The organism is Pseudomonas nitroreducens, assembly GCF_014204515.1.
GTDB classification, from domain to species: domain Bacteria; phylum Pseudomonadota; class Gammaproteobacteria; order Pseudomonadales; family Pseudomonadaceae; genus Pseudomonas; species Pseudomonas nitritireducens_A.
Genome location: NZ_JACHLI010000027.1, coordinates 1 through 109,307, shown reverse-complemented (window position 1 = coordinate 109,307; position 109,307 = coordinate 1). Strand labels below are relative to the sequence as shown.

Here is a 109,307-nt window from a genome sequence, read left to right as displayed (position 1 = left end):
CGCAAACTGACTCGCATTGCCTTTGCCCTGATGACGACTGAGCAGGCGTATCGGCCTGCGGCCGATACGCGGGGGTAGACATAGAATCTCCTACGGTTCAGCCCAGCGCTCCTACAGGGAGCTTCTGGAGGACTCAGCGTCGTAGGGCGCATAACGCGCCAGCGTTATCCGCCGCTTAAAAGCCGGCGGATAACCTGTTCCAGGTTATTCGCCCTACGGCACTGTCGCGGAAGAGTCCGCTGCTACGAACCGCCGGACCTTCAGGAGCAGCAGGCGTCAGTGCTTGGCGAAACTACGCTGCAGGCGCTGCAGATCTTCCGGGGTGGTGACCTTGATGTTGTCCACCCGTCCTTCCACCATGCGCGGCGCATGGCCCGCCCATTCCATGGCAGAAGCCTCGTCGGTGATGGCCGCGTCGGCCACCAGCGCGTCGGCCAGTGCCCGGTGCAGCGCGCCGAGGCGGAACATCTGCGGGGTGTAGGCCTGCCAGACCACGCTGCGGTCGATGGTCTCGACCACGCGGCCCTTGGCATCCACGCGCTTCAAGGTGTCCCGCGCAGGCACACCGAGCAGGCCGCCCACGGTATCGAATTGCAGTTCATCCAGCAGGCGATCCAGGTCGGCGCGGGCCAGGTTCGGCCGGGCGGCGTCGTGCACCAGCACCCAGTCGTCACTGCCGGCGCCCAGCTCGGTCAGACGCAGCAGGCCATTGAGCACGGAATCGGCACGCTCGCGGCCACCGTCGGCGCGCTGGATCAGCTCGTTGGAAGCGCTCGGCAGGGTCGGCCACCAGGGATCGTCGGCAGCCAGGCACACCACCAGCCCTTTGAGCCGGGGATGGCCGAGGAAACAGTCGAGGGTACGTTCGAGAATGCTGCGACCGGCAAGGTCGAGGTATTGCTTGGGGCGGTCGGCGCGCATCCGCGAACCGATGCCGGCGGCCGGGATCACGGCCCAGAAGGCGGGAGTGGTCATTGCGCGAGCTGGTAGAGGGTTTCCTTGTCCTTGACCATGCCGAGTTCGTGGCGGGCACGCTCCTCGACGGTCTCGGTGCCTTTCTTGAGCTCGGCGACTTCCGCCTCGAGGATGCGGTTACGTTCGAGCAGGCGCTCGTTCTCGCCCTGCTGGTCGGCGATCTGCTTCTGCAGTTCGCCCACTTGCGCCAGGCTGCCATCACCGATCCACAGGCGATACTGCAGGCCGGCCAATGCAAGGATCAGCACGACGAACAGCCAGTAGGGGCTACGTAACCTCAAACCATCAGCTCCATGTACGCAAAGGGGTGGCTCGTGCCACCCCTTCACCGTACCAGACTAGTATCAGGATCAGAATCAGCCGCGGAATTCCGCGCGACCACGGTACGGCGCCTTGGCGCCCAGCTGCTCTTCGATGCGCAGCAGCTGGTTGTACTTGGAAACGCGGTCGGAGCGGCAGAGGGAACCGGTCTTGATCTGACCAGCGGCAGTGCCGACGGCCAGGTCAGCGATGGTGCTGTCTTCGGTTTCGCCCGAACGGTGCGAGATCACCGCGGTGAAGCCGGCGGCCTTGGCCATCTGGATGGCTTCCAGGGTCTCGGTCAGCGAGCCGATCTGGTTGAACTTGATCAGGATCGAGTTGCCGATCTTCTCGTCGATGCCACGCTTGAGGATCTTGGTGTTGGTCACGAACAGGTCGTCACCGACCAGCTGGACCTTCTCGCCGATCTTGTCGGTCAGGACTTTCCAGCCAGCCCAGTCGGACTCGTCCATGCCGTCTTCGATGGAGATGATCGGGTAGCGCTGGGTCAGGCCGGCCAGGTAATCGGCGAAACCTTCGGCGCTGAACACCTTGCCTTCGCCTTCGAGGTCGTACTGGCCGTCCTTGAAGAACTCGGAGGAGGCGCAGTCCAGGGCCAGGGTCACGTCGTCACCCAGCTTGTAGCCGGCGTTGGCGACGGCTTCGGCGATGGCGGCCAGGGCGTCTTCGTTGGAAGCCAGGTTCGGCGCGAAGCCACCTTCGTCACCCACGGCGGTGTTCAGGCCACGGGCCTTCAGCACGGCTTTGAGGTGGTGGAAGATCTCGGCGCCCATGCGCAGGGCGTCGGCGAAGTTCTTAGCGCCGACCGGCTGAACCATGAACTCCTGGATGTCGACGTTGTTATCGGCGTGCTCGCCGCCGTTGATGATGTTCATCATCGGAACCGGCATGGAGTACTGGCCCGGGGTGCCGTTCAGGTCGGCGATGTGCGCGTACAGCGGCACGCCCTTGGCCTGGGCAGCGGCCTTGGCGGCGGCCAGGGACACGGCGAGGATGGCGTTGGCGCCCAGCTTGCCTTTGTTCTCGGTGCCGTCGAGGTCGATCATCGCGTGATCCAGACCTTTCTGGTCAGCCGCGTCCTTGCCCAGCAGCAGGTCACGGATCGGGCCGTTGATGTTGGCCACGGCTTTCAGCACGCCCTTGCCCAGGTAACGGCTCTTGTCGCCATCGCGCAGTTCGAGAGCCTCGCGGGAACCGGTGGATGCACCGGACGGGGCGCAAGCGCTGCCGACGATGCCGTTGTCCAGGATCACGTCCGCTTCAACGGTCGGGTTGCCGCGGGAGTCCAGGACCTCACGGCCCTTGATGTCGACGATCTTTGCCATTCTAGATAACACTCCGAAGATAGAGATAAACGGGGCGGCTGGTGAGACGTTCAGAACCTGCCCGATGACTGCGCAAGGCAGTCATCGGGCCGATCCTCAGGCAGTCTCGATAGTGGGGAAATTCTTGACCAGGTCGTCCAGCTGCTTGAGCTGGGACAGGAAAGGCTCGAGCTTGTTCAGGCGCAGGGCGCACGGACCGTCGCACTTGGCGTTCTCGGGGTCCGGATGGGCCTCCAGGAACAGGCCGGCGAGGCCCTGGCTCATGCCGGCCTTGGCCAGGTCGGTGACCTGGGCGCGGCGGCCGCCGGCGGAATCAGCGCGACCGCCCGGCATCTGCAGGGCATGGGTCACGTCGAAGAACACCGGGTACTCGAACTGCTTCATGATGCCGAAGCCGAGCATGTCCACCACCAGGTTGTTGTACCCGAAGGAGGAGCCACGCTCGCAGAGGATCAACTGGTCGTTACCCGCTTCCTCGCACTTGCGCAGGATGTGTTTCATCTCCTGCGGCGCGAGGAACTGGGCCTTCTTGATGTTGATCACCGCGCGGGTTTCGGCCATGGCCACGACCAGGTCGGTCTGCCGGGACAGGAAGGCCGGCAGCTGGATGATGTCGCAGACCTCGGCCACCGGAGCGGCCTGGTAGGGCTCGTGCACGTCGGTGATGACCGGCACGTTGAAGGTCTTCTTGATCTCTTCGAAGATCTTCAGCCCCTCTTCCATGCCCGGACCACGGAACGAGGTGATCGAGGAACGGTTGGCCTTGTCGAAGCTGGCCTTGAACACGTAAGGGATACCGAGCTTCTGAGTAACCTTCACGTACTCTTCGCAGACCTGCATCGCCAGGTCGCGCGACTCCAGCACGTTCATGCCGCCAAACAGCACGAACGGCAGGTCGTTGCCGATCTGGATATCACCGACGCGGATGATCTTCTGGCTCATGCTCAGGCTTTCCCGGCTTGTTTCAGGGCGGCGTTGACGAAGCCGCTGAACAGCGGGTGGCCATCACGCGGGGTGGAAGTGAATTCCGGGTGGAACTGGCAGGCCACGAACCACGGATGATCCGGCGCTTCCACGACTTCCACCAGCGCGCCGTCGCCGGAGCGGCCGGAAATCTTCAGGCCGGCGGCTTCCAGTTGCGGACGCAGGTTGTTGTTCACTTCGTAGCGGTGACGGTGACGCTCGACGATCACTTCCTTGCCATAGCAGTCGTGCACCAGGGTGCCGGCGGACAGCAGGCATTCCTGGGCGCCCAGGCGCATGGTGCCGCCCAGGTCGGAAGCTTCGGTGCGCACTTCGGTGGCGCCGGTGGCGTCCTGCCATTCGGTGATCAGGCCGACGACCGGGTGGCCGCTGGACTTGTCGAACTCGGTGGAGTTGGCATCGGTCCAGCCCAGCACGTTGCGGGCGTATTCGATGACGGCCACCTGCATACCCAGGCAGATGCCCAGGTACGGAACCTTGTTCTCACGGGCGTACTGCACGGCGGTGATCTTGCCTTCCACGCCGCGCAGGCCGAAGCCGCCCGGAACCAGGATGGCGTCGGCGCCTTCGAGCAGGCTGGTGCCCTGCTGCTCGATGTCCTCGGAGTCGATGTAGCGCAGGTTGACCTTGGTACGGCTCTGGATGCCGGCGTGGGTCATGGCTTCGATCAGCGACTTGTAGGCGTCGAGCAGTTCCATGTACTTGCCGACCATGGCGATGGTGACTTCACGCTCGGGGTTGAGCTTGGCGTCGACCACGCGGTCCCATTCGGACAGGTCAGCCGGGCCGCACTCCAGGCCGAAGCGCTCGACGACGAAGTCATCGACGCCCTGGGCATGCAGCACGGACGGAATGCGGTAGATGGTGTCGACGTCTTCCAGCGAGATGACTGCGCGCTCTTCCACGTTGGTGAAGAGGGCGATCTTGCGGCGCGAGGACACGTCCACCGGGTGGTCGGAACGGCAGACCAGGATGTCCGGCTGCAGGCCGATGGAACGCAGTTCCTTGACCGAGTGCTGGGTCGGCTTGGTCTTGGTCTCGCCAGCGGTGGCGATGTACGGGACCAGCGTCAGGTGCATCAGCATGGCGCGGCGCGAACCGATCTCCACGCGCAGCTGGCGGATGGCCTCGAGGAAGGGTTGCGACTCGATGTCGCCGACGGTACCGCCGACTTCCACCAGGGCCACGTCGGCATCGCCGGCGCCCTTGATGATGCGACGCTTGATCTCGTCGGTGATGTGCGGGATGACCTGCACGGTGGCACCCAGATAATCACCACGGCGCTCCTTGCGCAGCACGTCCATGTAGACGCGGCCGGTGGTGAAGTTGTTGTTCTGGGTCATGGTGGTACGAACAAAGCGCTCGTAGTGGCCCAGATCGAGGTCGGTTTCCGCGCCGTCGTGGGTGACGAACACCTCACCGTGCTGGAACGGGCTCATGGTGCCCGGATCGACGTTGATGTAGGGGTCCAGCTTGAGCATCGTGATCTTCAGGCCACGCGCTTCCAGAATGGCAGCCAAGGAAGCCGAGGCGATGCCTTTCCCCAATGAAGAAACAACACCACCCGTGACGAAGATGTAGCGCGTCATGAAAAGCCCTGAATGTCAGCGTTTAGGCGGCTCGGCCGCCGGGGAAGCGAAGGTGTCGGGTACGAGACCCGGCTCACGACTTCGTCGTGAAAATAGCGAACTCCCACTGATTCGCAGGCGAATCAACAGGAGCTGTACAAGACGGGAGCGTAGTCTACCGGAAAGCCGCTATCAGCTCAAACCCGAGTCATTCGTCGGAGGTGTCCAGCGCAGTGTCCAGCCCTGCCCCGCCTCCACCCGCAGGCTCGGCAGCAGCGCGACGCCGAGCAGTTCGTCGGCTCGCCAGAGCAGCGGCAGACGGCCGCGCAGGAAGGCCGGAATCGCCGCTTCGTTGAGCAGGCGCTTGAGGTCGCGACTACCGCGCCCGGACAGGGCCATCACCTCGCCACCCTGCCGATAGCGGATTTCCAGCGGGCCGCCCGGCGGCTCGCCTTCGAAGCGCAACGCGCCGTTGCCCGGCAGCGAAATCGGCTGCGATGGATCGCTCCAGGGCTGATTCACCGGTACGAAACCGAGCCAGGGCCTGGCCAGCCACCAGAGCCGTCCGTGGGCACGACGCAGCTCGCCATCGGCAAGGCGCCAGATCGGCTCGGCGTCTTCGCGGGCATCGCGCAGGTCCCGCCAACCGGCCCAGTGCGCCGTGTCCGGCAAGCGCGCCAGGGGAGCCAGCCAGTGACGCAGGGCATTGCGCTGGCGCGGCTCACTCAGTTCCACCAGCGCAGCAATGGCCAGGGAGGGTAATTGCATGCCGATGTACTCATCGCGTGCACCGGCCGAGAGCAGGTCATTACGCGCCAGTTCGCCCAGCAGCCCGTCGGCTTCCGCCAGATGCTCGGCGCTGCGAGCGATGGTTTCGACGGCCGAAGGCCAGCGCTCGACGATGCCCGGCAACACCCGGTTGCGCAGGTAGTTGCGGTCGTAGTCATCGCTGGCATTGGAGGGGTCCTCAACCCAGCTCAGCCCATGGTTGAGGGCATAGCGCTCCAGCTCAGTACGAGTTATCCCCAGCAGCGGACGAAGCAGCATGCCAGCGCCCAGCGGACGCTGGCCAGCCATGCCGGAAAGGCCTCGCACCCCGGCGCCACGGAACAACCGGAACAGCACGGTTTCCGCCTGATCGTCACGGTGCTGGCCAGTCAGCAGGCAGCCGCCCTCCCCCAGCGCAGCCGTGAATGCCGCATAACGTGCCTCGCGGGCGGCGCGCTCCAGGCTCGCACCTCCGTCGACCCGCACGCGTACGACCTGCAATGGCGCGCCAAGTCCATCGCACAACTGCTGGCAATGCTCCGGCCAGCCGTCAGCGACGGCCTGCAGGCCGTGGTGCACATGAATGGCGGAAATCGGCGGCAAGGACTCGCGACGGGCAAGCTGCGCCAGGAGATGCAGGAGAACGGTGGAATCCAGGCCGCCGGACAGCGCGACGCACCACGCCGGCGCATGACGCCAGGGAGCGAGGAAACTCAGCAGTCTGGATTGCAGTTCAGCAGACATGGCGCAGGTCGGCAGGGTCGGGGACGAGGCAAGGATACCCCGTCACCCGCGCTGCGCCACAGGCATCGATCAGGCGATGCCGTAGCTCATCAGGCGCTCGTAGCGGCGCGCTAGGAGTTCTTCGCTGCTAAGCTGCTTGAGGGTATCGAGCTGACCGAGTAGGGATTGGCGGATGGTCTCGGACATGGCCGCCGGGTCGCGGTGGGCGCTGCCCAGCGGCTCGGGGATGATGTTGTCGACGATACCCAGGTCCTTCAGGCGATTGGCGGTGATGCCCATGGCTTCGGCCGCTTCCGGCGCCTTCTCGGCGGTGCGCCAGAGGATCGAGGCGCAACCTTCGGGCGAGATCACCGCGTAGGTGGAGTACTGCAGCATGTTCAGCTGGTCGCACACGCCGATGGCCAGTGCGCCGCCGGAGCCGCCTTCACCGATCACGGTGGCGATGATCGGGGTCTTCAGGCGCGCCATGACGCGCAGGTTCCAGGCGATGGCCTCGCTCTGGCCGCGCTCTTCGGCGTCGATGCCCGGGTAGGCGCCGGGGGTGTCGATGAAGGTCAGGATCGGCATCTTGAAGCGTTCGGCCATTTCCATCAGGCGGCAGGCCTTGCGGTAGCCTTCCGGACGCGGCATGCCGAAGTTGCGGCGCACCTTCTCGCGCACTTCGCGGCCCTTCTGGTGACCGATGATCATCACCGGCTGGTCTTCCAGGCGGGCGACGCCGCCAACGATTGCCGCGTCATCGGCGAAGTGACGGTCACCGTGCAGCTCCTCGAACTCGCTGAAGATGTGCTCGATGTAGTCCAGGGTGTAGGGGCGACGTGGATGGCGCGCCAGCTGGGCGATCTGCCAGCTGGACAGGTTGCCGAAGATGTTCTCGGTCAGCGCCTTGCTCTTTTCCTGAAGACGGGAGATTTCGTCGGTGATGTTCAGGGCGTTGTCGTTGCCGACCAGCCGCAGCTCTTCGATCTTGGCGTGCAGGTCGGCGATGGGCTGTTCGAAATCGAGAAAATTCGGGTTCATGGGCTATCCGTCGTTCTGTTGGCGGCTGGGCCTGGTCCGTAGGCGCCCTACCTTACGGTATCGGGCGCCGAGGGTCGAGACTGGCTGGCGGGCGGCCTTTGGCCACCGGCTTCACTAGCGGACTTCACTAGCGGTAGTTGAGGAAGACGTTGTCGCGGCCGAACTGGTCACGCAACGCTTGAATCAGGTTGTCTGCGGGGTCGATCCGCCACTGCTCGCCGAACTGCAACAGGGCGCGCGCCTGCTCGCCACTGTAGTCGACGGTGACCGGGCAGCTGCCACGGTGACGGGTGCAGAGGTCGGCCAGCCAGCGCAGGCGGTCGCCCTTGAGCGCATCGGCGTGGACGCGCACCCGCAGGCTCTCCGCCAGCGAGGTACGGGCCTCTTCCAGGCCCATCACACGCTTGGCGCGCAGGCGCAGGCCGCCGGAGAAATCGTCCTGGCTGACTTCGCCCTCGATCACCACCAGGGCGTCGGTCTGCAGCAGCGCCTGGTTGGCGGCGAAGGCTTCGGCGAACAGCGAGGCCTCGATACGGCCGGAGCGGTCGTCGAGGGTCACGAAGCCCATCTTGTCGCCGCGCTTGTTCTTCATCACCCGCAGGTTGACGATCAGGCCGGCGACGGTCTGGGTATCGCGCGCGGGCTTCAGCTCGACGATGCGCTGGCGGGCAAAACGCCGCACCTCGCCTTCGTACTCGTCGATGGGGTGACCGGTCAGGTACAGGCCGAGGGTGTCCTTCTCGCCTTTCAGGCGCTCCTTGAGATTGAGCTCCTTGACCTTGCGATGGTTGGCGTAGACATCCGCCTCGGGCTCGGCAAAGACACCGCCGAACAGGTCCATGTGGCCGCTGTCGTGGCTACGCGAGGTCTGCTCGGCGGCTTTCACGGCTTCTTCCATGGACGCCAGCAGCACGGCGCGGTTGATGTCGACGTGGGCGTGGTAGGCCTTCTGCTCCTCGTGGAAGTGCGGGCCGAGGCGGTCCAGCGCACCGGCGCGGATCAGCGCCTCCAGGGTGCGCTTGTTGACGCGCTTGAGGTCGATGCGATCGCAGAAATCGAACAGGGTCTTGAACGGGCCGCCTTCGTTACGACATTCGGTGATGGCCTCCACCGGGCCTTCGCCGACGCCCTTGATCGCGCCCAGGCCGTAGACGATCTGATTGTCCTCGTCGACGGTGAAGCGGAACTCGGAGTTGTTCACGTCCGGCGCCAGGATGCGCAGCTTCATGTGGCGGCACTCTTCGATGAGCGTCACCACCTTGTCGGTGTTCTGCATATCCGCGGTGAGTACCGCGGCCATGAACGGGGCTTTCCAGTGGGTCTTCAGCCAGGCGGTCTGGTACGACACCAGGCCGTAGGCGGCCGAGTGCGACTTGTTGAAGCCGTAGCCGGCGAACTTTTCCACCAGGTCGAAGATGTTGCCCGAGAGGTTTTCGTCGATGCCGTTGGCGGAGCAGCCCTCGATGAAGCCGCCGCGCTGCTTGGCCATTTCCTCGGGCTTCTTCTTGCCCATGGCGCGACGCAGCATGTCCGCGCCACCGAGGCTGTAGCCCGCCATCACCTGGGCGATCTGCATCACCTGTTCCTGGTAAAGGATGATGCCGTAGGTGGGCTTGAGCACCGGCTCGAGGCCGGCGTACTGGTAGTCCGGGTGCGGATAGGAAATCTCTTCGCGACCGTGCTTGCGGTTGATGAAGTCGTCCACCATGCCCGACTGCAACGGACCGGGACGGAACAGCGCCACCAGTGCGATGAGGTCTTCCAGGCAGTCCGGCTTGAGCTTCTTGATCAGCTCCTTCATGCCACGCGATTCAAGCTGGAAGACCGCGGTGGTTTCCGCCTTCTGCAGCAGGTCGTAGGTCTTCTTGTCGTCCAGCGGGATGCGGTCGATGTCGACCAGATCGGTCTCGCCGGCTTTCTGCTGGATGCGATGGATGATCTCCATCGCCCACTTGATGATGGTCAGGGTGCGCAGGCCGAGGAAGTCGAACTTCACCAGGCCGGCAGCCTCCACGTCGTCCTTGTCGAACTGGGTCACCAGGCCGGCGCCCTCCTCGTCACAGGCGATGGGAGCGAAATCGGTCAGCTTGGTCGGCGCGATCACCACGCCGCCGGCGTGCTTGCCGGTACCGCGGGTGACGCCTTCCAGCTTGAGGGCCATGTCCCAGATTTCCTGGGCTTCCTCGTCGGTCTTGAGGAAGTCGCGGAGCATCTCTTCCTGCTCGAAGGCCTTCTCCAGGGTCATGCCCACTTCGAAGGGAATCATCTTCGACAGCTTGTCGGCCAGGCCGTAGGACTTGCCCTGCACCCGCGCCACGTCGCGCACCACCGCCTTCGCGGCCATGGAGCCGAAGGTGATGATCTGGCTCACCGCGTTGCGCCCGTAGGCACCGGCCACGTAGTCGATCACCCGATCACGGCCTTCCATGCAGAAGTCGACGTCGAAGTCGGGCATGGAAATACGTTCGGGGTTGAGGAAACGTTCGAACAGCAGGTCATAGGCCAGCGGATCGAGGTCGGTGATCTTCAGCACGTAGGCGACCAGCGAGCCGGCACCCGAGCCTCGGCCGGGGCCTACCGGTACGCCGTTGTTCTTGGCCCACTTGATGAAGTCCATCACGATCAGGAAGTAGCCGGGGAAGCCCATCTGGATGATGGTGCCCAGCTCGAACTCCAGGCGGTCGACGTAGATCTGCCGCTTCTCTTCGTAGTTGGGCGTGGTGTCCTTCGGCCAGAGCACTGCCAGGCGCTCCTCCAGGCCCTCGTAGGAGACATGGCGCAGGTAGTCGTTGATGTCCATGTCATCGAAGGGAATCGGGAAGTTGGGCAGGAAGTACTTACCCAGCTGCACATCGATGTTGCAGCGCTTGGCGATCTCGACGGAGTTCTGCAGAGCCTCGGGAATATCGCTGAACAGCTCGGCCATTTCTTCCGGGCTCTTCAGGTACTGCTGGTCGGAATAGCTGCGCGAGCGGCGCGGATCGTCCAGGGCGCGGCCTTCGCCGATGCAGACGCGGGTCTCGTGGGCCTCGAAGTCGGCTTCCTTGATGAAGCGCACGTCGTTGGTCGCCACCAGCGGTGCGCCACTGCGCGCGGACAGGGCCACAGCGGCGTGCACGTGCTCTTCGTCGTTCACCCGACTGGTGCGCTGGATATCGAGGTAGAAGCGATCCGGGAAGACCTCCAGCCACTCGGCCAGCAGCGAGTCCGCCAGGGCATCGTTGCCCTCCAGCAGGGCCATGCCGATCTCGCCCTCCTTGGAGCCGGACAGCGCGATCAGGCCTTCGGCGGCCTCCTTCACCCACTGGCGCTCGATGATGATCTCGCCATTGCGCTGGCCTTCCTGCCAACCACGGGAAATCAGCTCGGTCAGGTTGCGGTAGCCCTTGGCGTTCATCGCCAGCAGGGTCAGGCGGGTCAGCGGGCCGTCCTCGTCGCGGTTGGCCAGCCAGACGTCGGCGCCGCAGATCGGCTTGATGCCGCCGCCCATGGCCGTCTTGTAGAACTTCACCAGCGAACACATGTTGCTCAGGTCGGTCACCGCCACCGCCGGCATGCCCGCCCCGCCGACCGCCTTGATCAGCGGCTTGACCCGTACCAGGCCGTCGACCAGGGAGAATTCGGTGTGCAGACGCAGGTGAACGAAGGTGGCGGTCATGGTGGTCCTTGGCAAACGCGAAAAACGGCAAGCCCCGGATTGTACCGGGGCTGTCCGCAAAGCTACAGGGATCAATGGGCCAGCGGTCGCGCCGGCTGATTCAACTCACCGACGGGCCACAGGCCGCGAGGAATTCCAGAGTAATAACAGGGTGTTACAGGATGCCGGCGGGGTTTTCCAGGAGGGCGCGCACCGGGCCGAAGGAGCGCCGATGGATAGGTGTCGGCCCCAGGCGCCTGAGGGCTTCGAGGTGCACGGGAGTCGGGTAGCCCTTGTGCCCGCCGATGCCGTAGCCGGGGTACAGCGCTTCCATTTCCTGCATCTCGCGGTCGCGGCTGACCTTGGCCAGGATCGACGCGGCAGCAATGGCCGGCACCTTGGCATCGCCCTGCACCACCGGCGCGGACGGCACCTGCAGTTTCGGGCAACGGTTGCCGTCGATCAGCGCCAGTTTCGGCGTGACGCTCAGGCCTTCCACCGCACGCTGCATGGCGAGCATGGTGGCATGGAGGATGTTCAGCTGGTCGATCTCGTGCACGTCCGCGCGAGCGATGCACCAGGCCAGGGCTTTCTCGCGAATCTCGTCGAAGAGCTTTTCACGCTTGGCTTCGGTGAGCTTCTTGGAGTCGTTCAGCCCGCTGATCGGCCGCGCCGGATCGAGGATCACCGCCGCCGTGACCACCGGGCCGCACAGCGGGCCACGGCCCACTTCGTCGACGCCGGCGACCAGTTCTTCCACCAGGGCGAAATCCAGGCCCATCTGCATCAGCGTTTCTCCACCAGGGCGAGCACCGCTTCGGCGGCCTGCGCGGACGCATCCTGGCGCAGGGCGCGGTGGATGGCGTCGAAGGGTTCGGTCTGCACGCTGCCATCGTCCAGCAGCGGCAACAGCGTAGCGGCCAGCGCCTCGGGCGTGGCGGCGTCCTGGATCAGTTCCGGCACCAGCAGGCGCCCGGCCAGCAGGTTCGGCAGCGAGATATACGGGCTCTTCACCAGGCGCTTGAGGATGCGGTAGGTCATGGGCGCCACCTTGTAGGCGACGACCATCGGCCGCTTGTACAGCAGCGCTTCCAGCGTGGCGGTGCCGGAGGCAATCAATACGGCATTGCAGGCGGCCAGGGCCTCGTGGGAGGCACCATCGAGCAGCTGCACCGGCAGATCGCGGCCGGCGAGCATTTCTTCGATCTGCACACGACGCTCGGGGCTCGCGCAGGGCAGCACGAAGCGCAGGCCGGGGCGATCCTGGAGCAGGCGCTGGGCGGTATCGAGGAACAATGCGCCGAGCTTGCCGACCTCCCCTCCCCGGCTACCCGGCAGCAGGGCAACGACGCTGGCGTCCTGCGGCAGGCCCAGGCGCTCGCGCGCACCGGCGCGGTCGGCCTCCAGCGGAATCGTATTGGCCAGCGGGTGGCCGACGAAACGCACCGGCACCGCATGTTCTTCGTAGAAGCGCGCTTCGAAGGGGAACAGCGCGAGCATCAGGTCACAGGCTTGCTTGATCTTCAGTACGCGCTTCTGTCGCCAGGCCCACACCGACGGGCTGACGTAGTGCACGGTGCGGATGCCCGCACGGCGCAGCTTCAATTCGAGCGTCAGGTTGAAGTCCGGCGCATCGATACCGATGAACACGTCCGGTCTGGCGGCGATCAGCATCTGCACCAGGTCCTTGCGCCGGCGCAGCAGTTCGCGCAGGCGGCCGAGCACCTCGACCAGGCCCATGACGGCCAGACGCTCCATCGGGAAGTGCGACTGCAGCCCTTCGGCCTGCATGCGCGGACCACCGACACCGATGAACTCGATGTCAGGGTGGCGCTGCTTGAGCGCCTGCATGAGGCCGGAGCCGAGGATATCGCCGGACGCCTCGCCCGCGACCAGGGCGACGCGCAGCTTGCGTGCGGTCGGTTGCATGGTCAGCGGGTGATGCCGCGGGTGGAGCTCTGGATGGAATCGCGGAACACCGCGACTTCCGGGAACTGCGCGGAGACTTCGGCCAGTTCGGCCAGCGCCTCGTCCACCGTCAGGCCCTGGCGGTAGACCACCTTGTAGGCCCGGCGCAGCGCCTGGATCGACTCGGCGCTGAAACCGCGACGGCGCAGGCCTTCGAAGTTCATGCTGCGGGCCTCGGCGGGGTTGCCGAAGACCGTGACATAGGCCGGGACGTCCTTGCCGATGGTGGTGCCCATGCCCGAGAAGGCGTGGGCGCCGATGCGGCAGAACTGGTGGACCAGGGTGTAGCCGGAGAGGATCGCCCAGTCATCCACGTGAACATGGCCCGCCAGCGCGGTGTTGTTCACCAGGATGCAATGGTTGCCGATCACACTGTCGTGGCCGATGTGCACATAGGCCATGAACAGGTTGTGATCGCCGATGGTGGTTTCCGAACGGTCCTGGATGGTGCCGCGGTGGATGGTGACACCCTCGCGGATCACGTTGTGATCACCGATCACCAGGCGAGTCGGCTCGCCCTTGTACTTCAGGTCCGGGGTGTCCTCGCCAACGCTGGAGAACTGGAATATCCGATTGTGCTTACCGATCTTCGTGGGGCCTTTGACCACCACGTGCGGACCGATCACCGTACCTTCGCCGATCTCCACATCCGGCCCGACCATGGACCAGGGGCCCACTTCTACGTCGTCAGCCAGCTTTGCGCGCGGGTCGATGATGGCGCGAGGATCGATCAAACTCATAGTTTGCGTTCCGCACAGATGATTTCGGCCGAGCATACCGGCTTGCCGTCAACGGTGGCATTGCAGTCGAACTTCCAGATGCCGCGCTTGACGCTGAGGAACTGGGCGTTCAGTTGCAGCTGGTCACCCGGCAGCACCGGCTGGCGGAAGCGCAGCTTGTCGGAGCCGACGAAGTAGTAGAGGGTGCCGTCGGCCGGCTTCACGTCGAGCATCTTGAAGCCGAGGATGCCGGCCGCCTGGGCCATCGCCTCGATGATCAACACGCCCGGCATGATCGGGTGCTGCGGGAAGTGGCCATTGAAGAACGGCTCGTTGATGCTGACATTCTTGTAGGCGCGAATGCGCTTGCCTTCGATGTCCAGCTCGACCACCCGATCCACCAGCAGGAAGGGGTAGCGATGAGGCAGGTATTCGCGAATCTCGTTGATGTCCATCATGTTCAGGGGAGCCTGTTCAGAAAGGGGAAACGCCAAAAAATGCGTGGATCACGCATCTGATGGAGCGTCTCCGCTTGGGGTCACGGCGGCCACGTGCTTTTCCAGCTGTTTCAGGCGACGAGCCATGTCATCCAGCTGACGAATGCGCGCGGCGCTTTTCTTCCATTCCGCCGCGGGCTGCATGGCGGTACCGGAGGAGTAGGAACCCGGTTCGGTGATCGAACGGGTCACCATGGTCATCCCGGTGACGAAGACGTTGTCGCAGATCTCGATATGCCCGACCAGGCCGACACCACCGGCGAGCATGCAGTGCTTGCCGATCTTGGCGCTGCCGGAAATCCCGCAGCAGCCGGCCATGGCGGTGTGATCGCCGATCTGCACGTTGTGGGCGATCATGATCTGGTTGTCCAGCTTCACGCCGTTACCCACCAGGGTATCGGACAGCGCACCACGATCGATGGTGGTATTGGCGCCGATCTCGACGTCATCCCCCAGGGTCACGCCGCCGATCTGCGCGATCTTCTGCCAGATGCCCTTGTGGTTGGCGAAGCCGAAGCCCTCGCCGCCTAGCACGGCACCGGACTGGATCACCACGCGCTTGCCAATGCGCACGTCGTGGTAGAGGGTCACCCGCGGAGCCAGCCAGCCGCCTTCACCGATCACGCTGCGCGCGCCGACGAAGCAATGCGCACCGATCGTGACATTGGCGCCGATCTGCGCGCCCGCCTCGATCACGGCATAGGGACCGACACTGGCAGACGCATCGACCTGAGCCCCTTCATCAACCACCGCGGTGGGATGAATGCCGACCGGCGCCTTGGGCTTGCGGTCGAACTGGTGGGACAGGCCGGAGTAGGCCAGGTAGGGATTGGCGACGATCAGCGCATTGCCGCTGAAGCCTTCGGCGTCAGCGGCGGTCAGCAGGACGGCGCCGGCCTGGCTGTCATCGAGGAACTTGCGGTACTGCGGATTGGCCAGGAAGCTCAACTGGCCGGCGCCTGCGTCCTGCAGGGTGGCCAGCCCGCTGATCACCTGAGCGGGATCGCCACGCAACTCGGCATCGAGTTGCGCAGCCAGTTCGGCGAGGGTAAACGACAGCTCGGTCATCATCAGCGCAGTTGGTTCATGCGCTCGATGACTTGGCGGGTGATGTCGTACTGCGGCTTCACGTCGACCACGGCACCACGCTCGACCACGAGGTCATAACCACCTTTCTTGATGGTTTCCTCGACAGCCTGGTCCAGCTTCGGCTTGAGCTTCTTCAGCATGTCGCGGTCGGCGACGGCCTTGGCTTCGTTCAGCTCCTTGGACTGGAACTGGAAGTCACGGGCCTTCTGCTTGAAGTCGTTCTCGGCTTTTTCACGCTCGGCGTTGGACATCTTGCTGCCGCCGTTGACCAGCTTGTCCTGCAGGGACTTGGCGTCGGTTTCCAGCGCCTTGAGCTTGGTCAGCTGCGGACCGAACTTCTTCTCGGCGTCCACGGCGTACTGCTTGGCCGAATCGGACTCGAGGAGTGCCATCTGATAGTTGAGTACCGCGATCTTCATGTCGGCGAACGCGGGGCTCGCCGCCAGGGCTGCGGTAATCAGGACGAACTGGGTCAACTTACGCACGATGCACTCCTGCACAAAGCATGGTTGTCATTACAACGATACGGCCAATTAGAAGGTCTGTCCCAGGGAGAACTGGAAGATCTGGGTCTCGGCGTTGTCCGGCTTCTTGATCGGGGTCGCCAGGCTGAAGCTCAACGGGCCCAGCGCGGTGATCCAGGTCAGACCGACACCCGCGGACATTGCCATGTCCTGGAACTTCACGCCGTCACAACCCTGGGTGGTAGAAGTCGGGCAATCAGTGTCGAACACGTTACCCACATCCCAGAACAGCACGGTACGCAGCTGGCGCTGGTCCTTGACGAAGGGCAGCGGGAACAGCAGCTCGGCGCCGCCGGTGATCAGGATGTTGCCACCGAAGGCCTCACGATCTTGATCCGGGTCGGTGTAGCGACCATTGGCATCCGGGCCATCAATGACCGCGCCGGTATTCGGATCGGTCACACGGCTAGGGGTACTGCGCGGGCCCAGCGAGCTGTCCTTGAAACCTCGCACCGAGTTGAAGCCACCGGCGTAGTAGTTCTCGTAGAACGGCAGGCGATCGGTGTCACCGTACGCACCACCGTAGCCGAGCTCGGTGTGGAAGCGCATGGTGTAGGTCTCGGTCAGCGGAGCGAATATCTGGCCACGGTAGTCGAGCTTGTAGAACGACAGGTCGCTACCCGGAATGGTAGTTTCCAGCACCAGGCTCTGGGAATGGCCTCGGTTGGCCAGCACACCCTTGTTCAGGGTCGATTCGGACCAGCCGATGGACGCCTTGAAGTTGGTGAAGCTGTCGCCTTCCTTCTCGATGAAATCGAAGATCTCGTCGACGGTATAGGCACCGGTGTCGATTTCATCACGCTGCACGGTCAGGCCGTAGGTCAGGCGCGAGGTCTCGCTGATCGGGTAGCCGATGCTGACGCCGGCACCCAGGCTGTTCACCGAGTAGCTGGAGACGTCGACGTCGAGCTTGTCGTAGTCGGTCTTGCGGTAGAAGGCGTTGTAGCCCAGGCTCACGCCGTCGACGGTCCAGTAGGGGTCGACGAAGCCGAAGTTGTAGCGGGTCTGGTAGTCGGACTTGGTCAGGCCGATGCTGACCTTGTTACCGGTACCCAGGAAGTTGTTCTGGCTGATCGAGCCGCCGAGGATCAGGCCGGCGCTCTGGGCGAAACCGACGCTGGCGGTGATCGAGCCGGACGGCTGCTCTTCCACGCTGTAGTTCACGTCGACCTGGTCGTCGGTACCCGGAACGGCCGGGGTCTCGACGTTGACTTCCTTGAAGTAGCCCAGGCGCTCCAGGCGCTGCTTGGACTGGTCGATCAGGTAGGTCGAGGCCCAGCCGCCTTCCATCTGGCGCATCTCGCGACGGAGTACTTCGTCCTCGGTCTTGGTGTTGCCACGGAAGTTGATGCGGTTGACGTAGGCGCGCTTGCCCGGATCGACCACGTAGGTGATCGAAACGGTCTTGTTCTCGTCGTTCGGCTCGGGAACGCCGTTGACGTTGGCGAAGGTATAGCCCTCGTTACCCAGGCGACGGGTGATCAGGTCGGAGGTGGTGGTCATCACCTTGCGGGAGAACACCTGGCCCTTCTTCACCAGCAGCAGCTTCTTCACTTCGTCTTCCGGCACCTTCAGGTCGCCGGAGAGCTTGACGTCGCTGACGGTGTACTTCTCGCCTTCGTTGACGTTGACGGTGATGTAGACGTGCTTCTTGTCCGGGGTGATCGACACCTGGGTGGAGGCGATATCCATGTGGATGTAGCCGCGGTCCAGGTAGTAGGAACGCAGGCGCTCCAGGTCACCGGAGAGCTTCTCGCGGGAGTACTTGTCGTCGTTCTTGAAGAAGGACAGCCAGTTGGTGGTCTTCAGCTCGAACAGGTCGGTCAGGTCTTCTTCGGAGAAGACGGTGTTGCCCACCACGTTGACATGGGCGATGGCCGCCACGGTGCCTTCGTTGATGGTGATCTTCAGGGCTACACGGTTGCGCGGCTGCGGCACCACCTCGGTCTCGATCACGGCGGAGTAGCGGCCCTGGGCCACGTACTGGCGCTGCAGCTCGTTGCGCACGCCTTCGAGGGTCGCGCGCTGGAAGATCTCACCTTCGGACAGGCCGGACTGCTTCAGACCCTTCATCAGGTCTTCGGTGGTGATGGCCTTGTTGCCCTCGATCTCGATGCTCGAGATGGACGGACGCTCGACCACGTTGACGATCAGGACGTTGCCGTCGCGGCTGAGCTGGATGTCCTGGAAGAAGCCGGTCTTGAACAGCGAGCGGGTCGCTTCGACCAGACGGCGATCATCGATCTGCTCGCCGACGTTGAGCGGCAGCGCGGCGAACACGCTACCGGCCGATACGCGCTGCAGACCGTTGACCCGGATATCGGAAACAGTGAAGGACTCGGCGTGAACCTGGGCGATCATCAGCGCGGAAAGGGCCGCGGGAAGCAGAAAGCGTTTCATGGAGTCCTTTTATTCCAACTGACAAATAGAGAATCTGCCGCAAGGTGGCGGCAGATCCGAAATCCAATGGCGGGTTACAGTCGACTCAGATCGTTGACCAGGGCCAACAACATGACCCCGACTACCAGGCTGATGCCAATTTGCATCCCCCAAGCCTGGACCCGCTCCGACAGTGGGCGACCACGCACCCACTCGACCATGTAGAACAGCAGATGCCCGCCATCGAGGACAGGAATCGGCAACAGGTTGAGAACCCCCAAGCTGATGCTCAGATAGGCGAGGAAATGCAGAAAATCCCCTACGCCGGACTGGGCTGAAGCGCCCGCCACTTTAGCAATGGTTATCGGCCCGCTCAAGTTTTTTACCGAGAGCTGTCCGAGCACCATTTTCTTTAGAGAATCCAGAGTTAGCAGGCTCATCGACCAGGTTCGGGAAAGCGCCTGCCCCACTGCGGCCACCGGGCCGTAACTCACTTCGCGGAGCATTTCCGCCGGCCACTGGCCACCTGCGACGCCGGCGCCCAGGTAGCCGGCACGGGCCTTGCCCTCGCCCTTGGCAGCCAGGGTCAGGGACAGCTCCTCGCGCTGGCCGGCACGCTCGATGCCCAGCTGCACCCTGGCATCGGGACGGGCGCGGACGCGCTCGACGACCTGCTGCCAATCCGTGACCGATTCGCCATCCAGACTGACGAGTCGGTCACCGATCTGCAGGCCGGCAGCCTTGGCCGGGCCCTTGTCGTCCAGTTCGGCGACCACGGCTGCGACCACCGGTCGCCAGGGCTGGATGCCCAGGCCACCGATGGGATCGGGATTCTCTTCGTTCTTGAGCCAGGAGCTGATGCGCACCTGATGCAGCGCGGGGAGCGTCGAGCCCTTCTCCAGCACCGAGACGCCTACCTCACCGGTTTCGCCCAGACGCCGGACCAGCTGCAGGTTGACGCTGCTCCAGCCATCGACCGCCTCGCCATCCACCGCGACGACTTCCTGCCCCGCCGCCAGGCCCGCCAGGGCCGCCGGGCTGTCGGCCACCACCGAACCGATCACCGGCTTGATCTGCTGACTGCCCAGCATCGCCAGGACCCAGAAGAACAGGATGGCGAGCAGGAAGTTGGCGATCGGGCCGGCGGCGACGATGGCGATGCGCTGGAACACGGTCTTGCGGTTGAAGGCGCGGTCGAGCAACTCGGCGGGGACATCGCCCTCGCGCTCGTCGAGCATCTTCACATAGCCGCCCAGGGGGATGGCGGCCACGACGAACTCGGTGCCCTGGCGGTCGTGCCAGCGCACCAGCGGCGTGCCGAAGCCCACCGAGAAGCGGAGCACCTTGACCCCGCAACGACGGGCGACCCAGAAGTGACCGAATTCATGGAACGTGACCAGGACGCCGAGGGCGACAATCAGTCCCACCACCATATAAAGGGCGCTCATCGCTACCTCCTCGGGCTCAACGCCCGTGTTCCTGCAACCAGGCCTGTGCCGCCGCGCGCGCGCGTTGGTCGGCTGCCAGTACCGCATCGAGCGATTCGACCGGCGCCGCAGCCTCGCGGTTCAGCACCTGGTCGATGATAACCGGGATATCGGTGAAGCGGATGCGCCGCTCGAGGAACGCCGCGACGGCCACCTCGTTCGCCGCATTGAGCATCGCCGGCGCACTGCCGCCGGCCTCGGCGGCCTGGCGAGCCAGACGCAGACAGGGGAAGCGCTGCTCGTCGGGAGCGTTGAAGTCCAGGCGGGCGATGGTGAACAGGTCCAGCGGCGAGACGCCGGAATCGATCCGCTCGGGCCACGCCATGGCGTGGGCGATGGGCGTGCGCATGTCCGGATTGCCCAGCTGGGCGAGCACCGAGCCATCCACGTAGTCGACCATGGAATGGATCACGCTCTGCGGGTGGATCACCACCTCGACCTTCGACGGCGGCGCATCGAACAGCCAGCAGGCCTCGATCAGCTCCAGGCCCTTGTTCATCATGCTGGCCGAGTCGACGGAAATCTTCCGCCCCATCGACCAGTTGGGGTGCGCACAGGCCTGCTCTGGCGTCACGTCGACCAACTGCTCCAGCGGCGTCTCGCGGAACGGGCCGCCTGAAGCGGTCAGCAGGATGCGGCGCACGCCGACATTGCCCAGCCCACGGGCATAGTCCGCGGGCATGCACTGGAAGATCGCATTGTGCTCGCTGTCGATGGGCAGCAGCACGGCGCCGCTGGCGCGCACGGCATTCATGAACAGCGCGCCGGACATCACCAGCGCCTCCTTGTTGGCCAGCAGGACCCGCTTGCCAGCCTCAACGGCAGCCAGGGTGGGCTTGAGACCCGCAGCGCCGACGATGGCCGCCATCACCGCATCCACTTCGGGATGGGCGGAAACCTCGCAAAGCCCGGCCTCGCCGACCAGCACCCGGGCATCCAGACCTGCCGAGCCCAGGCGATCCTGCAGCGCACGCGCCTGCTCAGCTTCCGGCACCACCACGAAACGCGGCCGATGGCGCAGGCTCAGCGATTCCAGCTCGGCGAGGCGTGAGAAGCCGCTGAGGGCAAAGACGCGATAGCGATCCGGGTGACGCCCGATGACGTCGAGGGTGCTGAGGCCGATCGAACCGGTCGCCCCCAGCACGGTAATCCACTGCGGATGACTCACGGCGTACCCCAGCCCACGGCCCAGAGCAGCGCGGTGAAGACCGGGATGGCAGCGGTCAGGCTGTCGATGCGGTCCAGTACGCCGCCATGGCCGGGCAGCAGGTTGCTGCTGTCCTTGAGGCCCGACTGGCGCTTGAACATGCTTTCGGTGAGGTCGCCGATGACCGACAGGGCTACCACGATGGCCGTGCAAGGCAGCGCCAGCAGCAGCTCGCGGACGCTCCAGTCACGGTAGATGGACACCGCGACGGTGATCGCCAGGCACAGCGCCATGCCGCCGAAGAAGCCTTCCCAGCTCTTGCCGGGACTGACCCGCGGGGCCAGCTTGCGCTTGCCGAAAGCCTTGCCGGAGAAGTAGGCGCCGATATCGGCAGCCCAGACCAGCACCATCACGGCGACGATCAGCCAGTTCGACAGCGGCCACTGCTTGAGCAGCACCAGGCCCTGCCAGGCCGGCAGCAGGATCAGCAGGCCGATCAGCAGGCGCCGCCAGCGGCCGCCCCAGTTCGCCGCGCTGTCCGGGTAGGTCAGCACCATGACGATAGCCAGGGCCCACCAGAGCAGCGCCAGCACCAGTACGGCACCGGCCAGCTGCGGCAGCCAGGCCAGCACCAGCATCAGCGCGGCGACCACGGCGGCGTAGCCGACACGGGCGGGTTGTTCGTTGTAGCCGGCCAGGCGCGCCCATTCCCAGGCGCCAAGGCTCACGACAAAGCCGATGAACAGCGAGAACGCCGCACCGTCGAGCAGGAAGAAACCACCCAGCGCGATCGGTAGCAGGATCAGCGCTGTGATGATGCGTTGTTTCAACATGTCAGGGTGCCTCGGCCTCGACCTGCTCGCTGGTCTTGCCGAAGCGGCGCTGACGCGAGGCGTAATCCTGCAACGCAGCCTGCATGGCTTCGTGCTTGAAGTCGGGCCAGTAGAGATCGGAGAAATACAGCTCGGCGTAGGCCAGCTGCCAGAGAAGGAAGTTGCTGATGCGGTGCTCGCCGCCGGTGCGGATGCACAGGTCGGGCAGCGGCTGGTCGCCGGTGGTGAGACAGCCCTGGATCAGCTCCGGGGTGATCTCTTCCGCCGCCAGGTGGCCGGCTTGCACTTCGCGGGCCAGACGCTGGGCAGCCTGGGTGATGTCCCATTGGCCGCCATAGTTGGCCGCCACCTGCAGCAGCATGCTGGAGCCATTGGCGGTCAGCGCCTCGGCCTCGCGCATGGCGGCCTGCAGCTCCGGCGCGAAGCGACTGCGGTCGCCGATGATGCGCAGGCGGATACCGTTGGCGCTGAGCTTGCGCACCTCACGGCGCAGGGCCATGAGGAACAGCTCCATCAGCGCGCCGACCTCCTCGGCCGGGCGCTGCCAGTTCTCGCTGGAGAAGGCGAACAGCGTCAGCACTTCGACGCCCGCCTCGGCACAGGTCTTGATCACCGCACGGACGGCATCCACGCCGGCCTTGTGCCCGGCGACGCCGGGCAGCAGGCGCTTCTTCGCCCAGCGGTTGTTGCCGTCCATGATGATCGCCACGTGCCGGGGCACGTGCGTCACCTGCTTGGTCTTTTCCATGACGAGAGCCCGGCCGTCAGACGGCCATCAGGTCCGCTTCCTTGGCCTCGAGGGCCTTTTCGATCTCGGCGACGAACTTGTCGGTGATCTTCTGCACATCATCACCAGCGCGACGCTCTTCGTCTTCGCTGATTTCCTTCTCTTTCTGCAGGTCCTTGAGCTGAGCCAGGGCATCACGACGGATGTTGCGTACGGAGACGCGGGCCTGCTCGGCTTCGGCACGGGCCTGCTTGGTGAAGCCCTTGCGGGTTTCCTCGGTCAGGGCCGGCATCGGTACGCGGATGGTGGTGCCGGCGGTAGCCGGGTTCAGGCCCAGGTCGGAGGTCATGATGGCCTTCTCGACGGCCTGGATCATGCTCTTGTCGAACACGCTCAGGGCCAGGGTGCGGGAATCTTCCACGGTGACGTTGGCCACCTGGCGCAGCGGAGTGTCGGAACCGTAGTAGGACACCATCACGCTGTCCAGGATGCTCGGGTGCGCACGGCCGGTACGAATCTTGGCGAAGGCATGACCCAGGGCTTCCAGGGTTTTGCCCATGCGATCCTGTGCTTCCTTCTTGATCTCGTTGATCATCTCAATCCTCCTCGATCAGGGTGCCTTCAGCACCACCTACAACAATATTCAGCAGCGCGCCGGGCTTGTTCATGTTGAACACGCGCAGCGGCATTTTCTGGTCCCGGCACAGGCAGATGGCGGTGAGGTCCATCACGCCCAACTTGCGGTCGAGCACTTCGTCGTACGTCAGACGTTCGAACTTCTCGGCATTCGGGTCCTTGAACGGGTCGGCAGTGTACACGCCGTCCACCTTGGTCGCCTTGAGTACTACGTCAGCATCTATTTCGATGGCGCGCAGGCAGGCGGCGGAGTCGGTGGTGAAGAACGGGTTGCCGGTACCGGCGGAGAAGATCACCACTTCGCCGCTCTTGAGGTGGCGCATGGCCTTGCGACGGTCGTAGTGATCGGTCACGCCGACCATGGAGATGGCGGACATGACGATGGCGGTGATGTTGGAGCGCTCCAGGGCATCGCGCATGGCCAGGCCGTTCATCACGGTGGCGAGCATACCCATGTGGTCGCCGGTGACGCGATCCATGCCGGCCGCGGACAGCGCCGCGCCACGGAACAGGTTGCCGCCGCCGATGACCAGGCCGACCTGCACGCCGATACCGACGAGCTGGCCGATCTCCAGGGCCATGCGGTCCAGCACCTTGGGATCGATGCCGAACTCCTCGGAGCCCATCAGGGCTTCGCCGCTCAGTTTTAGAAGAATGCGTTTATAGCGAGGTTGACGAGCGCTCAGCTGCTGAGCCATGACCTTTTTCTCCTGCGGCGATTGAATGCTGTGCGCCTTGTGGGCGCTTGGCGGAAAGCTTGGACCAGCCAGCCTTACGGCGCCTTTAAACCCGCCTGACGGGCCTGCGCCGTGGAAGCCGCCCCTTTTGGCTTCCCCAGTTTGGCAAAGAGGCCGCGCGCGTTAGCGGGCAGCCTCTTGCGGGGCGACAGTCGTGAGACTGTCTATTACTGCTTGGAAGCGGCTACTTGAGCAGCAACCTCGGCAGCGAAGTCGGCTTCGACTTTCTCGATGCCTTCGCCTACTTCGAAACGAACGAAGGAAACGATCTCGGCGCCAGCTTTCTTGGCCAGATCACCGACCTTGACTTCCGGATCCTTGACGAACGGCTGGTCAACCAGGCTGGCTTCGGCGAGGAACTTGGCGATACGGCCCTTGACCATGTTCTCGACGATGTTTTCCGGCTTGCCGGCGATCTTGTCGGCGTTCAGAGCGAGGAAGATTTCCTTCTCTTTGGCCACGGCTTCTTCGGAAACCTGCGACGGATCGAGGAACTGCGGGTTGCTGGCAGCGACGTGCATGGCGATGTCGCGAGCCAGTTCGGAGTTGCCGCCCTTCAGGGTGACCAGAACGCCGATGCGGTGGCCGTGCAGGTAGGCGCCAACCACGTCACCTTCGGTACGAGCCAGGCGACGGATGTTGACGTTCTCGCCGCACTTGGCAACCAGGGCTTCACGGGCCGGCTCTTGTTCCGCGATCAGCGGAGCGGCGTCGGTCAGCTTCTGTGCAACAGCCTTGTCCAGGCTGGCAGCCACGAAGTTCTTGAAGTCGTCCTGCAGGGCCAGGAAGTCGGTCTGCGAGTTGACTTCGATGATGGTGGCGGACTTGGCATCGTCAGCCACTTTGGCGGCGATGGCGCCTTCGGCGGCGATGTTGCCGGCCTTCTTGGCTGCCTTGATGGCGCCGGAAGCGCGCATGTCGTCGATGGCTTTCTCGATATCGCCTTCGGCGGCTACCAGTGCCTTCTTGCACTCCATCATGCCCTGGCCGGTACGCTCACGCAGTTCCTTGACCAGTGCTGCAGTAATTTCTGCCATTTCGAAATCCTCTTGAGTTGTTCTCAAAACCAGATCGCCCGGATACCCGGGCGGAATCTTCAGGGTGGCAAAAAGGGGGCCTAGCCCCCTTCCTGCTCACCGTAGGACGTCTGGACGTCCTGGAATCAGCCTTCGGCGGATTCGGCCGGTGCTTCTTCGACGAACTCGTCAGCAGTCACGCCGCCGGCGTTCTTGCCACGCAGCACGGCTTCAGCCATCGAGCCCAGGTACAGCTGTACGGCGCGAATGGCGTCGTCGTTACCCGGGATAACATAGTCAACGCCTTCCGGGCTGCTGTTGGTATCGACGATGCCGATGACCGGGATGCCCAGCTTGTTGGCTTCGGTGATAGCAATGCGCTCGTGGTCAACGTCGATCACGAACAGAGCGTCCGGCAGACCGCCCATGTCCTTGATGCCGCCCAGGCTGCGATCCAGCTTTTCCAGGTCGCGGGAGCGCATCAGAGCTTCTTTCTTGGTCAGTTTGGCGAAGGTGCCGTCCTGGGACTGCACTTCCAGCTCGCGCAGACGCTTGATCGACTGACGGATGGTCTTGTAGTTGGTGAGCATGCCGCCCAGCCAACGGTGGTCGACGTACGGCATGCCGCAACGGGCAGCTTCTTCGCGAACGATCTTGCCGGCGGAACGCTTGGTGCCGACGAACAGGATCTTGTTCTTGCCCTGGGCCAGGCGCTCAACGAAGGTCAGGGCCTCGTTGAACATCGGCAGGGTTTTTTCGAGGTTGATGATGTGGATCTTGTTACGCGCGCCGAAAATGAACTTGCCCATTTTCGGGTTCCAGTAACGGGTCTGGTGGCCGAAGTGCACACCGGCCTTCAGCATATCGCGCATATTGACTTGGGACATGATAGTTCCTCGATAAGTCGGGTTAGGCCTCCATGCATCCCAACGGCCAACCCCGCGACAGTGTCGCCAGGCACCCAGGCCATCGTGTCGATGCATGTGTGGGTTAATGCCCCGAAATGGCCGTAGCCTCCGGAGCGGGGCGCTTTATACCACAACCTCGCCCAGAACAAAACCCGCACGGACACCCGGCACACCCTGGCGCCCCTCCGTAGCGCCCTTAATAGAAGGGCGCCAAGTCTGATAGACTTGCGTATTCCTCTTATTTACCCGCGCGTACGCAGCGCCTGACAGAGAAGTCGCATGACCGTCACCATCAAGACGCCCGAAGACATCGAGAAAATGCGCGTCGCCGGCCGTCTGGCCGCCGAAGTGCTGGAAATGATCGGCGAACACGTCAAGCCCGGCGTCACCACCGACGAACTGGACCGCATCTGCCACGACTACATCGTCAACGTGCAGAAGGCCATCCCGGCGCCGCTGAACTACAAGGGCTTCCCCAAGTCCATCTGCACCTCGATCAACCACGTGGTGTGCCACGGCATTCCCAACGACAAGCCGCTCAAGGAAGGCGATATCGTCAACATCGATGTCACCGTGATCAAGGACGGCTACCACGGCGATACCAGCAAGATGTTCCTGGTCGGCAAGACCCCGGAATGGGCTGACCGCCTGTGCCAGATCACCCAGGAATGCATGTACAAGGGCATTGCCGTGGTCAAGCCGGGCGCGCGCCTGGGCGACATCGGCGAGGTGATCCAGAAGTACGCCGAGAAGAACGGCTTCTCCGTGGTGCGCGAGTACTGCGGCCATGGCATCGGCCAGGTGTTCCACGAGGAGCCCCAGGTGCTGCACTACGGCCGCACCGGCACCGGCCTGGAACTCAAGGAAGGCATGATCTTCACCATCGAGCCGATGATCAACCAGGGCCGCCCGGAAACCCGCCTGCTGGGCGACGGCTGGACCGCCATCACCAAGGACCGCAAGCTGTCCGCGCAGTGGGAGCACACCGTGCTGGTCACCGCCGACGGCTACGAGATCCTGACCCTGCGCAACGACGAAAGCTTCCCGCGCACCTCGGCCTGAATGGTTGTTCAAAATCTTGCGAGCTAGAGCAGAACAAGGCAAAAACAGGCGAGGACGCGAAGTTTACGTGCTGTAAATGAGCAGTCCTCGCCTGTTTTTAACGCAGTTATGCCGACGCGCAGCAGATTTTGTGTGGTTTGCAATCTCGCCGACGGCTGGGTAGAACATACATCCCGGCCCGGCACCGCCATCGGGCCTGGCGCCATGCGCCCAGGCCCGATTGCCCTCTTGCCCCTGCCCTCCCCTAAGCCATTGATCAGGAAGGCCGCCATGCCGCAGGTGGATCCCGAATTGTTCGACCGTGGGCAGTTCCAGGCGGAACTGGCCCTCAAATCCAGCCCCATCGCCGCCTTCAAGAAGGCCATTCGTCAGGCCAACGAGGTGCTCGACGCCCGCTTCAACGGCGGCCGCGACATCCGCCGGCTGATCGAGGATCGCGCCTGGTTCGTCGACCAGATCCTGCAGCAGGCCTGGACCCGCTTCGACTGGGGCGACGACGCCGACATCGCACTGGTTGCCGTGGGCGGCTACGGACGCGGCGAACTGCACCCGCACTCGGACATCGACCTGCTGATCCTGCTCGACAGCGAGGACCAGGAAAGCTTCCGCGAGCCCATCGAGGGCTTCCTCACCCTGCTCTGGGATATCGGCCTGGAAGTCGGCCAGAGCGTGCGCTCGGTGGCCGAATGCGCCGAGAAAGCGCGCGCCGACCTCACGGTGGTGACCAACCTGATGGAGTGCCGGACCATCTCCGGCCCGGACAGCCTGCGCCAGCGCATGCTCGAAGCCACCAGCGCGAAGCAGATGTGGCCCAGCGGACAGTTCTACCTGGCCAAGCGCAAGGAGCAGATCCACCGCCACACCAAGTACAACGACACCGAATACAACCTCGAACCCAACGTCAAGGGTTCGCCTGGCGGCCTGCGCGACATCCAGACGCTGCTCTGGGTGGCCCGCCGCCACTTCGGCAGCCTCAACCTGCATGCCCTGGTGCGTGAAGGCTTCCTGGTGGAGAGCGAATGCGCGGTGCTGGCCTCCAGCCAGGAGTTCCTCTGGAAGGTCCGCTACGCCCTGCACATGCTCGCCGGCCGCGCCGAGGACCGCCTGCTGTTCGACCACCAGCGCAGCATCGCCAAGATGCTCGGCTACGAAGGCAACGACGCCAAGCTTGCGGTCGAGCGCTTCATGCAGAAGTACTACCGCGTGGTGATGGCCGTCTCCGAGCTGAACGACCTGATCACCCAGCACTTCGAGGAAGTGATCCTGCGCGCCGGCGAAAACGGCCAGATCCAGTCGCTCAACAGCCGCTTCCAGCTGCGCGACGGCTACCTGGAAGTCACCCACGCCAATGTCTTCAAGCGCACCCCGTTCGCCCTGCTGGAAATCTTCGTGCTGCTGGCCCAGCACCCGGAGATCAAGGGTGTCCGCGCCGACACCATCCGCCTGTTGCGCGACAGCCGGCACCTGATCGACGACGACTTCCGCCACGACATCCGCAACACCAGCCTGTTCATCGAGCTGTTCAAGTGCCAGGAAGGCATCCACCGCAACCTGCGGCGGATGAACCGCTACGGCATCCTTGGCCGCTACCTGCCGGAGTTCGGCCTGATCGTCGGGCAGATGCAGCACGACCTGTTCCACATCTATACCGTGGACGCCCACACCCTCAACCTGATCAAGCACCTGCGCAAACTGCGCCGTCCGGACATGGCGGAGAAGTACCCGCTGGCCAGCAAGATCATGGAGCGCCTGCCCAAGCCGGAGCTGATCTACATCGCCGGCCTCTACCACGACATCGCCAAGGGCCGTGGCGGCGACCACTCGGAACTGGGCGCAGTGGACGCCGAGCACTTCTGCCAGCGCCACCAGTTGCCGCCATGGGACACCAATCTGGTGTCCTGGCTGGTGCAGAACCACCTGATCATGTCCACCACGGCTCAGCGCAAGGACCTGTCCGACCCGCAGGTGATCTACGACTTCGCCCAGCTGATGGGCAACCAGACCTACCTGGACTACCTCTACGTGCTCACCGTGGCCGACATCAACGCCACCAACCCGACGCTGTGGAACTCCTGGCGCGCCAGCCTGCTGCGCCAGCTCTACACCGAGACCAAGCGCGCCCTGCGCCGCGGCCTGGAGAACCCGGTGGACCGCGAGGAGCAGATTCGCCAGACGCAGAGCGCGGCCATCGACATCCTGGTACGCGGCGGCATCGACCAGGACGACGCCGAGCAGCTCTGGAGCCAGCTGGGCGACGACTACTTCCTGCGCCACACCGCCGCCGACGTGGCCTGGCACACCGAAGCCATCCTCCAGCACCCGGACGACGGCACGCCGCTGGTGCTGATCAAGGAAACCGCCCAGCGCGAGTTCGAAGGCGGCACGCAGATCTTCATCTATGCCGGCGACCAGCACGACTTCTTCGCCGTGACCGTGGCGGCGATGGACCAGCTCAACCTGAACATTCAGGACGCGCGGATCATCACCTCCACCAGCCTGTTCACCCTCGACACCTACATCGTGCTCGACGCCGATGGCGGCTCGATCGGCAACAACCCGGCGCGCGTCGAGGAAATCCGTGAAGGCCTGGTCAACGCCCTGAAGGACCCGGACGACTACCCGAACATCATCCAGCGCCGTGTGCCGCGCCAGCTCAAGCACTTCGCCTTCGCCCCGCAGGTGACCATCTCCACCGACGCGGCGCGCCAGGTCAGCGTGCTGGAAGTCACCGCCCCCGACCGTCCCGGCCTGCTGGCGCGCATCGGCGGGCTGTTCCTGGACTTCGACCTGTCGGTGCAGAACGCCAAGATCGCCACCCTGGGCGAGCGCGTGGAAGACGTGTTCTTCGTCACCGACGCGCACAACCAGCCGCTGTCCGACCCGGAGCTGTGCAAGCGCATCCAGACCGCGCTGGTGGACATCCTCTCGGACAGCGGCCAGCAATCCATGCCCGTACGAATCAGCATTTAGAAAGAAAGAGCCTTGCCCATGAATCCTGCCCTCGACTCGCTCCAGCCCTACCCCTTCGAGAAGCTCCGCGCCCTGCTGGCCGGCGCCCAGCCGCCTGCGGGCCTGAAGCCCATCGCGCTGTCCATCGGCGAGCCTAAGCACCGCTCGCCGGAGTTCGTCGCCAAGGCCCTGGCCGACAGCCTCGACCAGTTGGCCGTCTACCCGACCACCCTGGGCATCCCGGCCCTGCGCGAAGCCATCGCCGCCTGGTGCGAGCGCCGCTTCCAGGTGCCGGCCGGCTGGCTGGACGCCGCGCGCCACGTGCTGCCGGTCAACGGTACCCGTGAAGCGCTGTTCGCCTTCACCCAGACCGTGGTCGACCGCAATGCCAAGGGCCTGGTGATCAGCCCGAACCCGTTCTACCAGATCTACGAAGGCGCGGCCCTGCTGGCCGGCGCCGAGCCGCACTACCTGCCCTGCCTGGAAGACAACGGCTTCAACCCGGACTTCGACGCCGTACCGGCGGACGTCTGGGCGCGCTGCCAGATCCTCTTCCTCTGCTCGCCGGGCAACCCCACCGGCGCGCTGGTCCCGCTGGAAACCCTGAAGAAACTCATCGCCCTGGCTGACGAGCACGACTTCGTGATCGCCGCCGACGAGTGCTACAGCGAGTTGTACTTCGACGAACAGAACCCGCCGGCCGGCCTGCTGACCGCCTGCGCCGAACTGGGCCGTTCGGATTTTGCGCGCTGCGTGGTGTTCCACAGCCTGTCCAAGCGCTCCAACCTGCCGGGCCTGCGCTCGGGCTTCGTCGCCGGTGACGCCGAGGTGCTGAAGAAATTCCTCCTCTACCGCACCTACCACGGTTGCGCCATGCCGGTGCAGACCCAACTGGCCAGCGTCGCGGCCTGGAAGGACGAGGACCACGTGCGCGCCAACCGCGACCTGTACCGCGAGAAGTTCGACGCCGTGCTGGACATCCTCGGCGGCGTGCTCGACGTACAGCGCCCGGACGGCAGCTTCTACCTGTGGGCGAAGACCCCGATCGACGACACCGAGTTCTGCCGCGGCCTGTTCGACCAGCAGCACGTCACCGTGGTACCGGGCTCCTACCTGTCCCGCGAAGTGAACGGCGACAATCCCGGCGCCAACCGCGTGCGCATGGCGCTGGTGGCTCCGCTGGCGGAATGCGTGGCAGCGGCCGAGCGCATCAAGCAGTACGTGCAGAGCCTGTAAGCATCCGCGTTCGTAGGGCGCATAACGCGCCAGCGTTATCCGCCACGCAGGTTGCGGCGGATAACCTGTTCCAGGTTATTCGCCCTACGATCCTAGGCTTCAGGCTTCAGGCTTCAGGCTTCAGGCTTCAGGCTTCAGGCTTCAGGCTTCAGGCTTCAGGCGAAGAGCAGTTTCGTGCTTTTGCCTGCAGCCTGCAGCCTGCCGCCGCCCTAAACCCACCTTCCCGCCTTGCTGGTCACCCAGGCTTCCTGGCTGTCCAGCTCACCGAGCACCTCGCGCATGGTCTCGTCGTCGATCTCGTGCTCCCGGCGCATGCGGTACAGCTCCAGCCGCTGCGCCCGCAGCGCCTTGATCCGCAGGGCCTGATCGGCCAGCTCCAGGCTGCGCGCACGTTCGCGGGCTTCCTGGGTGTCCGGCGCCGGGTCCAGCTCATGGCGGTACTCGGCCATCAGCCGCGCCTTCACCTCCGCCAGCCGCGCGGTTTCGTCGGCATCGGCGCCGTCACGGGTCGGCAGTTCCTCGCTTTCCAGCAGGTGGATGGCCGCCGCCGCGGTCTTGCGCCAGACCGACTGCACTTCCCGCTCGCGCTGGTCGTTGCTGGCCGCCGGCAGCCCGCGCAGGAGGATCGGCAGGCCGATGGTGGCGGCGATCAGCGACACCAGGATCACCCCGGTGGCAATGAAAATGATCAGGTCGCGCTGCGGGAAGGCCGAGCCATCGAGCAGCAGCAAGGGCACCGAGAGCACACCGGCCAGCGTGACCGCCCCGCGCACCCCGCTCAGCGCCGAGATCGCCGACAGCCGCAGCACCGGCTCGCCCGGCTTGCCGCCCAGTTCGATGCCCCACCACTGCTCGAAGCGCACGGACACCTTCCAGTAGCACCAGACCCAGCCAAAACGCAGCAACAGCAGCACGGCGTAGACCGCCAGCACGTAGAACAGCAGCAGCGACGAGCGCCACATCACATCGTCGGCGTGGTGCGCGACGGACTTGAGGATGTCCGGCAACTGCAGCCCCAGCAGCAGGAACACCACGCCGTTGAAGGTGAACTCCAGCATCGACCACACGCTGCGGTTGAGCAGGCGGGTGTTGGTCTGCCGGGGCAGCAGGTCGACCCAGCTCTGCATCATGCCCGCCGCCACCGCCGCGAGGATGCCGGAAACGCCCAGCTCCTCGGCGATCATGTAGCAGGCGAAGGGCAACAGCAGCATCAGCACCACGTGGGTGGCCGGGTCGTCCCAGCCACGGCGGATCATCCAGGCGCGGATGCGCCCGAGCAGCCAGCTGAGGAACACGCCACTGGCCAGGCCGCCGATGGCCACCAGCAGGAAGTTCAGGCTGGCGTCCATCAGCGAGAAGGTACCGGTCAGGGCCGCGGCGATGGCGAACTTGAAGGCCACCAGGCCCGACGCGTCGTTCATCAGCGCCTCGCCCTGCAGCACGTGCATCAGACGCCGAGGCAGGCGGTCCTGGGCGATGGCCGAGACCGCCAGGGCATCGGTGGGCGACAGCACCGCCGCCAGGGCGAAGGCCGCGGCCCAGGGAATCTCCGGGATCAGCAGATGGATGAAGACACCGCCGCCGACCACGGTGAACAGCACCAGGGCGAAGGCCAGGGTGAGGATCGGCCAGCGCATCTTCCAGAACTCGCCCTTGGGCATGCGCCAGCCATCGGCGAACAGCAGCGGCGGGATGAACAGGAACATGAACAGCTCGGGGTCCAGGCCCACGTGCAGCCCCAGGCTCGGCCAGGCCAGCGCGGCACCGGCGGCGATCTGGATCAGCGGCAGGGGCAGCGGGATCAGTTGCGCGGCGAGGCGGGTTCCTCCCACCACCAGCAACAGGATGAGCACGGTGTAAACGGTTTGCATCGACGAACTCCCAGCACAGCACTCCATTGAAGCACCCGATTCGCGGCGGATCAGCCCCGCAACGGGCAAAAAACTGTTGCAATCCACCGACCTCCCGGCGGCGTCCCGCAAGGCGCTGGGAAATGGCATAATCCCGCGCCTGAAAAATGCATCGAAAAGGAGTAGCGCCCCGTGAGCGAGCGGACGCTGTATGGAATCAAGGCCTGCGACACCATGAAGAAGGCCCGTACCTGGCTGGACGAGCATGGCGTCGACTACGCCTTCCACGACTACAAGAGTAGCGGCATCGACCGCGAACACCTGCGCCAGTGGTGCACCGAGCATGGCTGGGAAACCGTCCTGAACCGTGCCGGTACCACCTTCCGCAAGCTGGAAGATGCGCAGAAGGCCGACCTCGACCAGGACAAGGCCATCGAACTGATGGTCGCCCAGCCGTCGATGATCAAGCGTCCGGTGCTGGACCTGGGTGATCGCACCCTGGTCGGCTTCAAGCCCGACGCCTACGCCGCCGCGCTGGCCTGAGCATCGCCACGATGAGCATCGCCTGGGCCCTGTTCCTCCCCGCCTGCTTCGCCCTGAACCTGGCGCCGGGACCGAACAACCTGCTGTCGCTGAACAATGCCGCACGCTTCGGCCTGCTGCGCGCCACCGTCGCCGGTGGCGGCCGGCTGCTCGCCTTCGCCGGCATGCTGGCCCTGGCCGCTTCCGGTCTGGCGCTGGTACTGCAGGCCTCGGCGTGGCTGTTCCTGGCGATCAAGCTGGTGGGCGCCGGCTACCTGCTGTGGCTCGCCGTGCAACTGTGGCGCGCGCCGACGGCGAACCTGTCGGTGGATGGCTCCCCGGCTCCGGCCACCAGCCTGTGGCGCCTGGCCCGCCAGGAGTTCTGGGTGGCTGCCGGCAATCCCAAGGCGATCCTGATCTTCACCGCTTTCCTGCCGCAGTTCGTCGATCCGCGTCAGGCCGTGGGCGCCCAGTTCGCCCAACTCGGCGCAGCCTTCCTGGTTCTGGAATGGCTGGCCATCGCCCTTTACGGGCTCGCCGGGGTCCGCCTCGGCAAGCTGCTCGCCGGCGCACGCGCCCGGCGCCTGTTCAACCGTGGTTGTGCCGCGCTGCTGGGCAGCGCCGGGCTGGGCCTGCTGCTCAGCCGCCGTCCGGCCTGACCGACCTCACTCTTTCGGAATCAAGGAATACCCCCATGTCGAAATCCCTGTTCAGCATCGCCTTCGGTGTCGGCACCCAGAACCGCCAGGGCAACTGGCTGGAAGTCTTCTACGCGCAGCCGCTGCTCAACCCCAGCGCCGAGCTGGTCGCTGCCATTGCGCCGCTGCTGAACTACGAAGGCGGCAACCAGGCGATCGCCTTCACCGCCCACCAGGCCTACCAGCTGGCCGATGCCGTGGAGACCGTGGACGCTGCCCAGGCCGCCCTGCTCAACCGCCTGGCTGAAAGCCAGAAGCCGCTGGTCGCCACTCTGCTGGCCGAAGACGCCGCCCCCGGCTCCACCCCGGAGGCGTACCTGAAGCTGCACCTGCTGTCCCACCGTCTGGTCAAGCCCCACGGCCTGAACCTGACCGGCATCTTCCCGCTGCTGCCGAACGTCGCCTGGACCAACCAGGGCGCCGTCGACCTGGCCGAACTGGCCGAACTGCAACTGGAAGCGCGCCTGAAGGGCAAGCTGCTGGAAGTGTTCTCCGTCGACAAATTCCCGAAGATGACCGACTACGTGGTCCCGGCCGGCGTGCGCATCGCCGACACCGCCCGCGTTCGCCTGGGCGCCTACATCGGTGAAGGCACCACCGTGATGCACGAAGGTTTCGTCAACTTCAACGGTGGCACCGAAGGCCCGGGCATGATCGAAGGCCGCGTCTCCGCTGGCGTGTTCGTCGGCAAGGGCTCGGACCTGGGCGGCGGCTGCTCCACCATGGGCACCCTGTCCGGCGGCGGCAACATCGTCATCAGCGTCGGCGAAGGCTGCCTGATCGGCGCCAACGCCGGCATCGGCATCCCGCTGGGCGACCGCAACATCGTCGAGGCTGGCCTGTACGTCACCGCCGGCACCAAGATCGCCGTGCTGGACGACCAGAACAACCTGGTCAAAGTGGTCAAGGGCCGCGACCTGGCCGGCCAGGCCGACCTGCTGTTCCGCCGCAACTCCCAGACCGGCGCGGTCGAGTGCAAGACCAACAAGACTGCCATCGAGCTGAACGAGGCGCTGCACGCGCACAACTGATAGCTGCGACAGGCTGCAAGCTGCAGGCGACAGGCAAGCGCGCTCTCGCCTGTAGCCTGAGGCCTGCAGCCTGAGGCCACCATGTCCATTCCCTCGCCCTGGCGCACCGAATTCCCGGCCCTCGCCGCCTTCGAGGCCGAAGGCCAGACCTACCTCGACAGCGCCGCCACCGCGCAGAAGCCGCGCGCCATGCTCGACGCCCTCGCCGGCTATTACGCCAGCGGCGCCGCCAACGTGCATCGCGCCCAGCATCTGCCCGGCGAGCGCGCTACCCGTGCCTTCGAGGCGACCCGCACCCTGGCCGCCAACTGGCTCAACGGCGGCAGCCCGGCGCAGGTCATCTTCACCCGTGGCGCCACCGAGGCCCTGAACCTGCTGGCCTACGGGCTGGAAGCGCAGTTCCAGGCCGGCGACGAGATCGCCATCAGCGCCCTGGAACACCACGCCAACCTGCTGCCCTGGCAACAACTGGCGCAGCGCCGCGGCCTGAAGCTGGTGGTATTGCCGCTGGACGACACCGGCCGCATCGACCTGAATCGCGCCGCCGGCCTGATCGGCCCGCGCACGCGCCTGCTTGCCATCAGCCAGCTGTCCAACGTGCTCGGCACCTGGCAGCCGCTGCCGGAGCTGCTGCAGATGGCCCGCCAGCACGGCGCGCTGAGCGTGGTCGACGGCGCACAAGGCGTGGTCCACGGTCGGCACAACCTGTCAGCTCTGGGCTGCGACTTCTATGTCTGCTCCAGCCACAAGCTCTACGGCCCGGAAGGCCTCGGCCTGCTCTGGGGTCGGCCCGAAGCTCTGCAGCGCCTGGCGCACTGGCAGTTCGGCGGCGAGATGGTGCGCGTGGCGGACTACTTCGACGCGCAGTTCCACAGCGCGCCCATGGGCTTCGAGGCCGGCACCCCGCCCATCGGCCCGGTGATCGCCCTGGGCGCCACGCTGGAGTGGTTGGCAGCGCAGGACAGTGCCGAAGTCAGCGCCCACGAGAGCTTCCTCCATGCCCGCCTGCTGGCCGGACTGCGCGCCCGTGACGGCGTACGGGTGCTGGGCGAGCCGGACGTGGCGCTGGTCAGCTTCGTGGTCGACGGCGTGCACGTCTCCGACCTCGGTCACCTGCTCACCGAACAGGGCATTGCCGTGCGTGCCGGGCACCACTGCGCCATGCCGCTGATGAAAACCCTGGATGTCGCCGGCGCCCTGCGCGTCTCCCTCGGCCTGTACAACGACAGCACCGACCTCGAGCGCTTCTTCACCGCGCTGGACAACGCCCTGGAGCTGCTGCGATGAGCCTGCCCGCTGCCGCCGCCGAGGCGCTGCAGGCCTTCACCGCCCTGCAGGGCTGGGAGCAGCGGGCGCGCCTGCTGATGCAATGGGGCGAACGCCTGGAACCGTTGAGTGAGGCCGAGCTGGATGACCAGCAGCGCGTGCAGGGCTGCGAGAGCAATGTCTGGCTGGTGGCGGATCGGCAAGATGAGCGCTGGCATTTTCGCGCCTACAGCGATGCCCGTCTGCTGCGTGGGCTGCTGGCGTTGCTGCTGGTGCGGGTAGAAGGCCTGCCGGCCGACGAACTATCAGCCATCGATCTGCCCGACTGGTTCAATCAGCTGGGCCTGGGCCGGCAACTGTCGCCGTCGCGCAGCAATGGCCTGAATGCCGTGCTGAAGCGGATGCAGGAACTGATCGCCGCCGGAGGTTCCTGACTCCGTCCGCGACAGGCCCACATCGCGCCGGAAACCATCGCGGATAAATCCGCTCCTACAAGATCGAGAGCCCCTCACCCTAACCCTCTCCCGCAAGCGGGCGAGGGGACCGTTCAGTGCCGGGAGAAACCGTGGTGTCAGCCGGCACGGACGGCTCCCTCTCCCTCCGAGCGGGGCGCGTAGCCAGGGCTGGGGTGAGGGGAAGAGCCGGCACGAACTGGCCGAAGAAGGCCGTTGCGCCCGGAATTGGGATCAGCCCGCAGTGCGCTCCGAAGGCCGGCGTGCCCCGGCGACGATCTTGTCCACAGCCCTGGCGGCAGCCACCATGCCGAAGGTCGCAGTGACCATCATCACCGCACCGAAACCACCGGCGCAGTCCAGCTTCACGCCTTCACCGACGAAACTCTTGGACTGGCACACCGTGCCGTCCGGCTTGGGGTAGCGCAGCTGTTCGGTGGAGAACACGCACTGCACGCTGTAATGCCGGCCCGGCGTGCGCGAGAAGTTGTAGTCGCGGCGCAGCGTGGAGCGGACCTTGGCAGCCAGCGGGTCGTTGAAGGTCTTGTTCAGGTCGGCGACCTGGATCTGCGTCGGGTCCACCTGCCCGCCCGCGCCGCCGGTGGTGATGATCTGCAGCTTGCGGCGCTTGCACCAGGCGATCAGCGCGGCCTTGGCGGCAACGCTGTCGATGCAGTCGATCACGCAGTCCAGCTGCGGCGTGATGTAGTCCGCCATGGTCTCGCGGGTAACGAAATCGGCTACAGCGTGTACGACGACGCTCGGGTTGATCGCCTTCAGGCGCTCGGCCATGACCTCGACCTTGGGCTTGCCCACGGCGCCCTGGATGGCATGCACCTGGCGGTTGGTGTTGGTGACGCAGACGTCGTCCAGATCGAATAGCGAAATCTCGCCCACACCGCTGCGCGCCAGGGCCTCGGCCGCCCAGGAACCCACGCCGCCGATCCCGACCACCGCCACATGGCTGGCCGCCAGCCGCTCCAGGCCTTCGCGGCCATAAAGCCGGGCGATTCCGCCGAAACGCTGATCATCCAGTTGCATCACCCACACCTCATGTCGAAACGGCCGGCATTCTATACCGGCGGCCAGCGGCACGCCTGCAACAAAGCCGTTTTGCCGCAGTCTCAGCCACGCGCCTGCAGCACATTCTAAACTGTCGGAAAATGCCCACGTACGCCCACACGGCGGACGGCGCCGGCAACCTGTACAGCCCCTGGAGTGCGGGGTAGGATGCGCCCCGACCGGGCTGTCCTGTACAGAGATTGTCCGGCCCCTCCCCGTTCCACCCTTTGGAACCCGATCGCACCATGTCCTCACGCAAGTTCGGCCTCAACCTGGTGGTGTTCGTCGCCCTCGCGGCGCTCTTCACCGGCTTCTGGGCCCTCTACAACCGCCCCGTCAGCGTTCCCGACTGGCCGGAAAGCATTTCCGGATTCTCCTTCTCGCCCTTCCGCCTGAACCAGAATCCGCAGAAGGATCAGTTCCCCAGCGACGACGAAATCCGCTCCGACCTGGAACTGGTCTCGAAGAACACCGACAACATCCGCACCTACTCGGTGAAGGGTTCGCTGGCCGACATCCCGCGCCTGGCCGAAGAACTGGGCATGCGCGTCAGCCTGGGGATATGGATCGGCCCGGACGAGGCGGAGAACGAAGCCGAGATCGAGCGCGGCATCGAGATCGCCAACAACTCGCGCAGTGTGGTGCGGGTGATAGTCGGCAACGAGGCGCTGTTCCGCCGCGAGGTCACCGTCGAGCAGCTGAATGCTTACCTGGACCGCGTGCGCAAGGCGGTGAAGGTGCCGGTGACCACCGCCGAGCAATGGCACATCTACGAGAAGTACCCGGAGCTGGCCAAGCACGTCGACCTGATCGCCGCCCACGTGCTGCCCTACTGGGAATACACGGCGATGAACGACGCCATACCGTTCGTCCTCGAACGCGCCAAGGAGCTGCGCGCCAAGTTCCCACGCAAGCCGTTGCTGCTGGCCGAGGTCGGCTGGCCAAGCAACGGCCGCATGCGCGGCGGCGCCGACGCCACCCAGGCGGACCAGGCGATCTACCTGCGCACGCTGACCAACCTGCTGAACAAGAAGGGCTACAACTACTTCGTCGTCGAGGCCTTCGACCAGCCATGGAAAGTCGGTGACGAAGGCTCGGTCGGCGCCTACTGGGGCGTCTACAACGCCCAGCGCCAGCCCAAGTTCAACTTCGAAGGGCCGGTGGTGAACATCCCGCAATGGCGCGCCCTGGCGGTCGCCTCGGTGGTGATGGCGCTGCTCGCCCTGACCCTGCTGATGATCGACGGCAGCGCCCTGCGCCAGCGCGGCCGGACCTTCCTGACCACGGTGGCCTTCGCCGGCGGCTCGGTGCTGGTGTGGATCGCCTATGACTACAGCCAGCAGTACTCGACCTGGTTCAGCCTGACCGTCGGCGGCCTGCTGGGCATCGGCGCGCTGGGCGTGTTCATTGTCCTGCTCACCGAGGCCCACGAACTGGCCGAGACGGTCTGGGTGCACAAGCGCCGCCGGCCGTTCGACCCGGTGCTCACCGATAGCGGCTACCGGCCCAAGGTCTCGGTGCACGTGCCCTGCTACAACGAGCCGCCGGAGATGATGAAGAAGACCCTGGATGCGCTGTCCAGGCTCGACTATCCGGACTTCGAAGTCCTGATCATCGACAACAACACCAAGGACCCGGCGGTCTGGGAACCGGTGCGCGACTACTGCGAAGTCCTCGGCCCGCGCTTCCGCTTCTTCCACGTCGCACCGCTGGCCGGCTTCAAGGGCGGCGCGCTGAACTACATCCTGCCGCACACCGCGCCGGACGTCGAAGTGGTGGCGGTGATCGACGCCGACTACTGCGTCGAGCCGAACTGGCTCAAGCAGATGGTGCCGCACTTCAGTGACCCGAAGATCGCCGTGGTGCAGTCGCCGCAGGACTACCACGACGGCGAGGAAAACGTCTTCAAGAAGCTCTGCTACGCCGAGTACAAGGGCTTCTTCCACATCGGCATGGTCACCCGCAACGACCGCGACGCGATCATCCAGCATGGCACCATGACCATGATCCGCCGAACGGTGATGGACGAGTTGAAGTGGGCCGACTGGACCATCTGCGAGGACGCCGAGCTGGGCCTGCGGGTGTTCGAGAAGGGCTACTCGGCCGCTTACTCGCACCAGAGCTTCGGCAAGGGCGTGATGCCCGACACCTTCATCGACTATAAGAAGCAGCGCTTCCGCTGGGCCTACGGCGCCATCCAGATCATGAAGGGCCACGCCCGCGCGCTGTTCCAGGGCAAGGACAGCCAGCTCACCCTCGGCCAGCGCTACCACTTCATCGCCGGCTGGCTGCCGTGGATCGCCGACGGCATGAACATCTTCTTCACCGTCGGCGCGCTGCTCTGGTCCTCGGCGATGATCATCGTGCCCAAGCGGGTCGACCCGCCGCTGCTGATCTTCGCCATCCCGCCGCTGGCGCTGTTCTTCTTCAAGTTCGGCAAGATCATGTTCCTCTACCGCCGCGCCGTGGGCGTGGACCTGCTGCGCTCGTTCCAGGCAGCGGTGGCGGGGCTGGCGCTGTCGCACACCATTGCCAAGGCAGTGCTCTACGGGGCGTTCACCAAGACCATCCCGTTCTTCCGCACACCGAAGATGGCCTCCAACCATGGCCTGCTGGTGGCGCTGGCGGAGGCGCGCGAAGAGGTGTTCATCATGCTGCTGTTGTGGGGAGCGGCGCTGGGTATCGTGCTGGTGCAGGGCGTGCCAAGCCGCGACATGATGTTCTGGGTGGCCATGCTGCTGGTGCAGTCGCTGCCCTACCTCGCCGCCCTGGTGATGGCGCTGCTGTCCGCGGCGCCCAAGGCTCAGGAGATGCCGGTGGCAGACACTGCCCCCGCCAGTTGACCTCGAACGCAGGATGGCGTGGAGCGAAGCGATACCCATCAATACCCGGCCAGGCAAGCCGATGGGTATCGCAAGCTCCACCCATCCTACGAAAGCGCCTCACTGAAACGCCGCACGGAGGCGGATCAGGCACCACTTGTCCGTAACCGAGAACGCCGGCCATGCGCCGGCGTTTTTGCTTTAAGATGGGCGCCTTTTTCCGTTCCACCCCCAGGAAGCCCTTAATGTCCCTCTCGCCGACACTGGCCCTCGCCTGCGAGCTGATTCGCCTTCCCTCCGTCACACCGGTCGATGCCGACTGCCAGCAGATGATGATGCAGCGCCTGGACGCCTGCGGTTTCGCCCTGGAGCCCATGCGCATCGAAGAGGTGGATAACTTCTGGGCCCTGCGTCAGGGCCGCGACGGCGCCAAAGCTCCGGTACTGTGCTTCGCCGGCCACACCGACGTGGTTCCCACCGGCCCAGAGGCGGCTTGGCAGCACCAGCCGTTCGACGCGCTGATCGACGCCGACGGCATGCTCTGCGGCCGTGGAGCGGCCGACATGAAAGGCAGCCTGGCGTCGATGATCATTGCTACCGAGCGCTTCGTCGCCGACTACCCGGATCATCGGGGCAGCATCGCCTACCTGATCACCAGCGACGAGGAAGGCCCGGCCCACCACGGCACCAAGGCCGTGGTCGAGCGCCTGAAGACGCGTAACGAGCGCCTGGACTGGTGCATCGTCGGCGAGCCGTCGAGCACCACCCTGGTCGGTGACATCGTCAAGAACGGCCGCCGCGGCTCCCTCGGCGCCACCCTCAGCGTGCGCGGCAAGCAGGGCCACGTGGCCTACCCGCATCTGGCGAAGAACCCGATCCACCTGGCCGCCCCGGCCCTGGCCGAGCTGGCCGCCGAGCACTGGGACAACGGCAACGACTTCTTCCCGCCGACCAGCTTCCAGATCTCCAACATCAACGGCGGCACCGGCGCGACCAACGTGATCCCCGGCGAGCTGAAGGTCATCTTCAACTTCCGCTTCTCCACCGAATCCACCGTGGAAGGCCTGCAGCAGCGCGTTGCGGCCATCCTCGACAAGCACGGCCTGGAGTGGCACATCGACTGGGCGCTGTCCGGCCTGCCGTTCCTCACCCAGCCGGGCGAACTGCTCGATGGCGTAGCGGCGGCAATCCGCGCGGTGACCGGTCGCGAGACCACCCCGTCGACCTCCGGCGGCACCTCCGACGGCCGCTTCATCGCCACCATGGGCACCCAGGTGGTCGAGCTCGGCCCGGTGAACGCCACCATCCACCAGGTGGACGAACGCGTACTGGCCAGCGACCTCGATGTGCTGACCGAAATCTATTACCAGACCCTGGTGCGACTGCTGGCATGAGTGGACCGAACAAAGGCTTCTGCCTGGGCGCTGTACAGCCCGACACCCCGCCGCCCGCCCCGGCCGCCGAGCGCCGTTACGCCCTGCGCGTCTACCAGCTGGCCCAGCGTCGCCGCTCGCTGCCGACCGTGCTGCTGAACGACCTGCCGCAGCCGCTGGTGCCGACTCAGGGTAAGAAGAAATGCTGATCTGCCCGCTGTGCCGAGAGGCGCTGGCCGAAGTCGACAACGGCGTGGCCTGCGCCGCCGGCCACCGTTTCGACCGCGCGCGCCAGGGCTATCTGAACCTGCTGCCGGTGCAGCACAAGAAGAGCCTCGATCCGGGCGACAACGCCGCCATGGTCGAGGCGCGCCGACACTTCCTCGGCGCCGGCCATTACGCGCCGCTGGCCAGGCGCCTGGCAGAACTGGCCGCCGAGCGCGCGCCGGGCCGCTGGCTGGATATCGGCTGCGGCGAGGGCTACTACACCGCACAACTGGGTGAAGCCCTGCCGCAGGCCGACGGCTATGCCCTGGATATCTCCCGCGAAGCGGTCAAGCGCGCCTGCAAGCGCGCTCCGCAACTGACCTGGATGGTCGCCAGCATGGCCCGCGTGCCGCTGGCCGATGCCTCCTGCCAGCTGCTGGCCAGCGTGTTCAGCCCGATCGACTGGAAAGAAGCAGCTCGCCTGCTCACGCCCGGCGGCGGCGTGCTGCGCCTGGGCCCGGCACGCGATCACCTGCTGGAACTGCGCCAGCGCCTGTACGACGAAGTGCGCGAGTACGTCGAGGACAAGCACCTCGCCGACCTGCCCGACGAACTCCAGCTGGCGCACACCGAACAACTCAGCTTCAAGCTTGCGCTGGACACCCGTGAAGCCCGCGAGCACCTGCTGGCGATGACGCCCCACGGCTGGCGGGTCAACCCCGAGCGGCGCGAGCGCATCCTCGCCGAGCCCTTCGAGGTGACGGTCGCGGTACGCTACGATTGGCTAGTACGCCAAGAACCCTGAAGCCGGCCCAAGGCCGGCCTGCGCTCGCTCATGCGGCGTTAAAAACAAATTCAAAATGCTCATTTACTGCACGTAAACTCCGCTTTTGAATTTATTTTTGCCTAGCCTGAGCATCGCTCGGCTCGGCCTTGAACCGGCTTACGAGGACGCCATGCGCCAACCGGATATCGAGATCTACATCAAGGATGCCGACCAGGCCGCCGTCGGCGCCTGGCTGGAAAAGGCCCTTGGACCCTGCTCCGAATGGCGTGCCCAGGGGGAGACCTTCAAGTGCACCGCCGGCAGCACTCCCGCCACCTGGCTGCCCAAGGCCGTGGGCAAGTGGAACAGCCTGTTCCTGGACAGCGACCAGACCCCGTGGGACGACGACGTCGCCTGCGCCCGCGACGCCTGCGCAGCTCTGGGCGTGGAAGTACGCTGCGCACCGGGCAGCTGGAGCGAGGACCAGGGCGAGGAAGACGCGGATCGCTGGCTGAAAGTGACCGCTGCAGGCGTCGAAGAAATCACCTGGCGCACGGGCTGAGCCTCGGCTTGCACAAGGCTGGAAAAACAAAGGCCCGTCCAATGGACGGGCCTTTGTGGTTTCGGGGGCTCAGACCTTGGAGACGTCTTCTGCCTGCAGGCCTTTCTGACCCTGGATCACCGAGAACTCCACTTTCTGGCCTTCGACCAGGGAGCGGTGACCATCGCCACGAATGGCACGGTAGTGGACGAAAACGTCCGGACCGCTATCGCGTTGAATGAATCCATAACCTTTGGCGTCATTGAACCACTTGACGGTTCCGACCTCACGATCAGCCATTACCACACTCTCCAACTTGCCTATTATTTTTGGGTGGCCCCCGGGAATGAGGACTTCGGCAGTCGCCGGCTGAACGCTTTCCTTATCATCCAACCCGCGCCACCAGGCACGTAGGAAGGTAATTCGAATAACGCCCAAGGGCGACAGCGCTCCCGAGTATATAAATCAAAAGTTACAGCTGAAAAGCACTTTTTCAACCAGCCCGCGCCCCTATGACCAATCGAGCCAAAGTGCCATTTTTCGGGGCCTGCAGAGCCATTTTGGTGCTCGTTACCCAGCGTAACGAAAGTGTTTCGAACCCGGACCTTTTCACACTTTCAGGCCACTTTCCGCGGGTAGTTTCGTTTCCCTTCCGGCAATTGGCCGCTGTTGTCGAAACTCCTTCAACGACAGCAATAACGGGGCCTCGCGTTTTACCTGCGACGATATGCCCGATCATTTGGCCGCTGAATACTCCCGCTATCGGGCGACAGGCTCCTCTCCGATATAGAGCGAGACATTCCTCAAACTCTTTATCCAGCGGACAGGCATGCACCATCACTGATCCTCATAGCGCTGACCTCGCTGCCTACGCCCGCGCAATGCTCCAGCCGCCAACTCCCCGTCCGGGCGAGCGCTCCGACAAGGGAATCGCAGCCGGAACGTCCCCATGGAACCTCCCGGGAAAGGCGTTTTTCAAATGGCAGGACAGCCCGCGGCCAGCAGGCGCTCGCGCGCTGCGCACGGAACGCTCGCGACTTTGCTGGCGGGGCCTAATCCGGCAAACTAGCCGGCCTGAGCAATCGCTCGTTTTACCTTCGAAAGCCAAAGGGCCTGTATGCCTCGTTACCCGTTCCGCCGCTTCGGTTTCGGTGCCCTGCGCCGCCTGCTGTACCTCTGGGTGCGCTCGGAAACCATCAACCAGTCGGCCTTCAGCCTGAAGATCGACCGCAGCAAACCGGTCCTCTACGTCCTGCAGCAGCCCTCGGTGAGCGACCTCGCCGTGGTCGACACCGAATGCCGCAAGGCCGGCCTGCCGCGTCCGGTGATGCCGGTGGCAGTGGGTGAATCCATCGAGCCTGCGGCCTTCTTCTACCTGACGCCGGAACCTGACTGGCTCGGCCGCCAGGACAAGCGCGGCGCCCCGCCGGCGCTGGTGCGCATGCTCGGCGCGATTGGCCAGAACGGCATCGACGATGCGCAGATCGTCCCGGTCAGCGTGTTCTGGGGCCAGTCGCCGGACAGCGAGAAGAGCGCCTGGAAGCTGCTGTTCGCCGACAACTGGGCGGTCACCGGACGCCTGCGCAAGCTGGCGCGCATCCTGATTCTCGGGCGCAAGACCCGCGTTCAGTTCTCCGCGCCGATCCACCTGCGTGAACTGGTGGAGCAGAACAAGGGCCATGAGCGCACCCTGCGCATGGTCCAGCGCATCCTGCGCGTGCACTTCCGCAACCAGAAGACCGCGGTGATCGGCCCGGACCTCTCGCACCGTCGCACCCTGGTCAAAGGCCTGCTACGCGCGCCGCTGGTGCGCCAGGCGATCCAGGAAGAATGCGAGACTCAGAAGATTTCCCAGGACAAGGCCGAGACCTTGGCACTGCGTTACGCCAACGAGATCGCCGCCGACGTCTCCTACCCGGTGATCCGCTTCCTCGAAGTGACCCTGACCTGGTTCTGGAACAAGCTCTACGAGGGGGTGAAGGTCAACCACATCGAGCGCGTGCAGGAAGTCGCCCAGGGCCACGAGATCGTCTACGTGCCCTGCCATCGCAGCCACATCGACTACCTGCTGCTGTCCTACCTGCTGTTCCGCAACGGCCTGACCCCGCCGCACATCGCCGCCGGCATCAACCTCAACATGCCGGTGGTGGGCTCGATCCTGCGCCGTGGCGGCGCCTTCTTCATGCGCCGCAGCTTCAAGGGCAACCAGCTGTACACCGCGGTGTTCAACGAATACCTGCACACCCTGTTCAGCCGCGGCTTCTCCACCGAGTACTTCGTCGAAGGCGGGCGCTCGCGCACCGGGCGCATGCTGCACCCGCGTACCGGCATGCTGGCGATCACCCTGCGCAGCTTCCTGCGCGACTCGCGCCGGCCCATCGTCTTCGTCCCCGTGTACATCGGCTACGAGCGCGTGCTCGAAGGCCGCACCTACCTGGGCGAACTGCGTGGCGCAGAGAAGAAGAAGGAATCGATCTTCGACATCTTCAAGGTGGTCGGCGCGCTGCGGCAGCGCTTCGGCCAGGTCTGGGTGAACTTCGGCGAGCCGATCCACCTGGATAAATTCCTCGACCAGCAGCAGCCGGACTGGCGCCAGCAGGAGCTGGGCCCGGAATACCGCCCGGCCTGGCTGTCGGAAACCACCAACCACCTGGCCCGCGACGTTGCCCGCCACCTCAACGACGCCGCGGCGATCAACCCGGTGAACCTGGTGGCGCTGGCGCTGCTTTCCACTACCCGCCTGGCCCTGGACGAAACCGCCCTGGCACGGGTGATCGACCTTTACCTCGACCTGTTGCGCAAGGTCCCCTACTCCCCCAGCGCCACGCTGCCCGAGGGCGACGGCCAGCAACTGATCGAGTACGTGAAGAGCATGAACCTGCTCAGCGAGCAGAAGGACGCCCTCGGCCGTATCTGCTACCTCGACGAGCAGAACGCGGTACTGATGACCTACTACCGCAACAACGTGCTGCACATATTCGCCCTGCCGGCGCTGATCGCCAGCTTCTTCCAGAACAGCGGGAGGATCAGCCGCGAGCAGCTGCTGCGCTATACCCGCGCGCTCTACCCCTACCTACAGGCCGAACTGTTCATCCGCTGGAGCCTGGACGAGCTGGACGCGGTGGTCGACCAGTGGCTGCAGGCCATGGTCGCCAGCGAACTGCTCAAGCAGGAAAACGACACTTTCATCCGCCCGCCGCCCAGCTCGCGCCAGTACGTGCTGCTGACCCTGCTGGCCCGCGCCATCGCCCAGACCCTGCAGCGCTTCTACATGTCCATCTCGCTGGTGCTCAACGCTGGGCAGAAGCAGCTCAGCGCCGAGGAACTGGAAAACCTCTGCACCGTGATGGCCCAGCGCGTATCGGTGCTCCACGGTCTCAACGCCCCGGAGTTCTTCGACAAGAGCCTGTTCCGCCATTTCATCCAGACCCTGCTCGACGAAGGCGTGCTGCGCAAAGATGAGAACGGCAAGCTGAGCTACCACGAACTGCTCGGCGAACTGGCCGAAGGCGCCGCCAAGCGTGTGCTGCCGGCGGAGATCCGGCTGTCCATCCGCCAGGTGGCGCTGGAGCGGCCTGCCCAGGAAGAAAGCACCGCCGAAGAAGCACCGCCGGCCAGCCCGAGCTGAGCCAGCCAGCCAGCACTCACGCCGGCAGCTTGACGCCCCTGCGCCGCGACCGATAGATTTCTGACGATCTACGGTCGCGGCCAGGGACGCTCCTTGTGTTCAACCGGATTCTGATCGTCTGCGTCGGCAACATCTGCCGCAGTCCCATTGCCGAACATCTACTGCGCGAGTCCTTGCGGGGCACCGACATTGCCGTCGGTTCGGCCGGCCTGGGGGCGCTGGTCGGCCATCCGATCGAGAGCACCGCGCTGGCCATCCTGCGCCGCCACGAGCAGCATCCCCAACCCCATCGGGCCCGGCAACTCACTCCTGAACTGGTCCACGAAGCCAACCTGGTGCTGGTGATGGAGCACGTTCAGGTCCAGAGCGTCATCCGCCTCGCCCCCGAGGCGCGGGGCAAGACCTTCCTGCTCGGCAAGTGGCAGGCCGACCAGGAAATCCCCGACCCCTACCGCCAGGGCCCGGAAGCCTTCGAGCGCGCCTATGCACTGATCGAGTCCGCCGTCACTCCCTGGGGCGAGAGACTGGGAAATCGCCGATAATTTGACGCAATATTTTCACTCCGAAAAAAGCGTCAGAAAACCTTACAAAGCGATGATGAAAAGGACTACGCTCTAGCCCAGCAAGACCATATTCAGCTGTTTGGTCGCCTAGTTACTGCGTGTAATTTTCCAGGGGCCTGCATCGCTTTATGAAAATCCTGCACATCACCGAATCCTTCGGCGGCGGCGTCACCTCGGCCATCAACTCCTACATCCTCAACTCCCAGCAGCACGAACACTACCTGCTGGCCTCGGTGCGCAAAGGCGATACCACCGGGGAGGAAGGCCAGGGCCTGTTCAAGCACAGGGAACTGGTGCCACGGCGCCTTTCCAGCCTGGCGCGGGTGAAGCCCTACATCGACCGCGTGCAACCGGACGTCATCCACCTGCACAGCACCTACGCCGGCGCCCTGATCCGCGCACTGCCGTTCATCCCGGCGCACAAGGTGATCTACACACCGCACGGTTTCGCCTTCCTGCGCGGCGACCATCCGCTCATGCTCAAAGCCTATCGACTGATCGAGAATGCCCTGGCGAAGCGCACCGCAGTGATCGCCGGCTGCGGCAAGGACGAGCAACGCATCGCTGGCGAGCTGGTAAGACCTGAACAAGCCTGGGGCCTGGTCAATGTCTGCGACGAATTGCCGGTGGTTCCCAGCATCCGCAGCCTGACCGACAAACCGGTGGTGGGCATGGTCGGCCGCATCAGCCGGCAGAAGGGCCACGACTACTTCCGCGCTCTGGCCTCAGCCTGCCAGGACGTGGCGCACTTCAAATGGATCGGCGGCGGCGACCCGCGCGCCATGGCTGACCTGGAGCAGGCCGGCATCGAAGTGACCGGCTGGCGCCCGCGCAGCGAGGTGGTCGCCCACATGAAAGGGCTGGACCTGTATTTCCACAGCGCGGCGTGGGATGGCTTTCCGATCTCCGTGCTGGAAGCGGCCAAGCTGGAGCTGCCCATCGCCCTGCGCAGCATCGGCCCCTTCGAGGCGGAGCATCTGACGACCGCCAGGAATCTCGATGAAGCCTGCCGTCAGGTCACCGCCTTTGCGGATGCCGCCCCCGAAACCAGAGCCAATCTGCTGCGAAACAGCCTCAACATTCAGGCTCTGCATTCCCGAGAGCACCTGCGTTCCTCGCTGGAAGACCTGTACGCGCGCTTCAGTTCCTCCCGTGTCGAAGGACTGGCTGTCAGCCGCTAGCGGATAGGTGTGATCACCTGGGAAACATCCCCGTTCTAGAGCGGCCAGGGCCTCCTTGAAGGCCCGAGCGCCGTTCTAATGCAGGCACTTGCTCACTGGCGCAATGCCGTCACTCAACTCCGCTTCGCGCCTGTGGGAGTACTACCCACACCCACCCAGCATCTGCCTGCGCAGCCATCAGAACTTTCCTAAAGGCCCCGTTTGGCCGGATAGCGCATTGAATCGCTTTCTGGTGGAGCTTAATTTCGCCTGCCCTAGGTTCAACCCCATTCACTAACGGCGGAATTCAGCGTGTTCAATCAGGTGCTCATCGTCTGCGTCGGCAATATCTGCCGCAGCCCCACGGCAGAGCACCTGCTGCGCGAAGCCGTGCGGGACAGCAACATCCGACTTGGATCGGCGGGCCTGGGAGCACTGGTGGATAAGCCGCTGGAGAGCAAAGCCCTGGCCACTCTTGCAAGGCACGGTCACCAGCCGCCCCCCCATCGCGCACGGCAACTGACACAGGACCTCCTGCAGCAGTCGGATCTGGTGCTGGTCATGGAGCGCAAACACCTGCGCGACCTCACCCAGTACTCCCCGCAATCCCGAGGCAAGACCTTCCTGCTCGGCAAATGGCAGAACGACCGTGAAATCCCTGATCCCTACCGCCAAGGTTCCGCGGCCTTCGAGCATGCCTACGCCTTGATCGAAGAGGCCGTCTCCTCATGGTCGAAATACCTCCGCACCACTCGATAAGCGCTCACCGCGAAGTAACCTTCATGCAGCATTTGCAATCCCAGGTCCTGCCGTCGCCCGCTGACGACGATGAAATCGACCTGCTCCAACTCTTTGGCGTTCTCATCGACCACAAGTGGCTGATCGCAGGGATCACTGCTGGCTTCATGTTGGCAGGTACTGCCTACGCCCTGCTCGCAACGCCGATCTACCGCGCCTCCGCGACCATCCAGGTGGAACAGAAGTCGCCCGGTATTCCCGGCCTGACCGAGATGGGAGATCTTCTCGGCGCCCAATCGCCGGCAGTCACCGAGATTCAGTTGCTGACTTCGCGCAACGTGATCGGCAAGACCGTGGATGACCTGCGCCTGGACATCGACGTTCAGCCCTCCCGCTTCCCGCTGATCGGCAACTTCCTGGAGCGCCGCTACCAGCCCGAGCAGCCGGGCGACATCGCCTCTCCGGTCCTGGGCATGAGCCGCTTTGCCTGGGGTGGCGAGGAGCTGAACATCTTCCAGCTCGAGGTCCCGGCCGCTTTGCTGGAAAAGCCGCTCACCCTCATCGCAGGGGAAGCTGGCCAATTCCGCCTGCTCGACGATGACGACAATCTGCTCATTGAAGGTCAGGTCGGACAAAGCTACGACGTAAACGGCCTGAAGTTGCAGGTGCAGAATCTGCAAGCCAATCCCGGTACGCATTTCCAGGTGATCAAGCATCGTCGCCTGAGCACGATCCTGAATTATCAGGATGCCCTGAAAGTTTCGGAAACGGGCAAGGAGTCGGGCATTCTCGACCTGACGCTGGATGACGCCGATCCGGAGAAAGCGCAGGCCGTCCTCAACGAAATCAGCAATCAATACGTGCTGCAGAACGTCAAGCGTGCCTCTGCCGAAGCAGCTTCCAGCCTCGATTTCCTCCGTGGCCAACTGCCGGAAGTCCGCAAGGACCTGGAAACCGCCGAGAACGCCCTGAGCAGCTACCAGACCAAGGCCAAGTCCGCTGACATCAGCCTGGAAACCAAAGCCCTGCTCGACCAGAGCGTTGCCCTGGATACCAGCATCTCCGAGCTGAAACTTCAGCAAGCGGAAATGGACCGCAAGTTCACCCGCCAACACCCGGCTTATCAGGCCCTGGCCAGACAGATCGGCGAACTGACCGCCAAGCAGAATGGCTTGTCCAAGCGCGTCGAAAGCCTGCCGGAGACCCAGCAGGATCTGCTGCGCCTGACCCGCGACGTGGAAGTCAGTACCACCATCTATACCCAACTGCTGAACAAGAGCCAGGAGCTTGATGTCGTGCGTGCCGGCGCTGTAGGCAACGTTCGGGTGATCGATAGCGCCGATGTCGACATCACGAAACCGGTGAAACCGAAAAAGCCCATGATCGTTGCCATCGCGACAATGCTCGGCCTGTTCCTCGCGGTCGCCCTCGTCCTGCTGCGCAAGGCGTTCAACCGCGGCATCGAGTCCGCCGATGCCATCGAACAATTGGGTCTCCCGGTCTATGCGTCGGTCCCGTTCAGCACGCTGCACAAGAATGAGGAAGACCAGCGCAGCAGTGGCCGGAAAGGTAGCCGTGGCATTGCTCCGCTTCTGGCGACCAGCCATCCCACCGACCTGGCGATCGAATCCCTGCGCAGTCTGCGTACAAGCCTGCACTTCGCCATGCTGGAGTCCGGTGACAATCGTCTGATGATCTCCGGCCCGAGCCCCGACGTCGGCAAATCCTTCGTGAGTTCAAACCTCGCCGCGGTGATCGCCCAGACCGGCCAGCGCGTTCTGCTGATCGATGTCGACATGCGCAAGGGCTACCTGCACAAGACTCTCGGCGCCAGCGAAAAAGTCGGTCTGTCCGACCTGCTCATCCAGCGTTGCAGCTTCGAACAGGCGCTGCAGCCGACCAAGGTGGAAAATCTCTTCTTCATCTCCCGCGGAGAAATCCCACCGAATCCGTCCGAATTGCTGATGCATCCCAACTTCACCGATGTGCTTGAAGCAGCGAGCAGTTCGTTCGACCTGATCATCCTCGACACCCCTCCCCTGCTGGCCGTCACCGACGCCGCGATTGTCGGACATCAGGCCGGCACCAGCTTGATCGTCACACGCTTCGGCCAGAACGCCCCTCGCGAGATCGAGCTGACCATCCGCCGCTTCGCGCAGAACGGCATCCAGCTCAAGGGCGCCATCCTCAACGGTGTCGAGCGACGTGCGGCGGATTACTACGGGAATGGGACGTACAGCAACTATCAGTATGAGTATCTCTCGGATAAGTCCTGATACCTCGAGAGAGCCCCGCTAGGGGAGAAAGAAATGCAAGCCACATTCCAAAAGCGTTGGTACCTAGTGCAATGTAAGCCGCGACAGGACGCTCGCGCGCTAGAAAATCTGCAATACCAGGGATACCTGTGCCTTTTTCCGACACGCCAGATTGAAAGTTTACGAAACGGTAAATTGTCATGCCAGGAAGAGCCACTGTTTCCAGGTTACATTTTTATAGAACTGGATAACGAAAAAGATAATTGGATGCCAATTCGATCTACTCGTGGAGTCAGTCACATTGTTCGATTTGGAGCAATGCCACTACAAGTTCGAAACGAAGTAATAGACAAATTTAGGACACCCCAACCATTAAAAAAAGCAGAATTTAATCAAGGAGAAAAAGTAGTCATAAACTGCCTGGGAACAAATGAAATAGACGCTATTTTCCTAAAAAAGGATGGAGCAGAAAGATCAGTGTTGCTACTTAACCTCCTGCAACGAGAACTTCAGATAAAAACAGCAAATAAAAATATCTCAAGAGCAAATTAAGAAGATCAAATTTTGATCTGCGCCGCAAGCATCACCAACCCTAACCATACGCATAAACAATTTGTAACGCCACGTCTCAGGAACTAAACGAAAAATCCTGGGCGGTAGCGTGGATAGATATAAATGGACGAAACTAAACATACGATCATAACATACGGCACGTTTGACCTTTTTCATCACGGCCACCTAAAACTCCTAATGCGTCTTAAGAGCATAGGCGGCAAGCTAATCGTCGGGGTATCCACCGACGAATTCAATGAGCTAAAAGGTAAAAAAACAATAATTCCGTTCTTAGAAAGGATAGAAATTGTTAACTCTATAAAATATGTAGACCAAGCAATACCGGAGAGTTCCTGGGGACAAAAAGAGCAAGACATAAAAAGCTTTGGAGTTACTACACTAGGGATGGGCGATGATTGGGCCGGGAAATTTGACCACCTGCAAGATCTATGCAATGTAATATACCTCCCAAGAACAGAGGGAATATCCAGCACACAAATAAAAAAGACCTTAAGCCACTTCAACCATGAACATATATCAACACTAAAATCCTCGTTAGACACCATTTCATCTATAATTGAAAAGCTAAGTTAATACGGATGCCAGACCTAAAATCCATTCAACGTGCTCTAACCCACCCCCTACTCAAAAATACGTTTTTTGCGACACTCACCCAATTATCAAATTTCCTCCCACTATTACTTGTCCCAATCCTGACTAGTAGAATGGGGCTTGAAACCTTCGGCACCATAGCCCTAGCATTGTCCCTAACGCAACTATCGATCATAATAACCGATTTTGGATATGGATTATCTAGCACATATAAAATTTCCAGAAACCTAGATGACAAACATGCCATCAACAATTTAATAGGCTCAGTATTTATTGGAAAAATCCCACTAACCCTATTTGCATCCGCAGTAACAATTGGGTTCCCAATACTCTCCCCTCAATACAGAGACAGCATGCCAATTTTCATGTTGGCTATACTTCCTATAATAGGACAGGCATACCAAGCTAACTGGCTATTCATAGGACTGGAAAATCTAAAATCTATAACTCTTTATACCGTCGGATCAAAAATCCTTTACTTTATATTCATAATTCTCACGATAAAATCCGACCAAGACGCTTACTTGGTGATATTAGGGTGGGGGGCCGCTCAGATTTTAGCGGCCATACTCTCGACGCTGCATTTATATAAGATTGGGTATTCCATCCGTATCCCGTCCTTTAGAATAATACTGGAAGAATTCCTAAGCGCCGTACCGTTTTTCATTTCAAGACTAGCAGTGGCCTCCTACACGACAGCATCTACTGCAATTGTTAGCCTAGCCGGCCCTATACAAACAGCGCACTTCTATGCCTGCCAGCAAATCTATAAGGCTGGTGCAGCACTTCCAGTTAATCAAGTACTCTACCCATATATGGCAAAGAGGCCGAACTGGCGTGCTTTTCTGATTATAACCGCTTGTGCGACATCATTATTGACATGCATTTCTTCTTTTCTAATTTTTTTCTCAGACGACATTCTGATATGCACATTAGGCGCAGAATTTGGAGAGGCAAAGTATACTTTCAGTGCAATGTTATTCGCTATGGTATTCAGCTACCTAGCCACTTCTTTCGGATATCCCGCATTCTCAGCTATCAACAAGTTGGATATTGCCAACAGAACAGTGGTAATAGCTGCAGTATTTAACGCCGCAGTACTTTTCACGCTGTACACCTTAGACAACATAAGCGCACTAACCATCTCTCTTTCAGTGCTGGCAACTGAAATTTTAGTTTTCATCTCACGCTCCACTTTATTACTCTTAATACTAAAATCTCACAATAAAATACCCGTAAAATAGAACATACATAATGAAGAAGCCTATAAGTCGAAAACTACTTCACCTAACCAGATCAATAGCTATTTCTTTGCTAGGTTTAGCCAGCCACTTTTCATCGAAGAAGAATATAATAATAAGCTCTGGATTCAATCGCTTCACGGGGTATCCTCGCGATCTATTCGAGGCGCTATCAAACAACGCAGAGTTTGCAAAATTCACCTATTGGAGCCACGATGGCCCTCCCCCCCTTAACAAACTTCAAACCAGCTCAGATAAATTTATAAGAAAGTACTCTGTCAGGTGGTTTCTCACCATATTCAACTCACGTTGCTTAGTCTTCTCCCATGACAGTACTGATATAACTCCCATCCCGCCACCCTGGTCCATAAAAATCAATCTATGGCATGGAAGACCAATTAAAAGTATTGGTTTCGACAGCAAAGTAGAACAACGCTGGATAGAACTCAAAAGCCGCTTAAATATTCCACTTCCTTATATAGAATGGGATTATGTCTTCGCCCATGATGCAGAGCACGTAAAAATAATATCAAGCGCTTGGCGGGTCTCCTCCAAAAAAATAATAAGGCTGCACCCCAAAATATCCCGCCCCCCCAAAAAAGCCGAGTCAATTTCAAGTCGCGAAGAAAAGTACATTATTCTCTACGCTCCTACATTTAGAGATTACCCGTATTATCCAGAACTTCTAAAAAACCCTCTATTAGAAAGCTGGCTTACGGTCAACAATGCGTTGCTTCTTTATAAAGCTCATCCATCAAGGGGCGAGAAAATAGCCTCCCCACACACGAGCAACATAATTGACATCACACAGGAAGGAGACCTAGATAAGCTATTTAAAAAGGCTGACCTTCTCATATCAGATTATTCATCCATTGCATTTGACTTTATTCTAACGGGAAAGCCTTCAATTTTCCTTTGGGATGATATTTCTCAATACAAACTCAGCAACGATATTTACTTGAATGAGGATGCTTTTAATCCAAGCTCCCTATTCATGTCGTCAACGCAGATTCTATCTCAGCCAATTAAAGAATTATTAAAATCACCTGTAACCCCGTTCATCACTCACCCCTACAAGCAACTTGACCTTGAACAGTTCAGAAAAATTCTCCAAGCGAAAAATTGAAGCCATATTAACGCTGATATTGCTTGATCAGATATTCTTTGGCGCCATAAAAAGGATTCTATACTCGATAGGAGGGAGAGATATTATATATTATGGCTATCTCGCCATACTTCCGACGATATGCACCACTTATTTTTTAGTACTAATAATAAAAAACCGCTTTAAGCTGCCTGGTCTCGGCCCGATAACAAGACCTTACTACCTATTTCTTTTAAACTGCATAGTAATATCCTGCATAAACGGAATAAGTGAAAAAACCGCGCTCAGCTTTTTTCACACATATTAAATATTGCTCGCCCTTCCATTAATCATAGCAACTAACAAAAAAGGCATCGACACAGTAGTCCTTTTTCGAAAAGCAATTATAATTTCGCTTCCGATAGTAACACTCCATACCATATTGCATATTCTTTTTGGAATCTTGCCATTCGAAAAAGGATGGGCAGCAGATAGTTGGTCATCCCTATATATCGGAAGTAATGAAGATTCAAAAGTATTTAGAGCGTTTGCGTCATTCGAAGACCCAGGTTATCTGAGCACTTATTTTCTATTCTCTGCTCTAATCTTGCATGCGTTACCGATCAAAAGTAAGATTCTTAACAGAATAATAGTAATTTCTTGCGTTCTCCTTGCCCTCGCCCCTTTAAAAACCACACCTGCGCTCGCACTACTAGTTTCGTGCTCCATAGTATATATATCCAATCGCATCAATCAAAAACAAGTAGCGTATAAATTAACAATTTTTACTCTCTCGCTCATCGCAACATTCATCTTAAGCATAAACTCACTAAACCTAAACTTTGCCGAAAACTCATCCAGCTACATAATTCAAGAAAGAATGAGCATGGGCACGTTAAAAGCAAGAATAATAAAGTACGAAAAAATAATCTCTGCAATCAAAGAAAACCCCTTTGGACATGGATCCAATTATATATCGATGGCTAACATTGGCGACAATGAAGGAATAATCGACTCAGACTCGCAGTATTTTACCTTATCAGCAAACTTCGGAATTCAAGGGCTTTTACTATATTTCATAATACTCCTTAGCCCCATAAAAAAGATAAAGAGCCTTCCACAGAGCGAACGACTCTGGATTGCAGCTCCAATTTTTATATTAATCATGTCCTTCACAACCGAAATACTGTCCACGCGTTTTATATTTCTAGCGTCCATACTAATTACAGCAGCAATCCTATCACGCCATGAAAAATCAAGGGCTATTTCTAATCCACCTTCGAGGACCAATTAACGGCGCCAAGGTTGTCTCGAGGATAATCCACAATAACCTCAAGGAAAATTACACTTTTATTGATATTGCATCAGATAACAACGAACGATCAACCCCGGGAAAATTTGAAGCGGAAAAACTTTTTGAAGGTCTTATTTATACGATAAGAATCTTCAAATCCTTTATTACGGAAAAGCCAAAATTTATATACTTCTCATTTACGCCAACTGGATTTGCAAAGCTGCGGGATTACGCAATTTCTATCGGACTAAACCTCTTGGGAGCCAAGCGAATAATCTATCACTTCCACGCAGAATTCGATTTAAACAAAAAGCCAAATCTCGTAGATCGATTTATATTCAGAAATGCTGAAGCAATTTGCATAAATCCCAGCCACTCACGTCGCATCCATCAGCAGACAACGATAAAAGAAAAGAACATTCACACAATACCAAATAGAATATTAGACAGGAACGAGTTCAACTCTCGAGATTTTAATTACCTAATTAAAAGAAGATTGTTTAGCAAAAAAATAAACATACTTTTTTTCTCAAACCTTACATTTGGGAAAGGGGCTGAAATTGCTATTGAGGCTTTTTTTAAACTAAAAATTAAATATCAAAACGCAACGCTTACCATCGCGGGGAAGCCCTTAGACCCCATATATGTAAACACCCTTAAATCCCTCTGCAATAGAGAACCAGAGTATGCAAAGGATATTAATTTCTTTGGCGCAGTCAGCAAAGAAGACAAATATACAATTTTTCGTGACGCATCCATCTTTCTATTTACAAGCGAATTAATCGAAACATTTGGACTGGTTAACTTAGAAGCACTTAGTTATGGACTCCCAATTGTATCCCTAAGAACCCCGGCATCTCATTATTTTATCGAAGATGGTCGAAATGGATTCATAGCGGACAGCATTGGTGAAGTTTCGGAAAAGCTAGAAATTCTAGTTGATTCTGCCCAGCTTCGCCGAAAAATGATGAGCGAATCTATTGTTAAATGCCAAAGTTTCTTCATAGAAAACTTTATATTAGAGATAAAAAATGCAATCGACCCACAATAAAGACATATCCTCTTTCGCGATCCTCATTGTAACGCACAATCACGCCCCACACATTTCAAAACTTATTTCATCTTGCCGGAACGTATCTCATATACCAATATATATTTGCGATGCTGCATCAACCGACGACACCTATGAACAACTCCAGCGAGAAATTAACGGAAATACTTCCTTTCACCTGACTAGAAAAAACAGACTTGAGAGCTTCTCAAAGAACAACAACGATCTAATCAGAAAACACTCCTTACAAGGAAAAAATATAATATTAATAAACCCAGACTGCTACTTCGAGAAGAGCGCTTTTGAAAATTTTATAACGCAGGTAGGTCTCGTGAGTGAGATTGGCGTTGCAGCCCCATTACTACACTACCCGGATGGGTCAATTCAGGTTTCCTGGAGGAAATTTCCTACTTTAACAGCCTTTCTAAAAAACAGATTCAAAAAAACCGAGTCCATCAACAACCATTATCTAAATGAAATAAAAAGCAACATCTTTGAAATTGAATGGGCGCTAGGGGCATTTCTATTTATATCTTCCAAACTCACCAATACTCCACCTTTAGATGAAAGATACCGACTATATTGTGAGGATTCTGATATATGCATGCAAGCACATGCAAAAAACTTGCGAGTAGTCGGCATAAAGACAGTTGGAATTCATCACGCTCTCCAAGAGAGAAGCACTAAGTCCCCACTATCAAAGTACAACTACTGGAATTTCTCTAGCGGAATAAAGTTTGCCATAAAATGGAACAGAAGATATATCCAGAATATTTCTCAAAAATAACAAAGCCGCTCCACTCATTCGCCCCAATGACTTACCACCTTCTTCATCTAAAAACTGGAATAAAGCAATGAATAGGATGGATCGCGGGATTCTTCGTCCACATCAAGCCACCATTTCCATCCTACAGAAGTTGCTCGACCTCGCCGTGATATGCATCGGCATGGAAGCAGTGATCGAAGCCAACGCTGTACAGTGGGACTACTCCGCCGTCATCGCTATTCTATTTGCGATGGTGATCTTCTACCTGCTCGGCGACTTCGGGAAGTTGTACACCTCATGGAGGGGTGAGCGGAGTCGCGAAGAACTGCGCAAGGTAAGTGGAATCTGGGCGGTGACTTTTGCCGGAATCGCAGTGACCGATTACCTGAGCCCTGAAATTACCGTGCTCAATGGTACGGGGCAGACTCTGTGGTTCTCTCTGGTGCTGAGTGGCCTCTGTGGCTATCGCATTCTGTTGCGCCTGGGGCTGCACGCTTTACGCCGCCGCGGTGTTAATACCCGCTCAGTCGCAATTGCTGGAGCAGGGAAGCTGGGTCAGCGGCTGGCCACCAGTATTGCCAGCGCCCCCTGGATGGGTCTGGAGCTGGCTGGCTTCTACGATGACAAACGTCATGAACCGGTCGGCGTGGGTAAAGGAAAGGTCAAGTTGCCGATTTCCGGTGACCTGGATGCCTTGGTCGAACGTGCACGTGCCGGTGATCTCGACCGCATCTACATTGCTCTACCGATGCGCAGCGAGAAGCGAATCAAGTGGCTGGTGGAGCAATTGAGCGATACCACCACCTCGGTCTACATCATTCCCGATGTGTTCGTCTTCGACCTGCTCCACGCTCGCGCGCAGAACATCGACGGCATCCCCACCATTAGCATCTTCGACAGCCCAATGGTTGGTGCCAGTGCCCTGGTCAAGCGTCTGGAAGACGTCGTGCTGTCCTCGCTGATCCTGTGCCTGATCGCACTTCCGATGATCGTGATTTCCGCAGCCGTCACGCTCACGTCTGCTGGCCCGGTGTTCTTCCGCCAGAAGCGTTACGGCATCGACGGTCGCTCCATTGAGGTATGGAAGTTCCGCAGCATGCGCGTCATGGAAAATGGCGCGACGGTCACCCAGGCCACTCGCAACGACAGCCGAATTACGCCGCTGGGAGGCTTCTTGCGTCGAACCTCGCTGGACGAGCTACCTCAGTTCATCAACGTGTTCCTCGGTGATATGTCCATCGTCGGTCCGCGTCCGCACGCCATTGCGCACAACGAGGAATACCGGGGCCAGATCAGCAGCTATATGCTGCGTCACAAGGTGAAGCCAGGAATCACCGGCTGGGCTCAGGTGAATGGCTGGCGGGGTGAAACGGATACGCTGGAGAAGATGCAGAAGCGGGTGGAGTTCGACCTGGCCTACATCAACAACTGGTCACTCTGGTGGGACCTGAAGATCGTATTTCTCACCCTGTTCAAGGGCTTCGTCCACAAGAACGCCTACTAGCTAAGCCCTCGCAGATTTAGCGATTTTACTGCCCTCTCTGGCCGTCATTTTCCTACAGCCGCTACCAACTCCTATTGCTAACCTCCGCAGCCTCCCGGCCCGCAGCCTCGCGCGCAGGGCTTCCGGCGACGGCATTTCTCCTCGCCATTTTCCATACCTTCTTGTGTAGCCTCCCATGATTCGCCCATTGTCTCTCGCCATCCTGTCCGCCCTTGCGCTTCAGGGGTGCATGTTCTCCCCCGGCCAAAACCTGGATACCGGACGTCTGATGCAGGAAGATTCGGCCGAATCCAGCCGTGTCCAGCTCGTTCAGATCACCCCGAAGCTGCTCACAGTCGAGGCTGCGACGCAGGCAGCGGGCGCTATTCCGGAAGAGCTGGTCGGCTTTAAGCCCGAGAGCTATCTAATCGGCGCCGGCGATCTGCTCTACATCACGGTTTGGGATCATCCCGAGCTGACGTCGCCGGCGGGCCAACAGCAGCAGACCGATGCCAACGGGCGCCTGGTAAGGCCGGACGGTAGCCTGTTCTACCCCTATGTCGGCACGCTGAAAGTGGCCGGCAGAACAATCGAGGATGTACGCCGGACCATCAGCAACGCATTGGCCACCTACGTCGAGCAACCTCAGGTGGACATCGCCGTGCTGCGCTTCGCTAGCCAGCGCGTCGTACTCAACGGCGCCTTCGTTAAGGCGGGCCCGCAGGCGATTACCACTACGCCGCTGACACTGATGGAAGCCATCGGCGCGGCGCAACTGGATACGACCAACGCTGACCTTTCCGGCCTGACTCTGCAACGTGGTAACCAGACCTTCCACCTGAACCTGGACTCCCTGAATACAGCGCAAGGCTCGGACCTGTACAACCTGTATCTGAAGGATGGGGACCGCATCTACCTGCCGTACAACGACCGCAAGAAGGTCTACCTGATGGGCGAAGTCAACGCACCACGTGCGCTGACCTTCAAGACCCGTGAGATGAACCTGGCTGATGCGTTGGGTAGCGTCGGCGGCCTGAACCAGACCACGGCCAACGGCAAGGCGGTCTACGTCATTCGCGGTGTAGAAAATCTGGAAACCGAGCGCGCCAAGGTCTTCCAGCTCGATGCCGACTCTCCTACAGCCTTCATCCTCGCCCAACAGTTCCAGTTGCAACCGCAGGATGTCGTCTATGTCGGTCCGGCCAGTGTGACTCGCTGGAACCGCCTGATCAGCCAGCTCGTGCCGTCCGCTGGCATTTTGGGGACCGGTTCGACCATCCAGCGCAACCTCAATACCAACTGATAGGACACCATGAACGCCTATCGTCTTCTGGCGCTAGCGGCGCTTGCCTCTTCGCTGTGCGCGTGCAACTCGCTGATGCGGGCATCGCTGGACACCCTGGGCGCCAGCCTCAGCGGCCCAGCATCGTTGGACGTGACGCGCGACCAGGTCGACGCCGTGCCCTACTACCAGATCGAGGTCACCACCGAGTATGGCTCGGCGGTGATGGCACTGGTGCGCGTCAAAGGCGACCTGCAGTACTGGCGAGCCTCCTCGAACCAGTTGCTGCTCCTGCAGGACGGCATAGTGGTACGCACGCTGGGCTTCCCGAATGACCTGCTGGGAACCCGGCTGGCCGCCGACTCTCCATTCCACAGTGGCCTGCAACATGTTGCCAATGAGCAGATCAGCCAACGCTGGGTTGATCTGGGCCCGAACTATCAATTGGGCATCCCGCTCGATGGCAACCTGCGTCGTGCGGGAATGGAGACCGTCAGCATCCTGGGGCAGGAACACTCCCTGTTGCGGATCGACGAACACCTGCGTGCCCCTGTCGAAGGTATGAGCGGCACCAACAGTTACTGGATCGACCCCAGTGACGGCTTCATCATGCAAAGCCGCCAGCAGGTCACCCCCAGCCTGCATGTCACCCTCACTCAATTGCGACCTTACAAGGGACAGCCATGAGAATCATCAGGCTGGCCCTGCTGGCGGCCAGCGTCGTTGCCAGTTTCAGCGCTGTCGCAAATACCCGCATAGAAGTCCTGGGCGAAATGCCTTATGCCGGCGAAGTTGAAATCCTCGAGGGCCTACGCCTGGGCGAATTGCTGCAACAGGTGCAGATCGATCCCCAGGGCTACTGGCTCGGTGCGTCCTGGCAACGCCAAAGCCTGAAGCAACAACAGCGGCGATTGAAGGCAGGCGTTCTGTTCGATCTGCTCCAGGTCCAGCGCCTGGCCATGCTTCAGGGAAATCCCGGACTCGCCTCCCTCGCCACACATCTGGGCGAAAAGGTATCCGCGCTTCCAGTCACCGGCCGCCGCATCTATCACCTGGACCCGTTGGCGTTGGAACTGAATGCCAAGCACTCACCAAAACTCGAGGGCGGTGACCGGCTGATCTTCCCGCCGCGGCCGGACAGTATTCATATCACCGGAGCCGTTGCCGAGGATTGCACCCTGGCCTTCGCACCGCTGCAAGCCGCTTATCGCTATGCGCAACAGTGCCCTGCCCTGGCCGATGCCGACCCGGATTATCTCTACCTGATCCAGCCTGATGGCCAGGTCACCCGTCTCGGCGTGGCCCTCTGGAATCGCGAGGAACAAGCAGCGCCACCCGCCCCGGGTGCCGTGTTGCTCGTTCCTCTGGATGCCTCCGAGATAAAGACCAGCGCACCGGATCTCAACCGCGAGCTGGCTGAATTCCTCGCCACCCAAACGCTGACTTCGGAGTCGCCATGAATCGCCGCCACGGCCTTTACCTGCTGCTGGCGGGCGCCAGCCTGGCGGGCGCTGATCCTCGCTATACCCAGAACGATTTCGGTGGGGTGGGACTGCTGCAAACGCCGACGGCGCGCATGGCGCCTGCGGGCGAGATCAGCGTCAATGCCAACCGCACCGATCCCTATACGCGCTACAGCTTTTCCTTGCAGCCATTCGACTGGATGGAGGGCACGTTCCGTTATACCTCTATCAGCAACCGCAAGTATGGTGCTGAGGATTTCAGTGGCGACCAGAGCTACAAGGACAAAGCGTTCGACGTCAAATTCCGCCTCGTACAGGAAGATCGCTGGACGCCGGCGATTGTACTGGGCGGCAGAGATATCGGCGGTACCGGGCTGTTTTCCAGTGAGTATTTCGTAGCGAACAAGCGGGTTGGTGATCTCGATTTCAGTCTGGGCATAGCCTGGGGTTACATCGGTAACCGTGGCGAACTGGACAACCCACTGGGTTGGATCGATGATCGCTTCAAAACTCGCCCCGTGCCCGACTCCGACGTTTCGCGCGCAGGTACGGTTGATTCCAACGCCTACTTCCGCGGCCGCCCCTCCCTCTTCGGTGGCATCAACTGGCAAACGCCCTGGGCGCCGCTCGCATTCAAACTTGAATACGACGGCAACGACTACCAGCACGAGCCGCTAAACAACCGGCAGAAACAAGACTCGCCCTTCAACATCGGCCTGGTCTACAAGGCCAGCGATGCGATCGACCTGACCGCCGCCTTCGAGCGCGGCAACACCGCCATGTTCGGCATCACCCTGCACACCAATTTCGCCACCCGCACCGCACCAGCAAAAGTGCGCGACCCGGCACCAGAACCGCTGAAGGACCAAGCAGCCCCACAAGGCCAGGACTCCGTAGACTGGGCCGACGTCTCCCATCGCCTCGAAGAAAACGCCGGCTACAAGGTGGATCGCATCACCCGCAAGGACAGCGAAGTAGTGGTCTACGGCGAACAGACCCGTTTCCTGTATCCGCCCGAAGCGGTTGGCCGCACTGCGCGCATTCTCGACAACAGCACCGACGACGAGGTGAAGTGGTTTACCGTCGTCGATACGCGCTATGGCCAGCCCATCGTCGAAACCAGCGTGCCACGCAAGGTATTCCGCGACGTGGCCAACCAGGAGCGCCCACTGGACGACCTGCGCCGTACCACCGAGCAGACCGTGCCGTTGCCGCAGCAAGAAACCGTCCTGTACCAACAGAAGCCTGATCCGTTCAGCTACAACCTCGGCCTCGGCTACAACCAGAGCATCGGTGGTCCGGACAACTTCCTGCTTTACCAATTCACCGCCGACCTGGAGAGCGAATATCGCTTCACTCCCAGCCTGTGGGCGAATGGCCTGCTCAGCGTCAACCTGATCAACAACTATGACGACTTCAAGTACGACGCGCCGAGCAACCTGCCGCGGGTTCGTACCGACATCCGCCAGTACATGACCGACTCCAGCGTCATGATGCCGACCTTCCAGTTGAACAAGACTGCACGGCTGGACCAGGATCTCTACGGCATGGTCTACGGCGGATATCTGGAAACCATGTACGCAGGCGTCGGCGGCGAACTGCTGTACCGGCCCATGGGCAAGGAATGGGCGCTGGGTGCCAACCTCGACCTCGTACGGCAGCGCGATTTCGACCAGCACTTCGGCCTGCGCGACTACCAGACCGCCACCGGCTTCGTCACGCTCTACTGGCAGACCGGCTTCGAAGACATACTCGCCCAGGCCAGCGCAGGTCGATACCTGGCTCGCGACTGGGGCGGCACTCTGGATCTGTCTCGGCAGTTCAAGAACGGCGTGCGTTTCGGCGCCTGGGTGACCCTCACCACCGCCGACAAGGAAGCCTACGGCGAAGGCAGCTTTGACAAGGGCATCTATGTCTCCATCCCCTTCGACGAGCTGATGAGCACCTCTACCATGCGCCGCGCCAACCTGACCTGGGATCCGCTGACCCGCGATGGCGGTGCACGTCTGAACCACTACTACTCGCTCTACGACCTCACCGAAGGGCGTGATCCGGTCATGTTCCAGAACCTCTTCGGGCGGATCGTGGAGTGAGTCTCCCGACCGCCCGCAATGGCATGCACCTGAGTGCTATCCGCGCCAAGCCACCCTTCCGCTAAATACTGACACTGCAACAGGTACCTTTTTCATGTCGATTCTCGTGACCGGCAGCGCCGGCTTCATCGGCGCCAATTTCGTACTCGATTGGCTGGCCCATCATGACGAGCCTGTCGTCAGCTTCGACAAGCTGACCTATGCAGGGAACCGTCAAAATCTCGAGAGCCTGGAGAGCGACCCGCGACACTCTTTCGTTGTCGGCGATATAGGTGACTCGACCCTCGTCTCCGAGCTCCTGCTCCAGCATCGCCCGCGGGCTGTGCTCCATTTTGCCGCTGAATCTCACGTCGATCGCTCGATCGAGGGGCCCGAAGAGTTCATCCAGACCAACATTGTCGGCACCTTCCGCCTGCTCGAATGTGTTCGCTCCTACTGGGCATCGCTACCCTCAGAACAGAAACAGGCCTTTCGCTTTCTCCATGTATCGACCGATGAAGTCTATGGATCGCTTCTCCCGGACGCTCCAGCCTTCACTGAGCAACACCGCTACGAGCCCAACAGCCCTTACTCCGCTTCCAAGGCTGCATCGGATCATCTTGTACGCGCTTACCACCACACCTACGGGCTGCCTGTACTGACAACCAACTGCTCGAACAACTACGGCCCCTATCACTTCCCGGAAAAGCTGATTCCCCTGGTCATCCACAACGCGCTGGCTGGTAAGCCCTTACCGATTTACGGCGACGGACAACAGATTCGCGACTGGCTCTACGTCAAGGATCATTGCAGCGCAATTCGTCGAGTGCTGGAAGCCGGCACTCTGGGGGAAACCTACAACGTTGGCGGGTGGAACGAGAAGGCCAATATCGAAGTCGTGCGCGCCCTGTGCAAGATTCTCGATCAGGAATGCCCTCGTCTCGACGGGGCCTCGTATTCCCAGCAGATCACCTTCGTCAAGGATCGCGCCGGGCATGACCGTCGCTACGCAATCGATGCAAGTCGCCTGGAGCGTGAACTGGGCTGGCGGCCACAGGAGACCTTCGAGTCGGGCATTCGAAAAACCGTTCGCTGGTACCTGGATAACCAAGCCTGGGTCAGCAATGTCACCAGTGGCGCCTATCGCGATTGGGTAGGCAGGCAGTACGCATGAGCAGGATTCTACTGCTGGGCGCCAATGGGCAAGTCGGCTGGGAGTTGCAGCGAGCCCTGGCACCGCTGGGCGCCTTGATCGCCCGTGATCGGAGCGGTGGCGACCTGAACGATCCCGAGGGCCTGAAATTCCTCATTTCCAAGATCCGTCCTACGGTCATCGTCAACGCAGCCGCCTATACGGCAGTCGACAAGGCCGAATCCGATGTCGCCGGTGCCTACCGTATCAATTGCGACGCCGTGGCTGCCATTGCCCAGGCCGCCAAGGAGTTGGATGCCTGGCTGGTGCACTACTCGACGGATTACGTGTTCGACGGCCAGTCCTCTGATCCACTCGACGAGCTGGCGAGAACGGGACCGCTGAATATATACGGCGAGTCCAAGCTGGAAGGCGAAGATGCCATTCGTGCCAGCGGTTGCCGCCACCTGATTTTCCGCACCAGTTGGGTCTACGCGGCAAGAGGCAGTAATTTCGCCCGTACCATTCTGCGCCTGGCTGCCGAACGTAACGAACTCAAGGTCGTCGCGGACCAGATCGGCGCCCCGACGAGCGCCGAGCTGATCGCCGACGTAACGGCCCTTGCTCTCTTCAAGCTGCTCGACAACCAGACACTGCAGAAGTCCGCCGGTGGCACCTATCACCTGGTTGCAACGGGTGAGACCAGTTGGCATGGCTTCGCTCGATTCCTCGTTCGCGAAGCAAGACTCGCAGGCATACCACTGGCACTCGACGAAGAAAAGGTGCTGCCCATCAGCACCGAAGAGTATCCCCTCCCGGCCAGGCGCCCGCAGTACTCGCTGCTGAGCACTCGCAAGTTGCAACGCACCTTTGGCATCAACCTCCCTGACTGGCAGCAATACGCACAGCGCGCCATTCAGGAACTCGCAGGAAACAAGGCATGAAACGCAAGGGAATCATTCTTGCGGGTGGCTCAGGCACTCGGCTCCACCCGGCAACGCTCGCCCTCTCCAAACAACTGCTGCCGATCTACGACAAGCCCATGATCTATTATCCGTTGAGCACACTCATGCTCGCGGGGATTCGCGACATCCTGATCATCTCCACGCCGCAGGACACCCCTCGCTTCGAGCAGCTTCTAGGCGATGGAAAACGTTGGGGGCTGAACCTCGAATACGCTGTCCAGCCGTCCCCCGATGGTTTGGCCCAGGCCTTCCTGATCGGCGAACAGTTCCTCGGCGATGCCCCCTGTGCGCTGGTCCTGGGCGACAACATCTTCCATGGCCACCACTTCCCCGAACTGCTGCGCAGTGCCATGCAACGCCCCGCAGGCGCTAGTGTGTTTGCGTACCATGTCCAGGACCCGGAGCGTTACGGCGTCGTCGAATTCGACGCACATGGCAAGGCCATAAGCCTCGAAGAAAAGCCCACGTCCCCCAAGTCCAAGTATGCCGTCACTGGTCTGTACTTCTATGACAATCAGGTCGTGGAGCTGGCCAAGAGCATCAAGCCCTCGGCCAGGGGAGAACTGGAGATTACCGACCTCAATCGCCTGTATCTGGAAGCCGGGCAACTGTCCGTCGAGATCATGGGCCGCGGCTACGCGTGGCTGGATACCGGCACGCACGACTCGCTGCTGGAAGCTGGCCATTTCATTTCCACACTGGAAAAACGCCAGGGGCTGAAAGTCGCGTGCCCGGAAGAAATTGCCTTCCGCCAGAAGTGGATCACCGCCGATCAACTTGCCGCGCTGGCTGAGCCGCTTTGCAAGAACGAGTACGGCAAGTACCTCAAGCGCGTACTCGAAGAGACCATCTACTGATGAAAGCCACTCCTCTTGCCCTGCCCGAAGTATTCCGTATCGAGCCCAGAGTGTTTGGCGATGATCGAGGATTCTTTTTCGAAAGCTTCAATCATGCCCACTTCGAGGAAGCCATCGGTCGCAAAGTCCAGTTCGTTCAGGACAACCATTCCCGGTCTGGCCGAGGTGTTCTGCGCGGCCTGCATTACCAGATGGAACAGCCACAGGGAAAACTGGTTCGCGTCACCCACGGCACGGTCTTCGACGTTGCCGTTGATCTGCGTCGCTCCTCGCCAAATTTTGGGCGATGGGCAGGCGCGTTGCTCAGCGCCGAAAACAAGCATCAGCTGTGGGTACCGGAAGGCTTCGCCCATGGCTTCGTGGTTCTCAGCGAAACCGCTGACTTCCTTTACAAGACGACCGACTACTACGCTCCCCAGCACGAGCAATGCATTCGCTGGGACGATGCGGAGCTGAACATTGACTGGCCGCTAGCCGACCTTGGCGCAGTAGCCATCAGCCTCTCAGCCAAAGATCAGGCAGGTGTCGCGTTGAGGGACGCTCAGACGTATTCCTGAGTTCTCAGCACGGGCGGTCGTGCGCGAGACAAGAGCTGGATCATGGCGCCGAAACCAAAGTCATCCACAATGGTCTGACGCGCCTGGATCCAAGGAGAGTCTGCGTATGAAAGCCCTTCCCCTGCTGCTGATGACCGGCCTGCTCGCTGCCTGCGGTACCACCGCCACCGGCGACAAGGCGTCGCTTGATGGCGAAGTCTTCTACCTGCAGCGCATCGCCCTGCCGCCGACGGCGCAGGTCACCGTGAGCCTGCAGGATGTGTCGCTGGCCGATGCTCCGGCTGTCGATCTCGCGCAACAGCAGTTGGAGTCCGGCCGCCAGGTGCCGCTGGCGTTCCATCTGGATTACGACCGTAACCAGGTCAAGCCGGGCCACAGCTATGCCGTCAGCGCTCGCATCGAGGATGGCGGCCGTCTGCTGTTCATTACCACTGAACGCCACAGCGTGAAGCTCGATGGCAGCGATCCGCAGCCTCTGCAAGTACGCGTCGACCCTGTGCGCTGATTCACCGCGCCGCCGGGTTTTCCCCGGCGGCCTTCCTCCGTTAATCTCCCCCCTCCACTTTCCAGGTCGGCGGTCTTGAAAACCGTTGCCTCTCGTCCAAGGAAGTCTTGATGCTGCGATTCCCCGTTCTGCTGGCCGGCGCCCTGCTGTCCGTCAATGCCTTCGCCCTGTCTGTCTCCGACCTCAGCCAGAGCGACGCCACCGGAGGCCTGAAGGACGCGCTGACCCAGGGCGCGCAGGTTGCCGTCAAGCAGCTCAGCCAGCCTGGCGGCTTCAGTAATGATCCGGCCGTGCGTATCGAGTTGCCCGGCAAGCTCGGCAAGGCGGCCAAGACCATGAAGCAGTTCGGCATGGGCGCCCAGGTCGACCAGCTCGAAGCGAGCATGAACAAGGCCGCCGAGGCCGCCATGCCGCAGGCCCAGGCGCTGCTGGTGGATGCGGTGAAGAAAATGACCGTCAAGGACGCCAAGGGCATCCTCCAGGGCGGCGACGACTCGGCCACCGAGTACCTCGATCACAGCAGCCGCGCGCAACTGCGCGCCAAGTTCCTGCCGATCATCAAGCAGGCCACCGATCAGGTCGGCGTGGCCAAGCAGTACAACGCCTTCGCCAGCCAGGCTGCTGCCTTTGGTGTGGTCGACGCGAAGAGCGCGAACATCGAGAACTACGTGACCGAGGAGGCGCTGGACGGCCTGTTCGAGATCATCGCCCAGCAGGAAAAGACCATCCGCCAGAACCCGACCGCAGCGGCGACTGGGCTGGCGAAGAAGGTGTTCGGAGTGCTCTGAGTCTGCGGCCGCAAGAGCATTCGCGAGCAAGCTCGCTCCTACAGATAAGAAAAAGCCCGGCCAATGCCGGGCTTTTTCATGTCCGCTCGATTCTGCGCCGTCCCTAGACCTCTTTCTTCACCCTGAACCACGCCGCATACAGCGCCGGCAGGAACAGCAGCGTCAGCGCCGTGGCGACGATCAAGCCGCCCATGATCGCCACGGCCATCGGGCCGAAGAACACGCTGCGCGACAGCGGGATCATCGCCAGTACGGCGGCCAACGCGGTGAGGACGATGGGACGGAAGCGCCGCACAGTGGCCTCGATGATGGCGTGCCAGGTGTCGAGACCGTGGGCGCGGTCCTGTTCGATCTGGTCCACGAGGATCACCGAGTTGCGCATGATCATCCCCGCCAGGGCGATGGTGCCGAGCATGGCGACGAAGCCGAAGGGCTTCTGGAACACCAGCAGGAACAGGGTCACGCCGATCAGCCCCAGGGGCGCGGTGAGGAACACCATGATCATCCGCGAGAAGCTGCGTAGCTGGATCATCAGCAGGCTCAGTACCACCACGATGAACAGCGGCACGCCGGCATTCACCGAGTTCTGGCCCTTGGCCGAATCCTCCACGGTGCCGCCGACGTCCAGCAGGTAGCCATCGGGCAGCTCGGCGCGGATCGGATCGAGGGTCGGCGAGATCTGCTTGACCAGGGTTGCCGGCAGCGAGTCGTCGTAGATGTCGGCCCGCACGGTCACGGTGGGCAGGCGATTGCGCCGCCAGATGATGCCTTCCTCGAAGCCGTACTCCAGGGTTGCCACCTGCGACAGCGCCACGCTGCGGCCGCTGCTGGTCTGCATCGACAGGCTGGGCAGCTGCGACAGGTCATGCCGGCCGCGCTCGTCGCCGCGCAGGAGGATTTCGATCAGCTCGTTGTCCTCGCGGTAGTAGCTGACGGTGGAGCCGGTCAGCGAGCTCTGCAGGAACTGCGAGATGTCCGCGGTGCTCACGCCCAGGGCGCGGGCGCGTTCCTGGTCGATGTCGAGGAAGATGGCCTTGCTCGGCTCTTCCCAGTCCAGGTGCACGTTCACCACGTGGGGGTTCTCGCGCATCTTGTCGGCGACCTTGCGCGCCAGCTCGCGGACCTCCGGGATGTGCTCGCCGGACACGCGGAACTGCACCGGGTAGCCCACCGGCGGCCCGTTCTCCAGGCGGCTGATGCGGGTGCGCAGGGTCGGGAAGTCCTCGTTCATGTGCTTGATCAGCCACTGGCGGACTTCTTCACGGGACTCCAGGCTTTTCGCCAGGACCACGAACTGGGCGAAGCTCGCCGCCGGCAGTTGCTGGTCCAGCGGCAGGTAGAAGCGCGGCGAACCGGTGCCAACGTAGGCCACGTAGTTTTCGATGCCCGGCTGCTCGGCGAGCATCTTCTCCAGGCGCTGCACCTGTTCGGTGGTGGCGGTGAGCGAATCGCCCTCGGCCAGCTTCAGGTCCACCAGCAGTTCCAGGCGCGCCGATGGCGGGAAGAACTGCTGCGGCACCAGGCGGAACAGCATGATCGAGCCGATGAAGGCCGCCACGGTGAGCAGGATCACGGTCTTGCGGTAGCGCACACACCACTCCACCACGCGGCGGAAGCGCTGATAGAAGGGGGTGGAATACGGATCGTGGCCCTTGTCGGTGCCACCGTGCTTCTCCGCGTAGCGCTTGGCCAGGTCGGGCAGCAGCTTGGCGCCCAGGTAGGGCACGAAGACCACGGCGGCGATCCACGACACCAGCAGGGCGATGGTCACCACCTGGAACAGCGAGCGCGTGTACTCACCGGTACCCGACTGCGCGGTGGCGATGGGCAGGAAGCCGGCGGCCGTGACCAGCGTGCCGGTGAGCATGGGGAAGGCCGTGCTGGTCCAGGCGAAGCTCGCCGCCTTGAGCCGGTCGTAACCCTGCTCCATCTTCACCGCCATCATCTCCACGGCGATGATCGCGTCGTCCACCAGCAAGCCCAGCGCCAGCACCAGCGCGCCGAGGGAAATCTTGTGCAGGCCGATGCCGAAGTAGTACATGCAGGCGAAGGTCATCGCCAGCACCAGCGGGATCGACAGCGCCACCACCAGGCCAGTGCGCAGGCCGAGGGAGAAGAAGCTCACCAGCAGCACGATGATCAGCGCCTCGGCCAGCACGCGGACGAACTCGCCCACGCCTTCGCGCACCGCCGCCGGCTGGTCGGAGACCTTGCGCAGCTCCATGCCTGCTGGCAGCGTCTGCTGCAGGCGCTCGAACTCGGCGTCGAGCTTCTGGCCCAGCACCAGGATGTCGCCGCCGTCCTTCATGGCCACGGCGATGCCGATGGCGTCCTCACCCATGAAGCGCATGCGCGGCGCGGGCGGGTCATTGAAGCCACGGTGCACGTCGGCGACGTCGCCGATGCGGAAGGTGCGGTCGCCGACGCGGATCGGGAAGGAGCGGATGTCCTCCACCGAGTCGAAGCGCCCGGAGACGCGCAGTTGCACGCGGTCGGTCGCAGTTTCGAAGAAGCCGGTGGCAGTCACCGCGTTCTGGTCTTCCAGCGCCTTCTGCACCGCCGCCAGCGGCAGGCCGAGGGTGGCGAGCTTGGTGTTGGACAGGTCGATCCAGATTTTTTCGTCCTGCAGGCCGACCAGCTCGACCTTGCCGACGTCCTTGATGCGCTGCAATTGCAGCTGCAGGCGGTCGGCGTAGTCCTTGAGCACCGCGTAGTCGAAGCCCTTGCCCGACAGCGCGTAGATATTGCCGAAGGTGGTGCCGAATTCGTCGTTGAAGAACGGCCCCTGGATGCCCTGCGGCAGGGTGTAGCGGATGTCGTTGACCTTCTTGCGGATCTGGTACCAGAGCTCGGGAATGTCGCGGGAATGGAAGTCCTCGCGGGCGACGAAGGTCACCTGGGATTCGCCGGGGCGGGAGAAGGAGATGATGCGGTCGAAGTCGCCGGTCTCCATCAGCTTCTTCTCGATGCGCTCGGTGACCTGGCGCGAGACTTCCTCGGCGGTCGCGCCCGGCCAGTTGGTCTTCACCACCATGGCCTTGAAGGTGAACGGCGGGTCCTCGCTCTGCCCCAGCTTGGAGTAGGACAGCGTGCCGACGATGCCCAGCAGGAGCATCAGGTAGAGGACGATGGAGCGGTTGTGCAGCGCCCAGGCGGAAAGGTTGAATTGCATCGGGCGTTACTCCTTCGCCACCAGCTTGATCGACCGGTTCTCCCGGTCGACAGGCCGTACCTCCTGTCCTTCACGCAGCACCTGGACACCGGCTGCCACCACCCAGTCGCCATCCTTCAGGCCTTCGAGCACCGGCACGCGGTCCTCGGCGTAAGGGCCGATGCGCACCGGGCGGCGATGCAGGGTGGAGGTCTGCGGATCGACCACCCAGACGAAGGGCTGGCCGGCTTCGGACGTCAGCGCGGCGAGCGGCACCGCCAGCGGCACGTTGCCCTCGGCATGGATGTAGACGCGGGCGCTCTGGCCCAGCTCGGCCGGCACCTTGGGATCGTCGAAGGCGACTCGCGCGGCGAAGGTGCGCGATTGCGGATCGGCCGCCGGCGACAGCTCGCGGATCTTGCCGCTGAAGCGCTTGTCACGCTGCGACCAGAGCTCGACGCTCACCGCCTCGCCAACGCGGAAGCGCTCGAAGGCGTGTTCGGGGAAGCTGATCAGCACTTCGCGGTCGCCATCGGCGGCCAGGGTGAAGACGGTCTGCCCGGCGGCGACCACCTGCCCCACTTCGACGCGGCGAGTGGCGATCACGCCGTCCTGGGGCGAGCGCAGCACGGCGTATTCGGCCTGGTTGCGGGCCACGTCGTACTCGGCGCGAATCTGCTTCACCCGCGCTTCGCCGGCGCGGTAGGTGTTCTCGATGTTGTCGAACTGCGACTGGCTGACCAGCTGGCGTTCCAGCAGGGTCTTGTAGCGGCTGTATTCAGAGCGCACGGTCTGCAGGTTGGCTTCGGCGGCGGCCACCTGGGCGCGCGTGGCTTCGAGCTGCAGGCGGACGTCTTCCGGATCGAGTTCCGCCAAGGGCTGGTCCTTCTTCACCCGCTCGCCGGTTTCCACCAGGCGCTTGCTCACCTTGCCGCCGATGCGGAAGGCCAGCTCGGGCTCGTGGCGGGCGTGCACTTCGCCGGGATAGGCTTCGGTGATATCGCGTGCCGGCAGCGGTTGCACCACGATGGCCGGACGCACGGCGGGCTTGGGCGGCTCGCCGTTACCGCAGGCGGAAAGGGTAATCAGGAAGGCAGCAGGCAGCGCGACAGACAGAGCATGGCGGAACATGATGTGTGACCCTTTCGCAAAACGCGGTTGGAATTCTTATACTCCCCGGTATAGTAAAAATACAGAACCCATCAGTCCAGTATTAGAAATGTAAAGACATGTCACCATCGAACTCATCCAACGGTCCGGGTCGCCCCAAGGATCCGGCCAAGCGCCAAGCCATTCTCGAGGCCGCCAAGGAGCTGTTCGTCCGCCATGGCTACGACGGCAGCAGCATGGAGGCCATCGCCGCCGAGGCCGGGGTGTCCAAGCTCACGGTGTACAGCCACTTCACCGACAAGGAGACGCTCTTCGTCGAGGCGGTGCAGGCCAAGTGCGCGGAAAATCTGCCCGAGCTGTTCGCCGAGCCATCGGCGGATGCTCCCCTGGAAAGCCTGTTGCTGAATCTGGCGCGCGGCTTCAACCAGCTGATCAACAGCCCCGAAGCCATCGCGCTGAGCCGGCTGATGATTGCCCAGGGGGGACAGAACCCGCATTTGTCCCAGCTGTTTTTCGACGCCGGCCCTCAGCGCGTACTGGACCAGATGGAGCGTCTGCTGGAGCAGGCCCGGCAGCAGGGCAAGCTGGCGATGGACAGCCCGCGCCGGGCTGCCGAACATTTCCTGATGCTGGTGCAGGGCTGCGTGCACTTCCGCCTGATGATCGGCTGCGTGGAGCCGCCGACCGAGGAAGAGTCCGAGGCTCACGCGCGGGAAGTGGTGGCGTTGTTCCTGCGCGCCTTCGCTCCGTAACCCGGAGCCGCCTGAGCGCCTCAGGCGCGGCGCACGAAACGCACCCGCGCGCGCTGCGGACGCAGGGAGAACCAGCCGCGCGGCGCCAGTTCGCCGTCGTGAACGATGTCCCAGTGCTCCACCCAGTAAGCCAGCGCGGCGGCGAGGTCGATCATCGCCATCGCCGTTCCCGGGCAGGAACGATCGCCCAGGCCGAACGGGAAATAAGCGCCGCGTGGCCATGATGCCGCCCCCAGGAAACGCTCCGGGCGGAATTCCAGCGGCGCCTCGAACCAGCGCGGATCGCGGTGGGTGATCCAGCTGGAAACCATCACCACGTCACCCCGCTTGAGCGTGTGACCGGCTACCTCGATATCGGCCGTCACCTGACGTGGCGCAAGGCCATAGGCCGGTGGATAGAGGCGCAGGCATTCCTGCAGCACCGCACGCAGGAGCGGGCAATCACGCAGATCGCCCACCGAACGGATCGCTGACCAGTCGATCGGCGCCAGCTCGGCCCGCAGCCGCTCGCGAAGTTCCGGGCGCTGCGCCAACAGCAGGAGGCACCAGGTCAGGGTGACGCCGGTGGACTGGTGCGAGGCCATCAGCAGGGTGCACAGCTCGTCGCGCAACTCGGCCAACGGGCGAGGCGAACGCTGCGCCACCTCGTCGACCACCGCGCGCAGCTGCCCCAGCGCCCAGCGTTTGCGTGGGCACAGTTTGCTCGGGAACCAATGCCCCAGCGGCAGTCCGGTGGACATTTCCAGCAGCGCGACCCGCGACAGCAGGCGCACCGCCTTGGCAATCCGGTAGGCCGCCGGTTGCAGGTCCACATCGAACAGGGCATGGCCACTGAGGGTGACGCTGAACGCCGCCATCTCCAGGTCGAGATCGTATTCGCGGCCTTCCTCGATCTGCGCCGCCCACTGTGCGGCCAGGTGACGAACATCACTGGCGGCCGGCGCGGCGAGATGCGGGCGCACCGCCTTGCGCTGGGCCTGGGCCGGTTCGCCTTCGCGCATCATGAAACTTCGCCCGTTCCACTGCTTGAGCATGCACAACGCGGGTTGCCAACGGCGCAGATCATCGCGCCGCTCGACCATCAGTTCGTGGACGGCCTGGGGATGGAACAGGCACCAGACCCGCTGCGGCCCCATGCGCATGACCGCGACGTCCGGCTGCCGCGCCTGCATCTTCTGCAGCCAGGCCAGCGGGTCGCGCTGGATGTCCAGCCAATGACGCGCGCCGGCGCGGTCGTCACCGACCCAGGGCAGATGCGCCAGGCGCCGACGGATCGGGCAATTCGGATTGGCCTTCAACATGTATTGCCACCTCCCTGCGGCCCGGCGATTCAGCCCTTGCTCAGGGCCTTCTTCGGATAGATGTCATAGCGGCTGGACTTGCCTTCCAGGCTGTAGCCAGGCTTGGCGCCCTCGATGATCGGCGCCTTGCGCGGACGCTTGACGACAACGCGATGGCTGGCCAGCTTCAGCGCGGCTTCGAGCAGCGCCGGTGCGTCGAGATCATCGCCCACCAGCGGGCGGAACAGGCGCATTTCCTTCTTCACCAGCGCGCTCTTGTCGCGGTGCGGGAACATCGGGTCGAGGTAGATCACCTGCGGCGCCTCGCCTTCCCAGGCGGCCATGCGCTCGATGGCGTTGCCCTGCAGCAGGCGCATGCGCGCAACGATGGCGCCCACCTCGAAGTCCCCTGCGGCACGGGCCAGGCCATCCTCCAGCAGTGCGGCGATGATCGGCTGGCGCTCGGTCAGGTCCATCTCGCAGCCCAGGGTCGCCAACACGAAGGCGTCCTTGCCCAGGCCTGCGGTGGCGTCCAGCACATGAGGGCGCACGCCCTGCTGGATGCCGACCGCCTTGGCGATCATCTGCCCGGCGCCGCCACCGAACTGGCGGCGGTGCGCGGCGGAGCCTTCGAGGAAGTCCACGCGCACCGGGCCGGGCGAATCAGGCCCCAGCTGCAGCAGTTGCAGGCCGTCATCCCCCAGTTGCAGGGCGAAGTCCGCGTCGCCCTCGCCCAGCGGCAGCCCCAGCCGCTGCGCCCACTGCTCGGCGGCGCTATGCCAGGCAGGCGCCAGCGCCTGGACGACGATGCGCGGCGGGGTGAGGACTTCGGTCATGGCGGGGCGATCCTGGGAAAAACCGCGATTCTACCGCAGCGTGCGGCTGGCGGGCTCAACGGCAGATCTGCCAGCCGCCCAGGTCGAGGTGGAAATGATCGTGGTGGGCGCGGTTGTAGTCAGGGCTCAGTACAACGTCGAAGTTACTGCACGCGCTATCGCGGACGGCACGCAGAAAGCGCGCAGCGTCGCCCTCCCCGCTCCAGTCTTTCGCCACCACGATGCGCCGGCCGTCAGCCAGGCGGAAGGCGGCGATGTCCAGTGCGTTGGCGCTGGCGTGCTGGCTGCGCCGGGCATCGGCGCGGCCGTAGATATTGCGGCAGGCGAAGCTGCCCAGATGCTCCACGCCCGCCACGGGTTGCCCGTAGATTTCCCGGGCGACGGGTTGCAGCGAGTGACGCTCGAACAACGCGAAGCTCACGGCCAGCGGACAGCTGGCGAGGAAGCTGCTGCTCAATTTCACCTCGGCCGCCTGCACGCGCCAGACGTTATGCAGCGGGCAGCCGGCGACCGGTTCACTGTCGGCCATGGGCTGCGCCTTGAGGTCGGAGCTTTGCAGTGCCAGCCGGCAGAGGTCGGCGTCATCGCGCAGACGCCAGAGCTTGTAGCGGGTCAGCAGGTTCGGCTCGTCGCGCACATCCAGTGGCGTCCAGGGATTCCAGCGATCGGGCAACTTGACCCACTGCTGCTGCACCGCGAGGGCGAAGCCGGCGAGGGCGAGCACGACACCAAGGAACCACCAGCGCAAGCGTCAGCCCCGGAACAGCTCGTTGATGCGGTCGAACGGCATGGCGCCGTGCATGGGTTTCAGCTCGCCTTTGAGCAAGGCTTCCGAGGCCCCGAAGAAGGCGCCGTACGCTGCCCGCGCCAGAGTCGATCCGACACTGACACGCTTCACGCCCAGCTCGGCCAGCTCCTCGAGGTTGAGCTGCAAGGCCGGCGAGCCCACCAGCACGTTGACCGGGCGCGGTGCCACCGCGCTGACCACGGCGGCGATTTCCTCGCGGGTTTTCAGTCCTGGCGCGTAGAGCACATCGGCGCCAGCGTCGGCGAAGGCCACCAGGCGGCGGAGGGTGTCGTCCAGATCGGCGCGGCCGTGGAGGAAGTTCTCCGCGCGGGCCGCCAGGGTGAAGGTGAAGGGCAAGGCGCGAGCGGCCTGCACGGCGGCGGTGATGCGCTCGACCGCCAGTTCCAGCGGGTAGATCGGCGCGTCCGCGCGGCCCGTGGCGTCTTCGATGGAGCCACCGACCAGCCCGCAAGCGGCCGCCCGGCGAATGGTCTCTGCGCAATCTTCCGGAGCATCGCCGTAGCCGTTCTCCAGATCGGCGGCGACCGGCAGCGGCGTCGCTTCGACGATATCCCGCGCGTTGGCCAGGGCTTCGTCACGGCTCACCGCACCTTCGGCGTCGCGGCGGCCGAGGGCGAAGGCCAGGCCGGCGCTGGTGGTGGCCAGCGCCGCGAAGCCCAGGTGGGCGAGCATCTTCGCCGAGCCGGCGTCCCAGGGGTTGGGCAGGACGAACAGGCCCTCGCGCTGGTGCAACGCGCGGAAGGCTTCGCCGCGTTGCTGCTGGGTGCGCTGGGGTTGTTGCGAGGTCATGGCCGTCTCCTTGCCGAACGAGGGGAAGCAGCAGGTTAGCGCCCTCGCCTGCCGGGCGCCATGCACAGTTGGCGGCTCAGAGCAGGCCGAGCTGTTCCACTTCCGGCTTGGGCTCGAACAGCGGCGGCAAGCCCGGCAGGCGCTCGCACAGCAGCGCATGGAAGCGCTGCGCCTGTTCGGCGGCGCGCTGGTTGTCCGGGGTGTGGAGGAAGACGTAAGGCGTCAGGCCCTGTTCGATCCACTCGACGACCTTGCCGATCCAGGGCGTGAGATGGACGAGGTTGGCGTCCAGGTCCGGCCCACCGATGAAGCGCACCTGTGGGCTATCGCTGAAGGCCGCGGGGCGCACCGGTACCTTGGGCTTCTTCGACTGGGCATGGAGCACGGCGGGGTCGTCGGAGCGGCAGGCGAACAGCGCCCGCGAATCCAGGCAGATGCGCTCCACGCCACGGTCCAGCAACAGGCGGTTCAGCGCCCGCTCCTCGTCGCCTTTGGCGAAGAACGCCGGGTGGCGAACTTCCACGGCGATGCGTCGCGCGGCGAACTCATCCAGCCAGGCCGCCAGCTCACCCAGGCGATCCGGGCCGAAGCTGGCCGAGACCTGCAGCCACAGCGGAGCTACGCGCTGGCCAAGCGGCGCCAGCAGGTCGAGGAAGTCACGGGTGGTTTCCAGCTGGCCGCGCAGGTCGCCTTCGTGGCTGATGTCACGGGGCAGCTTGGCGCAGAAGCGGAAAGTCTCGGGCATGGTCTGCGCCCAGCGCGCGACGGTATCGGCACTGGGGCGGGCATAGAAAGTGGTGTTGCCTTCCACGGCATTGAATACCTGGGAGTAGTAACCCAGGGTCTCGGCGGGGCGCAGGTCGGCGGGGTAGAAGGTGCCACGCCAGGCGGGCTCGTTCCACGAAGGACAGCCCAGGAAATACGGCAGGCTCATGAAGCGAACGGGAACGGCATCAGGCGTAGAGATCGAGACCGACGACTTCCTGGCCTTCGTACTGGGTCGCCATGCTGGCGGTGCTGGTGTAGCTGGCCAGTGCCTGGGCGGCCTTGGAGCTCAGCGGGCGCTGGTAGTCGAGGTTGTCGCGCAGGGTGGCCGGCACGCTGTAGCTGCTGGCGCTGGAGGATTCGACGCGGCGGGTCTGCGGTTGCGCGTCCATGCCCTGGCTGGCCGAGGTCGACGCGGGCTGCTCGCGGCGGGTCTCGACGTCACGCTGCACATCCCGATACGGAGTCACCGCAGTGCCCGTTCGGGAACCGCGCTCCGGCGTTGGGGAAATGGAGGTGTAGCCGTCGATACGCATGTCAGGAACTCGGTGGTAATGCGCTCACTCTAGCGAGCGCTCCGGGCTGCGGTCAATTGGCACAGGTCAGGCTTTCTTGGGAGTCGCCACGTTGTCGCGCAGGTAGACCGGCTGGGCCTGCTCTGCGTCAACCATCTCGCCGCGCGCCCAGGCGAATTCGGCCAGGGTCAGCAGGTCCTCGGCGTGCGGCAGCAGGCTGGCGTCATGGGCGCCGACCTTCACCGCCAGGCGCTCTTCGAAGCCCCAGCCGGTGCCGGAACCGAACCATTCGCCCTGGGCATCGCGCGGCAGCTCGACACGCTCGGGCGGCAGCACCGCTTCGGCGCCGGCCAGGCGCATCTCGCCCTGCTCCAGGCAGTAGCAACCCCAGTACACCTCGTCCATGCGCGCATCAATGGCCGCAGCCACCTGGCTCGCGCCGTGCTCGCGATGGGCGCGCTGGGCCAGCACCGCCAGGTCGGAGATCGGCAGCACCGGCTTCTGCAGGGCGAAGGCCAGGCCCTGCACCACGCCGATGGCGATGCGCACGCCAGTGAAGGCACCGGGGCCGCGACCGAAGGCGATGGCGTCGATGGCGGACAGCGCGATGCCGGCCTCGCCGAGGATGTCCTGCACCATGGGCAGCAGGCGCTGGGCATGCAGGCGCGGAATCACCTCGTGGCGCACAAAGCGGCGGCCGTCATGCAGCAGGGCGACGGAACAGGCTTCGGTCGAGGTATCCAGGGCCAGCAGCGTGGGCATGGTGTTATCCATCAGGGCGGAAAAAAGGGCGGGCATTATAAACGCCAAAGGCCCGCGTGTGCGGGCCTTTGGTGATGCCGAAGGTGGATCAGCTCAGAGCGCCGAGCACCTTGGCAGTGATCTGCTCGACCGAGCCGACACCGGCGACGCAGGTGTACTTCGGAGTACCCTGGGCGGCGGACAGCTTCTGGTAGAAGTCGACCAGCGGCTTGGTCTGCGAGTGGTAGACCGACAGGCGGTGACGCACGGTGGCTTCCTTGTCGTCTTCGCGCTGGATCAGCTCTTCGCCGGTCTCGTCGTCCTTGCCAGCCACTTTCGGCGGGTTGTGCTCGACGTGGTAGACGCGGCCCGAGGCCGGGTGCACGCGGCGACCGGCGATGCGGCCGACGATTTCCTCGTCGTCCACGGCGATCTCGACCACGTGGTCGATGGAGACGCCCGCTTCCTTCATGGCCTCGGCCTGGGGAATGGTGCGCGGGAAGCCGTCGAACAGGAAGCCCTTGGCGCAGTCGGGCTGGGCGATACGTTCCTTGACCAGGTTGATGATCAGGTCATCGGAGACCAGGCCGCCGGCATCCATCACGCTCTTGGCCTGCAGGCCGAGCTCGGTGCCAGCCTTGACCGCTGCACGCAGCATGTCGCCGGTGGAAATCTGCGGAATGCCGAACTTCTCAGTGATGAAGCGAGCCTGGGTACCTTTGCCGGCACCGGGCGCCCCGAGCAGAATCACACGCATCGATATGCTCCTAAATACTTGTTAAGCGAAATCACGGATCCGCCTCGTGGGGCCAATCTCATCGTGCTGGAATGGCGCAAATACGCGCCGAAAGGTTGCTCACGATACACAGCGGTCCCCCACCACACAAGCCGGCCTTGGGGACTGCGCACGGCGATTCCGGGCGTATTCCTACGCCCGGATAAGCCATCAAATTAATCTTATCCAGCCGCTCGGCAATCCACCTTTGGTGGGGGGTGGCGATACCTCAGCCGGTATTGCGCAGCCCGGCCGCGATGCCCGCCACCGTCACCAGCATGGCCTGCTCCAGACCGCCGCAGGCATCGCCTGTGCAGCGCCGCGAGCGGGCCAGCAGCTCGGCCTGGAGCAGGTGCAGCGGGTCGAGGTAGGTATTGCGCACGCCGATGGATTCGCGCGTCTCGGCAGCATGGGCGAGCAGCTGGGACTGCCCGGTCAGGCCCAGCACCACGCGCACCGACTGCGACAATAGGTCGCGTAAATGTGCACCTAATGGTCGCAGTTCCGATTGCACCAGGCGCTCGTCGTAGAGTTGGGCGATTTCCCGGTCGGCCTTGGCCAGCACCATCTCCAGCATGTCGATGCGCGTGGTGAAGAACGGCCACTCCTTGCGCATGCGCGACAGCAGTGCGCCCTCGCCGCGCTCGATGGCCTTGAACAGGGCGTCTTCCCAGCCCAGCCATGCCGGCAGCATCAGCCGCGTCTGGGTCCAGGCGAAGATCCACGGGATCGCCCGCAGGCTTTCCACCCCGCCCTCGCGGCGCTTGGCCGGACGGCTGCCGAGCGGCAGGCGGCCCAGTTCCTGTTCCGGCGTAGCCTCGCGGAAGTAGTCGACGAACTGCGGGTTCTCCCGCACCACCGCGCGGTAGGCGAGCACCCCGTCGGCGGCCAGGCGGTCCATCTCCTCGCGCCAGGCCGGCTCGGGCACCGGCGGCGGCTGCAGGGTGGCTTCGAGCACAGCGGCCAGGTAGAGGTTGAGGTTCTGCTCGGCGATGTCCGGCAGGCCGAACTTGAAGCGGATCATCTCGCCCTGTTCGGTGGTGCGGAAGCGCCCGGCCACCGAGCCCGGCGGCTGCGAGAGGATCGCCGCATGGGCCGGGCCGCCGCCACGGCCGACGGTGCCGCCGCGGCCATGGAAGAGCAGCAGCTCGACGCCATGGCTTCGACAGATGTCCACCAGTGCCTCCTGCGCGCGGTACTGTGCCCAGGCGGCGGCCAGGGTGCCGGCGTCCTTGGCCGAGTCGGAGTAGCCGATCATCACTTCCTGCGGCCCGGCCAGGCGGGTGCGGTAGCTGTCCAGGCTGAGCAGGCGGTCGATGCAGGGGCCGGCGTTGTCCAGGTCGTCCAGGGTCTCGAACAGCGGCACCACGCGCATCGGTCGCTGCAGCCCGCATTCCTTGAGCAACAGTTGCACCGCCAATACGTCGGACGGCTGCCCGGCCATGGAGATGACGTAGGAACCCAGGGACGCCGCCGGGGCCTGCGCCACCACGCGGCAGGTGGCGAGGACTTCTGCGGTCTCCGCTGACGCCGGGTAATCGGCCGGCAGCAGCGGCCGGCGGCTGGCCAGCTCCTCCAGGAGGAATTCCTGGCGCACGCTTTCATCCCACTCGGCGTAGTTGCCCAGGCCGAGGTACTCGGTGATTTCGCTCATGGCGCTGGCGTGGCGGGTGGAGTCCTGGCGGACGTCCAGCCGCGCCAGGAACAGGCCGAAGGTGGCGGCACGGCGCAGGGTGTCGAGCAGCGCGCCGTCGGCAATCACACCCATGTCGCAGGCCTGCAGCGAGCGATAGCAGAGCTCGAGCGGCTCCAGCAGTTCACGGTTGTCCTGCAGCACTTCAGCGCCTGGCTCTTCGCCGTTGTGGATGGCGCGCTCGGCCCAGGCGCGGGTGGCGCGCAGGCGTTCACGCAGTTGCTTGAGCAGCGCGCGATAGGGTTCGGCCTGCTCGCCCACTTCGGCGTGCAGTTCGTCGCTGGCCTGCTGCATGGACAGATCGGCGGCGAGGCTGTCGACATCGCGCAGGTAGAGGTCGGCGGCCATCCAGCGCGCCAGCAGCAGTACCTCGCGGGTGATGGCGGCGGTGACGTTGGGATTGCCGTCGCGGTCGCCGCCCATCCAGGAGGCGAAACGGATCGGCGCGGCGCCCAGCGGCAGGCGTTCGCCCAAGGTCTCCTGCAGGGTCCGGTCGACATGGCGGAGGAAGTCCGGCAGCGCATGCCAGAGCGAATGCTCGATCACCGCGAAGCCCCATTTAGCCTCGTCCACCGGGGTCGGCCGGGTGCGGCGGATTTCGTCGGTGTGCCAGGCCTCGGCGATCAACCGCTGGAGTTTTTCCTGCACCGCCTGGCGCTCTTCGGGCAGCAGGTCGGCGTGGTCGCCGGCAGCCAGTTGCGCGGCGATGGCGTCGTACTTCTGGATCAGCGTGCGGCGCGCCACTTCGGTGGGGTGCGCGGTGAGCACCAGCTCGATCTCCAGGTCCGCTACCTGCCGCGCCAGGCCCTCGGAGCCCAGGCCGGACTTGCGCAGGCGGCTCAGCAGTTCGGCCAGCACGCGGTTCTCGAAGGGCTCCGGCTCCTTGGCCGTGCGCCGGCGGATGCGGTGGTACTGCTCGGCGATATTGGCCAGGTTGAGGAACTGGTTGAAGGCCCGCGCCACCGGCAGCAGCTCGTCCTCGCCGAGGCCGTCGAGGGTCGCGGTGAGCTGCTTGGCGCCTTCGGCGGAACCGCGCCGGGCGGCCTTGGCGCCGGTGCGGATCAGCTCGATCTTGTCGAGGAAGCCCTGCCCGTACTGGGCGCAGATGGTCTGCCCGAGCAGTTCGCCGAGCAGGTGTACGTCCTCGCGCAGGCGCGCGTCGATATCCGGCATCACGGTCTCCTTATCTGAGAGTCCTTGATTGAAAGGGCGTCGCTGGGTTTCACAGTGCCGCCGGCAACGCCGACAGGCAAGCGCTCGACGAACGCCCGCAGTCCTGCTCGGACAACGTCTAGGCTGAAAGTTATCCCCATCCACGGGAAAACCTGCGGCGGCCTCATGAGGGCCGCTCGCCACGTATCGACCCTAGAGGTGAACATGAAAATCCGCGAGCTGGTACGCCATTGGGAAAAGAACGCCAGGGGGCGCATGACCCACCACCAGTACAGCATTCCGCTGGACGTCGAGACCGCCGCGCGCCTGGCCGCGTTGCACGACATGTACCCCAAGCGCAGCGTCGAGGAGCTGCTGGGGGAACTGGTCAACTCGGCGCTGGAGGAGCTGGAGGCGAGCTTCCCCTATGTGCAGGGCAACAAGGTGGTGGCGCAGGATGAACAGGGTGATCCGATCTACGAGGACATCGGCCCGACGCCGCGCTTCCTGGCGCTGTCGCGCAAGTACCTGCAGGAGCTGACGGAGGCGGAGCACTCCTGAATCAAAACGCCCCGGCAGATGCCGGGGCGTTCGGTTTCAGCTTCAAGAGCAACTATTTTGCTGCGGCGACTTCTGCGCCAGGGCTTCCCCCTCACCCCAGCCCTCTCCCTCAGGGAGAGGGGGCAGACCGTGCCGGCTGACGCCATCGTTTCAACCTGCGCCGAACAGTCCCCTCTCCCTTCGGAGCGGGGCTCGCAGCCAGGGTTAGGGAGAGGGCAGGACCTCGTGCAGGACCTCCCCAGCCCCGTAGGGCAAATAACCTGGAACAGGTTATCCGCCGGCCCACCCACTGCGGCGGATAACGCTGGCGCGTCATGCGCCCTACGAATGGATGCCCCGGCAGGACTCAATGCCGGCCGTGGACGCCAGGCACGTGCAGGTGCCCAGCCTCGGAGCAGGACTCCGGCACCACCGAAGGCTCCGCCGGCAGCTCCAGCTCGCGCAGGATGCCGCAGGACTGGCTACTGCCCTCGCCCTCGCAGCGCGCGCGCAGGTCGCGCAGTTGCTGGCTGAGGGACTGCAGCTCGGCGATGCGCACCTCGACGTGGTGCAGGTGTTCCTCGATCAGCCGGTTGGCGGTGCCGCAGTCGGATTCGGGGCGGTCGCGCAGGCCGAGGAGGATGCGGATTTCCTCCTGGGTCATGTCCAGCGAACGGCAGTGGCGGATGAACGACAGCCGTTCGACATGGCTGGCATCGTATTGCCGGTAGTTGCCCTCGCTGCGCGATGGCGCCGGCAGCAGGCCTTCGCGCTCGTAGTAGCGGATGGTTTCCACCGGGCAGCCGGTCAGTTTCGCCAGTTCACCGATCTTCATTTGCGACTCCTCGCCAAAGGACACTTGACTCTGTAGTTGCTACAGGGTGTGCAATCAGCAGCAACTCGTCAAACAGGAACGGACGACATGACTGCCAATCGCCAGGGCCCGATCATCCACGGTCCCGCTCAAGATCGGGAAAACGAGGCCGCCAGCTGCTGCGGCTGCGACAAGGGCGCGCTGCTGCGCGCTCCGGCCGCCGAACCTGCGCCGCACTCTCTCGAACACGGCCACGACCATGGCCACGATCACGATCATGGCGAGGATCACGGCGCGCGGGCGGAAAGTGCCGCCAGCGCCGCGACCGGTCCTGCCAGCGGCGAACTGCGCTGGAGCAGCCTGCGCATCGAGGCCATGGACTGCCCCACCGAGGAACGTCTGCTGCGCGATGCGCTCGGCCGGGTGTCGGCGGTGGAGGACCTGGACTTCAACCTGATGCAGCGCGTGCTGCGCGTGCAGCACCGCTTCGACGGCATCGAACCGCTGCAGAAGGTCGTCGCCTCCCTCGGCATGCAGGCCGAACCACTGGACGAGAACTCCCCGGTTTCAGCACCCGCCGCGCAGAAGAAGCCCTGGTGGCCGCTGGCGCTGGCCGGTGTCGCGGCAGTGGGCGCGGAAGTCTTCGAGTGGTTCGCCATCGGCCCGCACTGGCTGGTGGCCGTGCTGGCCATCGGCGCCATCCTCGGCGCCGGCCTGCCGACCTACAGGAAGGGCTGGATCGCCCTGAAGAACCGCAACCTCAACATCAACGCCCTGATGAGCATCGCCGTGACCGGCGCCATGCTCATCGGCCAGTGGCCGGAAGCCGCCATGGTGGCGGTGCTGTTCGCCATCGCCGAACTGATCGAGGCCAAATCCCTGGACCGCGCGCGCAACGCCATCCGCGGCCTGCTGCAACTGGCCCCGGAACAGGCCACGGTGCAAGTGGACGGGCAGTGGCAGGAAGTCTCCGCCAAAACCGTCGCCCTCGATGCACGGGTGCGGGTGCGCCCCGGCGAACGCATTGCGCTGGATGGCGAAGTGCTCGACGGCCGCTCCAGCGTCAACCAGGCGCCCATCACCGGCGAGAGCCTGCCGGTGGAGAAGCAGACCGGCGACCCGCTGTTCGCCGGCACCATCAACGGCGAGAGCGCGCTGGAGTACCGCGTCACCCGCGTCGCCGACGACAGCACCCTGGCGCGCATCATCCACGCCGTGGAAGAGGCCCAGGGCTCGCGGGCGCCGACCCAACGCTTCGTCGACCAGTTTTCGCGCATCTACACCCCGGCAGTGTTCCTCATCGCCATCGCCACTGCGCTGCTGCCGCCGCTGTTCTTCGGCGGTGCGTGGCTGGACTGGGTCTACCGCGCCCTGGTGCTGCTGGTGATCGCCTGCCCCTGCGCGCTGGTGATCTCCACCCCGGTGACCATCGTCAGCGGCCTGTCGGCGGCGGCGCGCCTGGGCATCCTGATCAAGGGCGGGGTGTTCCTGGAAATGGGCCGTTCGCTGAGCTGGATCGCCCTGGACAAGACCGGCACCCTCACCGAGGGCCGGCCCAGCCAGACCGACTTCACTGCCTTGCGCGAATCCGCCGCGGGCGACGTCCGCGCCCTGGCCGCTAGTCTCGCCGCGCGCTCGGACCACCCGGTGTCGCAAGCCGTGGCCAAGGCTGCCGAGGCTGATGACATCGCGCTGTACAGCGTCGGCGAGCTGACCGCCCTGCCCGGCCGTGGCGTGAAAGGCGAGATCGACGGCCGCACCTACCACCTGGGCAACCACCGCCTGGTGGAGGAATTGCAGCTGTGCTCGACGCAGTTGGAAGCGCGCCTGGATGCGCTGGAGCAGCAAGGCAAGACGGTGATCGTGCTGCTCGATGACGAAGGCCCGCTGGCGCTGTTCGCAGTGGCCGACGCGGTCAAGCAGACCAGCCGTGAAGCCATTTCCCAGCTGCACGAGCTGGGGGTGAAAACCCTCATGCTGACCGGCGACAACCCGCACACTGCCAACGCCATCGGTACCCAGGTGGGCATCGATGTAGCGCTGGGCAACCTGTTGCCCGAAGACAAGCTGCGCGAGGTGAAGCAGCGCCAGGAAGGCGGCAAGCGCGTCGGCATGGTCGGCGACGGCATCAACGACGCACCCGCCCTGGCCCGTGCCGACATCGGCTTCGCCATGGGCGCGGCGGGTACTGACACGGCCATCGAAACCGCCGGTGTCGCGCTGATGGACGACGACCTGCGCAAGCTTCCGTCCTTCATTCGCCTGTCGCGCCAGACCCACCGCGTGCTGATCCAGAACATCACCCTGGCGCTGGGCATCAAGGCGGTGTTCCTCGCCCTCACCCTGGCCGGCGAAGGCACGCTGTGGATGGCGGTGTTCGCCGACATGGGCGCCAGCCTGCTGGTGGTGTTCAACGGCCTGCGATTGCTGCGTCATCGCGGTTGATCAGCGCCGATCAGCACCAATGCCCGCCAACACGGCGGGCATTTTTTTTGAACCCCCTGACAAAACGCCTAGTCCTCTAAACAGTTAGCCCCCTAAACAGATGCTCGCTATTCGTTTAGCAGAACCGCAGCGCAGAGCGGCGCGCATCCGCCGGCAATCGAAACGCCGAGGGAACCCGTTACCAAACGTCAGAGGATTCACCCAATGGAACTGAAATCTCAGAGCGCTCGAACCGTCTCCTCCCTTTCCTCCTGTGCCTCGCCGCGCAGCTGGCGCCTGGGTCTGCTCGCCCTTGGCAGCGCCGTGCTGCTGGCCGGTTGCGCCGGCAACCCGCCCAGCGAACAGATGGCCGTCACCGAATCGGCGGTGAACGCGGCTGTCAGCAACGGCGGCCCCGAGTTCGCTCCGGTGGAAACCAAGAACGCCCAGGACAAGCTCGCCCAGGCGCGCATCGCCCTGAATGACAAGGAATACGACCAGGCCAAGCGTCTGGCCCAGCAGGCCGAGTGGGACGCCCGCGTCGCCGAGCGCAAGTCCCAGGCCACCAAGGCCCAGAACGCTGTGAAGGACGCCCAGCAGGGCGTGATGGAGTTGCGTCAGGAAGGCCTGCAGCAGGCCCAGTGATCCCGCCCCTACGCCCGGTCATATAAGGAATTTCGACATGAACAAGCTCATCGTACTGCCCGCTATCTCGACCCTCGCCCTGGCCCTGGCTGCGTGCTCCACGCCGCCCAACGCCAACCTGGAAAAAGCCCGCGGCGACTTCCAGGCCCTGCAGGCCCAGCCCCAGGCCACCCAGCAGGCGGCCCTGGAAACCAAGGACGCCGGTGACTGGCTGGCCAAGGCCGACAAGGCCTACCGCGACGGCGCCGACCAGAAGGACGTGGACCAGCTGGCCTACCTGACCCAGCAGCGCATCGAACTGGCCAACCAGACCGTAGCCCTGCGCGATGCCGAGGACCAGTTGAAGAACACCTCCGCCCAGCGCGCCCAGGCCCGACTCGACGCCCGCACCGCGCAGCTGAACAAGCTCAAGGGCGAACTGAACGCCAAGCAGACCTCGCGCGGGACCATGGTCTCCTTCGGTGATGTGCTGTTCGACCTGGACCGCGCCGAGCTCAAGCCGGGCGCCATGGCGAACGTGCAGAACCTCGCCGGTTATCTGCAGCAGAACCCGGAGCGCAAGGTCATCGTCGAGGGCTACACCGACAGCAGCGGTTCGGCCTCCTACAACCAGGGCCTGTCCGAGCGCCGCGCCGATGCCATTCGCCTGGCCTTGCTCAGCCAGGGCGTGTCGCCGGACCGCGTGACCACCCGTGGCTATGGCAAGGAGTACCCGGTGTCGAGCAACGGCACCGCAGCCGGCCGCGCCATGAACCGCCGCGTCGAGGTGACCATCTCCAACGACGCCAACCCGGTGCAGCCGCGCTCCTCGGTGAGCAGTGCGTATTGATCCTTCGGGATAATCCGCTCCCGTAGGATGGCGTGGAGCGCAGCGATACCCATCAATCCCTGCATATGCAGCATGGGTATCGCTACGCTCCACCCATCCTACCGTCCGTGTTAATCCTGCCGGCGCGTACCGGCGATCAGGCCAGCAGACGCCGATACAGTTCCGCCATCTCCGCCGAGAACGGCACCAGCACCACCTCCCGCAATGAACTCCCCTCCCCGCGCGGTCGACGCAGTTCGTCCACGGCGATCCGTGCTGCCGCTTCGGCGGGATAGCCGTAGATGCCGGTGCTGATGGCGGGAAAAGCGACGCTGGCCAGGCCCTTGGATTCGGCCAGTTGCAGGCTGTTGCGGTAGCACTGGGCGAGCAGCTCCGGCTCGCCCTGTTCGCCGCCGCGCCAGACCGGGCCGACGGTGTGGATAACGAAGCGCGCCGGCAGGCGGAAGCCGGGGGTGATCTTCGCCTGGCCGGTCTTGCAGCCGCCCAACGGACGGCAGGCGTGGACCAGGTCCGGGCCGGCGGCCCGGTGGATGGCGCCGTCGACGCCACCGCCGCCCAGCAGCGAGCTGTTGGCGGCATTGACGATGGCGTCGACGTCGAGGCGGGTGATATCGCCCTGCCAGACGCGAATCTCGGGGTGGCCCATGGCGCTTGCTCCCTTGAGTCGGCGACGGCAGGTCAGGCCGTCACTTGGTTTCCTGCGGGGTTTCCTCGCCCAGGCAACGCACGGCGCGCTTGCGGCCATCAACCAGCACGCCGGTCAGGCCCTTCTGGGTCATGTCGAACATCACCAGCACGCCGTCGATGCACTGCGCCTGCTGCTCGGCCGGATCCAGCGAGAGCTTGGTGGCGTCCTGGCCGGGGATGCTTTTCAGCATGGTGAACTGGGTCAGTTCCAGCGCGTCCTCGGGCTTGGCGAAGTGCAGGTAGCCGTAGTACCAGAGCGTGCCGACCGAGACGAAGATGGTGGCGATGACGGTGAGGATGTACGAGATCGGGTTGCCGTTCATGGATTGCCTTGTGGTTTGGATTCCGCCCTGGCGGGCTCCGCTGTAGTCGAATTGGGGACTTCGGCCAGCCGGCGCAGGCCGGTGAAGTGCTGCGGATCATCGAGGAAGCGCAGCATCACTTCGCGCCACACGTCTTCGCCGAAGGTTTCCACGTGGTTGCCGCGGGTCAGCTGGAAGACCTTGGGCGGCGGCGCGGCCTTGTAGAGGCTCAGGCCGTTGTCCAGGGGCACAATGGTATCGTCGATGCTGTGGAAGAACAGCACGGGTGCGCCAGAAAGTCGCGGCATGGAGCGGATGGCGCTGTCGCCATCGGGCACCAGCCAGGACAACGGCACCTGCAACGGCCAGGTCAGCCAGCTGTTGCCCAGGGTGTACTGCGCCACGTCGCGGTAGCTGGCCGGCACGCCATCGAGCACCACCGCGTGCAGTTGTTTCTGCCGCTCGGGGTGCAGGCCCAGATAGTGGATCGACAGCGCGCCGCCCAGGCTCTGGCCGAGCAGGATCAGCGGCTTGCCCTGGGTCTCGGGCGCCTTGTCCAGCCAGGCGAAGGCGGCGTCGATGTCCTGATAGATCGCCGGCAGGCTCGGTTCGCCCTGTGACTTGCCGTAGCCGCGGTAATCCACCATCAACACCTGGTAGCCCTGTTCGGGCAGCCAGAAGGTGCCGCCCAGGTGCCAGGCCATGTTGCCGCCGTTGCCGTGCAGGTGCAGCACGGTGCCCTTCACCGGGACGCCCGCTTTGGCCGGCAGCCACCAGCCGGCGAGCTTCACGCCGTCGGCGGTGGTCAGGGTGACATCGCGGTAGTCGAGCTTGGCCCGCGCCGGGGTGATCGCGACGTCGTCGCTGGGGTAGAACAGCAGCGAGCTGCAGCCGCCGAGGGCGAGCAACAGCGAAATGGCGGCAGCGCGGAAACAGCGGTTCAGCATGATGTCATCCTTGGAATTCCCCGCTCCTGTTCAGCAGGGCTACGCCGTACGTAGGATGGGTGGAGCTTGCGATACCCATCAGCCGTCTCGCGATAGCTGCCGATGGGTATCGCTTCGCTCCACGCCATCCTACGGCCGAGCCCCCTTCGAGAACGTGCCGTCAGAGGATATTGGCGTAATCCGCCTCGATGCGGTCGAGGCTGAGGTGGTTGAGGAAGTTGGAGAAGCACATCCACGCCGACAGCGCGTTGAGGTCGCGGAACTGCGGCGGCAGGTACTTGGGCGGCACCACCAGGCCCTCGTCCACCAACTGGCGCAGGGTGCGCATGTCTTCCAGGGTGGCCTTGCCGCAGAACAGCAGCGGGATCTGCTCCAGCTTGCCCTTGCGCACGGCGAGCTGGATGTAGTTGTAGATCAGGATGAAACCCTTGAGGTACGACAGGTCCTTGGTAAACGGCAGGCCGGACGGCGTTGAACCGCGGAACACGCGGCTGGCGTTCTGGTAGCTGCTTTCCGCGCTGTAGTTCTGCTCGCGGTAGAAGTTGAACACCTCGAGGAAGTCGGCGCCCTCTTCGGCCATGTGGATGGCGCGGGTGCGGTTGGTCAGCTTGCGCAGGCGCGTCGGGTAGGAGGCGAAGGCGATCACTTCCATCAGGATCGCCAGGCCTTCCTGGGTCACGGTGGAGGACGGCGGACCCTTGGCGAGGAAGGTGCAGATCGGCTGGTTGAGCCCGTTGAGCGTGGTGCCGACGTGCACCAGGCCCTCGTGGACCTCCAGCGCGCGCACGTCACGCTCGTTGAACATGGCGTCGGCGCGCACCTTGATGTAGTCCGCGCCGGCTGCGGCGTCGGCGACTATGCCGTCGGACTCGAAGACGCGGATGGTGTCTTCCTTGCCATCGAACACCTTGTTCAACCGCTCCTGCAGCATCCTCACCGCGTCGCTGGCGGTGAGGGTCTTGGGCTCGTCCTTGAGGTCGCCGCGGTCGGCGATGTTGTTCAGGTAGTCCGAGAGCATCAGGCCGAGGTCGGCCAGGGTCGGGTCGCCGGCGTGGAAGGCGTCGGAGGCCGAGCCGTAGAGTTCCTGGGAAATCAGCCCGAAATCCTGGGTGCCGCGCGCCTCCAGCATGCGGATGACCATGCGGTATTCCTTGCACATGCGCCGCATGATCTGCCCGACCGGGTTGAACTGCCCCAGGTGGCGGGTGATGTCGCGCTCGATGTTCTGGAATTCCTGCTTCTTCGCACTGCTGTCGAAGGACAGCGGGCGGCCGTCGTAGTAGGCACGGTCGACCTTGGGCGCGTGCTTGCCGCGGCCCTTGAGGAAGTCGTCGCGGATGCCGTCGTCCCACTTGATGGCGTCGAGTACGCGGATCGGCGTCTGCGCCTCGACGATGCGGTCGGACAGGCCGCGGATGATCTGCTGGTATTCGTTGGGCGTGGACTTCCTGCGCCGTGGGGTCATTGCTGTTCTCCCGGGGTCACGCGCGAAAAGCGCAGCGCTTCGACGAACACATCGGAATTGGCCGGATCGTTGAGGTAGGCGATCACCTGCGGCAGCGGGCTGCTGACCAGGGCTGCGGCGCCCTGCTCGGTGTCGACCTTCTCGCCCTTGAGCGTGCCGTCCTTCATGTCCTGCAGGATGTGCTCGACATCCAGGTTATAGATCACCAGTTCGTCCTTGTCGGTGATCTCGAAGCCGGCCAGGGCGAAGTTGCCGCCCATGCTTTTCGGCAGGCCGGCCGACAGGTACCAGCGCTTGCCGTGGTGGGCGACGGTGAAGCCGAAGTCCTCGACGCTGTCGGTGTTGTCCTTGCTGTCGACGTAGCTGAGGGCGCGGTAGAGGTTGGAGCCGGAACGGGTGATCTCGACGAACTGCTCCTCGCCGTACTCGTCGACCCGCGACCACTGGCCCAGCAGATGCGCCGGTGCGGGCTCGTTGGCCGGAATCGGGTCCTTGAACGTCACCAGGCAACCACTGAGCAGGCAGATGCTCAACAGCAGCAGTGCACGCCAGACTTTCATCACGCCCTCCTTAGGTCCGGACGCCTGTGCATGCGATGCGCGGGAGCGTCCGGAGTTCCGATACGAAAACCCCGCCGGCCGGCGGGGTTGGAATGCAGCAACTGGAGCTACAGGCCCATCACCAGGTCGAGGTAGCGGCTAAGGATGGCACGCATTTCGTCGGTCTGCAGGTGGTCGGCCCCGTCCAGCAGGCCCTGATACTCCATCTGCAGGATGATGGCCGTCAACACCCGGGCATCCTGCTCGGGCTGCTTTGAACCGAGCACTTCGAAGAAATGCACCACGCCCAGGGAGAGGATGCGCCGGTGGCGCTGGGCCAGTTCGCTGAGGCTGGGATTGAGCAGCGCTTCCTGGCGGAACGCCTGTTCGGCCAGCAGGTGCTCGCGGCGCTCGGTGAGCTGGACCTGCACGTACTTGATCGCCAGCTCGACGATGTTCGCCGTCAGCTCGTGGCGCGCCTGTGGATCGTCCTTGGCCAGGCCGGCGGCCATGGCCTGCAGGTCGCCCTCGACGCTGCCCCAGAAGGTCGACAGGGCTTCGGCGCTGCGTTCGACGAAGAGCGCGAAGGTGTCGGTGATGAGGTCCTGGATGTCCTTGAAGTAATAGGTGGTGGCCGACAGCGGCACACCGGCCTCGGCGGCCACGGCGCGGTGGCGCACGGCGCGCACGCCGTCACGCACGATGATCCGCAGGGCGGCGTCGAGGATCGCCTGGCGGCGCTGTTCGCTGCCCTGGCGGCTGGCCTTGCGGCCCTGGTATTTGACACTTTCGGCGATGGCGCTGGCGACTTGCGCGGCGCTGTCTCGCGGGGACACTCGGGTCACTGGCATTACCTCCGGCGGCACGGCCTGATGGCGCATTGTTCGGGCTTTTGAGTGGGAAAACAATCGCCGTCTCGCTGCTGCGACATCCGCGCATGACGCGGCCTGCAGCGAAGAGAGGGCGGATCGGAATCAGGCCTGGGTGTGAGACGTGCCACAGCTCGGTCGAGCCACGACGTCGGAGTGCATTTCGTCGGATGGTATACCGCAGGATTCCGGCGGTTTATTCAGGCACTCGCCGTACCCGCCATTCGATATCGCCGCCCCGCCGCCGGGAAGGATCGGCAGCGCCTGCAGGAACGCGCCCGCTCCGGCGCAACCGGGTTTCGTAGGAGCGGACCTTGTCCGCGAAATCTCTCGCGGCGGAATGTTCGCGCGCCGGTAGAGTCCGCCGCGCGCTGCCCGGAACGGGGGTTCATCCTCCACCGCCGCTGTTGTCGGCGGGACTTCGCGGACAGGGTCCGCTCCTACGGGTTGAACCCGCTGCGTTCGCTGCGAAGAGCAGGTCGCGGCAGGAACGAAAAAGGCCGCCCGAGGGCGGCCTGTCTCTGCTGTTCCTGCGCTTACGCCTGCGGGCGCATGTGCGGGAAGAGGATGACGTCGCGGATCGACGGCGAGTTGGTCAGCAGCATCACCAGGCGGTCGATGCCGATGCCTTCGCCGGCGGTGGGCGGCATGCCGTATTCGAGGGCGTTGACGAAGTCGGCGTCGTAGTGCATCGCCTCGTCGTCACCGGCGTCCTTCTCCTTGACCTGCAGCATGAAGCGCTCGGCCTGGTCTTCGGCGTCGTTGAGCTCGGAGTAGGCGTTGGCGATCTCGCGGCCGCCGATGAACAGCTCGAAGCGGTCGGTGACGCTCGGGTCGTTGTCGTTGCGGCGCGCCAGCGGGGACACTTCGAACGGGTACTGGGTGATGAAGTGTGGCTGCTCCAGCTTGTGCTCGACCAGCTCCTCGAAAATCATCACCTGCAGCTTGCCCAGGCCTTCGTGGCCGAGGACCTTGGCGCCGGCCTTCTTGGCGATGGCGCGGGCCTTCTCCAGGTCGGTCAGGTCCGCCGCGGTGAGCTCCGGGTTGTACTTGAGGATGGCGTCGAACACGGACAGGCGGGCGAACGGCTCGCCGAAGAGGAAGACCTTGTCGCCGTAGGGCACGTCGGTGCTGCCGAGCACGGCCTGGGCCAGCTCGCGGAACAGCTCCTCGGTCAGGTCCATGTTGTCTTCGTAGTCGGCGTAGGCCTGGTAGAACTCGAGCATGGTGAACTCGGGGTTGTGCCGGGTCGAGACGCCTTCGTTACGGAAGTTGCGGTTGATCTCGAAGACCTTCTCGAAGCCACCGACCACCAGGCGCTTGAGGTACAGCTCCGGGGCGATACGCAGGAACATGGCCATGTCCAGCGCGTTGTGGTGGGTTTCGAAGGGCTTGGCCGCCGCGCCGCCGGGGATGGTCTGCAGCATCGGGGTTTCCACTTCGAGGAAGCCGCGATCGGACAGGAAACGACGGATGTGGGCGATCACCTGGGAACGCACGCGGAAGGTGTGGCGGGTTTCCTCGTTGACGATCAGGTCGACGTAGCGCTGGCGGTAGCGCTGCTCGGTGTCGGTCAGGCCGTGGTGCTTGTCCGGCAGCGGGCGCAGCGACTTGGTCAGCAGGCGTACGCTGGTCATCTCGACGTACAGGTCGCCCTTGCCGGAACGGGCCAGGGTGCCTTCGGCGCCGATGATGTCGCCCAGGTCCCAGGTCTTGATCTCGGCCAGGGTCTCTTCGGGCAGGGTCTTGCGGTTCACGTAGGCCTGCAGGCGGCCGCTGCTGTCCTGCAGGACGATGAACGAGCCGCGGTTGAGCATGATGCGACCGGCAACCTTGACCGGGATGGCGGCGGCTTCCAGCTCTTCCTTGGTCGCGGTCGCGTACTGTTTCTGCAGGTCCGCGAAGTAGTTCTCGCGGCGGAAGTCGTTGGGGAAGGCGATGGCCTTGGCCTCACGCACGGCGGCAAGCTTTTCCTTGCGCTGGGCGATCAGCTTGTTTTCTTCCTGTTGCAGTTCAGTCTGGTCGAGTTGTTGGTCGCTCATGGTCGTCTATCTGCCTGGCATCTAAATCAAAGGGGTTACTGGCCGGAACGGGCCGCGCTCACTCCGGCGGGTGCGAATCAAAGGCCCTGTTTCAGGCTGGCCTCGAGATACTGGTCGAGGTCGCCGTCGAGAACCTTCTGGCAGTCGCTACGCTCGACGCCGGTCCGCAGGTCCTTGATGCGCGAGTCATCGAGCACGTAGGAGCGAATCTGGTGGCCCCAGCCGATATCCGACTTGGAGTCTTCCAGAGCCTGCGAGGCGGCGTTGCGCTTCATCATCTCCAGCTCGTACAACTTGGCCCGCAGCATTTTCATGGCGGTGTCCTTGTTGGCGTGCTGGGAACGTTCGTTCTGACAGGCCACCACGGTGTTGGTCGGCACGTGGGTGATACGCACCGCCGAATCGGTGGTGTTGACGTGCTGACCACCGGCGCCGGAGGAGCGGTAGGTATCGATGCGCAGGTCGGCCGGGTTGATCTCGATCTCGACCCTGTCGTCGATCTCAGGGGAAACGAACACCGCCGAGAACGAGGTATGGCGACGAGCACCGGAGTCGAACGGGCTCTTGCGCACCAGGCGGTGCACGCCGATCTCGGTGCGCAGCCAGCCGAAGGCGTACTCGCCCTTGATGTGCACGGTGGCGCCCTTGATGCCGGCGACCTCGCCTTCGGACAGCTCGATGATGGTGGCGTCGAAGCCACGCTTGTCGGCCCAGCGCAGGTACATGCGCAGCAGGATGTTGGCCCAGTCCTGGGCCTCGGTGCCGCCGGAACCGGCCTGGATGTCCAGGTAGGCGTTGTTGGGGTCCATTTCGCCGCTGAACATGCGGCGGAATTCCAGCTTCTCGAGGATTTCGCGCAGGCGCTCGACTTCGGCCTCGATGTCGCCGACGGCGCCTTCGTCATTCTCCTCGACCGCCATGTCGAGCAGGTCGCGGGAGTCGGCCAGACCGCCGGAGAGCTCGTCGAGGGTCTCGACGATCTGCGCCAGCATGGCGCGCTCGCGGCCCAGGTTCTGGGCGTATTCGGGCTTGTTCCAGACCGCCGGGTCTTCCAGTTCGCGGTTTACTTCGACCAGACGATCATGTTTCAGATCGTAGTCAAAGATACCCCCGAATCGAATGGGTACGGTCGGAGAGGTCCTTGATGCTGTTGAGGATCGGTTGGATTTCCATGGCGGGCATCTCTCACGGGTAAAGGGCGTAGAAAAGCCGGCAAGTATACGTGAACTGGCGTCGCCCTAAAAAGCTTTACGACAGATCGCCATGCCCCGCCCGGCGTCACTCCCCAGCCGTTTTCCACCCGTTCGCCGACCGTTCAGCCGGCGATGGCCACCTGGTTGCGGCCGCCGTGCTTGGCGTTGTAGAGCGCCTGGTCGGCCAGTTCGATGAGCTGCCGGCAAGCCTGCCCGTTCTGCGGGATCAGCGTCGCCACACCGACGCTCACCGTCAGCGGCGCCCCGGGCGCAGGCAGCTCGTGGCTGATGTTGAGCTCCTGCACCGAGCGCCGCAGCTTCTCCGCCAGCAGGCGCGCACCGCCTGGCGAGGTGTTGGGCAGGACCATGACGAACTCCTCGCCGCCGTAGCGCGCCGGCAGGTCCGACGGGCGGCTGCAGTTGCCGCGGATGGCCGCCGCCACCTGGCGCAGCGCCTCGTCGCCCTGGACGTGGCCGAAGGTGTCGTTGTAGGCCTTGAAGTGGTCCACGTCGATCAGCAGGATCGACAGCTGGGTCTGCTCGCGCACGCCGCGGCGCCACTCCATCTCCAGGTATTCGTCGAAATGCCGGCGGTTGGACAGCCCGGTGAGGCCGTCGGAGTTCATCAGCCGCTGCAGCACCAGGTTGGTCTCCAGCAACTGCTGCTGGCTCTCGCGCAGCGCGCGGTAGGCCTCGTCGCGCTGCAGCAGGGCGAGGTAGGAGCGCGAGTGGTAGCGCACCCGGGCGATCAGCTCGATGGCATCGGGCAGCTTGACCAGGTAGTCGTTGGCGCCGGCGCCGAACGCCGCGCTCTTCACCGCCGGGTCTTCCTTGGTCGACAGGACGATGATCGGCAGGTCGCGGGTGGCCGGGTGGGCACGGTACTCGCGGACCAGCGAGAGGCCGTCGGCGCCGGGCATCACCAGGTCCTGGAGGATCACCGTGGGCTTGATCTGGATCGCCAGGGCGATGGCCTGGTGCGGGTCGGAGCAGAAGTGGAAGTCGATGCTCGGGTCGTCCGCCAGGGCACGGCGCACGGCTTCGCCGATCATCGGCTGGTCATCGACCAGCAGCACCATCACAGCGGAATCGCCTGGGGTCTTCACGGGGTCATTACTCTGCTTCGGGTTCATGGAAACGGGGTTCATCAAAAGGGGCTCCGTAGCCTGCACTCAGGTGCAGACCTCCGCCAGGCGTCGGGCGATGTCGCCCAGCGCGCGAATCTCCACCGCGGCGCCAATCGCCGCCGCAGCCTTGGGCATACCGTACACCGCGCTGCTGGCCTGGTCCTGGGCCAGTGTCAAATAGCCACGCTCGCGCATTCGTTTCAAGCCCTCGGCGCCGTCCCGGCCCATGCCGGTGAGCAGCACCCCGACGGCATCGCCGGACCAGTACTGCACCACGCTGTCGAAGAACACGTCGATGGAGGGCCGGTAGATATGCCCGCAAGGCTCGGCGGTATAGGCCAGCTCGCCGCCCTTGAGCAGGCGGATGTGGTGGTTGGTGCCGGCCAGCAGCACGCAGCCGGGCTGCGGCGACTCGCCGTTGCGGGCCAGGCGCACCGGGATCTTCGACTGGGTCGACAGCCATTCTGCCATGCCGGCGGCGAACACTTCGTCGACGTGCTGGACCACCACGATGGCAGCCGGGAAATCCGCCGGCAGCCGGGCGAACAGGTCGGCCAGCGCCGCCGGGCCGCCGGCCGAGGAGCCGATGGCGACCAGCTGGCGCGCGCCACTGGCCCTGCGCGTAGGCGCCACGCTGGTGGCCGGGCGGGTATCGCGCGGGGCGGTGAGCCAGGCCAGGTTCTGCAGCTTGCGCAGCAGTGGCCGGGCCGCTTCGGCCGGATCGGCGGTGCCCATGGCCGGGGTGTTCACCGCATCGACGGCGCCGTTGCCCATGGCGTCGAACACCCGGCTCATGTTCTGTTCCAGGTCGACGGTGACGACGATGATCGCGCAGGGGCTCTGCGCCATGATCTGCCGCGTCGCCTCGACGCCGTCCATCACCGGCATCAGCAGGTCCATCAGGACCACGTCGGGCTTCTGCGCCGCGCACATCTCCAGCGCCTCGGCGCCATTGGCCGCGACCCAGACGACACGGTGCGCCGGCTCCAGCGCCAGTGCCCGGCGCATGGCCTCCACCGCCAGGGGCATGTCGTTGACTATCCCTATCCTCACCCGTGCGCTCCTCCGATCAGGTCGACCACCGCATCCAGCAGGGCCTCGTCATGGAAGCTGGCCTTGGCCAGATAATAGTCGGCACCGGCATCGAGCCCGCGCCGCCGGTCTTCTTCGCGGTCCTTGTAGGACACCACCATCACCGGCAGCGACTGCAGGCGGGTGTCGCGACGGATCAGGGTGACCAGCTCGATACCGTCCATGCGCGGCATGTCGATGTCGGTGATCACCAGGTCGAAATGTTCCGAGCGCAGGGTGTTCCAGCCGTCCATGCCGTCCACCGCCACGGCGACGTCGTAGCCGCGCCCCAGCAGCAGCTTGCGCTCCAGCTCGCGCACGGTGAGCGAGTCGTCCACCACCAGCACGCGCTTGCGCGACGGGCCGCTGAGGCGACCGGTAGGGTCGATGCGCTCCAGGCGGCCGGTGGCCAGGAGTTTCTCCACCGAGCGCAGCATGTCCTCGACGTCGAGGATCAGCACCGGCGTGCCGTCGTCGAGCAGGGCGCCGGCGGAGACGTCCTGCACCTTGCCCAGGCGCGCATCCAGCGGTACCACCACCAGGGTGCGCTCACCGATGAAACGCTCCACGGCGACGCCGTAGGCGTTGTCGCGCTCGCGGATCACCACCACCGCAATCTCGTCGGGCGCCGCCTCGCCGTCGGGGCGCTGCAGCAGTTGGCTGGCGGACACCAGGCCGACATGCCGGCCTTCGTGCCAGAACTGCTGGCGGCCTTCGAGCTGGACGATCTCGTCCGGCGCCAACCGGCGCATGCGCTCGATGTGCGCCAGCGGGAAGGCATAGGCCTCGCCACCGATGCTGACCACCAGGCTGCGCACCACCGACAGCGTCAGCGGCACTTCCAGGTGGAAGCGCGCGCCCTGCCCGGCCACCTGCTCCATGCGGATGCCGCCGCGCAGCTGGCGCACCATGTGCTGCACGGCGTCCAGGCCGACGCCGCGGCCGGACACCTCGGTGACCTGCTCGCGCATGCTGAAGCCGGGCAGGAACAGGAAGCTCAGCAGCTCCTCCTCGGTGAGTCGGGCGACGGTTTCCTCGGTCGACAACTGTCGGCGCACGATGGCCGTGCGCAGCCGATCCAGGTCGACGCCGCCGCCGTCATCCTGCAGCTCCAGCACCAGCATGCCGGCGTGGTGGCGGGCCAGCAGCTGGATCGTGCCCTCCTCCGGCTTGCCATGGCGGGCGCGCACCTCGGCAGGTTCGATGCCGTGGTCGACAGCGTTGCGCAGCAGGTGGGTGAGCGGCGCTTCGAGCTTTTCCAGCACGTCGCGGTCGACCTGGGTGGTGGCACCGTCGACGTCCAGCCGTACCGATTTGCCCAGCGAGCGGCCGAGGTCGCGAACCATCCGCGCCTGCCCGGCGAGCACGTCGGAGAATGGCCGCATGCGGCAGGACAGCGCGGTGTCGTAGAGCGACTGGGCGCGCTGGCCGGCCTTGAAGCTGAAATCGTCCAGCTCGGCGATCTGCTCGCTGAGCAGTTGCTGGCATTCGCCCACCAGGCGGCGCGCATCGGCCAGGTAGGCCTGCGCCTCGGCGTCGAGATCGGCGCTGCTGGCGGCGTCGCGGGCGCCATCGAGGACCCGGCTGGCGCTGGCCTGGACGCGCTTGAGGCGCTGCAGCGAGTCGAGCAGCGGCTTCAGGCGCTGGGACTCCACCAGCGACTTGCTGGAGTAGTCGAGTAACTGGTTGAGGCGATCGGCGGTGACCCGCAGCACTCGCTCGCCGCCTTCATCGCGGTCGCTGGCGCGGCGCCGCCGCGAAGGTTCCTGCGTCGCTACCGGCTCCTGTACAGCTTGCTGCACGGTTTGTTGCAAAGCAGGAGCAGCCGGCTCGGCGGCGGGAGGTGTAACCGGGGCGCTGGGTGCGGGCGGCGCGGCGCGTGCCGGTGCCTGGCCGGCAACCAGCGCCTGCAGGCTTTCCACCATCGCCGGCACACCCTGCTGCGCCTGGGCCGCGCGCTCGGCATCGGTGGCGGCGATGTGCAGCAGGATATCGGTACCGGCCAGCAGCGCATCGATGTGGCCGGGCGTGAGCAGCAGACGCCCCTCCTGGGCACCGACCAGGCAATCCTCCATCACGTGGGCGACCTGCACCCCGGCATCCAGGCCGACGATCCGCGCCGCGCCCTTGAGCGAATGCGCTGCGCGCATGCAGGCTTCGAGCTGGTCGGCCTGGCCGGGGTTGCGCTCCAGCGTCATCAGGCCCTGCACCAGCACCTGCGTCTGGGCCTCCGCCTCCAGGCGGAACAGCTCCAGCATCGACGCATCCTTCATCTGGTCCGGGGTCATGCCAGGCTCCGGGTGGCGGCGTCGAGCAGGGCGTCCTGGTCGAGCAGGCGGATGCTGCGCTGGCGCCACTGCAGGACGCCGCGGGTGTAGCGGTCGTTGGCCGCGTGGCTGTGGCTCGAGGCGGCGACCACGGCCTGCTCGTCCAGTTCGTGGATGCCGTCCACCTCGTCCACCGGCGAGATGATCGGCCCGCCGGTCGCGGCGAGGATCAGCATGCGCGGCACGATGCGCGCGTCGTCACGGGCGCCCGCGCGGCTGTCGAGGCCGAGCAGTTCACCCAGGGCAATGCACGCCACCAGGGTGCCGCGCACGTTGGCCACGCCCAGCAGCGCCGGCGAGCGCTGGTGCGGCAGCGAATGCACCACGCAGGCCGGCGCCACCTCGGCCAGGGCGCGGGTGGGCAGGCCCAGCCATTCCTCGCCAAGGCGGAAGATCAGGTACGGACGGCCTTCCACGACCGCAGGTGCAGCCGCCCGCTGGGCCAGTTGTTCGTCGCCGGCGCTACTCAGTGCGTAGCGGTCCAGCAGGCTGATGGCCGCCGCCGCATGCACCGGGCAATTGCGGCAGTGGATATGTTCGGCGAGCTTCGGACAGCTGCGATCGCCGCGCACGCCGATGCGATTCCAGCAATCGTCCACCGCCGGCATGCCGTGCTCTTCCGGCAGGGCGCCCAGGGGCACGCCGCGTTCAACCATTGCGCTTTACTCCTCGCGCCGCTCGTTCCTGCAGGCGCCGCGCGCCTGCGACATCGCCCTGGGCGGCCAGCAGAGCGGCCAGGTGCAGCAGGCTTTCCTGATGATCGGGTTGCAGGTACAGGGCCTTGCGGTGGAAGCCCTGGGCTTCGCCACCCTGCCCCTGGGCATCGGCCAGCAGGCCGAGCCAGTAGTAGGCTTCGGCGTCCGGGCCGTTCTCGGCGAGCAGCGCCTCGCAGCGCTGGCGCGCCTGGGCGGCCTGTCCGGCGTTGGCCAGCTGCGCGATTTCAGCCAGCGCAGTGCCGGCTGCCACGGCTACCGGCGGCTCGGGCTTGAGCAGCGGACGCGGGCGCAGCGGCGGCGGTTTGGGCGCCGCCGGCCGGGGCATCGGTGGCGGTGCGGTCCAGTTCAGCGGCGCGGCTCTGGCCGGCGCCGGTTCGACTTCCAGCACCGGGAAAGCAAAGGACTGCGGCACGCCCAGCGGGCGCAGTCCGACACGTGACATCAGGCTGGCCTCGGCCGGGCCGATGAACAGCACGCCGTCGGCCCGTGCCAGGCGGAGCAGTACGTCCACGACCTGCTCCTGGGTCGGCCGGTCGAAATAGATCAGCAGGTTGCGGCAGAACACATAATCGTAGGGCGCTTCGCCCGCCAGTAGCCCCGGCGCCAGCAGGTTGCCGGCGCGAAAGCGGACCTTGCGGCGCACCGCCTCGGCCAGCTGGTAATCGTTGCCGTCGGCGGTGAAGTGGCGATCGCGGAAAGCCAGGCTGGAGCCGCGGAACGAGTTGCGCCCGTAGCGCCCCTCTTCGGCCCGCTCCAGCACCGCGCGGCTGACGTCCAGCGCGTCGACCTGGAAGGCCGAGGGCGCAAGCCCTGCGTCCAGCAGCGCCATGACGATGGAGTAGGGTTCCTCGCCGGTGGAGCACGGCAGGCTGAGCAGGCGCAGCGGACGGCTGCCGGCCAGCTCCAGCACGCGCCGGGTGGCCAGATCGGCCAGCGCGCCGAAGGATTCGGGATAACGGAAGAACCAGGTCTCCGGGACGATCACCGCCTCGATCAGCGCCTGGACTTCCTCGGCCGAGCCCTGCAGGAGCCGCCAGTAATGCTCGGCATTGCCAGCGCTGACCTTGTTGCAGCGCTGGCGCACGGCGCGCTCGATCACCGCGTCGCCGACCGATTCGGCGTCCAGGCCGATGCGTTCCTTGAGCAACTGAGCGAAGCGAGCGTCGATCATGCCGGCGCGCTCCCGCCCGGCAACAGGCGCGCACGGACCTCGTCACTGAGCAACTGGTCGACGCCGATGCGCTGCAGCAGGCCCTCCTCGTCCTCCAGCACGGGGCCCAGGTAACGGGCGCTGCCATTGTCCAGCTCGTAGTCGCAGAAGGCCGCCGGATCACGGCGCAGGGTATGGGTGGCCTGTTCGAGGATCAGTCCGAGCAACTGCTGCGGCGCGGCCGGCCCGCTGCGGTAGCGCACCAGCACCAGCCGCGTGCTGGTGCGGCGCGGGGCGGCGTGGCCGAAGGCGAGTTGGCTGAGATCGAGCACCGGCAGCAGCTCGCCGCGGTGCGGGAACAGCCCGGCGACCCAGGCCGGCGCCTCCGGCACGCGCTTGAGCGCGGGCAGCGGCAGCACCTCGATGACGTCGTGGACGTCCAGCGCGTAGCGGTCCGCCCCCAGGCGGAACTGCAGGTACAGCCTGCCCGCCGCAGCGGCGTCAGACCTTGAAGCGCGAGACGCCATTGCGCAGTCCGTTGGCCACGAGGTTCAGCTCGTCGATGGCGAAGCTGGCCTGGCGCAGGGATTCCACGGTCTGCCCGGTGGCCTCGCCCAGTTGCACCAGCGCCTGGTTGATCTGCTCGGCACCGGTGGCCTGGGCCTGCATGCCCTCGTTGACCATCTGCACGCGCGGCGCCAGGGCCTGCACCTGCTGGATGATCTGCGAAAGCTGCTCGCCGACCTGGCCGACCTCGGAGATACCGCGGCGCACTTCCTCGGAAAACTTGTCCATGCCCATCACGCCAGCGGAGACCGCGGACTGGATCTCGCGCACCATCTGCTCGATGTCGTAGGTGGCCACGGCGGTCTGGTCGGCCAGGCGGCGCACTTCGGTGGCGACCACGGCGAAACCGCGGCCGTACTCGCCGGCCTTCTCCGCCTCGATGGCGGCGTTGAGCGAGAGCAGGTTGGTCTGGTCGGCCACCTTGACGATGGTGGTGACCACCTGGTTGATGTTGCCGGCGCGCTCGTTGAGGATCGCCAGCTTCGCGTTGACCAGCTCGGCGGCGCCCATCACGTGGTGCATGGTCTCTTCCATGCGCGCCAGGCCCAGCTGGCCGGAGCCGGCCAGGGTGGAAGTCTGCTCGGCGGCCGAGGACACCTCGGTCATGGTGCGCACCAGGTCGCGCGAGGTGGCGGCGATTTCCCGCGAGGTGGCGCCGATCTCGGTGGTGGTGGCGGCGGTCTCGGTGGCGGTGGCCTGCTGCTGCTTGGAGGTGGCGGCGATCTCGGTCACCGAGGTGGTCACCTGGATCGCCGAGCGCTGCGCCTGGGAAACCAGGCCCTTGAGCTCCTCGGCCATGCCGTTGAAGCCGGTCTCGATCACCGCGAACTCGTCGTTGCGCTCCATCGCCAGGCGCGTGGTGAAGTCACCGCCGCCCATGACCTGCAGGCCCTTCACCACCTGGCGCACCGGTTCGGTGATGGCGCGCATCAGCAGCAACCCGCAGACGGCCGCGGCGACAATGGCCAGCAACAGGGAGATCAGCATGATCGCCTTGGCGTTGGCGACCTCGTCGACGATGGTCGACGCCGCCGCATCGGCGATTTCCTTGTTCAGCGTGATCAGCTGGGTGAGCGTCTTGCGGCCGTCCTCCCACATCGGTTCCAGGCGTTCCAGCAGCAGCTTGCGCGCCCCTTCGCGGTCGCTGGTGTAGAGCTGCAGCACCTGGGCGAGCAAGGCATCGTATTCGCCGACCTGCTGCTTGAAGTGGTTGAGCATCTCGGTATCGCGCGGGTCGCTGACGGTACGCTCGTACTGGGCCATGCGCTCGATCAGGGTGTCATGGTTGGCGCGGAATTCCTGGCGATGCTTCTCGTCCAGCGCCTGGCCGTTGGACAGGCCGACCAGCACCTGGGTGAGCAGGATGCTGTCGGTCCAGGTCGAGCGCACCTGGGTCAGGGCGTAGGTGCCGGGCATGGCATCCTCGTTCACCCGCTTGGTGCTCGCCTCGACGCGCAACAGGCGGGTGTAGGAAATCACCACCATCAGCAGCATGATCGCGATGACAACGGCAAAGCTGGCCAGGATGCGTTGGCGTAGAGTCCAGTTCTTCACTGCGTTCCCCAGAAGATTGGTGGCGTGCCGACGGATGAGGTATTCGGGCGCAAGGCGCTTCGAAAGTAAATTCCTACTAAATCATCAGCAAGATAGGACATATAGTATCCGCAGACACCGGATGCTTATCTCTTTATTCCGAATTTTTAGCACGCCGGTCCCGCCCATTCTGTCCACCCCCTGACCGGCCTTCCGCTCTCCTGATGCTCAGCCTCGCCCTGGCCGCCCATTTCGGCCTGTTCCTTTCCGCCTTCCTGGCCGCCACGCTGCTGCCGGCGCAGTCCGAAGCCGTGCTGGTCGGCCTGCTGCTGGGCGGCCAGTACCCCTGGTGGTCACTGCTGCTGGCGGCGAGCCTGGGCAATGTTCTCGGTTCGCTGCTGAACTGGCTGCTGGGCCGCGGCCTGGAGCGCTGGCGCGGGCGGCGCTGGTTCCCGGTGAGCGACGCGGCGCTGGAGAGGGCCCAGCGTCACTACCAGCGCCTGGGTTGCTGGTCGCTGCTGCTGAGCTGGGTGCCGGTGATCGGCGACCCGCTGACGCTGATCGCCGGGGTCATGCGCGAACCGCTGTGGCGTTTCCTGCTGCTGGTGACCCTGGCCAAGGTCGGCCGCTACGCCGTGCTGGCCTGCCTGACGCTCGTCTGAAACCCTTGCCGTCCAAGGCGGACAGGAATTTCCTCTGCTAGTCCTGTTTTGCCACTGCCGCGAACTTTTGGCGCCAATAACATCATTGCGCCACTATCGCTGTGGCGATGGTCCGCCGCCCAGGGCGCGGGCTCATACACCGGATGATGAAAGGGAATTCAAGATGTTCAGAAGCATGAGTATTGGTCGCCGCGCGTCCCTGGGCTTCGCCCTCATGGGCCTGCTGCTGGTGTTCCTCGGCGTATTCTCGCTGTACAAGCTCTCCACCCTGCGCGCCGCCTCGGAAGAGATCGACAGCAACTGGCTGCTGAGCATCAACCAGATGAACCAGTTGTCGGGCGACATCGCGCGCATCCGCCTGGAATCCATGCGCCTGCTGGTCAACCACGACGCTGCCGCGCGCCAGCGCAGCCTGGGGCTGATCGCCGAGGCGCGACAGGACAAGGACAAGGTGCTGGCCGACTACCGCCGGCTGATTTCGAGCGCCGAGGAACAGCAGCGCACCGATGAGCTGAAGCAGGCGCTGGACGGCTACCTCGGCTTCGTCGACCAACTGCTGGAGAAGATTGCACAGAACGACGATACAGGTGCGCTGCAAATCCTCAACGGCAACATTGCCCAGCAGGGCATGGAGCTGAACAAGCGCCTCACCGCCCTGATCGACCTCAACCGCAACGGCGCCGCCGCGGCCGCCGACCGCGCCGTGGAGCAGTTCCAGAGCGGCCGGCTGGTGGTCGGCGCGATCCTCGTGCTGAGCGTCGGCCTGACCCTGCTGCTGGCCTGGCTGCTCACCCGCAGCATCGTCGTGCCGATCACCCAGGCGCTGCGCGTGGCCCAGACCATCGCCCGCGGCGACCTCAGCCAGCGCTTCAGCGTCGAAGGCCGCGACGAACCGGCGCAACTGCTCAACGCCCTGGCCGACATGCAGAACAGCCTGCGCGAAACCATCCGCGGCATCGGCAACTCGGCCAGCCAGCTGGCCTCGGCTGCCGAAGAAATGCACAGCGTGATGGAAGAAAGCAGCCGCGCGCTGCAGCAGCAGAGCGACCAGATCGAAATGGCCGCCACCGCCGTCAACCAGATGACCAGCGCCGTGGAAGAAGTGGCCAGCAATGCCGCCTCGACCTCCGCCGCCTCCCGCGAGGCCATCGACGCCGCCCAGGCCGGCAGCGAGCGGGTCGACGAGACCTCCAGCGCCATCGGCACCCTGGCCGGCGAAGTCGGCGCGGCCTCGCAGCAGGCAGAAACCCTGGCCAACCAGGCGCAGGACATCGGCAAGGTGCTGGAGGTGATCCGCAGCGTCGCCGAGCAGACCAACCTGCTGGCCCTCAACGCCGCCATCGAAGCCGCCCGCGCCGGCGAGGCCGGGCGCGGCTTCGCGGTGGTCGCCGACGAGGTGCGCTCGCTGGCCCAGCGCACCCAGAGTTCGACCCGCGAGATCGAGGAGCTGGTCTCGGCCATCCAGAACGGCAGCGACCGCACCGTGGCCGCGCTGCTCAGCAGTACCGCCCACGCCGAACGCACGGTCAGCCGCACCGGCGAGGCCGGCGCCTCGCTGCAGGTGATCCTGGAGCGCATGTCGCTGATCAACGAACGCAACCTGGTGATCGCCAGCGCCACCGAGGAACAGGCCCAGGTCGCCCGCGAGGTGGATCGCAACCTGCTGAACATCCGCGACCTGGCGACCCAGACCTCCGCCGGCGCCACCCAGACCAGCGCGGCGAGCCAGGAACTGTCGCGCCTGGCAGTGGACCTCAACGGCATGGTGGCGCGGTTCGTGGTCTGACGGGTTTTGGCCTACTCCTGTTTCGCCTGATATAGGGAGAAACAGGAGCTGGTAGCAGGGAATTTTTCCGGCTAATTCCTATCCAATGGCCATCATGGAACGCCACAGGGTGGATAGATGAAACTGTTGAAATTCTCGGCCGTGCTGGCCGCCGCGGCGCTGCTCAGTGCCTGCGGCGGCAACCAGGCCAAGGTCTGCGGCTCGGACGATGTGAAGAACCAGTTGGTGAAGGTCTTCCTTTCCGGCGCGCTGTCCGCCCAGTCCGACGCGCTGAGCAAGGCCGAGCTGAAGGATGTGGCGATCATCGACAAGGACCCGGACAGCGGCGTGCTGGAATGCGTCGGCACCCTGACCGTGCCGGTGGTCGGCCAGGTCGCCTCGGGCACCCTGAAATACCAGATCGCCCCGGCGGCCAAGTCCGAGCACGATTACCTGCTGCTGCTCGCCGATGGCCCGCTGGCCAATGCCTTCGCCAAGCGCATCGAGGGGATGATCCCGCAGCAGTGAGGGGTTATCCACAGGCGATGAAAAACCGGCCTCGGTGGCCGGTTTTTTATTGGTTGATCCGGTTGCTCATCCCCAGCGTGCAGGACGTTCAGGGCGCCTGGTCTCTGCCCGCGACCTGCTGGCAAGGACCGCGTCTATCCGGAAGGCGCTGGATGTTCCCGTTTACGTAGGAGCAACTGTCTTTTACCCATTCTCCGTTCGCCACTGTTTGCCATCCCTGACCATTGCGTTGAGCCTCACGATCAGCACGCGCATGCAGGCGACCAGGGCAACCTTGGGGCTACGGCCTGCATCGCGCATCCCC

97 protein-coding genes and 1 pseudogene are annotated in these 109,307 nt (G+C 63.6%); 44 read left to right on the top strand and 54 right to left on the bottom strand.

Going from position 1 to position 109,307, the window contains the following annotated elements; genetic code table 11:
* Window positions 1-276: 276 nt before the first annotated feature.
* From ispD to rpsB, 23 genes are all read right to left on the bottom strand, one after another.
* Window positions 277-975 (bottom strand): 2-C-methyl-D-erythritol 4-phosphate cytidylyltransferase, encoded by a 699-nt coding sequence (gene ispD / locus HNP46_RS26485; RefSeq protein ID WP_184594949.1) that lies wholly within the window; start codon window positions 973-975, stop codon window positions 277-279.
* Window positions 972-1,256: a cell division protein FtsB gene (gene ftsB / locus HNP46_RS26480; RefSeq protein WP_184594947.1), complete on the bottom strand. Its 285-nt coding sequence runs from the start codon at window positions 1,254-1,256 to the stop codon at window positions 972-974. The genes ispD and ftsB overlap by 4 nt, the downstream gene beginning before the upstream one ends.
* A gap of 75 nt (window positions 1,257-1,331) precedes the next feature.
* Complete coding sequence (eno, locus tag HNP46_RS26475; RefSeq protein WP_015476278.1) at window positions 1,332-2,621, bottom strand: phosphopyruvate hydratase; 1,290 nt, start codon at window positions 2,619-2,621, stop codon at window positions 1,332-1,334.
* 96 nt (window positions 2,622-2,717) lie between these two features.
* Window positions 2,718-3,563, bottom strand: a complete 846-nt coding sequence (gene kdsA, locus HNP46_RS26470) for a 3-deoxy-8-phosphooctulonate synthase (RefSeq protein WP_184594944.1) — start codon at window positions 3,561-3,563, stop codon at window positions 2,718-2,720.
* Window positions 3,564-3,565: 2 nt separating this feature from the next.
* The gene (locus HNP46_RS26465; RefSeq protein WP_026079282.1) at window positions 3,566-5,194 is read right to left on the bottom strand and encodes a CTP synthase; all 1,629 of its coding nucleotides are present in this window, start codon (window positions 5,192-5,194) and stop codon (window positions 3,566-3,568) included.
* Window positions 5,195-5,365: 171 nt separating this feature from the next.
* On the bottom strand, window positions 5,366-6,685 hold the full coding sequence (gene tilS / locus HNP46_RS26460) for a tRNA lysidine(34) synthetase TilS (protein WP_184594942.1): 1,320 nt from the start codon (window positions 6,683-6,685) through the stop codon (window positions 5,366-5,368).
* Between the two features lie 69 nt (window positions 6,686-6,754).
* On the bottom strand, window positions 6,755-7,705 hold the full coding sequence (gene accA / locus HNP46_RS26455) for an acetyl-CoA carboxylase carboxyl transferase subunit alpha (protein WP_184594939.1): 951 nt from the start codon (window positions 7,703-7,705) through the stop codon (window positions 6,755-6,757).
* Window positions 7,706-7,832: 127 nt separating this feature from the next.
* Complete coding sequence (gene dnaE, locus HNP46_RS26450; RefSeq protein WP_184594937.1) at window positions 7,833-11,363, bottom strand: DNA polymerase III subunit alpha; 3,531 nt, start codon at window positions 11,361-11,363, stop codon at window positions 7,833-7,835.
* Between the two features lie 154 nt (window positions 11,364-11,517).
* The gene (gene rnhB / locus HNP46_RS26445; RefSeq protein ID WP_184594935.1) at window positions 11,518-12,129 is read right to left on the bottom strand and encodes a ribonuclease HII; all 612 of its coding nucleotides are present in this window, start codon (window positions 12,127-12,129) and stop codon (window positions 11,518-11,520) included.
* Complete coding sequence (gene lpxB, locus HNP46_RS26440; protein ID WP_184594933.1) at window positions 12,129-13,271, bottom strand: lipid-A-disaccharide synthase; 1,143 nt, start codon at window positions 13,269-13,271, stop codon at window positions 12,129-12,131. Before lpxB ends, rnhB begins: the two co-directional genes overlap by 1 nt.
* A gap of 2 nt (window positions 13,272-13,273) precedes the next feature.
* Window positions 13,274-14,050, bottom strand: a complete 777-nt coding sequence (gene lpxA, locus HNP46_RS26435; protein ID WP_184594931.1) for an acyl-ACP--UDP-N-acetylglucosamine O-acyltransferase — start codon at window positions 14,048-14,050, stop codon at window positions 13,274-13,276.
* Window positions 14,047-14,487 (bottom strand): 3-hydroxyacyl-ACP dehydratase FabZ, encoded by a 441-nt coding sequence (gene fabZ / locus HNP46_RS26430; protein WP_024766076.1) that lies wholly within the window; start codon window positions 14,485-14,487, stop codon window positions 14,047-14,049. The genes lpxA and fabZ overlap by 4 nt, the downstream gene beginning before the upstream one ends.
* A gap of 48 nt (window positions 14,488-14,535) precedes the next feature.
* Window positions 14,536-15,597: a UDP-3-O-(3-hydroxymyristoyl)glucosamine N-acyltransferase gene (gene lpxD, locus HNP46_RS26425; protein ID WP_184594929.1), complete on the bottom strand. Its 1,062-nt coding sequence runs from the start codon at window positions 15,595-15,597 to the stop codon at window positions 14,536-14,538.
* The gene (locus tag HNP46_RS26420) at window positions 15,597-16,100 is read right to left on the bottom strand and encodes an OmpH family outer membrane protein (protein WP_184594927.1); all 504 of its coding nucleotides are present in this window, start codon (window positions 16,098-16,100) and stop codon (window positions 15,597-15,599) included. The genes lpxD and HNP46_RS26420 overlap by 1 nt, the downstream gene beginning before the upstream one ends.
* 48 nt (window positions 16,101-16,148) lie before the next feature.
* On the bottom strand, window positions 16,149-18,539 hold the full coding sequence (bamA, locus tag HNP46_RS26415) for an outer membrane protein assembly factor BamA (RefSeq protein ID WP_184594925.1): 2,391 nt from the start codon (window positions 18,537-18,539) through the stop codon (window positions 16,149-16,151).
* A 74-nt stretch (window positions 18,540-18,613) separates the two neighbouring features.
* Entirely contained in the window at window positions 18,614-19,966 is a 1,353-nt protein-coding gene (rseP, locus tag HNP46_RS26410; protein WP_184594923.1) for an RIP metalloprotease RseP, read from the bottom strand.
* A 16-nt stretch (window positions 19,967-19,982) separates the two neighbouring features.
* Window positions 19,983-21,173, bottom strand: a complete 1,191-nt coding sequence (gene ispC, locus HNP46_RS26405) for a 1-deoxy-D-xylulose-5-phosphate reductoisomerase (protein WP_184594921.1) — start codon at window positions 21,171-21,173, stop codon at window positions 19,983-19,985.
* A complete protein-coding gene (locus HNP46_RS26400; RefSeq protein WP_184594919.1) occupies window positions 21,170-21,985 on the bottom strand; it encodes a phosphatidate cytidylyltransferase in 816 nt (271 codons plus the stop codon). The genes ispC and HNP46_RS26400 overlap by 4 nt, the downstream gene beginning before the upstream one ends.
* 1 nt (window position 21,986) lies before the next feature.
* Window positions 21,987-22,733 (bottom strand): polyprenyl diphosphate synthase, encoded by a 747-nt coding sequence (uppS, locus tag HNP46_RS26395; protein WP_184594917.1) that lies wholly within the window; start codon window positions 22,731-22,733, stop codon window positions 21,987-21,989.
* A 16-nt stretch (window positions 22,734-22,749) separates the two neighbouring features.
* On the bottom strand, window positions 22,750-23,307 hold the full coding sequence (frr, locus tag HNP46_RS26390; RefSeq protein ID WP_045210004.1) for a ribosome recycling factor: 558 nt from the start codon (window positions 23,305-23,307) through the stop codon (window positions 22,750-22,752).
* A 1-nt stretch (window position 23,308) separates the two neighbouring features.
* On the bottom strand, window positions 23,309-24,046 hold the full coding sequence (pyrH, locus tag HNP46_RS26385; RefSeq protein ID WP_017521181.1) for a UMP kinase: 738 nt from the start codon (window positions 24,044-24,046) through the stop codon (window positions 23,309-23,311).
* A 206-nt stretch (window positions 24,047-24,252) separates the two neighbouring features.
* Entirely contained in the window at window positions 24,253-25,122 is an 870-nt protein-coding gene (gene tsf / locus HNP46_RS26380; protein WP_184594915.1) for a translation elongation factor Ts, read from the bottom strand.
* A gap of 125 nt (window positions 25,123-25,247) precedes the next feature.
* Complete coding sequence (rpsB, locus tag HNP46_RS26375; RefSeq protein ID WP_045210003.1) at window positions 25,248-25,988, bottom strand: 30S ribosomal protein S2; 741 nt, start codon at window positions 25,986-25,988, stop codon at window positions 25,248-25,250.
* 300 nt (window positions 25,989-26,288) lie between these two features.
* On the opposite strand from rpsB, the gene map reads away from it, so the two are divergent.
* The 3 genes from map to dapC all read left to right on the top strand — a co-directional run bounded on the left by map (window position 26,289) and on the right by dapC (window position 31,256).
* On the top strand, window positions 26,289-27,071 hold the full coding sequence (gene map, locus HNP46_RS26370) for a type I methionyl aminopeptidase (RefSeq protein WP_184594913.1): 783 nt from the start codon (window positions 26,289-26,291) through the stop codon (window positions 27,069-27,071).
* 270 nt (window positions 27,072-27,341) lie between these two features.
* On the top strand, window positions 27,342-30,041 hold the full coding sequence (locus HNP46_RS26365) for a [protein-PII] uridylyltransferase (RefSeq protein ID WP_184594911.1): 2,700 nt from the start codon (window positions 27,342-27,344) through the stop codon (window positions 30,039-30,041).
* An 18-nt stretch (window positions 30,042-30,059) separates the two neighbouring features.
* On the top strand, window positions 30,060-31,256 hold the full coding sequence (dapC, locus tag HNP46_RS26360) for a succinyldiaminopimelate transaminase (protein ID WP_184594909.1): 1,197 nt from the start codon (window positions 30,060-30,062) through the stop codon (window positions 31,254-31,256).
* A 209-nt stretch (window positions 31,257-31,465) separates the two neighbouring features.
* Here the strand turns inward: dapC and HNP46_RS26355 are convergent, their stop codons facing one another.
* Entirely contained in the window at window positions 31,466-33,127 is a 1,662-nt protein-coding gene (locus HNP46_RS26355) for a Na+/H+ antiporter (RefSeq protein ID WP_184594906.1), read from the bottom strand.
* A 213-nt stretch (window positions 33,128-33,340) separates the two neighbouring features.
* Here HNP46_RS26355 and HNP46_RS26350 point away from each other — a divergent pair, with 213 nt between their 5' ends.
* From HNP46_RS26350 to HNP46_RS26330, 5 genes are all read left to right on the top strand, one after another.
* On the top strand, window positions 33,341-33,649 hold the full coding sequence (locus HNP46_RS26350; RefSeq protein WP_409372473.1) for an arsenate reductase: 309 nt from the start codon (window positions 33,341-33,343) through the stop codon (window positions 33,647-33,649).
* 11 nt (window positions 33,650-33,660) lie between these two features.
* Window positions 33,661-34,287 (top strand): LysE family translocator, encoded by a 627-nt coding sequence (locus tag HNP46_RS26345; protein ID WP_184594902.1) that lies wholly within the window; start codon window positions 33,661-33,663, stop codon window positions 34,285-34,287.
* Between the two features lie 35 nt (window positions 34,288-34,322).
* A complete protein-coding gene (gene dapD, locus HNP46_RS26340) occupies window positions 34,323-35,357 on the top strand; it encodes a 2,3,4,5-tetrahydropyridine-2,6-dicarboxylate N-succinyltransferase (RefSeq protein ID WP_184594900.1) in 1,035 nt (344 codons plus the stop codon).
* Window positions 35,358-35,438: 81 nt separating this feature from the next.
* Window positions 35,439-36,644: an aminotransferase class V-fold PLP-dependent enzyme gene (locus HNP46_RS26335; RefSeq protein ID WP_184594897.1), complete on the top strand. Its 1,206-nt coding sequence runs from the start codon at window positions 35,439-35,441 to the stop codon at window positions 36,642-36,644.
* On the top strand, window positions 36,641-37,057 hold the full coding sequence (locus HNP46_RS26330) for a SufE family protein (protein ID WP_184594895.1): 417 nt from the start codon (window positions 36,641-36,643) through the stop codon (window positions 37,055-37,057). Before HNP46_RS26335 ends, HNP46_RS26330 begins: the two co-directional genes overlap by 4 nt.
* A 252-nt stretch (window positions 37,058-37,309) precedes the next feature.
* On the opposite strand, the gene tcdA is transcribed toward HNP46_RS26330, so the two are convergent.
* Window positions 37,310-38,116 (bottom strand): tRNA cyclic N6-threonylcarbamoyladenosine(37) synthase TcdA, encoded by an 807-nt coding sequence (gene tcdA, locus HNP46_RS26325; RefSeq protein ID WP_184594893.1) that lies wholly within the window; start codon window positions 38,114-38,116, stop codon window positions 37,310-37,312.
* A gap of 266 nt (window positions 38,117-38,382) precedes the next feature.
* Between tcdA and HNP46_RS26320 the strand changes: the two genes are divergently transcribed.
* From HNP46_RS26320 to HNP46_RS26300, 5 genes are all read left to right on the top strand, one after another.
* A complete protein-coding gene (locus HNP46_RS26320) occupies window positions 38,383-40,980 on the top strand; it encodes a glycosyltransferase (protein ID WP_184594891.1) in 2,598 nt (865 codons plus the stop codon).
* Between the two features lie 224 nt (window positions 40,981-41,204).
* Window positions 41,205-42,353: a succinyl-diaminopimelate desuccinylase gene (gene dapE / locus HNP46_RS26315; RefSeq protein WP_184594889.1), complete on the top strand. Its 1,149-nt coding sequence runs from the start codon at window positions 41,205-41,207 to the stop codon at window positions 42,351-42,353.
* Complete coding sequence (locus HNP46_RS26310; RefSeq protein ID WP_184594887.1) at window positions 42,350-42,541, top strand: hypothetical protein; 192 nt, start codon at window positions 42,350-42,352, stop codon at window positions 42,539-42,541. Before dapE ends, HNP46_RS26310 begins: the two co-directional genes overlap by 4 nt.
* Window positions 42,535-43,344 carry a putative RNA methyltransferase gene (locus tag HNP46_RS26305; RefSeq protein ID WP_184594885.1) on the top strand — a complete coding sequence of 270 codons (810 nt, stop codon included), beginning with the start codon at window positions 42,535-42,537 and terminating at the stop codon, window positions 43,342-43,344. Before HNP46_RS26310 ends, HNP46_RS26305 begins: the two co-directional genes overlap by 7 nt.
* Before the next feature lie 151 nt (window positions 43,345-43,495).
* Complete coding sequence (locus tag HNP46_RS26300) at window positions 43,496-43,867, top strand: hypothetical protein (RefSeq protein WP_184594883.1); 372 nt, start codon at window positions 43,496-43,498, stop codon at window positions 43,865-43,867.
* Window positions 43,868-43,936: 69 nt separating this feature from the next.
* On the opposite strand, the gene HNP46_RS26295 is transcribed toward HNP46_RS26300, so the two are convergent.
* On the bottom strand, window positions 43,937-44,146 hold the full coding sequence (locus HNP46_RS26295; protein WP_045209986.1) for a cold-shock protein: 210 nt from the start codon (window positions 44,144-44,146) through the stop codon (window positions 43,937-43,939).
* Window positions 44,147-44,963: 817 nt separating this feature from the next.
* On the opposite strand from HNP46_RS26295, the gene plsB reads away from it, so the two are divergent.
* From plsB to HNP46_RS26180, 23 genes are all read left to right on the top strand, one after another.
* Window positions 44,964-47,474 (top strand): glycerol-3-phosphate 1-O-acyltransferase PlsB, encoded by a 2,511-nt coding sequence (gene plsB, locus HNP46_RS26290; RefSeq protein WP_184594881.1) that lies wholly within the window; start codon window positions 44,964-44,966, stop codon window positions 47,472-47,474.
* A 95-nt stretch (window positions 47,475-47,569) separates the two neighbouring features.
* Complete coding sequence (locus tag HNP46_RS26285; RefSeq protein ID WP_184594879.1) at window positions 47,570-48,016, top strand: low molecular weight protein-tyrosine-phosphatase; 447 nt, start codon at window positions 47,570-47,572, stop codon at window positions 48,014-48,016.
* Between the two features lie 149 nt (window positions 48,017-48,165).
* The gene (locus HNP46_RS26280) at window positions 48,166-49,218 is read left to right on the top strand and encodes a glycosyltransferase family 4 protein (RefSeq protein ID WP_184594877.1); all 1,053 of its coding nucleotides are present in this window, start codon (window positions 48,166-48,168) and stop codon (window positions 49,216-49,218) included.
* A gap of 291 nt (window positions 49,219-49,509) precedes the next feature.
* Window positions 49,510-49,956: a low molecular weight protein-tyrosine-phosphatase gene (locus HNP46_RS26275; RefSeq protein WP_184594874.1), complete on the top strand. Its 447-nt coding sequence runs from the start codon at window positions 49,510-49,512 to the stop codon at window positions 49,954-49,956.
* Window positions 49,957-49,979: 23 nt separating this feature from the next.
* Entirely contained in the window at window positions 49,980-52,211 is a 2,232-nt protein-coding gene (locus tag HNP46_RS26270) for a polysaccharide biosynthesis tyrosine autokinase (protein ID WP_184594872.1), read from the top strand.
* Window positions 52,212-52,244: 33 nt separating this feature from the next.
* Window positions 52,245-52,742, top strand: a complete 498-nt coding sequence (rfaH, locus tag HNP46_RS26265) for a transcription/translation regulatory transformer protein RfaH (protein WP_184594870.1) — start codon at window positions 52,245-52,247, stop codon at window positions 52,740-52,742.
* Window positions 52,743-52,865: 123 nt separating this feature from the next.
* The gene (locus HNP46_RS26260; RefSeq protein WP_184594868.1) at window positions 52,866-53,336 is read left to right on the top strand and encodes an adenylyltransferase/cytidyltransferase family protein; all 471 of its coding nucleotides are present in this window, start codon (window positions 52,866-52,868) and stop codon (window positions 53,334-53,336) included.
* A 5-nt stretch (window positions 53,337-53,341) separates the two neighbouring features.
* A complete protein-coding gene (locus HNP46_RS26255; RefSeq protein ID WP_184594866.1) occupies window positions 53,342-54,598 on the top strand; it encodes an oligosaccharide flippase family protein in 1,257 nt (418 codons plus the stop codon).
* A 10-nt stretch (window positions 54,599-54,608) separates the two neighbouring features.
* Window positions 54,609-55,721 carry a CDP-glycerol glycerophosphotransferase family protein gene (locus HNP46_RS26250; RefSeq protein ID WP_184594864.1) on the top strand — a complete coding sequence of 371 codons (1,113 nt, stop codon included), beginning with the start codon at window positions 54,609-54,611 and terminating at the stop codon, window positions 55,719-55,721.
* A 289-nt stretch (window positions 55,722-56,010) separates the two neighbouring features.
* A complete protein-coding gene (locus HNP46_RS36245; protein WP_184594862.1) occupies window positions 56,011-56,973 on the top strand; it encodes an O-antigen ligase family protein in 963 nt (320 codons plus the stop codon).
* Window positions 56,927-58,024: a glycosyltransferase family 4 protein gene (locus tag HNP46_RS26240; RefSeq protein WP_184594860.1), complete on the top strand. Its 1,098-nt coding sequence runs from the start codon at window positions 56,927-56,929 to the stop codon at window positions 58,022-58,024. The genes HNP46_RS36245 and HNP46_RS26240 overlap by 47 nt, the downstream gene beginning before the upstream one ends.
* Entirely contained in the window at window positions 58,005-58,811 is an 807-nt protein-coding gene (locus HNP46_RS26235; protein ID WP_184594858.1) for a glycosyltransferase family 2 protein, read from the top strand. The genes HNP46_RS26240 and HNP46_RS26235 overlap by 20 nt, the downstream gene beginning before the upstream one ends.
* Before the next feature lie 67 nt (window positions 58,812-58,878).
* The gene (locus tag HNP46_RS26230) at window positions 58,879-60,294 is read left to right on the top strand and encodes an undecaprenyl-phosphate glucose phosphotransferase (RefSeq protein ID WP_184594856.1); all 1,416 of its coding nucleotides are present in this window, start codon (window positions 58,879-58,881) and stop codon (window positions 60,292-60,294) included.
* A gap of 175 nt (window positions 60,295-60,469) precedes the next feature.
* Window positions 60,470-61,576 carry a polysaccharide biosynthesis/export family protein gene (locus HNP46_RS26225; protein WP_184594854.1) on the top strand — a complete coding sequence of 369 codons (1,107 nt, stop codon included), beginning with the start codon at window positions 60,470-60,472 and terminating at the stop codon, window positions 61,574-61,576.
* A 9-nt stretch (window positions 61,577-61,585) separates the two neighbouring features.
* Window positions 61,586-62,242, top strand: coding sequence for a YjbF family lipoprotein (locus HNP46_RS26220; protein WP_184594852.1), 657 nt, complete (start codon window positions 61,586-61,588; stop codon window positions 62,240-62,242).
* On the top strand, window positions 62,239-63,015 hold the full coding sequence (locus HNP46_RS26215; protein ID WP_184594850.1) for a capsule biosynthesis GfcC family protein: 777 nt from the start codon (window positions 62,239-62,241) through the stop codon (window positions 63,013-63,015). Before HNP46_RS26220 ends, HNP46_RS26215 begins: the two co-directional genes overlap by 4 nt.
* On the top strand, window positions 63,012-65,111 hold the full coding sequence (locus HNP46_RS26210) for a YjbH domain-containing protein (RefSeq protein WP_184594848.1): 2,100 nt from the start codon (window positions 63,012-63,014) through the stop codon (window positions 65,109-65,111). Before HNP46_RS26215 ends, HNP46_RS26210 begins: the two co-directional genes overlap by 4 nt.
* Window positions 65,112-65,205: 94 nt before the next feature.
* Complete coding sequence (rfbB, locus tag HNP46_RS26205; RefSeq protein WP_184594846.1) at window positions 65,206-66,264, top strand: dTDP-glucose 4,6-dehydratase; 1,059 nt, start codon at window positions 65,206-65,208, stop codon at window positions 66,262-66,264.
* Window positions 66,261-67,166: a dTDP-4-dehydrorhamnose reductase gene (rfbD, locus tag HNP46_RS26200; RefSeq protein WP_184594844.1), complete on the top strand. Its 906-nt coding sequence runs from the start codon at window positions 66,261-66,263 to the stop codon at window positions 67,164-67,166. The genes rfbB and rfbD overlap by 4 nt, the downstream gene beginning before the upstream one ends.
* The gene (rfbA, locus tag HNP46_RS26195; protein WP_184594842.1) at window positions 67,163-68,044 is read left to right on the top strand and encodes a glucose-1-phosphate thymidylyltransferase RfbA; all 882 of its coding nucleotides are present in this window, start codon (window positions 67,163-67,165) and stop codon (window positions 68,042-68,044) included. The genes rfbD and rfbA overlap by 4 nt, the downstream gene beginning before the upstream one ends.
* On the top strand, window positions 68,044-68,601 hold the full coding sequence (rfbC, locus tag HNP46_RS26190; RefSeq protein ID WP_184594840.1) for a dTDP-4-dehydrorhamnose 3,5-epimerase: 558 nt from the start codon (window positions 68,044-68,046) through the stop codon (window positions 68,599-68,601). Before rfbA ends, rfbC begins: the two co-directional genes overlap by 1 nt.
* Before the next feature lie 106 nt (window positions 68,602-68,707).
* Window positions 68,708-69,106 (top strand): YbaY family lipoprotein, encoded by a 399-nt coding sequence (locus tag HNP46_RS26185; protein ID WP_184594838.1) that lies wholly within the window; start codon window positions 68,708-68,710, stop codon window positions 69,104-69,106.
* A 110-nt stretch (window positions 69,107-69,216) separates the two neighbouring features.
* Entirely contained in the window at window positions 69,217-69,894 is a 678-nt protein-coding gene (locus tag HNP46_RS26180; RefSeq protein ID WP_184594836.1) for a DUF4197 domain-containing protein, read from the top strand.
* A gap of 103 nt (window positions 69,895-69,997) precedes the next feature.
* On the opposite strand, the gene HNP46_RS26175 is transcribed toward HNP46_RS26180, so the two are convergent.
* The gene (locus HNP46_RS26175; RefSeq protein ID WP_184594834.1) at window positions 69,998-73,066 is read right to left on the bottom strand and encodes an efflux RND transporter permease subunit; all 3,069 of its coding nucleotides are present in this window, start codon (window positions 73,064-73,066) and stop codon (window positions 69,998-70,000) included.
* A 6-nt stretch (window positions 73,067-73,072) separates the two neighbouring features.
* Window positions 73,073-74,176 (bottom strand): efflux RND transporter periplasmic adaptor subunit, encoded by a 1,104-nt coding sequence (locus tag HNP46_RS26170; protein WP_184594832.1) that lies wholly within the window; start codon window positions 74,174-74,176, stop codon window positions 73,073-73,075.
* 98 nt (window positions 74,177-74,274) lie between these two features.
* Between HNP46_RS26170 and HNP46_RS26165 the strand changes: the two genes are divergently transcribed.
* A complete protein-coding gene (locus HNP46_RS26165; protein WP_184594830.1) occupies window positions 74,275-74,907 on the top strand; it encodes a TetR/AcrR family transcriptional regulator in 633 nt (210 codons plus the stop codon).
* A 20-nt stretch (window positions 74,908-74,927) separates the two neighbouring features.
* Here HNP46_RS26165 and HNP46_RS26160 read toward each other — a convergent pair whose 3' ends face one another.
* The 9 genes from HNP46_RS26160 to ppc form a co-directional block, all read right to left on the bottom strand.
* Entirely contained in the window at window positions 74,928-76,208 is a 1,281-nt protein-coding gene (locus HNP46_RS26160; RefSeq protein ID WP_409372472.1) for a cytochrome P450, read from the bottom strand.
* A gap of 29 nt (window positions 76,209-76,237) precedes the next feature.
* Window positions 76,238-77,023, bottom strand: coding sequence for a class I SAM-dependent methyltransferase (locus tag HNP46_RS26155; protein ID WP_184594828.1), 786 nt, complete (start codon window positions 77,021-77,023; stop codon window positions 76,238-76,240).
* Window positions 77,024-77,078: 55 nt separating this feature from the next.
* Window positions 77,079-77,771 carry an extensin family protein gene (locus tag HNP46_RS26150; RefSeq protein WP_184594826.1) on the bottom strand — a complete coding sequence of 231 codons (693 nt, stop codon included), beginning with the start codon at window positions 77,769-77,771 and terminating at the stop codon, window positions 77,079-77,081.
* Between the two features lie 3 nt (window positions 77,772-77,774).
* Window positions 77,775-78,620 (bottom strand): isocitrate lyase/PEP mutase family protein, encoded by an 846-nt coding sequence (locus HNP46_RS26145; RefSeq protein ID WP_184594824.1) that lies wholly within the window; start codon window positions 78,618-78,620, stop codon window positions 77,775-77,777.
* A gap of 76 nt (window positions 78,621-78,696) precedes the next feature.
* The gene (locus tag HNP46_RS26140) at window positions 78,697-79,554 is read right to left on the bottom strand and encodes a DUF72 domain-containing protein (protein WP_184594822.1); all 858 of its coding nucleotides are present in this window, start codon (window positions 79,552-79,554) and stop codon (window positions 78,697-78,699) included.
* A gap of 19 nt (window positions 79,555-79,573) precedes the next feature.
* Complete coding sequence (locus HNP46_RS26135; protein ID WP_184594820.1) at window positions 79,574-79,921, bottom strand: hypothetical protein; 348 nt, start codon at window positions 79,919-79,921, stop codon at window positions 79,574-79,576.
* Window positions 79,922-79,987: 66 nt separating this feature from the next.
* Window positions 79,988-80,662: a tRNA (adenosine(37)-N6)-threonylcarbamoyltransferase complex dimerization subunit type 1 TsaB gene (tsaB, locus tag HNP46_RS26130; protein WP_184594818.1), complete on the bottom strand. Its 675-nt coding sequence runs from the start codon at window positions 80,660-80,662 to the stop codon at window positions 79,988-79,990.
* 88 nt (window positions 80,663-80,750) lie between these two features.
* A complete protein-coding gene (gene adk, locus HNP46_RS26125; RefSeq protein WP_184594816.1) occupies window positions 80,751-81,398 on the bottom strand; it encodes an adenylate kinase in 648 nt (215 codons plus the stop codon).
* A 247-nt stretch (window positions 81,399-81,645) separates the two neighbouring features.
* A complete protein-coding gene (gene ppc / locus HNP46_RS26120) occupies window positions 81,646-84,282 on the bottom strand; it encodes a phosphoenolpyruvate carboxylase (RefSeq protein ID WP_184594814.1) in 2,637 nt (878 codons plus the stop codon).
* 204 nt (window positions 84,283-84,486) lie between these two features.
* Between ppc and HNP46_RS26115 the strand changes: the two genes are divergently transcribed.
* On the top strand, window positions 84,487-84,822 hold the full coding sequence (locus tag HNP46_RS26115) for a pilin assembly protein (protein ID WP_184594812.1): 336 nt from the start codon (window positions 84,487-84,489) through the stop codon (window positions 84,820-84,822).
* 346 nt (window positions 84,823-85,168) lie between these two features.
* On the opposite strand, the gene cadR is transcribed toward HNP46_RS26115, so the two are convergent.
* The gene (gene cadR / locus HNP46_RS26110; protein ID WP_184594810.1) at window positions 85,169-85,636 is read right to left on the bottom strand and encodes a Cd(II)/Pb(II)-responsive transcriptional regulator; all 468 of its coding nucleotides are present in this window, start codon (window positions 85,634-85,636) and stop codon (window positions 85,169-85,171) included.
* An 87-nt stretch (window positions 85,637-85,723) separates the two neighbouring features.
* Between cadR and HNP46_RS26105 the strand changes: the two genes are divergently transcribed.
* The 3 genes from HNP46_RS26105 to HNP46_RS26095 all read left to right on the top strand — a co-directional run bounded on the left by HNP46_RS26105 (window position 85,724) and on the right by HNP46_RS26095 (window position 89,513).
* The gene (locus HNP46_RS26105) at window positions 85,724-88,060 is read left to right on the top strand and encodes a heavy metal translocating P-type ATPase (RefSeq protein WP_260403271.1); all 2,337 of its coding nucleotides are present in this window, start codon (window positions 85,724-85,726) and stop codon (window positions 88,058-88,060) included.
* 204 nt (window positions 88,061-88,264) lie between these two features.
* Window positions 88,265-88,684: a DUF4398 domain-containing protein gene (locus HNP46_RS26100; protein WP_260403270.1), complete on the top strand. Its 420-nt coding sequence runs from the start codon at window positions 88,265-88,267 to the stop codon at window positions 88,682-88,684.
* Window positions 88,685-88,721: 37 nt separating this feature from the next.
* Window positions 88,722-89,513, top strand: a complete 792-nt coding sequence (locus tag HNP46_RS26095) for an OmpA family protein (RefSeq protein WP_184594807.1) — start codon at window positions 88,722-88,724, stop codon at window positions 89,511-89,513.
* 136 nt (window positions 89,514-89,649) lie between these two features.
* Here the strand turns inward: HNP46_RS26095 and HNP46_RS26090 are convergent, their stop codons facing one another.
* The 15 genes from HNP46_RS26090 to HNP46_RS26020 all read right to left on the bottom strand — a co-directional run bounded on the left by HNP46_RS26090 (window position 89,650) and on the right by HNP46_RS26020 (window position 106,069).
* Window positions 89,650-90,159: an O-acetyl-ADP-ribose deacetylase gene (locus HNP46_RS26090; RefSeq protein ID WP_184594805.1), complete on the bottom strand. Its 510-nt coding sequence runs from the start codon at window positions 90,157-90,159 to the stop codon at window positions 89,650-89,652.
* Window positions 90,160-90,199: 40 nt separating this feature from the next.
* Entirely contained in the window at window positions 90,200-90,523 is a 324-nt protein-coding gene (locus tag HNP46_RS26085; RefSeq protein WP_184594803.1) for a hypothetical protein, read from the bottom strand.
* Entirely contained in the window at window positions 90,520-91,449 is a 930-nt protein-coding gene (locus HNP46_RS26080; RefSeq protein ID WP_184594801.1) for an alpha/beta hydrolase, read from the bottom strand. Before HNP46_RS26080 ends, HNP46_RS26085 begins: the two co-directional genes overlap by 4 nt.
* A 160-nt stretch (window positions 91,450-91,609) precedes the next feature.
* Window positions 91,610-92,914, bottom strand: coding sequence for a flavohemoglobin expression-modulating QEGLA motif protein (locus HNP46_RS26075; RefSeq protein ID WP_184594799.1), 1,305 nt, complete (start codon window positions 92,912-92,914; stop codon window positions 91,610-91,612).
* A complete protein-coding gene (locus tag HNP46_RS26070; protein ID WP_184594797.1) occupies window positions 92,911-93,474 on the bottom strand; it encodes a hypothetical protein in 564 nt (187 codons plus the stop codon). Before HNP46_RS26070 ends, HNP46_RS26075 begins: the two co-directional genes overlap by 4 nt.
* A 107-nt stretch (window positions 93,475-93,581) precedes the next feature.
* The gene (locus HNP46_RS26065) at window positions 93,582-94,298 is read right to left on the bottom strand and encodes a TetR/AcrR family transcriptional regulator (RefSeq protein WP_184594795.1); all 717 of its coding nucleotides are present in this window, start codon (window positions 94,296-94,298) and stop codon (window positions 93,582-93,584) included.
* A 560-nt stretch (window positions 94,299-94,858) separates the two neighbouring features.
* Window positions 94,859-96,364, bottom strand: a complete 1,506-nt coding sequence (gene lysS / locus HNP46_RS26060; RefSeq protein WP_184594793.1) for a lysine--tRNA ligase — start codon at window positions 96,362-96,364, stop codon at window positions 94,859-94,861.
* Window positions 96,365-96,441: 77 nt separating this feature from the next.
* Window positions 96,442-97,537 (bottom strand): peptide chain release factor 2 gene (prfB, locus tag HNP46_RS26055; protein ID WP_184594791.1). Its coding sequence is split into 2 segments (ribosomal slippage): window positions 96,442-97,464 and window positions 97,466-97,537, totalling 1,095 coding nucleotides; the frame shifts between segments, so codons are not numbered across the junction.
* A gap of 142 nt (window positions 97,538-97,679) precedes the next feature.
* Window positions 97,680-98,690, bottom strand: coding sequence for a response regulator (locus HNP46_RS26050; RefSeq protein WP_184594952.1), 1,011 nt, complete (start codon window positions 98,688-98,690; stop codon window positions 97,680-97,682).
* A 39-nt stretch (window positions 98,691-98,729) separates the two neighbouring features.
* A complete protein-coding gene (locus HNP46_RS26045; RefSeq protein ID WP_184594789.1) occupies window positions 98,730-99,737 on the bottom strand; it encodes a chemotaxis response regulator protein-glutamate methylesterase in 1,008 nt (335 codons plus the stop codon).
* A complete protein-coding gene (locus HNP46_RS26040) occupies window positions 99,734-102,043 on the bottom strand; it encodes a hybrid sensor histidine kinase/response regulator (protein ID WP_184594787.1) in 2,310 nt (769 codons plus the stop codon). Before HNP46_RS26040 ends, HNP46_RS26045 begins: the two co-directional genes overlap by 4 nt.
* Window positions 102,040-102,738, bottom strand: coding sequence for a chemotaxis protein CheW (locus tag HNP46_RS26035; RefSeq protein ID WP_260403269.1), 699 nt, complete (start codon window positions 102,736-102,738; stop codon window positions 102,040-102,042). The genes HNP46_RS26040 and HNP46_RS26035 overlap by 4 nt, the downstream gene beginning before the upstream one ends.
* The gene (locus HNP46_RS26030) at window positions 102,731-103,966 is read right to left on the bottom strand and encodes a CheR family methyltransferase (protein WP_311771842.1); all 1,236 of its coding nucleotides are present in this window, start codon (window positions 103,964-103,966) and stop codon (window positions 102,731-102,733) included. Before HNP46_RS26030 ends, HNP46_RS26035 begins: the two co-directional genes overlap by 8 nt.
* The gene (locus tag HNP46_RS26025; RefSeq protein WP_184594783.1) at window positions 103,966-104,475 is read right to left on the bottom strand and encodes a chemotaxis protein CheW; all 510 of its coding nucleotides are present in this window, start codon (window positions 104,473-104,475) and stop codon (window positions 103,966-103,968) included. Before HNP46_RS26025 ends, HNP46_RS26030 begins: the two co-directional genes overlap by 1 nt.
* Window positions 104,450-106,069, bottom strand: a complete 1,620-nt coding sequence (locus tag HNP46_RS26020) for a methyl-accepting chemotaxis protein (RefSeq protein WP_184594781.1) — start codon at window positions 106,067-106,069, stop codon at window positions 104,450-104,452. The genes HNP46_RS26025 and HNP46_RS26020 overlap by 26 nt, the downstream gene beginning before the upstream one ends.
* Before the next feature lie 203 nt (window positions 106,070-106,272).
* Here HNP46_RS26020 and HNP46_RS26015 point away from each other — a divergent pair, with 203 nt between their 5' ends.
* From HNP46_RS26015 to HNP46_RS26005, 3 genes are all read left to right on the top strand, one after another.
* Window positions 106,273-106,710, top strand: coding sequence for a YqaA family protein (locus tag HNP46_RS26015; protein ID WP_184594779.1), 438 nt, complete (start codon window positions 106,273-106,275; stop codon window positions 106,708-106,710).
* A gap of 175 nt (window positions 106,711-106,885) precedes the next feature.
* Complete coding sequence (locus HNP46_RS26010; protein WP_260403268.1) at window positions 106,886-108,496, top strand: methyl-accepting chemotaxis protein; 1,611 nt, start codon at window positions 106,886-106,888, stop codon at window positions 108,494-108,496.
* A 117-nt stretch (window positions 108,497-108,613) separates the two neighbouring features.
* The gene (locus tag HNP46_RS26005; RefSeq protein WP_184594775.1) at window positions 108,614-109,003 is read left to right on the top strand and encodes a hypothetical protein; all 390 of its coding nucleotides are present in this window, start codon (window positions 108,614-108,616) and stop codon (window positions 109,001-109,003) included.
* A gap of 183 nt (window positions 109,004-109,186) precedes the next feature.
* Here HNP46_RS26005 and HNP46_RS35940 read toward each other — a convergent pair.
* Window positions 109,187-109,307: pseudogene (locus tag HNP46_RS35940) on the bottom strand (IS110 family transposase); the annotation flags it as partial.

What these genes read in the sequence shown, in the direction of transcription:
- HNP46_RS26335 (WP_184594897.1), top strand. Translation starts at nt 35,439, where the DNA reads ATGTCCATTCCCTCGCCCTGGCGCACCGAATTCCCGGCCCTCGCCGCC.
- HNP46_RS26465 (WP_026079282.1), bottom strand. Translation starts at nt 5,194, where the DNA reads ATGACGCGCTACATCTTCGTCACGGGTGGTGTTGTTTCTTCATTGGGG.
- HNP46_RS26295 (WP_045209986.1), bottom strand. Translation starts at nt 44,146, where the DNA reads ATGGCTGATCGTGAGGTCGGAACCGTCAAGTGGTTCAATGACGCCAAA.
- HNP46_RS26220 (WP_184594852.1), top strand. Translation starts at nt 61,586, where the DNA reads ATGAACGCCTATCGTCTTCTGGCGCTAGCGGCGCTTGCCTCTTCGCTG.
- HNP46_RS26085 (WP_184594803.1), bottom strand. Translation starts at nt 90,523, where the DNA reads ATGAACGGCAACCCGATCTCGTACATCCTCACCGTCATCGCCACCATC.
- rfaH (WP_184594870.1), top strand. Translation starts at nt 52,245, where the DNA reads ATGCAAGCCACATTCCAAAAGCGTTGGTACCTAGTGCAATGTAAGCCG.
- HNP46_RS26090 (WP_184594805.1), bottom strand. Translation starts at nt 90,159, where the DNA reads ATGGGCCACCCCGAGATTCGCGTCTGGCAGGGCGATATCACCCGCCTC.
- HNP46_RS26175 (WP_184594834.1), bottom strand. Translation starts at nt 73,066, where the DNA reads ATGCAATTCAACCTTTCCGCCTGGGCGCTGCACAACCGCTCCATCGTC.
- HNP46_RS26230 (WP_184594856.1), top strand. Translation starts at nt 58,879, where the DNA reads ATGAATAGGATGGATCGCGGGATTCTTCGTCCACATCAAGCCACCATT.
- HNP46_RS26005 (WP_184594775.1), top strand. Translation starts at nt 108,614, where the DNA reads ATGAAACTGTTGAAATTCTCGGCCGTGCTGGCCGCCGCGGCGCTGCTC.
- HNP46_RS26035 (WP_260403269.1), bottom strand. Translation starts at nt 102,738, where the DNA reads ATGGTTGAACGCGGCGTGCCCCTGGGCGCCCTGCCGGAAGAGCACGGC.
- lpxD (WP_184594929.1), bottom strand. Translation starts at nt 15,597, where the DNA reads ATGATGACCGAGCTGTCGTTTACCCTCGCCGAACTGGCTGCGCAACTC.
- HNP46_RS26105 (WP_260403271.1), top strand. Translation starts at nt 85,724, where the DNA reads ATGACTGCCAATCGCCAGGGCCCGATCATCCACGGTCCCGCTCAAGAT.
- HNP46_RS26310 (WP_184594887.1), top strand. Translation starts at nt 42,350, where the DNA reads ATGAGTGGACCGAACAAAGGCTTCTGCCTGGGCGCTGTACAGCCCGAC.
- HNP46_RS26365 (WP_184594911.1), top strand. Translation starts at nt 27,342, where the DNA reads ATGCCGCAGGTGGATCCCGAATTGTTCGACCGTGGGCAGTTCCAGGCG.
- HNP46_RS26400 (WP_184594919.1), bottom strand. Translation starts at nt 21,985, where the DNA reads ATGTTGAAACAACGCATCATCACAGCGCTGATCCTGCTACCGATCGCG.
- HNP46_RS26260 (WP_184594868.1), top strand. Translation starts at nt 52,866, where the DNA reads ATGGACGAAACTAAACATACGATCATAACATACGGCACGTTTGACCTT.
- HNP46_RS26300 (WP_184594883.1), top strand. Translation starts at nt 43,496, where the DNA reads ATGCGCCAACCGGATATCGAGATCTACATCAAGGATGCCGACCAGGCC.
- tilS (WP_184594942.1), bottom strand. Translation starts at nt 6,685, where the DNA reads ATGTCTGCTGAACTGCAATCCAGACTGCTGAGTTTCCTCGCTCCCTGG.
- HNP46_RS26305 (WP_184594885.1), top strand. Translation starts at nt 42,535, where the DNA reads ATGCTGATCTGCCCGCTGTGCCGAGAGGCGCTGGCCGAAGTCGACAAC.
- HNP46_RS26180 (WP_184594836.1), top strand. Translation starts at nt 69,217, where the DNA reads ATGCTGCGATTCCCCGTTCTGCTGGCCGGCGCCCTGCTGTCCGTCAAT.
- kdsA (WP_184594944.1), bottom strand. Translation starts at nt 3,563, where the DNA reads ATGAGCCAGAAGATCATCCGCGTCGGTGATATCCAGATCGGCAACGAC.
- HNP46_RS26115 (WP_184594812.1), top strand. Translation starts at nt 84,487, where the DNA reads ATGAAAATCCGCGAGCTGGTACGCCATTGGGAAAAGAACGCCAGGGGG.
- rnhB (WP_184594935.1), bottom strand. Translation starts at nt 12,129, where the DNA reads ATGCAGATGGGCCTGGATTTCGCCCTGGTGGAAGAACTGGTCGCCGGC.
- rfbC (WP_184594840.1), top strand. Translation starts at nt 68,044, where the DNA reads ATGAAAGCCACTCCTCTTGCCCTGCCCGAAGTATTCCGTATCGAGCCC.
- HNP46_RS26255 (WP_184594866.1), top strand. Translation starts at nt 53,342, where the DNA reads ATGCCAGACCTAAAATCCATTCAACGTGCTCTAACCCACCCCCTACTC.
- HNP46_RS26140 (WP_184594822.1), bottom strand. Translation starts at nt 79,554, where the DNA reads ATGAGCCTGCCGTATTTCCTGGGCTGTCCTTCGTGGAACGAGCCCGCC.
- fabZ (WP_024766076.1), bottom strand. Translation starts at nt 14,487, where the DNA reads ATGATGGACATCAACGAGATTCGCGAATACCTGCCTCATCGCTACCCC.
- lpxA (WP_184594931.1), bottom strand. Translation starts at nt 14,050, where the DNA reads ATGAGTTTGATCGATCCTCGCGCCATCATCGACCCGCGCGCAAAGCTG.
- ppc (WP_184594814.1), bottom strand. Translation starts at nt 84,282, where the DNA reads ATGCCGGATATCGACGCGCGCCTGCGCGAGGACGTACACCTGCTCGGC.
- HNP46_RS26015 (WP_184594779.1), top strand. Translation starts at nt 106,273, where the DNA reads ATGCTCAGCCTCGCCCTGGCCGCCCATTTCGGCCTGTTCCTTTCCGCC.
- HNP46_RS26185 (WP_184594838.1), top strand. Translation starts at nt 68,708, where the DNA reads ATGAAAGCCCTTCCCCTGCTGCTGATGACCGGCCTGCTCGCTGCCTGC.
- HNP46_RS26160 (WP_409372472.1), bottom strand. Translation starts at nt 76,208, where the DNA reads ATGTTGAAGGCCAATCCGAATTGCCCGATCCGTCGGCGCCTGGCGCAT.
- tcdA (WP_184594893.1), bottom strand. Translation starts at nt 38,116, where the DNA reads ATGCAACTGGATGATCAGCGTTTCGGCGGAATCGCCCGGCTTTATGGC.
- ispD (WP_184594949.1), bottom strand. Translation starts at nt 975, where the DNA reads ATGACCACTCCCGCCTTCTGGGCCGTGATCCCGGCCGCCGGCATCGGT.
- HNP46_RS26010 (WP_260403268.1), top strand. Translation starts at nt 106,886, where the DNA reads ATGAGTATTGGTCGCCGCGCGTCCCTGGGCTTCGCCCTCATGGGCCTG.
- HNP46_RS26280 (WP_184594877.1), top strand. Translation starts at nt 48,166, where the DNA reads ATGAAAATCCTGCACATCACCGAATCCTTCGGCGGCGGCGTCACCTCG.
- lysS (WP_184594793.1), bottom strand. Translation starts at nt 96,364, where the DNA reads ATGAGCGACCAACAACTCGACCAGACTGAACTGCAACAGGAAGAAAAC.
- rfbD (WP_184594844.1), top strand. Translation starts at nt 66,261, where the DNA reads ATGAGCAGGATTCTACTGCTGGGCGCCAATGGGCAAGTCGGCTGGGAG.
- HNP46_RS26355 (WP_184594906.1), bottom strand. Translation starts at nt 33,127, where the DNA reads ATGCAAACCGTTTACACCGTGCTCATCCTGTTGCTGGTGGTGGGAGGA.
- tsaB (WP_184594818.1), bottom strand. Translation starts at nt 80,662, where the DNA reads ATGCCCACGCTGCTGGCCCTGGATACCTCGACCGAAGCCTGTTCCGTC.
- eno (WP_015476278.1), bottom strand. Translation starts at nt 2,621, where the DNA reads ATGGCAAAGATCGTCGACATCAAGGGCCGTGAGGTCCTGGACTCCCGC.
- HNP46_RS26165 (WP_184594830.1), top strand. Translation starts at nt 74,275, where the DNA reads ATGTCACCATCGAACTCATCCAACGGTCCGGGTCGCCCCAAGGATCCG.
- plsB (WP_184594881.1), top strand. Translation starts at nt 44,964, where the DNA reads ATGCCTCGTTACCCGTTCCGCCGCTTCGGTTTCGGTGCCCTGCGCCGC.
- HNP46_RS26050 (WP_184594952.1), bottom strand. Translation starts at nt 98,690, where the DNA reads ATGAACCCGAAGCAGAGTAATGACCCCGTGAAGACCCCAGGCGATTCC.
- HNP46_RS26170 (WP_184594832.1), bottom strand. Translation starts at nt 74,176, where the DNA reads ATGTTCCGCCATGCTCTGTCTGTCGCGCTGCCTGCTGCCTTCCTGATT.
- HNP46_RS26350 (WP_409372473.1), top strand. Translation starts at nt 33,341, where the DNA reads ATGAAGAAGGCCCGTACCTGGCTGGACGAGCATGGCGTCGACTACGCC.
- HNP46_RS26145 (WP_184594824.1), bottom strand. Translation starts at nt 78,620, where the DNA reads ATGACCTCGCAACAACCCCAGCGCACCCAGCAGCAACGCGGCGAAGCC.
- uppS (WP_184594917.1), bottom strand. Translation starts at nt 22,733, where the DNA reads ATGGAAAAGACCAAGCAGGTGACGCACGTGCCCCGGCACGTGGCGATC.
- HNP46_RS26100 (WP_260403270.1), top strand. Translation starts at nt 88,265, where the DNA reads ATGGAACTGAAATCTCAGAGCGCTCGAACCGTCTCCTCCCTTTCCTCC.
- HNP46_RS26225 (WP_184594854.1), top strand. Translation starts at nt 60,470, where the DNA reads ATGATTCGCCCATTGTCTCTCGCCATCCTGTCCGCCCTTGCGCTTCAG.
- HNP46_RS26235 (WP_184594858.1), top strand. Translation starts at nt 58,005, where the DNA reads ATGCAATCGACCCACAATAAAGACATATCCTCTTTCGCGATCCTCATT.
- HNP46_RS26270 (WP_184594872.1), top strand. Translation starts at nt 49,980, where the DNA reads ATGCAGCATTTGCAATCCCAGGTCCTGCCGTCGCCCGCTGACGACGAT.
- accA (WP_184594939.1), bottom strand. Translation starts at nt 7,705, where the DNA reads ATGAACCCGAATTTTCTCGATTTCGAACAGCCCATCGCCGACCTGCAC.
- HNP46_RS26095 (WP_184594807.1), top strand. Translation starts at nt 88,722, where the DNA reads ATGAACAAGCTCATCGTACTGCCCGCTATCTCGACCCTCGCCCTGGCC.
- rfbB (WP_184594846.1), top strand. Translation starts at nt 65,206, where the DNA reads ATGTCGATTCTCGTGACCGGCAGCGCCGGCTTCATCGGCGCCAATTTC.
- pyrH (WP_017521181.1), bottom strand. Translation starts at nt 24,046, where the DNA reads ATGGCTCAGCAGCTGAGCGCTCGTCAACCTCGCTATAAACGCATTCTT.
- rseP (WP_184594923.1), bottom strand. Translation starts at nt 19,966, where the DNA reads ATGAGCGCCCTTTATATGGTGGTGGGACTGATTGTCGCCCTCGGCGTC.
- frr (WP_045210004.1), bottom strand. Translation starts at nt 23,307, where the DNA reads ATGATCAACGAGATCAAGAAGGAAGCACAGGATCGCATGGGCAAAACC.
- HNP46_RS26345 (WP_184594902.1), top strand. Translation starts at nt 33,661, where the DNA reads ATGAGCATCGCCTGGGCCCTGTTCCTCCCCGCCTGCTTCGCCCTGAAC.
- dapC (WP_184594909.1), top strand. Translation starts at nt 30,060, where the DNA reads ATGAATCCTGCCCTCGACTCGCTCCAGCCCTACCCCTTCGAGAAGCTC.
- HNP46_RS26155 (WP_184594828.1), bottom strand. Translation starts at nt 77,023, where the DNA reads ATGACCGAAGTCCTCACCCCGCCGCGCATCGTCGTCCAGGCGCTGGCG.
- lpxB (WP_184594933.1), bottom strand. Translation starts at nt 13,271, where the DNA reads ATGCAACCGACCGCACGCAAGCTGCGCGTCGCCCTGGTCGCGGGCGAG.
- rfbA (WP_184594842.1), top strand. Translation starts at nt 67,163, where the DNA reads ATGAAACGCAAGGGAATCATTCTTGCGGGTGGCTCAGGCACTCGGCTC.
- HNP46_RS26215 (WP_184594850.1), top strand. Translation starts at nt 62,239, where the DNA reads ATGAGAATCATCAGGCTGGCCCTGCTGGCGGCCAGCGTCGTTGCCAGT.
- HNP46_RS26210 (WP_184594848.1), top strand. Translation starts at nt 63,012, where the DNA reads ATGAATCGCCGCCACGGCCTTTACCTGCTGCTGGCGGGCGCCAGCCTG.
- HNP46_RS26075 (WP_184594799.1), bottom strand. Translation starts at nt 92,914, where the DNA reads ATGACCCCACGGCGCAGGAAGTCCACGCCCAACGAATACCAGCAGATC.
- HNP46_RS26240 (WP_184594860.1), top strand. Translation starts at nt 56,927, where the DNA reads ATGAAAAATCAAGGGCTATTTCTAATCCACCTTCGAGGACCAATTAAC.
- HNP46_RS26040 (WP_184594787.1), bottom strand. Translation starts at nt 102,043, where the DNA reads ATGACCCCGGACCAGATGAAGGATGCGTCGATGCTGGAGCTGTTCCGC.
- cadR (WP_184594810.1), bottom strand. Translation starts at nt 85,636, where the DNA reads ATGAAGATCGGTGAACTGGCGAAACTGACCGGCTGCCCGGTGGAAACC.
- rpsB (WP_045210003.1), bottom strand. Translation starts at nt 25,988, where the DNA reads ATGTCCCAAGTCAATATGCGCGATATGCTGAAGGCCGGTGTGCACTTC.
- HNP46_RS26330 (WP_184594895.1), top strand. Translation starts at nt 36,641, where the DNA reads ATGAGCCTGCCCGCTGCCGCCGCCGAGGCGCTGCAGGCCTTCACCGCC.
- HNP46_RS26135 (WP_184594820.1), bottom strand. Translation starts at nt 79,921, where the DNA reads ATGCGTATCGACGGCTACACCTCCATTTCCCCAACGCCGGAGCGCGGT.
- tsf (WP_184594915.1), bottom strand. Translation starts at nt 25,122, where the DNA reads ATGGCAGAAATTACTGCAGCACTGGTCAAGGAACTGCGTGAGCGTACC.
- HNP46_RS26025 (WP_184594783.1), bottom strand. Translation starts at nt 104,475, where the DNA reads ATGGCGTCTCGCGCTTCAAGGTCTGACGCCGCTGCGGCGGGCAGGCTG.
- HNP46_RS26080 (WP_184594801.1), bottom strand. Translation starts at nt 91,449, where the DNA reads ATGCTGAACCGCTGTTTCCGCGCTGCCGCCATTTCGCTGTTGCTCGCC.
- dnaE (WP_184594937.1), bottom strand. Translation starts at nt 11,363, where the DNA reads ATGACCGCCACCTTCGTTCACCTGCGTCTGCACACCGAATTCTCCCTG.
- HNP46_RS26320 (WP_184594891.1), top strand. Translation starts at nt 38,383, where the DNA reads ATGTCCTCACGCAAGTTCGGCCTCAACCTGGTGGTGTTCGTCGCCCTC.
- bamA (WP_184594925.1), bottom strand. Translation starts at nt 18,539, where the DNA reads ATGAAACGCTTTCTGCTTCCCGCGGCCCTTTCCGCGCTGATGATCGCC.
- dapE (WP_184594889.1), top strand. Translation starts at nt 41,205, where the DNA reads ATGTCCCTCTCGCCGACACTGGCCCTCGCCTGCGAGCTGATTCGCCTT.
- map (WP_184594913.1), top strand. Translation starts at nt 26,289, where the DNA reads ATGACCGTCACCATCAAGACGCCCGAAGACATCGAGAAAATGCGCGTC.
- dapD (WP_184594900.1), top strand. Translation starts at nt 34,323, where the DNA reads ATGTCGAAATCCCTGTTCAGCATCGCCTTCGGTGTCGGCACCCAGAAC.
- adk (WP_184594816.1), bottom strand. Translation starts at nt 81,398, where the DNA reads ATGCGTGTGATTCTGCTCGGGGCGCCCGGTGCCGGCAAAGGTACCCAG.
- HNP46_RS26250 (WP_184594864.1), top strand. Translation starts at nt 54,609, where the DNA reads ATGAAGAAGCCTATAAGTCGAAAACTACTTCACCTAACCAGATCAATA.
- HNP46_RS26070 (WP_184594797.1), bottom strand. Translation starts at nt 93,474, where the DNA reads ATGAAAGTCTGGCGTGCACTGCTGCTGTTGAGCATCTGCCTGCTCAGT.